This window comes from Brachyspira hampsonii 30446 (assembly GCF_000316195.1).
Taxonomy (GTDB): domain Bacteria; phylum Spirochaetota; class Brachyspiria; order Brachyspirales; family Brachyspiraceae; genus Brachyspira; species Brachyspira hampsonii_C.
In genome coordinates this window covers 698,537-813,879 of sequence record NZ_JH994110.1, presented here as the reverse complement: position 1 = coordinate 813,879, position 115,343 = coordinate 698,537, and the positions used below count along the sequence as shown (strand labels likewise).

Genomic DNA, 115,343 nt, shown 5'->3' with positions numbered 1-115,343 from the left:
ATAGAAAAAGTAGTTTTCCCAACACCATAATGACCGCAAACTATTGTAACTCTATTGTATTTATTCATAATTAATTTCCCGATTAATTTCCTAAAAACCATTTTATAAATAATAATATAATATATTTCATAATTTTTTCAAATTTTTTTAATTAAATTAATAAGCCTTAATTGCATAATTTTAAAGAATAATAGACTTGTTTCAAAACTAAATTTATTAATATTTATTTAATATTTTTAAATTATAGTTGGGGCTTTGCTGCGAAGCACACAGTCGTGCCAAACCCCAGTTCTTTTATTGGTATAAAATAACCAAAAGAACTGCATTTTCTAGCTTAAACATACAATTTATACAACATATAAAATATTTAATTAAATTGTTATTAATATTATTTAATTTAGCATAAAATAATAAACTCATAAAATTGTTTGTCAAGTAGTTTTGAAACAGGTCTAATATAAAAAAACAGCAAAATAAATTTACTATTTTGAAATAAAATATAACCGATACTATATAACAACATTGTATTTATAAGGTTTTATTAAAAGAATAAAATAAAAAATTTGGGATAAAAAATGAAAAAATATATATTTATTTTGATATTTGTATTTGGATACAGTTTATTTTCTCAATATGCAACAAATGATGCTTATATTCCGCCTCAAAATAACACACAAAATAATACACAAACAACAGAAGAAAATAATCAGAATAATGATGAATATATAACTAATGATGCTATAATGGGCAGAAAACCTGCTGTAATAGATACTCCTATAACAGGATTTAAAAACATTACTTTAGGAGCAACAAGACAAGACACAATAAATGCTATATTAAGCGATAATACTATGACTTTACCTAAACAATATATGACAGGTACTGTAGATTTGAATTCTGAAGAAAGTGCTACATTCCTTGCTTTAGAAGAAAATAAATTTTATAAAAGCGGATATTTTATATTTAAAAATGATGCTTTATATTCTATAACCATAAATTTTCAGCCTAATCAGGTTGATTTTCTTGAATTATTATCTGCTTTAAATGCCAAATACTCTAAAGGAGCTTTCCTAAATGCCAATACAGTAGCTTGGCAGAATGGAGATATAAGAATAATATTAGAAAGACCAAGTGTTGTAAAATATATAGATATGAATAATGTTACAACAACATCAGATACAAGAATAAAAGAAAAAGAAGCTATGCCGCCTCAAAATACAAGAAAATCTATATTGGAAGGACTTTAATAAATGTTTAAATATATATTATTAATATCATTTGCTATATTATCCTCAATATCATGCAGCAGCAGTAATAATAAAGAAAATATTAAAAGAGTTGAAATAATTCTAAAAGATGAAGATTTTAAAGAAAATGTAGAAGTAAAAAAATATGATGAAGATAAATTAAAAAATCTAGCTTTATCATCTTTGAAAGAGTTTTACTCATTGCCTTATAATCAAGATAGCGTGAGGATAGCTTATGAAAAATTCTATTCTACAAATTACAAAGAAGTATTAAGAAAAAGCAGAAATATAAAAAATGCTGATGAGTATGTACAAAGCGATCCTTCATTAGATTTTGAATTTGAAACTAAAATAGAAAAAGTTTATGATATAAAATTAGAAGGAAAAAAGGCTTATATAGATGCCGATTCATCTGTTTATGACAGAGTAGAAGATACTACTTCAAAAGCAAGACAAACATTCGTAATGTCTTATGAAAACAATAAATGGGTTATTTTATAATTTAATAAGTTATATATTAATTTAATTAAACCATAATAAAATCATAAAAAATAATCATTAATCATACTTTTATTTTTACCGAGAATATTAACATAATATTATTATTTAGGAGTTTAAACTTGAAAGAGCCAATCTTAGCAGGATTAGATGCAGGAAGTGCATCAATAAAAACTGTCATTGCCCGTGTTAATAATGATAAATTAGATGTTATAGGTATAGGCGAAAGCGAAAGCGAAGGCATCAAAAAAGGAGTTATTATCAATATAGATGCAGCTGCCAATGCTATAGAAAAATCTATAAATGAAGCTGAACATATGGCCGGATTACAAGCTCCTGATATAATTGCCGCAATAGGCGGAGATCATATAAAAGGATTAAACAGTAAAGGTGTAATAGGTGTTAATACTAAAGACAAAGAAGTTACCCCTGCCGAAATAGAAAGAGTTTTAGAAAGTGCCAAAAATATACTAATACCTGCTGACAGAGAAATAATAGAAGCTATAGAACAGGAATATTCCTTGGACGGACAAGATGAAATAAAAAATCCTGTAGGTATGTCCGGAACAAGACTTGAAACTAAAGTGCATATCATAACAGGGCTTAAACATGTAAGCGAACATTTAAGAAAAACTTTAAATAAAATGCGTTTTTCAGGAAAGGACTTTATAGTTAATATAAGAGGAAGTTCTGAAGCATGTCTTACTGAAGATGAAAAAGAGCTTGGCGTAGTGGTATTTGATATAGGACATTCTACTACTTCTATTATGGTATATTTGGAAGGTTCTGTTTGGCATACTGCTGTTATACCTGTAGGAAGTCAGCATATAACTAATGATATAGCCGAAGGTCTAAGAATCACAATACCTTCTGCTGAAAGATTAAAAAGAGATCATGGTTTTGCATTTATAGATATGGTTGGAGAAAAGGAAATTATTGAAGTGCCTACTGCAAGCGGACAAATGCGTACTATACCTAAAAGAGTTTTAACTGAAATTATACAGCCTAGAGTAGAAGAAATTTTCAGTTTATGCGGAAAAGAATTAAATAAAATGAAGTATATTGATTCTCTTTCTGCAGGAATGGTATTTACAGGAGGAGGGGCATTGCTTCCGGGATTGGTAGAACTTGCTAAGGCCTATCAAACTGCCGTTAAAGGTGCTGCCCCTATTAGTGCCAGAATAGGTGTGCCTGATAAAATTGAAGGAATAAGAGATATAGCAAATAACCCTGCATATTCAGCTGTTATTGGAATACTTATGATGAGTTTAGATGAGGCTACTCAGGTAAATATACCTCATAAAAAAACTTCTGAAAAAGGTAAATTTAAATTCAACTTTAAAAATCCTTTTTCTGAATTTTTTAAATAAAATATTCATTATAGCAGGCAGTAAAGTATGAATAATCAAGAACCGGATAATGATGATATACTTGCTATAACAATTCAGCTTATATTGGTAAGAATAATTATGATTAGCAATCTTGTAGCTTCTATAAGTTTAATAATAGTAAATGAAGGTATTAAAAGATATTATTTTATTGCTGCATTAATTTTTGCTTTATTTTTAGTTATATATTTTCTTAAATCTATCAAAATAAAAATGTCTTTAATATACAGTATTATTCTGGCTTTAATAATATTTGCAGCTAATTATTTTTTATAAAAATTTCATACTTAATAACTATAACTGTAAATTTTGACAAATACATTCTTTATTAGTATAATATGTATATGATTAAAAAATTAAATACCACAAAAATAAAATATTTCAATCCTTTGAATGATTATTTTATAAGATATCTCTTTACTGATAAAGGCAGCAGCGAATCTATACTTTTGGACTTTATCAATTCTATAATGCTTAATGCTAATATGAAAACATTTCGTTCTGTGGAAATATTAACTCCTTTTAATTTAAAAAAGAATAAGAATTTAAAATAGACTATAGCACCGAAGGTGGGCAGACGCCTTGATGTCAAGTGTATTACCCAAAATGGTTCTGTTGTTATAATAGAGATACAATTACAAGGTAATTCAAGATTTCCAGAACGCATACTTTATTATTGGGCTGCTAATTATAGTAAATTATTAAAACATGGTGAAAGATATGATGAGCTTACCCCTGTAATAAGTATAAATCTATTAAATTTTAATTTAGATAAAACTAAAAATATACATTCATGCTATATGCTTTATGAGATGAATAATAAAAAACTTCTCACTGATCATTTGCAAATACATATAATAGAATTAAAAAAATTTAAGAAAAATGTATTATCTAAAGATTTAAATTATTGGATCAAAATATTTACAAGTAAAAATTTGGAGGCGTCTATGTCTGAAATAGTAAAAGAAAAACCTATAATGGAAGAAGTACAGAAAAAATATAATAATTTTGTAAAAAGCAGATTAATGATGATGAAATACGAAAAAAAGAGGCTTATTTATACGGCAATCAAATAATGCTTGATGAGGAAAGAAGACTAGGTAAAGAAGAAGGAATAAGAGAAGGAATTAAAGAAGGAATAGAGCAAGGAGAAATAAATAAAGCAAAAGACATAGCATTAAATTTAAAAAAAAATGAATATGAGTAATGAAGATATAAGCAGAATTACAGGTTTAAGTATAAAAGAAATAAAAAACTTGTGAGTGCCTGCTATTCGTAAGAATGGCAGGGATATTTATGAACAAGTTTTTTTATAGATAATAAAAATAAAAAACTTGTGGGTGTCCGCTATTAATAAGAATTGTATGAATTATTAATTAAAAAGTTTTTATATTAAATAAAAACCCTTTAGTTTTACAAAATCATTATTGAAAAGTTTTTAATAAAAAATTAATAATTACTACGGAGTTATAATTATGGGCTGTTTGGGAGTATTATTTGCTTTAAGCGATAAGGATTTAAATAAATTATTAAAAACTTCAAGACTTGAAAGACCTGATTTTGTTTCTGAATATTTAGAAGAAATATACTTTGAAAAACATAAAAAATATATTTATGAGCTTGATAAATCTTGGGACGCTATGCATAGATGCCTTTCTAATGATAGGCTTTTAGTATTCGGTGATGATAATTATCCTTTAGGCTCTGTTATAATGGGAGGAGATGTTTTATACGGAAACGGAGATGATGAAGAAGATTATATTATCACATTAAAAAAAGCAAACATTGTTAAAGACATTGCCTCAAAAATAGAAACTATCACAAAAGAAAATCTCAAAGAAAAATATCTAAAAATAGATGAAAAAGATTATGAGTATACTTTAAGCGATGAAGACTTTGAATATACTTGGGATTATTTTTACAGAAGCATAGAGTTTTGGAAAAATGCTTCAGAAGCTAATAGGGCTGTAATATTTACGACTGACCAGTAATTTTATATGATAAAGTTTCTTTTTTTATTTTTTACTATTTATATAAATGTTTTTTCAGTTATGGCTGATGATATTTACAAATTAAGCGATTTAAAATATAAAGGCTATGATATACAAAGAGAAAAATCTGATATAATAGGATTTCATAAAGATGAATATAATTATAATTTATTTTTAGAAGATGATAATTTCGACACTAATAATTTATATATTCAAACATTCGACAAAGATGCAGATATCAAGTTAAATATAACTGCAAATCAAAATATAAAATACAATATAAAAATTTTAGAAATAAATATAATGAAATTAGGACGTGTACTAAATACATATAAAATTAATGTATACCCTGCCCTATTTAATATAGAAATCACAGATGGATACAATAATTATAAATCTGTAAAAGAAAATAAATTGTTCATAATACAAATACCAAAAAATATTTATGACAGTATTAATGAAAGAAATATAAACTCATTTCTGCAAATTGATTTCTTTTTAAATGGCAGTAAAGAAATAAAAAATTTTAAAGAAACAAATAATTATAAAACTTTTAATATAGAGCTTTTCAGCAGATATCCGTATTATTTTAATATTTATAATATAAAGATAATATACAACTAATATTGTAAAATATTATCTATTATCAGGATCGAATCTCTGCAAAAGTCTTATGAGAAAATACGCTGCTAAAAACACTATAGGACATAAAGCCCATTCAATGCCTTTTGGAAGTCCGGGAAAAACCTGTATAATAGAACCTAATACAAAACCAGATATTATCAAATAAGAAGACTTTACATAATGCTCCATCCAATATTCTAAAATTTTAGTAGTGAGAACAACTCCTAAAATTGCCCCTATAGCCAAAGGTGCTAAATATGGAATATACAAATCATGAACAGCATCAATAGTTTCCTGATAAATACCTAAAAGCAAAAACATATATGACACACTTATACCCGGAAGTATCATAGCAATAGCAACTATTAAACCAGCTACTATAAGTATAAAGTACATAAACATCTCACTTCTATCTCCGGAACTGCTGAAAAATCCTTCTGGTATTATAGATATTAAATATACTATTGCTGCTCCTAAAAGAATATATATAATGCTCAAAAAATCAAATTTATAGGATTTAGTTTTATTATATACAGTATTGAATCCGCCAAGTGCAGATCCCATAAAAAAGAAAGAAGAAACTGTATAATATTTCTCTATTAAATTTGATAATGGCTTTGAAATTATAACCATACCTAAAAGAGAGCCCGCAGAGAAAAATATTAAAAACAAAAAGTTAAGTTTGTTTTTAAGAAAGTAGTTTTCATTTTTTGAGAAAGTTAAAATACCGCTTAAAGAAGCAATTAATTTATCATATATTCCAAGTATCATAGCCATAGTGCCGCCGCTGAAACCTGGTACAAGCATTGAAGCTCCTATTATAAAACCTTTTATTATAGTATAAATATAATTACCTAAAATTTTCATATATTTCAATTAACCTCTTAAATAAGAAACTCAAAAAATCATCAATTATTTGAAAAATGATAATATATTATATAAGTATTTTAAGCAAGTATTTTTTACAATAATTTTACTATTTTTTTACAAAAATAATTTATAAAAAACGATTATACTTAGAAACATTTTTTCATCTGTATATTTTTATATACATTATATTTCAATATACCTTCATCTTGAGTCAATAAAATTAAATTATTTATTTTTGCAGCAGCCAATATAATTTCATCTGGAAGTTTTATAGAAATTTCTCTTTTTATTAAAATAGTTTCATTTTTAATATAACTATCTAAATTTATAATATTAATACTATTAATAAAATCTTTTATTATATTTTATTCTTCCAATGTTATTTTTGGATAGCATAGTAATTCTATTTCCGATATTATTGATGTAAATATATTATATTCACTATCGAATAAAAACTTACCGCTTAGAAAATATATAATTGCATTTGTATCAAGTAATATATTATTCCCATTCATTTCTTATTTTTTTGGAATTCTAGCGGATATTTTTCTAATATTTTTAAACTTCCGCTAAATTTATTCAAATCATTTTTAGCATACTTTTTTGTTTATTGAGCAATAAATAATAAAAATCTATTATCTGTTTTTTGATTCATTATCAAATACAGATAAATCCAAAATTTCAATAATAATTTCCTATTAAAATGAATTACTCCTCACCTATACTCATAGGCATTATAATATAATAATAATCCTCTCTTTCTATTTCTTTTACCATAGTAGGACTAGAATCTTTATTAACCATAAAAGTAACAATTTCAGAATCAATTTGTTTTATAACATCTTGTATATAAGTGTAATTATAAGCCACAGAATGCTCTTCTCCTGAATATTTTATATCAATTTCCTCTAAAGATTCTCCCATCTCTTGGTTAATACCTTTTACTTTAAGAGATTCCTCAGAAACAGTTAATATCATTCTCTTTGAACGAACATCATTAATCATAGGTACAATTCTTCTTATAGCATCTAATAAATCATTTTTATTAACCCTAAAACTATAAGCAAACTCTTTTGGTATAACCTGTCTGAAATTAGGATATTTTCCTTCTATAAGGCTAGATACAAAGTCATATTTGCCTACTTGGAAATAAACCTGCTGTCCGTCTACTCCCATTTTTACTTGTTCTACATCATCATAATTTGCAGTAACAAGTATTTCATTTAATACTTTAGGCTCTATAATTATTGAAAAAGAGCCGTTTTCTACACCTTCAAACTCTCTCTCTATAACAGCCATTCTTCTGCCGTCAGTAGCAACAGCAAGAAATTTAGAATCGGTTTTCTCAAAGCATATACCCCTTAAAGCAGGCTTAAATGGTTCTTTAGCTATTGATGATATTGTCTTATTAATCATAGTAACTAGTTCTTTAGTAGGAAGCATTATATAACTAATATCACCATTGCTTTCAGGATAAGCAGGGAAATCATCTGTTTTCATTCCGATGATTAAGTGCTTAGTTTTTCCGTTTTCAGATTCTATATTGATTTTTTCATTTTCTTCTACATTAATAGTAATAAGTCCGTCAGGCATCTCTTTTAATATTGAACTTATTTTTTTAGCATATACAGCAACTGCACCTTCACCCTCACAGTCATCAAGTATGATTCTGCTTCTAGCCCAAACAGAGCCGTCAGTAGCAGTCAATGTAAGCATATTTCCTGAAAGATGAAAAAGTACATTGCTTTCTATATTATAAATTACTTTGCCCTCAACAACATTTTCAGTAACTCCAATAGATTTTACTATATCTTTTTTTAAACATCTAAATCTCATTGCTTCCTCTTTTTTTATTATTTATTTATATTCTATTAATTTCTAAAAACTATAATATTGATTACTAATTCTAACATTAAAAAATATTTTTTACAATATATTTTAATTATTATAAATTTGATAAATATTTATATATATCCTCATACCCCTCATACTGTGCTATATCTATAGGAGTAAGAGAATAATTGTCCTTTATGAAATCTTTAGCACCAAGTTCTATTAAAGCAACAACAGCATCATATTTATTATAATAAACCGCCCAATGCAATGCAGTTCTTCCATTATTGTCTATTTCATTTAATTGATTGCCGTATTCAGCTATATCCTTTATTATTTCAGTATCTCCATTATATACTGCATACATTAATAAAGTCTTACTTTCGCTATCTCTGATTTTATAATCTATATTTTTTCTATTATCTCTTATAAGTTTTTTTATATCGTTGATGCTTAATTGATTATTTTCATTAAGTAATGCCTTCATAACTATTGTAAGTCCTGATGAATCTACTTCATTTATATTTGAAATGGAATTAATTTTTTTATTATAAAAATTGTATATAAATACAGTAAGTAAGATAAATATAATAAAAAAAATAATAAATATATTATTTTTATTGTTTTCTTTGGTAGAAATCTTTTTCGTATTTTTATTAGCTTTTTTCATAAATTTGCCTTGATTATTATTAATAAACAGTAATTTATATATACTTGTAACATTATTATATATAATAATAAGAAATTTGCTTGAAAAAATTAATATTTATTCTATACTTAATATAGTAGTATTATTAATAGTAATGAATTTAAGGAGATATAAAATGGAACTTTTAGCACATATTCTAGCAACTGAAAATAATGAAGAATTTATTAAGAAACTTCTAACAGAACTCTTCACAAAAGATGAACAAGATATGATACAGCAAAGACTGAGGATAGTAACATTATTAAGAAAGAAAATGCCGCAATATGAAATTGCCAAACATCTGAATGCAAGTCTTTGTTCGATAACAAGAGGTGCAAAGGAATTAAAAAAAGATGACAGTGCTTTAGCAATAATAGTAGATAAATATCTTATAAACGACAAAAACTTTCAAGAATCATTAAACAAATCAAAGTAACAATATACTAATCTCATCAACATAATCAAAATAGTGCTTCTTTATAGATAAATAATTTTTATATACATTAAAATATTGAGTATTATTATTTATAATGTTGTAATACTTATCATAAAATTTTTCATTAAAGTAATTATTATACTTATCAATATTTATTCCTTTTACTGTCCTTAGTGAAAGGAATATAAACTCTTTTTTTCTAGTATCTATATCTAAGTATTCATTTTCTTTTATAGGGAGATTACTATTGTCAATGAAATTAAAATAATCTCTAAGCATTTTTACATTGCAGTATCTATTATTATTATAACATCCTGCAGCAGATACTCCTATACCTATATAATCTTTTAAAAGCCAATAATTACTATTATGAATAGAATTATAATCAGGAAGCGAATAATTTGAAACCTCATACCTTTTAAATCCAAGTCCTTCCAAAGTATCAGATGCTTTTTTATAATAAATGACAGATTCTTCATCATTAGGAAGTAAATCTTTCCATTTTTTATGCAATGACTCTGTAAGCTCTAAATAGTAAAGTGAAAAATGCTTGACTTTAGGAAGCAAATCATAAGAAAATAATATATCATCTTTTATTTGCATTTCTGAGTTTAAAGGGAGACCGCATATAAAATCAAGAGATATATTTTCTAAAGAAGATTTATTTATTAATTTAAGTACATTTATAATATCATTTTTATCTGTATGCCTATTTATAACAGCTAAACTTTTTTCATTAAATGTTTGAATACCAAGAGAAAGCCTTATATTTTGTATTTTCTCTAAAAATTTTATATATTCTAAGTTTATATCATTTATATTTGATTCAATAGTTATTTCTTTGATTAAATCTGTATTTTTTGAACCTATATAATCTCTATTATGATTATATACAATATCTAATATATTATCTAACAAATATTTTAATAAATCAGAACCAAATACAGAAGGAGTGCCTCCTCCGAAATATATTGTTTCTATATATGATTTATAATTTTGTATTCTTAATTTTAGTTCTGATATTAATGCTTCTGAGTATCTTCTGTATATTTCTCTGTCATTCATATTAACAATAGAATAAAAATTGCAGTAGCTGCATTTATATGTACAAAAAGGGATATGTATATAAAGCCCTGACATTTTATTATTTTAAGAAATCTTTTAATGAACTGTATTTTTGAGAATGCATTTTTATCAATGCTTTTTTTTCTATTTGTCTTATACGCTCTTTAGTAAAGGAAAACATCTCCCCAACCTCTTTAAGAGTTTTTCTCTCCTGATCTATTCCATATCTGGCATTAATAATCTGTTTTTCTATATCTGATAAACTTTCAATAGCAACTTTTAATTCCTCCATAAGCTCTTTGTTTATAGCAGTTTCTTCAACATTTGTAGAAGTTTTATCCTCTATAGTATCAATAAGCCTATCTTTCATACCATCATAATTATATTCGCCCTCAAGTGAAATATGTTCTGTACTCATAGACATAATATGAAGTATATCATTAGGATCTTTATTTAATATGGCAGCAAGCTCATTAACATCAGGAGCATATCCGCTTTTATAATAGTATTGATGCACAGTGCGTTCCAAATCCACTAAATCCATAGCTTTGTTTAAAGGAAGCCTTATGAGTCTTGATTTCTCATTAATAGCCCTTAAAATACTTTGCCTTATCCAATAAACTGCATAAGATATAAAATGATATCCTTTATCCGGATCAAATCTGTCAGCTGCTATTATAAGCCCCATATTTCCTTCGCTTATCAAATCTTCAAGCAGAAGTCCGCTGTTTTTATACTGTTTTGCAATAGTAATAACAAACCTTAAATTACTTCTAATAAGTTTAGACCTTGCCTCTGCATCGCCTTCTTTGAGTCTTTTCGTAAGTTCTATTTCTTCTTCTCTAGTTAAAAGTTTTTCTTTTTTAGCATCTGCAAAATATAATGATATATTATTCTGTTCTTCCGTATTAGTTCTTAACCTGCTTTCTGACATATTTTTATACTCTTAAATTAGTTATTAATTATATCATTTTTAACCATTAAATCAAATTCATAAATATCTATTTGCAAGATCATGTACAACGGAATGATTGAAAGAATGAGATGACTTATTAGCAACAACTTTGCCCCTTATAGGTCTGCCTAAAATATATAAATCTCCAATTATATCCAAAATTTTATGTCTTACAAACTCATTATCGAAATGAAGTTTGGTATTAATTACTTTTCCATCGCAAAGAATTATATGACTTCCTATCATACCGCTTCCAGCCATTCCCATTTTTTGTGCATAATCAATATTGTCTATTGTATTAAATGATCTTGCTCTTCCAATCTCATCGGTAAACTGATCGAAATTTTCAAATTTATATGTATATTCCTGTACTCCTATAGAACCAGCAAAATCTATACGAAGACTTACTTCAAGCCCATCATAAGGCGAAAGTATTATATAAGTTTCATTATCATTAACATTACCATAAGTTAAAGTAGTATCTATCACTATAGGCTCTATATAACCGTCCTGCTCTACAAAACCAGCCTCTTTTAAAGCATTGCAAAATACTAAAGCAGAACCATCAACATTTGGTACTTCTCCATCACATTTTACTATTAAATTAGTAATACCCATCATATGAAGTGCCGCCAAGAAATGCTCTGTAGTCTTTATATATCTATTTCCGCATACCAAAGCAGTAGAATTAACCGCTCCGGATTTATCTTTAGAAAGTATATTATTATGTGATAATTTTATATGAGTATTTGTATTAATATCAATAAAAACTATACCTGTATTAACATCAGCAGGAACTAATGTTAATGCAGTTTTTCTTCCCTCCATTAAGGCAAAACCGCTTACAACAATGCTTTTAGCTATAGTTCTCTGTTTAATCTTATATCCTACATTACCGCAATGTTTATTGGAGCAATTTTCCTCATTTACTGATACTTCCGCTTTATCTATACTCTCTTTGAATACATCTTCACAGCTTGAAAGAAGCTTGGATATGCTAATAGGTTTTTCTAAAAAGTCATAAGCCCCCATTTTAGTAGCTCTTACAGCGGTTTCAACACCAGCATGTCCGCTCATCATTATTACAGTAGTATTAGGATATTTTTCCTTTATGTTAGAAAGTATGTCTAGCCCATCTACATCGGGAAGCCATACATCTAAAAATACTAAATTTATCTTCTTACTATTAAATATGTACTCTGCTTCTTTATAATTTTTGGCTATATCTACTCCATAGCCTTCATCTTCTAAAATATTCTGACAAGTAGTCAGTATATCCTCTTCATCATCTATTATTAATATATTTTGTTTAGTTGTTACTGTCTGCATATTCAAATCTTCCAATTTATAAATATAGTATATTAATGATATAAAATCAATATCTTATTATATATTATCGTAAAATAATAATTATTTTCTTTAAATATTCTTATTCTTTATTAATATAACCTTACAAATAAACAAATAGTTAACAAAATTGCAAATTAACATTCAAAAAATATTGTTTTTTTTATACTATAAATATACAATATAGGACATTAATAATTATTATTTTAAGGAAAATTAAAGTGAAAGATTTACTCATTGAAATATTGGTTGAAGAGATACCGGCAGATTTTGCATATCCTGCAAGTATGAGTTTTAAAAAAATAATAGAAAATACATTAAAAAATAATGGTATTAATTTCAGTTCTGTTAGCTCATACACTACCCCAAGAAGATTAGCAATTTTAGCAGAAAACATAGAAGAAAAATCAAAAGATGAAGTAATAGAATTTAGAGGACCTTTATTTGAAAGTGCTTTTAAAGATGGTAATCCTACAAAAGCAGGAGAAGGTTTTTTGAAATCTCATAATATCAATGCTAATTCAGTAAAAAATATTGATGAAAATGAATCATTTGATAAACCATATATAAAAGAAGTAAATGGAAAAAAATATATATTTGTAAAAAAAGAAAAAAAGGTATAGAAACTAAAAAACTATTTGAAGAAAAACTAGAAAGTATTGTTTCAAGTATAGATTTTAAAAAGAAAATGAGATGGGGAAATAAAGATTTTGCTTTTGTCCGCCCAATAAGAAATGTAATAGCATTATTCGGAAATGAAATTATTAAAACTTCAGTTGCTGGAATAGAAACTAATAACAAAGTAACAGGACATAGACTTCTTTCTCCTGAATTTAAAGAAATTAATAATCCTAAAGACTATGAAAAAATATTATTAGAAAAGCATGTTATAGTATCAAGAGAAAAAAGGTTAGAAAATATTATAAATCAATTAGAAAATATAGAAAAAGAATTAGGTTTTGAAGCTGTTTCTAAGAAAAAAGTATCTGAAATAGTTGTAGATTTGACAGAGGAGCCTTACTTACTAACTGCAGAATTTGACTCTAAATTTTTGGAAGTGCCTAAAGAAGTATTGACAAGCGAAATGATAGAACATCAGAAATACTTCCCATTATGTAAAAAAGACGGTTCTTTAACTAATGTATTTGTAATAACAGCTAATCAGCCCAAAACTCCTCAGATAATAGCTGGAAATATAAGGGTTTTAACAGCAAGACTTTCAGACGGAAGATTCCTATACCAAGAAGATATAAGAAAAGGTATGGACGAGATGAATGAAAGACTTGAAATGCTTATGTTTAGAAAAGAGCTTGGAAGTGTTGCTGATAAAGTAAAAAGACTTGAGAAAAACTCTGAGCTTTTAATAACACTTTTAGGATATGAAAAAGATAAAGAAAATATACTTAAAGCTATTAAATATATGAAATCAGATTTAGTAAGCAATATGGTTTATAATTTCCCAGAGCTTCAGGGTATAATGGGAGGATATTTTGCAAAAGCTATGAACCTTAATGATGATATTGCTTTAGCTATCAATGAACAGTACAGACCTTTATTTGCTTCCGATGAAATACCTTCTAATGATACAGGTAAGGCTATAGCTATACTTGATAAAATGGATAATATAGCAGCTGGATTCTATGTAGGAGATATACCAACAGGTTCTCAAGATCCTAATGCTTTAAGAAGACAGGCTTTAGGTATCATTAATATACTTATAAAATCTAAAAAGCATGTTAATCTTAAAAAATTAATAGAACAGTCAATTAATTCTATGCCTAAAGATGCAAGAAATAATAAAAGCGAAGATTTAATAAAAGATATATTCGAGTTCTTTAAATCCCGTTTTGAAAATGACATTGATTTTTCTAAAGATTCAGTTGCAGGCGTTCTTTCTACAGGAATAGACGATATGTATGACGCTTACTTAAAAATAGAAGCCATTGATGAGTTTAGAAAGAAAAATGAGGCTTTATTCTCTAATCTTTTAATAGTATTTAAAAGAATTAAAAATATGATTAAATCTGCTAAAGATACTAACTTAGATGAATCATTATTAAAAGAAGAAGCAGAAAAATCATTATATAATACATATAAAGAAAAATTAAATGAAGTAAACAAACTTATGGAAAATAGAGAATATGAAAAAACATTTGCTTTATTAGCAAGTCTTTATGAACCATTAGACAAATTTTTCAAAGATATTATGGTAAATGTAGACGATGAAAAAATAAAAAATAATCGTATAGCTTTGCTTTCTTCAGTAGATAAAATTTTTAAAAATATGCTTGATTTCTCTAGTTTGGTAAAATAAAAAATAATTAAATAAATCATTATAAAAGGCACTTTCATTTATTATAAAATGGAGGTGCTTTTTTTATTAACTATATAATTTATCAAATATAAAAAAAATTTACATTTTCTTATTGTAATATTTTCTATATATTTTATTATATAATCAATACAAAAAAAGGAGCGAAAATGAAAAAAATTATATTAATTATGCTTATTATATCTGTTTTTGTATTTTCATGTTCTAAAACAGATACAACATCAAATCAGCAAGGAACATCTGAAGCAGGAACTATGGATATAGACTTTCAGGCTGTATTTGGCGAAAAAGCTAATGATGATAATAATTTAATGCAAAACTCATATTTAAAAGTTTCAGGAACTTATGGTACTATAGACGCTAAAGTTGATGCTGAAACAGGAGCTTCAACCCCAAAAGGAGCTACTAAATCTTGGGACTCATACAGATACGAAAATAAACAATATGCAAATAATAAAATAGAAAGAGGATTTGGATTCTTTGTACTTTACGGAGTGTCACCTGCTAAAACCTATAATTTTGACGGTATGACAGGAACAGGAATATCACAAAAAACTTTAGACGGAACTAATGGTCCTATGATTACAGGAACAGGAGTTACAAAAGATGAAACAGGAGTAATTACTATAAGATACGCTCATGCTGGAGGTCCTACAGTTTATCCTTGGGTATATGAATTAAAGTCTGATACTAACGGAATATTCAAAATAGGATATGGTTTAGATAATAATAAAATCAGCACTTCTCAAATTTCTAATGATATGAATTTTACTGATATTCAGATGGTTACTGATAAAGCTAAAGACGGCATACCTTATTGGCAGGGTGATTTGAAGGGTACTTTTGAAAATGACACTTTAACTTTGAAAGGTACATTAAAAGAAGTTAAATAAAAAATTATCAAACAAAAAAGGGCTTTATAGAAATATAAAGTCCTTTTTTTATTTAATTAAAAAATATTAAAAATTATTTTATTTATCAAATAAATTTTATTAGCTTATAATATATCAAAATAAAATTAACAGATGCTAACAATTTTTATAAAAAATGCATTCCTATATATAAATACTAAAAATAAATTATATACTTAAATGCGTCCAAGCCTCATAAAAATGATGAACAGGGCCATGCCCTTTTCCTACACTGTCAGTTTTGCCAGCCTTTAATGCATTGAATAAATACTCTTTTCCTAATTTTGAAGCCTCAAGAGGAGTTTTTCCATGAGCCATATAACTGCATATTGCTGCAGAAAGAGTGCATCCTGTACCATGAGTATTTTTTGTATCTATTCTTAAAGCATCTAAAAACTCTTTGCTTTCTTTACTCATAAATAAATCTCTTGAAAGCTCCCCTTCCAAATGTCCGCCTTTAAGCATAACATTTTTTGCCCCCATATTAAGTATATCATTAGCAGCTTCTATCATATCATCATCTGTTTTTATTTTTTTTGAAGTTAAATCTTCAGCCTCTGGTATATTAGGTGTTACAATAGTAGAAATAGGAAGTATATATTTTTTCAAACTATCCACTGCCTCCTCTAAAAGAAGTCTGTCCCCGCTTTTAGCAACCATTACAGGATCAACTACTATAGGTATATTCTTAGCATTATTTTTTAAAAAATCAGCAACCAGCTTTATTATATCACTATTAAAAAGCATTCCTATCTTTATGGCATCAGGTATAATATCATCAAATATGCATTCTAATTGTTCTTTTATAGCCTTTAATTCTATTTCATAGCAGTTTCTCACACCCTGCGTATTTTGAACAGGTAATGCAGTAAGTACGCACATTCCATAACAGCCCAAAGCAGAAAAAGTTTTCAAATCTGCCTGTATGCCTGCACCTCCGGAACCGTCAAATCCTGCTATTGTTAAAGCCTTTAACATTGTAAAACTCCTGTAATAATGAATAATATCATTTTAATTTTTCTATATATTTATCATATATAAATTTACATATCAATTTAGCATTAAATGCTGATAAATCACTAAACTCGCCTATATATTCATTGCCTATTTTTTCTAGTATATTAATAGAAAAACTTATTTTATAAGAACTAATAGACATAGAAGCATTCTTTATAATATGCCCCACCTCTATACTAGCTTCTTCAGGCGGCATAATAAATTTTAATCCTACCGGAGACATTTCTATTATCATACCATGAAGAATCTGTCTTACCCCGTCATGTCTAAATACCAATTTAAAATTATCTAAATTGTTTATTACTATATGTTTTAGTTTTTTAGGCTTAACTCCAGCTTTTTCTATCAAAACATTAAATCTATTTAAAAAATCTTTTTCATTAAAAGGCTTTAATAAAAAACCTGAAACACCTATTCTCATCATCTTAGTAAAAAATTCTCTGCTGGGATCTGCAACATGAACTATAACATGCACTCCATGATATCTGTCGTCTAAATATATTTTTTCAAGTATACTCTCCATTTCAGTATCATTTTCCCCAATTTCTATAATAGCAATAGAAAAAGGAAGTTTACCAAACATACTCAAAATATTATTTTTATCCTTAACAGCAACAACTTCATATCCTGCTGTAATAAGAATACTGATAAGACTATCTCTTATCTGTAAAGATGAATCATAAATTAATACTCTCATAATTTTATACCTGAAAAATTAATTATATTGTTATTACATTATATAATAGAAAAAATTAAAATCAATAATATATATAAACTTCATCACAAATGATAAAGCAAATAATTTCTATAATCTATATAATTTCTATAATCTATATAATTTCTATAATCTATATAATTTCTATAATCTATATAATTTCTATAATCTATATAATTTCTATAATCTATATAATTTCTATAATAACTTATTAACATATAATGCGGTATATTATACATTTAATAAAAAACTACTATAAAGTTTTTTATTAACAAAAATATATAAAAAGTTGTTTTTTTTCTTTAATTATATATAATAAAGACATGAAAACATCTGGATATAATTTATTTCCGCCTCTTTTAGGGCATATAAAAAATTGGTACAGCCATATTGATAGGATTAAGAATATGGGATTTGAATGGGTATACATTAATCCTATAACATATCCCGGATTTAGCGGAAGTTTATACGCTACAAAATATTATTATAAATATAACCCTGCTTTTTTCACTAGTTCTGAACAAGAAATAGCAGAAAAAGAGTTAAAAGATTTCATTGCATATTGTAATAATCAAAAAATAAAAGTAATGATAGATTTGGTTATTAATCATTCATCAAAAGATTGCAATCTTGTTAATGAACATTTTGAATGGTATAAAACCAAAGACGGAGTTCTGCAGTCTCCAGGAGCTTGGGATAATGGAAAATGGATTGAATGGGGCGATTTAGCTATGTTCAATAACAAAATAGATCCAAATGAAAAAGACGAAGGAGAAAATACTGATAACAATGATAATAAAGATAATCAAAACGGCAATGAAGAAAAAAATAATCAGAATATTAATGAAATATTAAATCCTATATGGTTTTATTGGAATGATTTAATAAAACATAATCTCAATTTAGGATTCAGCGGATTCAGATGTGATGCGGCATATAAAGTCCCTAAAAAATTATGGAAATATTTAATATATAATGCTAAACAAATTAATAATGAATCTGTATTCTTTGCTGAAAGTTTAGGCTGCTCTATGGAGGATACTGAGAACTTAATTGATGCCGGTTTTGATTATGTGGCAAGCAGTGCTAAATGGTGGGATTATGAAGGCGAATGGTTTATAGAACAGTATGACATGGCAAGAGAAAAATGCATGCAAGTAGCATTTCCTAGCAATCATGATACAAAAAGGCTTATTTCAGAATATGACGGAAATATATGGAGAGTAAAACAGACTTTCTTATTTACAGCAATAGTATGCGATATGTGGATGATAACCTTGGGTGATGAATACGGATTCTTAAAAAGATGCAATGTTGTAGGCGGTAATGAAAAAGATTATGAAAATATAAGCTATGATTTAAGCGAATATATAAAAGATATTACTAATTATATAAAAAATAACACTATACTTGCAGACTGCGGTAAAATAGTTTCCATTGACATAGAAGAAAAAAAGAAACTAGACAAATTGAAAAAAGAAACCGATACTCATTATGGATATTATGAACAAGAAAAAAATTATAAAGAAAAAAAAGAAAAAGATCCTTTTAGAAAGTTTTATAAATTTAATTTAGATGAAAGCGATAAACTCTTAATTATAGTTAATATAACTTCTAAAACTAGAAAATTAGATACGAAAGAATACGGCATAAAAGAAGATATATCATTTGAAAACAAAATAGAAAACATTACAGAAACTATAGATATATTGCCGTATGAATTAAAAATATTTACTTTATAGGTAAAAGTATTTGATAAAAAATAGGAAGTTGATTTTATGGAAGAGAGAAAATCTATAGACACTTTTTTTTCTGATTTATCTATGGGACTGCTTTTTGCTGAGAATACTAATGAAATAGACAGAGTTGTTGATTTATTCTTAGAAAAAACTTGCCAGTACTATAATTTTGATTGCGGAGAAGTGTATTTTCCTAAAGGCGATTATCTTATACTTAGAGGCGTATATGGAATAGACAGATACTATGTCTGTAAAGTTGATTTTCCAATATCGGACAATCATTGTAAAGATGTATTATATGATCAGAAAGTTTTTATAGGAGAAAATATTAATCATACAAATATGGAAGTATTTTCAAATTATTCATCTATGTTTGTACTTCCTATATTTTTCTATGCACATCCTATAGGAGTTGTAGTTTTTAGAAATAAAGAAAAAAAAATAGAATTCTATAACTCTATAGTTAACGAAATAAAAAATGTTATAGGACACTTTGCTGTATATGCTAATAATGTACTTCAAAGCGTAACATATAAAGAAAGAGATAAGCAATTAAAACTGCTTAGAGAATTATATTTGAAATTAAGCGAAGTTGATGATTTTGAAAATAATTTAAATCAATTAGCAAATGATATTGCAAATATTTTTACGGCTAATAGAGCATTTATAAGACTTAGAAATGAAAATGATGAATTATACACAAGATCTAGTTATGGCTTTCCTGATAATTTTGATTATTCAATGTTTGATGACAATGTTTATGTAGTAGAATTTTGGGATAAAGGGATATTCTATATAAATAATGCTGCAAACAATAAATATTATGAAAAGTTTAGAGGACTCATAAATAGATCCGTACTATTCAATAGAATATCTGTAAAAAATAACTGCATAGGTTATGTAGTTGTTATAGATAAAATACCGGATGCAGTTAATCCGCTTGGAGATTTTGATATAAATGATCTTAATTTATTTAATCCGCTTTTAGCCAATATAGCAAGCAGAATTTCTGAACATTATAACATTGTAGAATTAAGCAAAGCAAATGAAAAAAACATGAAACACATGTCTCGTTTGAATACATTATATGATATAAGCAATATTCTCTTAGAGCGTTCAAAAACAGAAGATATATTATTTTTACTTCTGACAATAGCAACAATAGGAGATGTATTTGCTTTTAACAGAGCATTTGCTTTTCTTTATGATAAAGAATTTAATGTATTTAGAGGAAGAATGTGTGTTGCTCCTACAAATGCTCAAGAAGCCGGTATGATATGGAGTAATATGCAAAAGCTGGATAAATATGCCCTTAGAGAAAAATTAATGCTTTCTTTTGATAGAAGAAGCATGGAAGATTCTTGGGATTTAAATCAGAAATTCTTAAATACTGTTATACCAAATAATGAAAACTGCAAATTATTCTTTGATGTATTCAACAATAAAAACAGCATCAATATAACAAATACAGATAATCAGGAAGTAGAACAAATAAAAAAATACACAGATATATTCGGATACTGTCCTTTCGCCATAATACCTATAATGAATGCCACAAACTGTATAGGTATGGTAGTAGTTGATAATTCTTATAATGGAAAGCCGATACCGGAAGATGATTTAGATTATTTAAAAATGTTTGGAAGGCAGGCAGCGGTAGCTTTAGAGTATTCATATCTTTATAATGAAATAGAAAAAAATAACAATGCTTTAAAAGCTGCTGAAAAAACATTATTAGATTTAAAGAGTTTGGCTATAATAGGAGAGATGAGTTCTTCTATGGCTCATAATCTTAGGAATTTCATAGTACCTATTGCTGGATTTGCTAATAGGCTTGTGAAGGTTAGTAAAGAAGAAAATATTAAAAACTATGCTCAGATAATAGCTAATGAGGTAGAAAATTTAGAAAATTATTTGAGAAGGAATTTATCATTTGCTAAAAGTATTAATCTGGAAGTTGAGAATATAAAAATAGAAGATATGATTAAGTACCTTACTATTTTAGCAAAAGAATATATTAAAAAAAGCGGAAAAAATATTAAATTCTATGCTGTCAAAATCACAAAAGAAGATGTTGTAAAATGGGATTATGACAGAATGAATGAAGTTATATCTAACCTGATAATTAATGCTATAGATGCCATAAATAACGGCGATGAAGATTCGATTATCAGTGTAATATTTGATGATAATGCTTACAGAGAATCTATGATAGATATAATAGTTGAAAATACTAATTCATATATAGAACCGGAATTAGCTGAAAAAGTATTTACTCCATTCTTTACAACAAAAAGTCATGGAGTCGGTATAGGACTTGCCATTTCCAAAAGAATAGTAGAAGCTCATGGCGGAAGTATGGTGATAAAAAGTGTTAATGAAAAATTTAAAATAACAACTTTTTTTGTTTCTATACCTGTTAGTTTAAATAATTAATAATCATTTTCCGATAATAATTGTGGGGGATAAAATATGGCTAAAATAAGCGAAGCTGCAAAAGCTGATTGTTCCAGAATGCAAAATAAATATAAAAATTTGCTTGCAGGAATAGAAGCAAAATTAACAAAAGCAGAAAAAGATTTACTTACTATAGAAGATAATTTTGAAATAGCTTCTAAAAAAATAGAGGCGGCCGTATTATATATTCAGGCATCTTCCTATATTGCAACTATTTGCTACATAGCTATAGAATTTATAGATGTTCGTTCTGATAATCAGCTCAATGATGGAAGAAGATATATAAACAAAGCTATTATGCTTTTAGAAGAAGTATTCGGAAATCATACTGATGATTCTCTTTCTTTAAACGAAGAAATACATGAATATTTTAAAGATAAATTATCTGATGAATGGAGATACAAATTTGTCTGCTCATTCGGATATATTATAGACTATTTCAAATACTGCTATGGAGAAAACTCTAAATGGCTTCAGAATTTTATAGAAATTGAAGCTAGATTTGCTACTATATGCAAAAATATGATAGATTTTAAAAACTATATTAAAGAGTTAAGTCCTGAATTGGAAGGATATAAATTCAGAGTAAAAATGATGGAGCTAGTAAAAAAATTATTGGCTTCCGCAGCTGAACAATACAGAACTAAATATGAACTTCAGGATAAAAGATTAGATGATATGAAAATGGCTTTAAATATCATAGCCTCCCTAAGAAGAATACATGTATATTTAAATGAAAATGAAGAATCCGAAGAGAAAAAGAAAATGTATGATCTTTGGAAAAAGAAAATGGATGCTGATATTAAAAAAATGAAATAATATACATATCTTTACAATTTTTTGCTTTTTAGTATAATAATAATACCTATGAAAATAAAAATTACTTTGATACTATCACTTATATTTATTGTTATTATATTAAAAATAGTAACATTTTCTAAGAACTTTGTAGAAAATTATTATTCAAGATTAATATACAAAAAAATAGCCGGAACTTTAAATCGTATATCTTCAAATTTTACTTTTTCATTAGGAGAGCTTCTGCTTTTTTTAATTATAATAGCAGTTATTATTTTTATTATAATAGCTTTCAAAAAATCATTTTTCAATGGGAATATCAAATCATTAGCAGATAAATCAAAAACGGTATTAAATTATTTATATATACTAGCCTGTTTTATGATTGTTATATATATAGTATTTCTTTTAGTATGGGGCTTAAATTATCACAGAGTTCCTTTAATAGATAATTATCCGCCGAAAGAAATCAATAATGATGATATATATTTACTAGCTGATACACTTGTAAGAAATATAAATGAGCTTAAAAATGAAATGAAATATAAAGAAATTAATACTAATTATCAGGCTTTAAATAGAATGATAGAATCAGAATATAATAAAGTTTTTGAAGAATTTGAGTTTTTAAATATGCATTATTCAAAAACAAAGCCTATAATGATATCAAAGTTATTTTTGCATCTTCAAATAACAGGAATATATTCTCCTTTTACATCTGAAGCAAATGTAAATATACTCATTCCAAGCATATCAATACCTTTTACAATAGCACATGAGATGGCCCATCAAATAGGTATAGCTTATGAGGATGAGGCTAATTTTATATCATATATAGCCTGTTCAAAACATACAGATCCTTTTGTCAGGTATTCTGCTAATTTTGAGGCACTTCTTTATGTACTTGGAGAATTAAAAAGAGATGAAAACTATGCACATTTGATGTCAAATTTAAATAGCGGCACTAAAGAAGAAATAAAAAAATATTATGAGTTTTGGCAGCAGTATATGGGAAATCTTTCTAAAGTAAGCCAAAAGGTAAATGATACATATCTTAAAGCAAACAGCCAAGATGACGGAATAAAAAGTTATTCAAGAGTTGTTAAACTTTTAGTGTTATATCATAATATTAACCCTTAATAAAATTTAAAGTTTTACGATAATAAAATTAAATACAATATAACGATAATAGGATATATTTACATGCGTTTAGATGAACCGCCTTATTTTTATCAATGCAAAAAATGTAAGAGAAGATTTACTGTAAGAAGAAAAAAATATACAATAAATTTATTGATAATAAAACTTAATCCTCAGAAATGTCCGTACTGCAAAAGTTCAAGAACTAGAAATATTGATGAGCTTGTAAAATAAAATTAAAACTTCCCAAACAAAAAATCAATTATTACTCTATTGAATTATTTTTTTATTTAATATATAAAATTAGTATTGAGATATAAATTCGGAGCTATAATTTTTATGTATGAAGAATTATTATTAGATAATGATTTACCCAAAATTGAAATATATAACAGCAAAAGAAAATTAGTTTTATTATTATTATTTTCTTCTGTTTTTATTGTAATTTCAATATTATCTTTTATGCATTCAAATTCTTATAAAAAAATATTATTTGTTATTAGTTTGTCATTTTTTTTAATACACTTTTTGATTTTGATAGTTAAGTTACTAAAATTAGGAAAGCCTATAATTGTTTTAGATGAAAATGGTATAATGTATAATATGCTATTAAAAAATAAAAATATATTTGTAAAATGGACTGATATTAGAGAAATATCTTTTTCAAAAACATTTATATATTTATACTTAAAAGAAGAAATCAGTTTATCTATAAATAGAAAAAATCCTAATGAACCTATTGTTTTTTATATGTTGGGATTAAAAGATCCTGTTACTATTCTAGCTATGATAACATATTATTTTGAAAAAAGCACTGGGGTTGTTTGATTATGAAAGATATTAATAAATTATTTTCAAACAGTAAATTTTCTGTTAAGGTTTATATTAATAATATAAGATTCTTTGCTGTAATGATGATAGGATTGATTATTGCTGTAATTTTAATAGATGTACTATTTACGAAAAATCCTGATGATGATATGAAAGCTGCCATTATATTTGTAGTATCTTTCTTTATGTTTGGAGTTATTATACTATCTATAATATTGATAAGAAGCGTTATTTTTAAAAAGGCTAGTTTCATATTAGATGATAAAGGAATATATTATAATAACTTACTAGTAAAAAGTTATATTTATGTTCTTTGGAAGGAAATAAAGGATTTGGATATTATAGGAAGCTATCTTTTTATTTACTTGAAAGATCCCCAAAGCTATTATTTTAGAAAGTTTAAAGGCAGGGTAATATCAGAAAATCCTCTGTATATACATCTAGGCGACTTAGATATAAGCAATAAATTTATTAATAGTATGTTTGACTTCTTCTATGATAATTATGATAATTACGATGACTTTGATGACAATAAAAATACCAGCAAAGAAGAAGATTATAAAAAATACTACAGAGATTACTATTAATAAATTTATTCTTTAGTAAATTGATTTTATTTAAAATGCCTGTTTATATCAAGTTCTCTCAAAGTTCTAATCATCTGCATTTCCATTTCTATTCTAAAATTATCATTTACAGCACTATTTACAACATTATTATTAGGGTTTCTCTGATGTATTTGAGATTTGATGGTAGAATTATTTATTCTCATCTGATTTTCAAGCATTCTGTATCTAGGAGAATATCTGCCGTCTATATCTCTTAATTTCTGTCTATCCCAATAACTCATATAGCCGCTTCCAAAGTAATGAAATCTTCCGTTTCTGTAATAGCTTTTAGTGTATCCGGGATTTGCAAATCTTGGTTTAGAAAGATCATTCTTATATGGATATAGAGGTATAGCATTTTTTGCTGTAGATGGTACAAAAGGTCTGACATTCCCTACTCTATTAGCCGGAGAATAATGATATTGAGAAAAGGCTAAACTTGCAATAGTCAAAAATATTAAAAATATTTTCATATATACCCTCCTAATTGTTTTATATTACTATTATATAACCATTCTGCAATAAAGCAATATAAAAAAAATAGTCCCCGCATAACAATATATTACACGGGGTATAAAGTTGAGCGATTAAAAAAATTATTTATTTTGGTATACTTTGTCTATTTCTAAAAAGCACTGAGTTCTTAATTTTTGTAAGTCTGCTGAAGCTTTACTTCTTGCATCTATTGCTGCATTGATAGCATTTTGATCTGGAGTTTCTTTTCTCATTTCAGCATTTATATTTTGAGTCTGAGTATATATTTCCACTCTTAAACTGTCCATTTGAGGAAAATATTTATCCTGTATGCTTCTTACTTGATCAATTTGCTCTTGAGTAAGTGCAGCACCATAATATCCGTAACCTCTGCCGTATCCTCTTCCGTAACCTGCACCATAACCGCATCCGCCTCTTCCATAACCTCCTTGACCATATACGCATCCTCTTCCATAGCCTGCACCATAACCTCTGCCATATCCTCTTCCATCACCTCTTCCATATCCTCTGCCGTATTGAGCGAATAATGACATTGAACCTAAAACCATAATTGCGATTGAGATTAATATTACTGCTTTTTTACTTATTTTGTTTTTCATAATTGTTTTCTCCTTTTAATTTATATATTTTCTTAAATTATTTTTTATTGATTATCATAAGCTATGTAATAATAATATTCATTGTAACTGCCGCTGTACCTTAATAGTCTTATCTATTTTCATAAACCTCCTTTCTCTTATTATTGACCAAATAAAGATACCGAAGCAAAATCATTATTAATGCTTAAATAAAATGATAATACCTTTTCTCCTGTTTTTTATTTTTTATTGTTTTGTTTTCTTATGCTTTATTAGACGATGACAAAATTAAAAAGTTCCCAAAAAAATATAAATTTACTAAAAAAAACAATTTTTTTATATACCAATAGCATGTATATATAATTTATTTGATTTTATTATATAATTTCTTTATTAATCCTATTTTTCCAAAACATATATAGTAGAATAATGCTAATATTAACACTATAGGAATAGCAGCAGCTGTAAAACCTATCAAAAAGAATAATATACCTGAGAAAAATGCTTTCAAAAATGATATTAAATTCAAATATTTATTATATATATTTGTGCTGCTTTTTATTGCTTCAGGATTTGATATATTTAAAGTTACTCTTGAATAATCAATAGATGACTGCAGATTCTTTAAATTTCCTTTCATAGTTTCTATTTCATAAGTTAAAGTATTGATTCTATCTTCTACTTTTAGTATTTCATCAATGTTTTTAGCTTCTCTTAAATAGTTTCTCAATTTTTCTAAAAGCACTTCCCTATTTTTTATCCTATTTTCTGTATCATAATAAGTTTCTGTAACATCTTGAGTATTTATATTTTTATTTTCAACTTTTTCATTTTTTTCTATAAAATCTATAAAAGCATAAAGATTTTCTTTAGGTATTCTTATAGTAAGATAATATCTATTTTTAGAAGATTCAACATTATCAAAATATCCATTATATTCTTTTAATTTTTCTTCTATGGCTTTATAGCTTTTTTCTACATCTTTTGAATTTACTCTTATATCAACTGAAACTATTAATTTTCTTTCTGCAATTTTCTCAGAAGAATCTGATGTATAATCCGATACCGTACTTTTTTCCATTCTAGCCTGAGGTACTGATATTGATGATGTTGCTGATAAAAAATTAACATTTTGTTCAGAACCGCCTTTGCTGCTGCATGAAAATAGTGATAATAATATAATGACTGCAAATATAAATTTTTTCATATAAGTACCCCAAAATAATTAATATAATGATGATATTATAACGAATTATTTTTTCAAGCTGTATTTTATATAAAAAATATTCTATTTATCATCACTGTTTATATATATTATAAATTATCTTTATGCATATACTCTATTAAAATTCAATCTAAATAAACTTGATTATAATATATTAAAAAAATTTTCGAATAATATAATTTATATAATTATTTAATCTTTAGAATGATATTTATAATAATCTTTTATTAAGTTTTTTAATTTAATTTCTAACTAAAAATATATTATTAATAATAAGAATTTCCAAAACTATTAAGAAAATTATTTATTATATCTGCCGAATATTAAAAAAAAATAATTTTTTATATAAAATATAAGTCATTATGAAATACGAAAGAATTTTATGCTTTCTTCTAAAAACTTAGCTTTATCAAATAGTTTCTTAGATAATTCGCTTGATTCCTCAGCTAAAGCAGCATTCTGAGTAGTAGAACTCTCTATACTATTTATGGCAATACTTATCTGTGAAACACCTGTCTCTTGTTCTAATGCTGTTGAACTTATATTCTGCATTAAATCAGAAGTGCCTGATACCTTCTCCTGCAATTGAACAAATATTTCCTGAGATTCTCTCGCTGTATTTGTGGCAGTATCTATTTTTTCAGCAGTATTGTCCACAAGAGAAGTAATATCTTTAACAGATGACTGAGTAGTTTGTGCTAAATTCCTAACCTCGCTTGCTACAACCGCAAAACCTTTTCCCTGAGTTCCCGCACGTGCCGCCTCTACAGAAGCATTAAGGGCTAGTATATTAGTTTGGAATGCTATATCTTCAATGATTTTAGTAATATCTTTGATTTTATCGCTTGCCTGATGTACTTCTTCTATATTAGAAACTGTTTGTGCTATTATACTTGCAGCTCCTTCAATATGCTCCATAGATTCAGACATCATATTTTTACCTGATACAGAATTATCAGCTGATGCTTTTATCGTAGAAACTATTTCTTCCAAACTTGAAGCAGTTTCCTCCAAACTAGATGCCTGAGAATCAGTTCTGCTTGAAAGTTCAACACTGCTTTCCATCATTCTCTTAGAAGCTAATACTATTTCATTTGACGCCTCATTAACATTGCTTACAACCTCTGCCAATTTCTCGCTCATAATATTAAATGCTTTCTCTAATTCGCCAAATTCATCTTTTCTATACTGAGAAACAGATTTAATCTCTATATCGCCTTCAGATATTTTGTTTGCCTTTTTCATCAAAACACTTAAAGGGCTCATAGTTTTTGTAATATATGAAACAGAAAATAAATTTACAAATATTATAGATAATATACAAACTATAATAGCTATCCTAATCATACTTATATTTTCAGCATATATAATCCTATCATCAGCAGCCATAGATAATATCCAAGGCATAGTATTCATTTTTACATAAACAGCTGTTCTTTTTTCTCCATTTGTATCAGATATATAATGTAATATACCATCAGCTTTATTCTCTCTTATTACCTCATTATAGCTTTCATTTGCTAAAGTATTTATTTGATTTCTAGTATCAAGTGCAATATTTCTTTCATAATCAATAGCAAATAATCTTCCTGTTTCCGGAAGCTGCAACTCTCCTAATTTTGATACCAAAACATCCCAATTAAGAATCATATACACAGTACCAATTAATACATTATTGGTTTTAACTCCTGCGATAATTGCTAAAGTCATATTATCACTTAGAGTAGACTTTAACACCTTTGTATCATAAGCAACATCATAATTGTTTTTTACAAAATTATCCCAAATACCTGGTCTTAAATCCTTTAAATTAATTCCTAAATTTACATTTTTGGTATTTTGCAAAGTTACGCCATTTTCATCAGTTACTCCAATATCCAAAGAATATTTATTAATACCTTCAAACTGCTTCAATGCATCTATCAAAACAGCAGCAGCTTCAGGAGTATTATTACCGGATAAATAATTGATGATAGAAGGCGTAATAGAATATGTTTTTATCAAAGTATTATTTTCTTCAAACCATGTATCCAACATAGATTTATAGCCCTCTATAGTGTTATTATATCCGCTGTATGTAGATTTTGTTATACCTGAATGAGATTTATATGATAATATTATTATTGTTATTAATAAAAGTATTGTTGTTATAATACTTATAGTTAATGGCATCTTAAATCTTATAGAACTAGTCTTTTTCATAACTTCAGATCCTCTGAAATTTAATATTTATAAAAAATTTAATACTTAATTAAATTCACTAATTACATTTATCGTTTTTTTATACAAAAAATTCAATTAATATAACAATTTATTTTTTTTTATTAAGATTTATGTTTTTTATTTTTATGATTATTAAATAAATCATTTGCAATTAATAAATAGTATATTATTATATTGCTATGGAAAAAAAATTAAAAAAATTACTAAGTTTTATTCCTATATTTCTAATCATAATTATTATATTGTGGTATAAATCTCCTATTGACGGAATAAAATGCTATCCTGAAAGCGTATCAAAAATAGATATAAACTATAATGGAAAAACTATGATTATAACAAATACCAATGATATAAATTTTATTATAAAAAGTTTAAATAGTATATCTTTAAACAAATCAATATTAAAAATAAATAAATCAAAAATAGGGTATATGGTAAATATATATTCAACTAATAAAAACATAATTAATAATCTGATTATATATTCATCTGAAACTGCTTCTATAGGAAATTTTTATTATACCGATAAAAATATAATGTTGCCTTATGAATATATAAAAAATTTATACTCTAATGTAAATTAGATTGAAAATATATGTAAAAAAAATATAACACTTTTTTCTAAAATTAGGTATAATTATATGTATAGTTAAAAATATTTTAAATCTGGAGAATATAAGTTATGAAAAAACTTCAAAGCTTAAGAGTGAAAATGCCGCTTATTATCATATCGATGGTAATTATATTTATAATTGCTTTAATTACGATAATAGAAATAAAAGTATCTAACAGTATAAAAAATGCCACATACCAAGGATATAACAATACAGTTATGGGGTATGCTTCCCTAATTGATACTTGGTTTGATGATCAATTAGCAATAGCAAGTATATATGGTACTTCTGAAGAGTTAATAAGATATTTAGAATTGAGAACTGAAGATCTTAGAAATACAGCATTAAATAATCTTAAAAAATTTAAATCATTAAATGAATATGCAATTAACATAGGATTATCTGATCTAAATGGTAATATTCTAATAGATTCTGATAATACTGATCTGATAGGTCAAAATATGTTTACCATACATCCAGACTTAAAAACAAAAATAAATGGAAGTTCAAAAGGAATATTTGGAGAAAACATTACACATTCGCTAACAACAGGCGGCTGGTCTTTAATTTTATTAGAAAAAGTTGCAAATGCCAGCAATCAAAATATAGGTTATCTTTATGTAATTCTTGATTGGTCTACTCTCAATAAAAATCATATAGAACCTCTTGTTATAGGCAAAACCGTAAATATGTATGCTGTTGATAAAAATTTAATAATAAAAATACATAGTAAAACTGAAAATATTAATCAAACAGCTCCTGAACAATTTAAGGGCGCTTTTAATTTAGGAAAAGGTGTATTAAGTTATGTATTTAACAATGAGAAAAGAGTATCTTCTGTAATAACATTAAAATCTCAGCCTTGGGTATTGGGAGTATCTGTAACAGAAGCAGAAATATATCAAGCTAATAGAGAACTAATGCTTACTATGATAATTATATCTGTGATTGCTATAGTTATTATATCTGTATTTATATCAATGTTCATAATGTCTATAACCAAACCTCTTCACTTATTAGTAGGTGTTGCTAAAGAAATAGCAGAAGGAGATTTAAGAACTACAAAACAAAAAATTAAAAGAAAAGATGAGCTTGGAGAATTATCGGATGCATTTGTAGCTATGAGAAAAAAACTTGTAGATGCTTTAAGAGTTGTGGAAGATTCAGCAAACAATATCACTATGGCTGCCAAAGAATTATCCGAACAAAATACTGATTTGGCACATAGAACAGAAAGTCAGGCTGCAAGCATAGAAGAAACTTCAGCTTCTATGACAGAAATATCTTCTACTATAAGAGACTCAGCAGATCATTCTGTCAGCGGAAGTAAAATGATACTAGATTCCAAAACTTCTGTTGAAAATGCAGGAAATATCATAGCTGAAACTACTTCAAACATAGAAGAAGTACATGATGCAAGCAGTAAAATTAAAGATATTACTAAAATCATTGAAGATATAGCATTCCAAACTAATATATTAGCACTTAATGCTTCCGTAGAGGCAGCAAGAGCAGGAGAACAAGGAAAAGGATTTGCTGTTGTTGCTTCTGAGGTAAGAAACTTGGCTCAGACTACACAAACTTCTGTAAAAAGCATTACAGATTTAATAGAAAATGTATATGAAAAAATAGATAAAGCTACAGGAACAGCCCGTGAATCTCAAGAGATATTTATAGAGATACAAAATAAAATAGATGAAGCTTCAAAAATTATGGAAGGCATAAGCAATAGTGCTATGGAACAGCAAAATGGTATAGATCAAGTAAAAATAGCTATAGCAGATATGGATCAAACAACACAGAAAAATGCTGCTTTAGTAGAAGAAGCTACAGCATCTGCTGAATTGTTATTCGCTCAGTCTAAAGAATTAATGGATGCTATACATTTATTTAAACTCCCTGATGGAACTAGATAAATAAAATCATAATATAAAATTATCCTATGCTGCTTATTTTTATGGCATAGGATAATTTTATATATTTCAGCAAAATATTATAAAAATAAAATTAATACATCAGAAAAATTTGGAAAAAATCTGCTATATATTTATATGATTTTATATATTATTTTTGCATATAGCATTTGATATTTATTTATTTTCGTATAAAATAGCATTAAATATTTTAATATAAGGAATAATATGTCATTTACATTCAATGTATTAAAAAACAGCAGTCAAACATCGGCAAGGCTTGGAAAAATAAATATTAATGGAATAGAAATAGATACACCTGTGTTTATGCCTGTAGGTACAAAAGCAACTGTGAAAGCATTGACTCCTCTTATGATAGAAGAAACTGAAAGTAAAATAATATTATCCAATACTTATCATTTAGTATTAAAACCGGGACTTGAAGTATTAAAAAAATTCGGCGGAGTCAAAAAGTTTATGGGCTGGAAAGGAGCTATGCTTACAGATTCAGGCGGATTTCAGGTATTCTCTTTGGCAAAATTAAGAAAAATAAATGATAATGGAGTGGAATTTAGCTCTCATATAGATGGCTCTAAATACCTATTTACGCCTAGAAGTGTAATGGAGGCAGAACATATCATAGGAGCCGACTTTATAATGTGCCTTGATGAATGTTCTAGAGCAGATGCAGATTATAATTATGCAAAAGAGGCTATGCTTAGAACTCATAAATGGGCTAAAGAATGCAAAGAATATCATGACAGCACTCCAAATAGTGAATATCAGTATTTAGGCGGCATCATACAGGGCGGAATGTTTGATGATTTGAGAAAAGAAAGTGCTGAAACTTTAGTAAATATGGATTTTCCTTTCTATTCCATAGGAGGACTTTCTGTAGGAGAAACTCCTGAAAAAATGCATGATGTACTTTCCAAAGTAATGCTTTATACAGATAAAAGCAAGCCTCGTTATTTGATGGGGGTAAGCGAGCCTAGAGATATACTTAATGCTGTTATGGAAGGTATTGATATGTTTGACTGTGTTATGCCTACTAGAAATGCTAGAAATGGGGAGGCATTTACTATGAATGGTATTGTTAGAATAAGAAACTCTAAATACAGAATGGACGATACTGTGCTTGAAGAAGAATGCGATTGTTATACTTGTAAGAATTTCTCTAAGGCATATCTTAATCATTTGGATAAAACACATGAAATACTGTTTTCTATACTTATGACTATACATAATGTAAGATTTATGCAAAGATTTATGAAAGATTTAAGAAATTCTATTGAAAATGATGTATTTTCCGATTATAGAAAAGATATGATGAAAAAATTTTATTAGTTTACATATTTTTTAAAAAGTTGTATTATATACAAACAAATAATTAAGTGAGTTTATTTATGGCAGGTAAATATGACAAGCAATTAGATAAATATAATAACATTTTATCAAAAAAACCAAATGATCCTTATGCTATGGCTATGTTGGCTAGAATAGCTTTTAAAGAAAATAGAATAGATGATGCTGAAAACTATTACAGCACCATTCTGCTTAAAACACCTAAATATCCAGAAGCACTATATATGATGGGATTCATCAATATGAAAAAAAATAAATATAATACTTCTGTAAATTATTTTAATCAGCTATTGAAAACAGGTAAAAAAAATGCTTTTATATATGAATACTTATCTATAATGGATAAAAAAAATAGAAAGGAATATTTAGAAAAAGCATTGGAATTATCAAAAAATATTAAAATAAAATCTAAAGACTATAAAAGATGCTCATATATTGCTTTTCAGTCTTATGCTTGGAAAGAATATGATATATCTTTAGAATATGCCTCTTTAGCTTATGATGCCAAGCCTACAAATGATATAATCAATCTATTAGGCTGTATTTATCATCATAATGGAGATTATGATAAAGCTCTTTCTCTTTTTCATGAAGTTAATGCGAATTATGAGAGTAAGAATCCTTATGTATTATGTAATATATCTTCATGCTATAATAAAAAAAATAGTAATAAAATGGCTATAAGATATTTAGAAAAAGCATTGGAAGTAAATAATAATGATAAAGTAATATACTATACTATAGGCTCTATATATGCTTCAACAGGAAATAAAAAATTAGCTATTCAAAATTTTGAACAGGCTTTAAAAATTAATGAAAATTATGAAGAAGCAAAAAAGGCTTTGGAGGCTATTAAAGAGTAATATTTTATAGTAAAAATAAATAAAAAAAACTTTTAATATTAGTCAATTTAGTATATTATAAATAACTAAAATATAGTAAATTAATGGGGTATTGCAACTGTGAATTTTTTTGATTATATAAGATACAATTTATTCAATATAAGAACTCCTGAATTAGTAGAAAAAATGCGTATGGAGGAGTATTCTGACAGAATATCAAAACAAAAATATAATTTTGTGGATTTAAAAACTAAATCATTAACTGTTACTTGTGCTAAATTTATGTTCGAAATGTATAAAGTAATAGGTCCTTTACTTAATCCTTTAAAAGAGGAATTTATAGTAAAAGATGGTAAACAATTTTCATATTATTTAATAGAAGTATCTTTTAGTGATGAGATGAAAGAATTATATTCCACATTAAATAGAGATTATATGATGTCCAAGATAGGAGAAGGTAAAAATCCTAATAATGTATTTAGTGAAGTAAAAAACAATTTTGTAAAATTCAAAAAATTTATAAGCGGAGAAAGCGGAAAGGAAATGAATTTAACTTTCAACTTGCTTAAAGATTTTGCTCAATTATCAAATTTTGATTTCTTTCTCTTTTTGAGAGCTTTTTGTCCGTCTTTTGTAGATGGTGCCTACAATTCTAATCCTCAATTCAAGCCTAGTTCAAATATGCAGGTAGTTGATGATTTAGTAAAATTGGATTATGCTGTAAACTCAATAGTAATAAGAAAAGAATTATTATCTGCTTTAAATATTTTTCAGCAATATTTAGGAATGCCTGCTATACCTGAAAAAAATATTAAATCATTTTTAGCGAGAGTTAAATATCTTCAAACTCCTGACATAATGCATGATATTATAGTTTATTTGCTTAAAGATTTTACTTATAAATGCAGTATTAATCCTTCTAATGTTAATATATTTGTAAATTATATAACAGATTTGACAAATAACTTAAAGAAAGATATGGATAGTATAGTTGCTGAAATTAAGAGCAGTAAAATTGCCGGAATGCGTAATAAGCTATTTAATGGTATAGAAATATTAAAAATGTCTAATGTCAATGAAGAAAAAAATGAACAGCTTGAAAAATTTGACTGCCCTATATTTACATGTGTAGAGCCGCTTCAGTATATAAAGACATTTATTATAGAAATATTTGATATCAATTATAAAGATCCGCTTAATGATATGTTTTTAGGGGCTGAATTTGTAAGCAAAGATAGGAACTCTCAGGGACTTGATGCTTTCTATATATTAAATGATGTTAGAGAAGCTATACAAAAGTTTGATACTATGCTTAGTCCTGAATCTGAAAACTTCAAGCGTTTAAAAACTTGGATAATATCAAAAAATAAGGCAAATGCTAATAAAGATTTAATAGAAACTATGGTAAATAAAATTGATACTGAAGGAAATAAAATAATTTTAAGCGTTTATAACTCTGTAATAGATTTAACTACTATAGTAAAAAATATCTATGATGACTGTAAAAATAATACTAAGCAGGAAATTAGTAATGCAAATAAGGTTCAGTACTTACCTAAATTTAATCTTGATATAGCTCAAAACATGCTTGATGATTTTGACAATTTTATAACACTTATGAAAAACTTTATAAGATAATATACAAAATGGAAAATTGCTGATGAATAAAAAACATAAAACTATTATACAGGTAGTTATAGGAATTGCTATAAGCATAATATGTTTATATTTTGCTTTTAGAGGCATTAATATAAAAGAATCTATAGAAATAGTAAAAAACATTAATGTAGTATATTTTATTATTTCATTAATATTAAGTATAGTTATTATAGTATTAAGAGGCTTAAGATGGGAATGTTTTATTCCTTTAAAAAAGCCTATTAAAAAAAGAACTGTAGTTATGGCAACTTATATTGGTTATATGGGAAACAACATACTTCCTGCTAAACTTGGCGAGGTGGCACGTGCTTATATTTTGGGTATTAAAGAAAATGTAAGCAAATCGGCATTAATTGCTTCTGTAGTTACTGAAAGACTTTTTGATGTTATAACAGGCGGTATTATATTAACTGTATCTGTAATATTTATTCCTAACTTGCCTCAGACAGTTACTTATGCTGCAATAGCTTTATTTGTTTTATCAATAATTGGCTTTTTGGTATTAATGTTTCTAGTATGGCAGAGAGAATTTGCCCATAAAGTTTTTCATAAAATTTTTGGCATACTTCCTAAAAATATCGGAGATAAATTAATTGAGTTTTCATGCAATTTTATAGACGGAATAGGATTTAAAAATGATGCCAAACATATATTTTTAATATTTTTCTATACTTTTCTCTATCTTATAGGTCAAATGCTTACTATAGGATTTCTGATGATGGCTTTTAATATAAAAACTAGTCCGATAATAGCATTATTTACTTTTGCTATAGGAGGATTCGGTTTTGCCGTACCTTCTGCCCCTTCAGGAATAGGACCTTTTGAATGGGCTATAATATTCGGACTTTCTCTTATAGGTGTAGAAAAAAATATAGCAGCTCCTTATGCTCTTGTATATCATATAATGGGAATTGTGCCTATAGTGATAATAGGATTTATATTCTTATTTATTATGGGAGTAGATTTAAAAACTGCTACTAAAGCTGATAATGAAGAAGAAAACAAAGATAATAAGGCATAATATTATATATTAGATATTATAACTATATGCCTCTCTTTATCTTTATTTTCTAGCTTTTTTATTTCTACAGTATATTTACTTTTTGAAATATTTGCTTTTTTTAATTCTTCTTCTATTTTTTCTATTTTGCCTTTATATAAAATTAATTTTGAATTTTTTGTTTTTAATTTATTAAATATTTTTAAAAGTGTCTCTATATCAGAAAAAGCTCTTGATGTGATAGTATCATATTTTTCTTTTATCTCATAAGCATTTATACATTTCACTTCTATATTATTTAATTTTAATTTATCTTTGGCTAATCTTAAAAACTCAGCCTTTTTATTTTTAGATTCGCATAATGTAATTTTTTTATCATCAAATACAATAGCAAGCGGTATAGACGGAAGTCCAGCCCCTGAGCCTATATCTATTATATTATTGTAATGAGAAAATATATCTAAAGCAAGAAGACAATCAGCAATATGATCATTAAAAAAATCTTCTTCAGTTTTTGCCCCTGTGATATTGACATTTCTATTATAATCTATAACTAAAGAAGCATACTCTATAAGTTTTTCTTTTTTATTTTCATCAATTTTTATATTATTGCTGATATTGTCTAATACAAAATCATAATGCATAAATTATTACCAGCCCAATTTTTTGGCATCTTGTTTTGCCTTATCGCCTGCAGATACATTTGTAACATTATAGCGGAGTTCTCTTTTATCAACTTTGCTTTTCATTATAAACTCTTTAGGATAAGGTATATTATTAACAGTTGTATAAGAACCCAACTCTACGCTGACAACATTATCCATAAAAGCAGTAGAAAAACTTCTCACCCTATAAGTAGAAGCAGAGAACACTATAGTATCTACCCTATCATTATAGCCTATTTGCAATGTATGCCAATTCTTTCCCAAAGTTATATTACTGCTTATTATTTTTTTAGACATATCTATAAATTTATAATCAAGTATGTCAGCATAAACTTTAGGAAAACGCATAATAGGTGCTTCCAATGCAAACTCATCAAAATTTCTCTTTAAAGGAGCCTCTGCTTCAGCTAAATCTAAAGTAAGACTATTATTATTAACTTTAGCATCAAATATAAGACTGCCTAAAAGTCCGTCAACAACATTCATATATTTATTATTGCTGCTCTTATAATAATTAACAAGCATAGGCATTTGATCTAAGTCATCTCCGCTGTAAAAAGCCCCGCCTGATAAATATATGCTTATAAAAGGAGATTTTGAAAACCTATTAAAAGCCTCTTTCATAACCTCATTCTCATTTTGGCTGTATGCCAAACTAGAAATTAATAAAAATATAATAAATATTATAGTATTATTCTTTATCATTATTTATAAACCTCTTAAAAATCAATATAGAATATAAAACCTATTTATTGTTTCTCTGTTAAACTTTCGATCCTATCTTTTATTCTGTTTTCATCATAATCGAATTCTTTTTTATAGGAAGATATTGATTTTCTATAATATTTAAGTGCATTTTTATAATCATTTTTGGCATAGTAAGCATCAGCAATATGGGCATATATTTCAGATTTGGAATCATCATCTGCATATAAAGCAGCTTTTAATAATGTTTTTAAAGCATTATCATAATCACCTTTTTTATAATATGCAAAACCTAAAGTATCTATATAGTGAGGAGAATCAGGCTCTAATTTAACAGCATCTTTAGAAAGAAGTATAGCTTTATCCAAATCACTGCCCAATGAAACCAATGCCCAAGATAAACTGTTCATATTTTCTGCTGAATTTGTATCCTGAGAGTATTTATAATTGGCATATAGTAATGCTGAATTCGTATTATCTAATGCCAATGATGTTACATAAGGAATATTTATTCTATAATCATTAGTATTTGATTTATTATTACTGAAATATTCAAAATCTTCATTTAAATATTTATTAGCATTAACTTCATCATTATTTATCAATGAAGCATAAGCCTTCAAATAGCTGTAAGAATATTTTTCTTTTTCATACTTTTCAACTGCACTTATAGCAAGTCCGCTTTCTCCTATATCGCTTGCTGTCAATACCAATGATACTAATTCATTTTCTTTTATATTATTATTATTCAACGATAAATATTTATTTAGCATCTCTTTTGATGAATTGAAATCATTTTGATTTTTAAACTCTAAAGCCGCCTGTAAATATAAGTTATTAAACTTTCCACTATTATCATAGCTTATTAAATTATCTATATGTTTAGGCAAGGCATCTATATTTTTAATCATCAAATAAAATGATATTATATCCATCTCAGAATTCATTTTATTTTCTTTGCTTCCTATTTCATAAATCATTTTATAATATGCTTGTATAATGTCTAAATCAATTTCTCTTCTATCTAAATCAGCTTCTATTATATTAAGAGCATTACTGTATCCATAAGTCTTAGCTTCAGCAATGATAGACAATATTTTAGGAGTATTATGGCTTGAAATATCTATTTCATTAAATAATTTTTCATCATATTTGTCAGACATAAAACTTAAATATGCACTCAAAAATAAACCATCTTCTATACTAATACTATTAGAATAAGCCTCATCGTATTTTTCTAAAGCCTGATAACTTTTCACTATACCATAAGAAGCAGTGTATTTATCTGCCGGAGCTAATTGAACATTTTCTAATTTTTTGAATCTATTTATAGCACTAGAAAATCTGCTTAAATAAAACTCACTCATACCATAATAAAAATTATAATAGTTTAAATAATTGTTAATATTGCCTGATTTTTTAGTTTCATCTACTTTTGAAAAATAATATACTGCTTTATCTAGCTCTCTTTTTTGATAGCAAGTATATCCTAATAATATTAAAACATCATTATTCGTATTATCTATCTCATAAGCTGTTTCCAAATAATATCTTGCCTTATCAATATTATTCATAATAAATATATTTCTTTCTGCCGCTTTAAACAATATATCAATATCCTCAGGAGAATCAAAAACTAATCCGTCATAAATTTTTGAACTCTCATAATATTCCCCCAAAGCCTCATGGGTTTCAGCCAATGTTATATATATCTCTTTATTTTGTACATATTTAACAACTTCCTGAAGTATTACTTTAGCACTTTCCAAATCCTTTATAGTTTGCTCATCTGCCGTTTTTCTAGCTAATGCACGCTCTTTATAATACAAAGCTAAAGTATATGCCGCTTTCGCTTCCTCTTCACTTTTTATATATTTAGAATCTTTAAAAACATTTCCATCTTCTTTATTTGACTGAGAAAATAAATGAAATGCACTAAATATAAAAATAGATAATATAATACAGAATTTTCTAATAAACATAATAATTACAACTCCGTGAATAATTTTAATATATATCAATACAAAAAACAAGATTTAAATTTGAAATATAATACTTTATTTATTCATTATTATTTGCTGTACTTTCAGATTCGCTTTGTACTAATTCTTTTGTGAATGCTTTTTCTAATAAATCTTCCAATCTCTTATTGGTATAAAAATCAGCCTTAACTTTTGCAACTATTTCCAATGCATTTTTTCTAGGTATCTTTACAGTTTCACCCATAAATATATTATAATTGCTTTTCATAAGTTTTATAGTTTCATATCCCATAAGAACTGCAACCAAACAAAAATGCCTGTAGCCTAATGCTTTTTTATCTATTGTCATAATATATTCTATAGAATTTCGAAACTCATTCATAGCAGATTCTATCATTTTTACTAAAATTTCCATAGATTTATCCATATAAGCCCCATCTTCAAAATAAGGAGCCGGATTCTCATTTTCAAATAAACTTAAAGGCCAAAAAACTCTTTTCTCTCCATAATCTAATTTGGCATCTTTAATAATATTAACTTTCTGTAAAAATCTTCCCAAGCTCTTAGCCTTCTCTCTGTCCAATTCTAAATTATCCAATATCTTTGTAAGCTCAGTAAGATAAAGTCCTACAGTACCAGCAACATAATAACAATAATCATCTAAATCTTCAAATGTTGATATAGTATGATCCTGATAATAAATCATACCATATCCCATTTCTCTTAAGTATGAAATAGAGATATTTTTTATTTCCTGCTTAAAAGCAAAAAATGACTTAAGAACTACATCTATATTTTCTATTAAAACTTTATCATTTTCATTGATAGTTTGTTCTATTACTACATTTTTTAAATTTTCTAAATTATCAGTATTTTCTGATTTTAATATATTTATAAATCCTGTTATTAATGTTTCTTTATCCTGTATTGTATGGCTTGAATCCTCTATAGTATCTATTATTCTAGCAAGTAAATATTGAACTTCAACCTTATTTTTTTTATTCTTATCCAATAGCGGTATAGTTAAAGCAAAACTTCTTGAAACTAAATCTAGTAAATATTTCGTGTTAATTTTTGTTGCCATATAGATTTCCTAAATTTTTATTTTGTTTTTTTAAGTAAAGATACACAATGAACTGCTATGCCTTCTCCTCTGCCTATAGAATCCATTTTTTCATTAGTTTTAGCTTTTATTGAAATATTTTCTATATCAGTTTTAAGAATTTTGGATAGATTTTCTCTCATAGTGTCTATATATTTTCTTAATTTTGGTTTTTCTAATATAATCGTGATATCAGTATTTGATATTTCATAGTTTTTTTCCTGCATGATTAAAACTGTTTTTTCTAATAGAACTATAGAAGAAATATCTTTATATTGTTCATCATTATCAGGAAAATGACTTCCTATATCCCCCAACGCCAAAGCCCCTAATATGGAGTCTATTAAAGCATGAATAACCGCATCAGCATCTGAATGACCTTTTAATCCTAACTCATAGGGAATCTCTATTCCAGATAATATCAATTTACGATTATCAGCAAATACATGTGAATCGTATCCATAGCCTATTCTCATTTACTAATATCCTTGATTATAAGTGCTTAAATTATACTAAAATAGATTAATTTGTCAAATTATTTTATATTCTAAAATAAATAACAAAGTATTATTTGTATAATAAAATAGATACTAACTTTATACTAAAAATAAAAAAAACTAAAATTTACATATACTAGTTGAATGCATAAAAAAAATTTATATAATACTATATATAATAATAAAAATTATATAAAACAAAATGGAGAAAAAAATGAAAAAAATAGGTCTATTACCTAGAATTATAATAGGTATAATTTTAGGTATATTAGTAGGTATGTTTCTTCCGGCACCTATAGTTAGAATATTTGTAACTATAAGTGCAATATTCAGTTTATTTTTAAATTTTATTATACCTTTGATGGTAGTAACATTTATAGGCTATGGTATTGCTAATTTAACAGAAGGAGCACCTAAATTAATAGGCATTACAGTTATTATATCTTATGCTTCTACATTGGTGGCAGGAAGTATAGCATTCTTTGTAGCTTCTAATCTTTTCCCTACACTTTTAGGCTCAGCCACTTTAAGCAATATAAAGTTAGAATCTGGTTTGGAAAGCTATTTTACAATACCTTTGAAGCCTCTATTTGATGTTACATCAGCTGTAATATTTGCTTTTATATTAGGTATAGGAATTACTTTATTAAGACCTAAAGGACAGGGAGCAGAATTATTTTCTATAGTAAAAGATTCTGAAGAGGTTATACAAACTATATTAAAAAATATCATTATTCCTATACTTCCTCTTCATATTTTGGGTACATTTGCTAATTTGGCTTATGCAGGAAGCATACAGCATATTATAGTAATATTTGCTAAAGTATTTGTTGTTGTTATTATTCTTCATATACTTTATATAACAGCTTTGTTTATAATTTCTGGTGCTATAGGAAAGAAATCACCTATAATGCTTATTAAAAATCAAATACCTCCTTACTTTACAGCTATAGGTACTCAAAGCAGTGCAGCAACTATACCTGTAAGCTTAATAGCCGCAGAGAGAAACGGAGTATCCGAACAAATAAGAAAATTTGTAATACCTCTTTGTGCTACTATACACTTGGCAGGTTCTATGATTACATTAACTTGCTGTTCTACTGCTGTTATATTAATTTTAGGACAAAATCCTACTTATGGTTCAATACTTCCTTTTATACTTATGTTAGGTATAGCTATGGTTGCTGCCCCTGGTGCTCCTGGAGGTGCTGTTATGAGTGCTTTGCCTTTCTTCTATATGATTGGAATAACAGGAGAAGAATTACAGGGTTTAATGATAGCATTATATTTAACTCAAGACTCATTCGGTACTGCTGCTAATGTATCTGGTGATAATGCTATAGCAGTATTTGTTGATTGGTTCTATCAAACTAGAATAAAAAAAGATGCAGCTTGATTTTATTTAATTATTTATTAAATTAGAATGAGATAATATAAAAAAGACGGTTTCTTAAAGTTTTAAGAAGCTGTCTTTTTTATTATAGGTTTTAATAACATATTCCCAAATTTTTACTTATAGATTAAATATGAATTTTGATTTTTGTTAATATAAAACTAGAAATTGTACCACCATTTAAATGGCTTGTATGTAATAAAGATTTTAAAATTCAATTACATTTTCCCACCCTTTATATTTTTTATCTTATATATCATTTTTGTATTGCTTTTATTTTTAAGCTTAAACTGTTGTTACAGCTCCCACCCTAGATTTTTTTAATTTATTATACATATTACCGCACGCAGAATAAAATTAATAATATAAACTAATTTTCAATAATAATTTTAATCATTTATAAGATTTAATTAACCGTGCGTTATATATAATAGACTTGTTTCAAAACTAATTTTTTATAATTTTGTGGGGACTAGCCCCCACACCCCCACTTCTTTTGGTGACCCAAAGAAGCAAAAGGACTGCATATTTATATACTAAAATAACAATTTATAAAATATGTGAAACATTATTTTGTAAATTATAAAATGATGAAATTTTCATATACGATCTTGTCAAGTAGTTTTGAAACAAGTCTAATAAAATATTTATATACTCCCAAATCTTTTTGAATCTTTAAGTAAACTCACAAAAAACAGATAAATAAAAACTGATAAAATATTCATTAAAAAAAGTTCATTAGCTAGATTTATAACTTCAATATTATTTAATATTCATCTCTACAATAACAATGATTTAAAGCGTTTTGAAAATCAATCTCTAAAACTAAAATGAATAAGTTAAAGATAATGCCGCATAAAACAATTATTTGTTTATTTATAATAAGATTAAACTTTAATATAAAAATAGTGCGTGCTTTTGCAACTTTTGCCATGGGAAAAGTTGATAAAATATTCATTAAATAAAAAACTTTGCCAAGCATTTATACATTTATTTTTATTAATATTTTTTATAAAAAATAAGCAATTAAAATTTTTGAATATTAGTGTCGTTTCATACTATTTTAGGAAAAATATCCATTCCAATAACAAGTCTTTGAAGCGTTTGAAAAAATTATAACCTAATAAAAAATTATTTTATTATATACACATTTAAAATATATAAAAAATATAATTCATAAATTAAAACTCTAATGCAAATAAAAATGCATGCATAAATTAATATGCATGCTCTTTAATTCAAATTATATAATCTTTAATCTCTGCTTCTAGTTTTAGCTAAAAGTTTTAATATCTCTAAATAAAGCCACACCAAAGTAACAAGAAGTCCGAAAGCAGCATACCATTCAAAATATTTAGGCATATTATACTGCTCTCCTTTCTCCATAAAATCAAAATCCAAAAGAAGATTGAAAGAAGCAATAAGAACTATTACAATACTTATTCCAATACTTAAAGGACTTGAACCATATAAGAAAGGTATTCTAGCACCAAAAAATGACATTATAAAATTAGCTAAATATACAATACCTATACACAAAGTAGATACCATAATTACGCTTCTCAATTTTTCTGTTACTCTTATTATTCTAAATCTGTATAAAACTAACATTATAAATAAATCTAAGAATGTAAGAAATACTGCCTGAACAACTATACCATCATAAGCAGCATTAAATACATAAGAAACAGCCCCGATAGCAACACCTTCAAGTATAGCATAAAGTATAGAAAAAACTTTAGATAATTCTTTTTTGAAAGTCATTATCAAAGCTAGAACAAAAGCAGCTATAGAAGAACCCAAAGCAGCAGGATAAATCATATCTGGTCTGCTTGCCAAAACAAAGAATACACTTACCATAGCTGAAAGCATTAATATCAATGTAAGTATTATTGATTTGTTAATTGCCCCATTAAGTGTCATTGTATTTTCATTTTCATAACTTGATGCATAATTAAATGCCTTATCTGATAATACTGGATTTGCCATAATTAAAAACCTCCAAAATTCTTTTCATTTAGTAATTTATTATACAATAAGTTTAATAAAATACTAGTGTAAAGTATAACTGATTAATTTAAATAAAGTAATATTTTTTAATATTTATGATAAAAATATAATATATAAATAATTCTTATAAGAAAAATTAAATTTATTCATCTTCCTCATATTTTATTATTTTCTTTATAAGAATTGCAGCAATTAAAGTTAAAACAAGTAATATAATCTTATTAAAAATTACTGATATTAGGTGAATGATTATAAACGCTATTAAAAAAGATACAGCATATTTTGAAAAAGTATTTGGAAGATAAGAAGCATTTTCTAATTTAAGATTATAAATAGCTAAAGTAAGCGGTATAACAATTATAATACTAAATATAGAACCAGAAATAAGCATAATCTTTTTCTTTTTATTTTCTTTCTCCATTATTCACAAATCTCCAAAATTATTTTTATTTAGTAATTTATTATATCATATAATACTAATCTTTCATTCCCTTTTTAATTATTCTAATTATAATAATACATACCAATATAGCAGCAATGAAAGGAATAGCAAAAATAAAAGAAACATTAGGAGGAGCAGAAGCCCCATCAAATTTAACAGCATAATACATATAACCATAATTAAAAGCAACTACAGTAACCATCATATAAGAAAATAAATAAGCTACAATTTTAATAGTTTTTATAATTCTTTGTTTATTATTCATAATTTACTCATTATTTATTAATAAATTAAATAAAAAAATCCCAACAGAAAAAATCTATTGGGATAAAATATATAATATATACCCGGCAACGTTCTACTCTCCCGTAAAGCTACCCTTACAGTACCATTGACGATGAAAGGCTTAACTGCCGTGTTCGGAATGGGAACGGGTGTATCACTTTCTCTATGGTCACCGAAATAATATTAGCAAATTAAAAGAACAAAGTTTTAAGTATCTTTGTCAGATATATAAGAGCGTAGATGTCTCATTCTACTCTTTTATTATGATTTCCCTAGTTATAAGAAGAAAACGATAATATGGTCAAGTCATTGGTCTGATTAGTGCTGCTCAGCTGAACAGGTATTTCTTCCCTGCTTACACTTGCAGTCTATCAACGTCGTAGTCTCCAACGAAACTCATAGGGAAAGTTAATCTTGAAGGAGGCTTCCCACTTAGATGCTTTCAGCGGTTATCCCGTCCGCACATAGCTACTCTGCGATGCTCTTGGCAGAACAACAGATACACCAGCGGTGCGTTCATTCCGGTCCTCTCGTACTAAGAATGACTCTTCTCAACTTTCCAACGCCCACAACGGATAGGGACCAAACTGTCTCACGACGTTCTGAACCCAGCTCGCGTACCGCTTTAATTGGCGAACAGCCAAACCCTTGGGACCTGCTCCAGCCCCAGGATGCGATGAGCCGACATCGAGGTGCCAAACCTCCCCGTCGATATGAACTCTTGGGGGAGATAAGCCTGTTATCCCCGGAGTACCTTTTGTCCGTTTAGCGATGGCCCTTCCACTCGGGACCACCGGATCACTAAGACCTACTTTCGTACCTGCTCGAGATGTCTCTCTCGCAGTCAAGCCACCTTATGCCTTTATACTCTACTACCGATTTCTATTCGGTTTGAGGTGACCTTTGCACGCCTCCGTTACTCTTTAGGAGGCGACCGCCCCAGTCAAACTACCCGCCTGACAATGTCCGACTGCCGGATAACGGCTAATCGTTAGAATCCCATTTTGCGAAGGATGGTATTTCAACGATGGCTCCATGAAAGCTGGCGCTCCCACTTCAAAGCCTCCCATCTATCCTACACATCACAAAACAAAACTCAATGTCAAGTTATAGTAAAGGTTCACGGGGTCTTACCGTCCTGTTGCGGGTAATCAGCATCTTCACTGATAATTCAATTTCACCGAGTTCTTCCCCGAGACAGTGCCCGGATCGTTACACCATTCGTGCAGGTCGGAACTTACCCGACAAGGAATTTCGCTACCTTAGGACCGTCATAGTTACGGCCGCCGTTTACTGGGGCTTCAATTCGAAGCTTCGCTTACGCTAACCTCTCCTTTTAACCTTCCAGCACTGGGCAGGTGTCAATCCCTATACATCCATTTACATGTTTGCAGAGATCTGTGTTTTTGTTAAACAGTCGGCCAGGCCTTTTCACTGCGACTCTCCTCTCAATATTGCTACCAAGATTCAAGCGTCTCTTTTTCCGAAGTTACAAGACTAATTTGCAGAGTTCCTTAGGGAAGATTATCTCGAGCGCCTTAGAATACTCATCTCACCCACCTGTGTCGGTTTGCGGTACGATTATGACATGCCTAACCTTAGAAATTATTTCTCGACAGCCTAGCTCATGCAACTTCCTGAACCCGAAAGCCCAGTCACTATCCAGCCTCAACCTTAAAGCAGCAAGCATTTGACTCACCACAAGTCTAAACTGTTTGACGTTATCTACCAATCTAACGCGTACATAAACAATCTGTGTCATTCCATCGAAACATATCATAGTACAGGAATATTTACCTGTTTCCCATCGACTACGCTTTTCAGCCTCATCTTAGGGGTCGACTAACCCTAGGCAGATTAGCTTTACCTAGGAAACCTTGGGTTTGCGGCGAACGGGTTTCTCACCCGTTTTCTCGTTACTCATGCCTGCATCCTCACTTCTTATACCTCCAGCCCACCTCACGGTAAACCTTCGACGGCTTAAAGAACGCTCTCCTACCAATTATAGATTAACTCTATAATTCCCTAGCTTCGGTACTATGTTTGAGCCCCGTTACATTTTCGGCGCAAGAACACTCGACCAGTGAGCTGTTACGCACTCTTTAAAGGAATGGCTGCTTCTAAGCCAACCTCCTGGCTGTTTAAGTATTCTCACATCCTTTCCCACTTAACATAGATTTTGGGACCTTAGCTGAGGATCTGGGCTGTTTCCCTTTTGACAATGACGCTTATCCGCCGCTGTCTAACTGCCATGTTCTTAACTTACGGTATTCGGAGTTTAGTTGGGTTTGGTACTCGGTTAGGAGCCCTAGTCCATTTAGTGCTCTACCCCCGCAAGTAAACACATAACGCTGCCCCTAAAGACATTTCGGAGAGAACCAGCTATCTCCAAGTTTGATTAGCCTTTCACTCCTACCCACAAGTCATCCAAAGCCTTTTCACGGCCACTGGTTCGCACCTCCATTCGATGTTACTCGAGTTTCGCGCTGCTCATAGGTAGATCACTTGGCTTCGGGTCGTATAGCATGCAACTAATTTCGCCCTATTAAGGCTCGCTTTCACTACGACTACAAGGCTATTACCTCTTAATCTTGCTACATACTATAAGTCGCAGGCTCATTCTACAAAAGGCACGCCATCAGGCCTTCTACTATTGCTAGCAGGGTACCCTCTGACTACTTGTAAGCTTAAGGTTTCAGGTTCTATTTAATAACCCTCAACGGGAGACTTTTCACCTTTCCCTCACGGTACTCTACACTATTGGTCACTGGTTAGTATTTTGCCTTGGATAGTGGTCTACCCAGATTCAAACAGGGTTTCACGTGCCCCGCCCTACTCAGGAACGATAAAACCTTCTTTATATGATTTCATATACGGGACTATCACCCACTATGGTCTGCTTTTCCAAAACAGTTCTATTATCATATAAAGCAAAGTCGATGCATGTAAGTACATCACTTACCGCCCTACAACACCATAATAACAACATCTTACAACTTGACATTATTAAGGTTTAGGCTCTTCCCCTTTCGCTCGCCACTACTTAGGGAATCTCAATTTTGATTACTTTTCCTCCAGGTACTTAGATGTTTCAGTTCCCTGGGTGTCGCTTCATAAACCTATGGATTCAGTTTATGATATAGAAGGTTTACTTCTATAGGTTTTCCCATTCGGTGATCTACGGATCATAGAATATTTGCTTCTCCCCGTAGCTTATCGCAGCTTGTCACGACCTTCATCGCCTTCCAGTGCCTAGGCATCCACCTTAAGCCCTTACTTACTTGACCATATTACCCTTTTCTTCTCTATTATTTCTAATATAAAAGTAAAGCTAATATATCAAATTGAATGAGACTTTTAGCTAATTAAAGCTGTTTCTTATCTAATTCTTTAGTAACGCTCCGCTTAATTGTTTCTACTCTAAGACACACAATCTAATTGTGTTTTCTTTATCTAGTGAAGATTTTTATAATAGCTGATTTTCCGTTTATGTTGGAAAAAACTTTCTAAAAATCTACGCTCTCATATATCTGTCAAAGAACTTTAAGTTTTTCATTTTTCAGTTGATGTTTCGTTTCTTTCGTTTTGTTTTTTGTTTCTCATCAACTGTTTTATTATTATAGCATACGATTAAAAAAACGCAATAGCCTGAAAAGCCTGTTTTGACCTAAAATCGATATATAAACTAAAATAAATATTAAATATAATACATTTTATACAAAAATTAAGAATGTGGAAAATTAAAACTTAGAAAAACGATTTTTGATACCCTAATTTTTAGCTAAATTCATAAATTTCTTTGAATTTTTCAATGAAATTTGGAATTTTAATATTAAAAATATAAAAAACTAGCATATTTTAAAAAAATAATATATAATTTTTCGAATAAGTATAATAAACATTTGAAAAGAGAGTTATTATTATGAGTGTAAACATTGAAGAAAATGGAAATTTAAAATTAAGCCCTGGAAGTATTGTTTTTTATGAAGGAGAAAATGTAAAAAACATATCAATAGTAACAAAAGGAGAAATAGATGTTTATATTTCTTCAAAAGAGATTCTAGGTATAGAAGATGAAAATGAAGTTATGAGATACAGCTGCAAATTATTTTCTATACCCAAAAATATTATGCTTGGTATAGGAAGCTACAAATCAAATTCTAAATATATGTTTTCTTTTAAAGCAAAAAATGATACGGAAATATATGCTGTAAAAACTCCAAATCAAGAATATGTTAAAAGTTTTTTTAAAGTTAATAAAGCATATCTTACAAGTATGTATCATTCTATAGCATATCTGATATTAAAATCCTATGAAGAATATGTTAAAATGAAAAAAATAAATTCTGATATAAAAATGATATCATCAAATCTTGCTGTTATATATTTTAATTTGCAGCAAAATAAATCAAAAAACATTAAATCAGAAATTTTTAAAAGTTATAAAGAAATTTATGATGATTCTATAAACTCTGGTTTTAATTTTCCTGTTTCTTTTGATATAGATTTCATAAGAGCAGATCATTCTGAAATATATATGCATAATAAAAATCAATTAATAGAAAATACGGAAAAATTAGAATTTGAAATTGATTATGCAAGAAGATTTTTAACTATGCCTAAAGAAATTAAAAATCAGTTTTTTTCTTATGATGAAAATATGAGTTTAGATGCTTCTCATATGCTATATGAAAATTTAAAAAGAATATCATCTCTGCTAAAAACAGAAATAGTTGAAGCTATAGAGAACATACTTTTTTTATCTTCTAATGAAGAAGAGTCTTTATTTGGAGAGTATACTAAAACTGCTCTTGATTTAGACAAACAAGGAAAAGATAATGAAGTATGGGTTAAATATATAATATTTATGTCTAATATTATAAAAGACATTTATAATAAAATTAAAACTGAATATGATTATGATCTTAATATAGATATTGATGAGATAGATTCGATAATAAGAAGAATATCAGCAAATTCTATAATGCAGCCTGGTGAAAATGCATCTATGGGTAATGAAATTGACAGTATTAAAGTTACTGTTGGTTTTGAAGAATTACCGGCTGAAGTAAAAAATCCTACTAAGAAATTAATAGAAATGTCTGGAATTGATGAAACTAAAGCTAAAAACTTCATGAAATCTTTGCAGGCATTTAGAAAATTAAGAGATAAATTCAGTACAGATGATGATGTAAGAAAAATAAGAAGAGGGGTTTCAAGTGTATTCTTTGAAATATATAAAGAAATTTCTAAAAGAGCAATAATAAACGGAGAAAACAGCAAACTTGTAAAAATGTTTTTAAACTTCGGATACATGGATGATCAGCTGCTTACTCCTAATCAAATAATGGATCTTTATGAAATAAAAGATAAAAGTAAAACTAAAAGAATAAATGTATTTTATATAGACGAATGGCTTCAAAAAATTTATGATAAAGAAGAGCCGCCTTCTGTTAATGGATTCGGTCAGGATTATAGAGAGGCTTTAAGAGAATTAAAAAAACGAGGTACTATAAATGATAAAGAATTAGAAGATCATTGGGAAAGTTCTTCTAAAAGACTTGAATATGAAGTTGATAATATGATCGAAACTACTCATAGATTATGTTACGGACAAGTAAGCGTGTACTTCCCTATACTGCATAAAGATATGATAACAAAAGATTTCGAAAGAGCATTAATCAGAAGAGATGTTATGGAAAAGTCTATAAAAGATATAACTGATGTAGATTTTTCAGCATTCTATAGGGAGGTATTGTATAAGAATAAAGAACTAAATATAGAAAAAGAATTAGTTATGCAGGAAGTTTTGCCTAATATAATACTTATGCCTACATTTGGTTCTAGGGCTATAATGTGGGAAGAACTTTCAAGCAGACAAAAAAATAGTACAGGAAGATTTTTATTTCCAATATTCACTTCTGAAGATATAGATTCTTTATTAATACCTACTATCGGAGCTTTCAGATGGGAATTATGTAAAACTATGCTTGGACCTGCTTGGAATGATATTACTCAAATGTCTATTACTTCTGAGTACAGTGATTATGTTCAGTTCTACAAGAAAAACAGAGGTCTTTCAGATGAAGCTAAAGAAAAATTAAAAGTACAAATTAAAAAATGCAGAAACAATCTTAGAGAAGTATTCGTAACCGATTATAATTTGTGGATAAAATATGAGAGTAAAGGTATTATGAGACTTAACAGGGTTGCAAGAGGAATATTATACAGACAAGTACCTTTTGCTAAAAGCATAAGAACAGAACTTGAAAAACAGCCTATGTACACAGAAATAGCAAATAGATTTAAAAACATAAGAAATAAAAAAGCCACTGAATTAGAAAACAGATACTTCAAATTCACAAAATCAGGAAATCCTCTTCCAGATGAATTGCAGCATAACATAGATTTCTACAAAATTATGTAAAAGTCATACTATAAAGAAAAGGGCTTTGAATATATGATTTTCAAAGCCCTTTTTATTTTTTTAATATCTTAATATATTTTTTATTTTTTTTAATACCCCTTCAGCAGCTATTAAATATAAACTATATAAATCTTCATCAATATTAGACTTGTTTCAAAACTACTTGACAAATAATTTTATAAGTTTATTGTTTTATGCTTAATTAAATAATATTAATTATAATTTAATAAAATGTTTTACATGTTGTATAAATTGTATGTTTAAGCTAGAAAATGCAGTCCTTTTGCTTCTTTGGGGCACCAAAAGAAGTGGGGGTGTGGGGGCTAGTCCCCACAAATTATAAATAAAATTACTTTTGAAACAAGTCTATTATCTGTTGTATAAGCTTCGCCGTAATCTCTAAAGCATAAACTATCCATGATTCCATCATCTAATATTCTAAACTGTATAGAAGCCTTATCTCCTTCTAAAGTTCCATAGACTTTAGACTTGTTTCAAAACTCAAATTTTTAATATTTATAGTTTTTTTAATTTAATATTTTTTTGATTATAGTTTGGGATTCACATTCGTGCACCGCTCTGCGTGCTTCGCAAAACTCCGCTTCTTTTGTAACGCTGCGTAACTTTGGCAGATGTCAGCAGGCGAAGGTCTACATATTTGCACACTAAAACAGCAATCCATACAACATATAATACATTATATGTATAATTTTAAATTAAATAATTTTTATAATTAATCTTGTCAAGTAGTTTTGAAATAAGTCTAATACTAGCTATCAAATACACGATCATTACTAGTGTAGAACAAAAAAAGAAGATGATTTTTTATTGGTTAGGTGAGAAGCAACCAGCGGATAAGAAACTAAATATATATAAAATCACAATCTATATAGCATATAAAATATAATATCGTTATTCTAAGGTTAAATAATTTTATGCTTAATATTTTAAATCAATTTTAAAACAAATCAAACATATAATAAGACTTATATATAAAAACTAAGCAATTCATATAAAAAATGTTTTTATATTTTAAAATATTTTCAAACAAATTATTTTTTTTTCGATATTTATAAAAGCATAATACTATATTTTGCAACTATACTTGCAATAAAATTCATATATTGTTAAAATACTTTCAATCAATTAGTATTGAAAGAGTATTATTATATGAGACTTGACTATATAAGACCATTTACCGATGCGTCAAATGAAATATTGCAAAATTATATTAAAGACGGAATAAAAATCGGAGATATAACTTTAAAAGGTGATTTTGTAAATGCTTCAGGTATTATAGCTATAGTAGCATTATCAAAAGATATAGTAGGTCATTTTATAATAGATATGGAAATAGAAACGGCCAAAAAAATAGTTGCTATAATGAATGACAGAGAAATAAAAGATATTGATAAGCTATCATTATCTACTATACAGGAACTTGTCAATTTAATAGCTGGGCTTTCTGTAACCAAATTAGAAACAGACGGATATGATGTAGATATATCTCCGCCTGTAATTATGAAAAGCAAAAATTTAGAAGTTTCGATAAGCGATTCGGAATTTCTGCATATAAAATTAGATACCTCTATTGGCGATTTTAATATATTAGTTGCCGTAGAATCAGAAAAGGAGTAAAGAAATATGTCTGACATTAATACAAAAGAAGCTGATGGTATAAATGAATTTGGTAAGCCATTTAAAGTTTTAATCGTAGATGACTCTGCATTTGTCGTTAAACAATTACAGCAAATCTTTGTATCTGAACAATATAATGTAGTGGGTACCGCAGAAAATGGAGAAGAAGGCGTACTTATGTATAAAGAATACAAGCCAGACTTAGTAACTATGGATATTACAATGCCTAAAATGGACGGTATTACTGCATTAACTAAAATAATAGAATACGATAAAAATGCTAAAGTTGTTATGGTTAGTGCTTTAGGTAAAGAAGATATGGTAAAAAAAGCACTTTTAGCCGGTGCTAAAAACTATATAACTAAACCTTTGGACAGAAAAAAAGTTCTTGAGCGTATAAAAATGGTTCTTGCAAAAAAACAATAATAATTTATTACCTATTTACTTGGAATAACTTGTTTTGAATGAGATAAAATTAACCGAAACACAATTCGATCTGTTTAAAGATTTTGTATATAGAGAAAGCGGTATATGTTTTAATGTTATTAATAAAATTATTTTAGAATCAAGAATAGCTTCTTCTATGAAAGAAAAAAAATTGGAAGTAGTAGAAGACTATTATAAACTTATTTCCTCTGATAAAGAAGAGTTAAAAAAATTTTTAGATAACATTACTACAAATCTTACTAAATTTTTTAGGAATGAGCCGAATTTTAAACTGCTTAAAAATTATGTTCTGCCCAAAATAATGAAATATAAAAAAGCAGGCGAACAAATAAGAATTTGGAGTGCAGGCTGCTCTACAGGAGAAGAACCCTACTCCATAGCGATAACTTGTTTGGAAACTCCGGGTATAAGAGCAGAGGATATAAAAATATTTGCAAGCGATCTTTCTCTTAATTCTTTGGTAGCGGCTAAAGAAGGAAGATATGATGAACATAAGGTTGAAAATGTTCCAAAAGAGTATTTAAATAAATATTTTGATAAACTATCCTCAGGAGAATACTCCATCAAAAATGATATAAAAAAATTAATAACTTTTGATTATCATAATTTGAGGCATAGAGGAAGCCAAGCAAATATGGATGTTATTTTTTGCAGGAATGTTCTTATATATTTTGATAATGAATCTGTTAAACTTACTGTTAATAGATTTTATGACATACTAAATGAACATGGTTTTTTATTTATAGGACATAGTGAATCATTATTTGGGTTAGATACAAAATTTAAATTTAACAATATAGATAATTCCATAGTATATACTAAAAATTAGGAGTTTTATTGATGTTTTCAAGAAGAAATGATAATACAGAATCTAATTCTATTATAGGCGAAGGTTCATACTTCAAAGGAGAATTTACATTAAACGGAACTTTGAGAGTTGACGGATGCTATGAAGGCGAAAAATTAGAAGTTGATAATGTTTTTGTAGGAGCTACAGGAAAAGTAAAGTCAAATATAAAAACTGTTTCAGCTGTTATAGAAGGAATAATTATTGGAAATATAGAGGCAAAAAACAGAGTAATGCTTATGCCTACAAGCAGAGTGCTTGGTGAAATAAGAACTCCTGAACTTATAATACAAAACGGAGTTATATTAGAAGGATTATGTATAGTATCTCAGGATCCGCTTACTAATCCTAAAGAAACCATTTTAGAATTATATAATAATGGTAACACAGCAGATAATCAAAATTAATTTATGGATTACATTAAATAATAATGCCTTACCTATATAATGTTGAAAAAAAGATTAGCATACATATTGTGGCAGCAACCTTAATTACTGCTGCAGCTGTAATATCAGCTGCTTATTTATTTACTTCAAACTATATAGAAAAAAAAAGATTGAAATCTATATATGACTATATGGAATCAGAAGATTATAATAATGCTTCATTTTTGTTTAATGATCTCTACAGTAAAAAACCTTTAAATAAAAATATACTTATAACAGGAATAGATTTATATTATGATATTCTTATAAGATCTGATAAAAAAGAAATTATTGTAAATGCAAGTGAAAATATCATACGATATGCTAATCAATTATTATTATCTTTCAAATTCATAAAAAACAAGAATATCATACATCAAAGATTAGCATACAGTTATCAAAGATTAGGGCATGCTTATTATATTGATTCATACAATTCATATATAGAAGCAATAAATGAGGGCGATAATAGAGTATCAACAGCTATAGAATTATCCAAAATTTGTTATGAGATAGGTTTATTTAAAGATGCTGTAAAATATTTAGAAGATGCTATTGACAGAGAGCTAGAAGAAAATAGTGATAAATTTATAAATATGGAATTATATTATGAACTTGCCAATGCTTATGAGGGTGATAAAGATTATACAAAAGCTATACAAATATTATCGTCTATGGATGGTAAATTTAATAATAATACTATGCTTGAATCCAGAACCTATTTTAAATTAGGTAATTTATATTACAGACAAGGATTATATAAAGAAAGCGAATTTTTTTATAAAAAGGCATTAGAGATAGATGAAAAAAATCCTGATTTATATTATAGTATAGGAACATTATATTTAGAAACTAAAAGAAGAAACGAAGCTGTAAAAATGTTTAGGGAAGCTCTAAAAATAGATAATTCGTATAAGCCCGCTAGGGATACTTTAAGGAGATTATAATAAATGTTTAACTGGTTATATAATATGTTCTCAAGTGATATGGGAATAGATTTAGGTACTGCTAACACTTTAGTATATGTAAAGGGTGAAGGTATTGTTTTGGCTGAGCCTTCAGTTGTAGCTATAGAAAAAAGTACAGGAAATGTTATTGCTGTAGGAAATGAAGCTAAGCAAATGTTAGGAAAAGTACCTAATTCAATAGCGGCAATAAGACCTATGAGAGACGGAGTTATTGCTGACTTTGAAACTGTTGAAAAGATGATAAGATACTTTATTAATAAAGTACATAATAAAAGGACTTTGGTAAAACCTAGAATAGCTATAGGTATACCTACAGGAATTACTGAAGTAGAAAGAAGAGCTGTTAGAGAAAGCTGCGAACAGGCTGGAGCTAGAACAATATTTTTGATAGAACAGGCAAGAGCTGCTGCTATAGGTGCAGATATGCCTATAAATGAGCCTCATGGAAATATGATTATAGAGATAGGAGGAGGTACTACTGAAGTTGCTGTACTTTCACTTGGAAGTATGGTAAGAAGTGCTTCTATAAGAGTTGGAGGCGATGAACTTGATGATGCTATTATCAAATACATGCAAAGAACTCATAACCTCTATATAGGTGAAAAAACTGCTGAAGAGATAAAAATCAATATAGGTCATGCTTATAAAGGAGACATATCAAAAACTATGGATATAAGAGGAAGAGATTCTGTATCAGGACTTCCTAAAACTCTTACTATAAACAGTGCAGAAATTAAAGATGCTATAGCTGATATACTAGTAGAAATTTTAGAGGCTGTGAAATCTGTACTTAATCAGACACCGCCTGAGATTTCTGCTGATATCGTAGAGAGAGGCATTGTTATGAGCGGAGGTACTTCCCTACTTCCGGGATTCACAGATCTAATTTCTATGGAAACAGGTGTGCCTGTAATTCTTGCTGAAAGTCCTCTTACATGCGTTGCTATAGGATGCGGAAAGTTTATAGAAGAAACTAAAAATTTAAAGAATTATAGACGATACTCTTAATCGGAAAAATTATAAAACTTTAATTAATATAGCCGATATTCATATACGTGAAACTTTTTATAAAACATAAACTACTTACACTTTATATTCTGCTTAATCTTGTGGCAGGAATGTTTATGGTCTTAAATAGAAGCAATTTTGTATTTAATCTGCAGTCTATTTATGCACTTGGAGTATACCCTATTCAAAGTGCTACCAAAAGCGTATCAAGAGCTTTTGTATATCTTTATACCAGCATAACAGATATATTCACTCTTCAAAGTCAAGTGCAGATATTAAGGGATAGAATAGCTGAATTAAGCGGAGCTGCTTTGGAGTATGAACAGTTAAGTGCTGAAAATGACAGACTTAGAGCATTATTAAATGAAGCTCCTACTGATGAATATCCTTTAGAATATGCTGAAATAGTTTCTAAAGACCCTCAGAATTTCTACACTACTATTGTTATAAATAAAGGCAGTGCACATGGAATAGTTGTAGGAATGCCTGTTATATCATATCAAAACGGATATAAAGGATTGGTTGGAAAGGTAGTTGAAGTAAGAAGATACAACAGTAGAATATTATCTCTAGTTGATCAAAGATCCCAAATATCTGTAATGCTTGAAAGCTCAAGAACTACAGGAATAATGGTGGGACAAAGCCCTAAATCTACTCAGACACATTTGCAGTATATAGATTTGCAAATGGATGTTGAAGAAGGCGAAAGAGTTGTTACAAGCGGTATGGGAGGAGTATTTCCTAAAGGTATATTAGTAGGCACTATATTCAAAGTTGAAAAGAAAAATTACGGACTTTTCCATGATCTCTATGTTGAACCTACTGTTAATTTCTCTACTTTAGAAAATGTTTATGTTATAAAAAAAGTTCCAGACCAAGAAATAATTATGCTTGCTAATGAAGAAGATAATGCAGAAAACGGAGATGCTAAATGAAAAGAATAGTAACAGTAATCATTACAACTCTGATTTTGCTTCTTATACAGTCATCTCCAGCTTATGATTTAATAAGAGTGGCATTAGGTGCCAAACCTGATTTACTTTTAATTTTTTTAGTATTCATAGCATTTAGATATGGTTCATTTGACGGTATAATATATGGTTTCATCATAGGGCTTTTGCAGGATATTGTTTCAAGCGGTACTTTCGGTTCTTATGCCATAATATTTTTAAACATAGGCTTCTTTGTTGGTTTCTTCAATACTAGAATATTCATAAAACAAATTGCTGCTGGAATATTTGTAACTTTAATTGGATATTTAATAAAAATTATAGCATTATTTTTGGTAACTTCTATATATTCAGATCTTTCAAATGTTGCCGTATTAATAAGATCTGAATTACTTGTTGGACTTCCTCTTACAGTAATATTATCTTCACCTGCATTTATCTTATTTGAAAAACTAGCTCCTTTAATTTATGATAAGCAAAAAATACATGTAGATGACAGCACTTCGAAAGAATATAGTGAGTAAATAAATAATGAAAGCAAACTCTGAAATTGAAATAAAAGCATATATAAAAGATTTTGACTCTGTTTTAAATTTTTTGAGAAATAATGCTAAATTCAAAAAAAAGTATTTTAAAAAAGATATTTACTATGCAAAAGAAAATGATATAAAAGAAAAAAATATAAAAACTAGCGACTGTATAAGACTTAGAATAGAACATGGAAGATATACTTTCTGTACAAAAGAAAGAAACTTAATTGAAGGTGTAGAAGTTAATGAAGAAATAGAAATTAAAGTCAGCAAGAAAAAAGCAAGATTTATTATTAACTTTTTATCAAAACTGCAGAAATATAAAGAGTATGTAAAAAAAGAAAAAAAAGGTTATGCCTTTATATATAAAAATGCTTTAGTAGAAATTTCAAAAATAAAAAATTTAGACAACTTTATAGAAATAGAGTTTTTAAACTCAAATGAAACTATAGAAAATCAAATAATTCAATTAAAATCCATATTAAATGAAATAGGTATAGATAAAAACTGTATAGAAACAGAACCATATATAAATCTGCTTGCTAAAAAAATAACTTTATAATTTGTAATTTATTGAAAAAATGAATTTTTCATATATAATGTTTGATTATTTATAAAAAATTGGAAATCATTATGAAAAAACTATTATATATTATAATATTCATTTTATTTACTTTGCCTATTTATTCTCAAAATGCAGAAAATTCTTTAGAAAACAAAATGAATGAATACAGAGAAAATACAAAAATAAAATGGAGATATAATCCATTTAGAAACTTTGAAACAGACAGATATTTATATGGCTGGCTTGACCCTAATGTTTATAATAGTAAATTTTGGTTCGGTGATATTTTAAATATAAAAGAGATGTATAATAAAGGTAATTATGATTTTGATTCTGTATTGATATTTCATCAGCCTACATTAGCAACCGAAGCATCTCCAATAGCATTTGAATATAATAATGATCATAGATTCAGAATAGGCGTAGGTTATTTGACTCAATTTTTCTTATCAGCCTACCCTAAAGGATATGACAGATATTATGGAATAAGTTTGATGTATGGTACTCATATGCAAGTTGAAGCGTATTTTGATTATATTTATAAAAATAAATTAAGATTCAGATTCACTCCTCTAAGACATACCTGTTCTCATATAAGCGGAGATATATTAGGAGACAGCGAATTATACAATAAAGATGAAGAAGAATTTAGAGATGTTGGTTTTGAACAGATGCATTTTTCTTTGCACTATAATTGGGGTTGGTTTACTTTTTACGGCGGAACTGCATTCGCTATAACAGGATTCAAAAAATCAAACTTTGTAAATTTATTTAATATGTATTTCGGAACAGATTTTAGATTTCCTATATGGGGAGAAATAAGTTTAATAACAGGGATATATTTAGCTGGAAATTATGATGAGATTAATACGATAGATAGAAAAAAGAGAGGAGAAGGATATCCTGTTATTGACAGCTATCAGAAACTATATCCTCATATAGCTGTGGGAGTTGGTTTTGAAATTTATAGAATAGTTTTTGCATTTAAATATGAATATCTGAGATCAAGACAATTATATGCTTACAAAAAAATGGAAAATAAAATCGGAATAGAAGTAAGTATATTTTTATAATAATTAATTATTAGTTGGATTTTTTATATTGTAATATTTTACAAAAAAAGTAAAATAATATTTATGAAAAGAATTTTTATACTATTATTATTTTTTATAATTATTTCAAAAATATCATACTCTTATGAATTAAGATTATATTTTTCAAGAAGCTATATATATGATGATATGCTTTATGTTGATGTAAGAACTCATTATGAAAATGAAATATATCAGAATATCAAAAAATATATAGATAATGGAATAATATTGTTTATCAACTATAGGGTTGATTTGATAAAAAAGAATTTGATTATCAATGATAATGTAAGAGAAATATATATATACAAAAAATTATATTATGACTTTTTCACTAAAGAATATGTAGTTTTAAACTCCGAAACTATGAGGGAAACTAGAAATTCTGATTTAGAAATATTAATTAAAAATATTTATCAGATAAACAGAATAGAAGTAATTAATGTAAATAAACTAAATAAAAATAATAAATACATATTCAAAACTAGGTTATCCATGCAGTTTCAAAATGCATATCCTTATTTATCAGCATTTTTTAATATAATAACGCCTATACAATATAGAATAAAATGGTTAAAATCTGATGAATTCAGTATTAAAGAATTATATTATAATAACATGTAACTATTATTTATAATTAAAAATCCGATTTATAATTAATGAAAATTATTATAAAAAAATAATAAAAAAATTAAATATTACAGGTGATTATATGCGTTTTTATATTAGTATTTTAATTATCTCATTACTATTTAATGTACCTGCTTTCAATCAGGAAAATATCAGACTTGAAATAATAAAATGGGCTAATTTTTATATGAATAAAAAATATAAATACAATCAAAGCGACACTATTACTAATCCTTTTACAAAGGAAAAGAAAAAAGTTAATTTTGACTGTTCCGGATTTGTAGCAGCTGTATATTGGACAGCCATTGAAAATCCAGAAATAACACTTAAAGGTTCAACTGCAAATATATTTTATATACTGTCAAAAGAAAATAAAACTTATAAAAACTCACTTCCAAATATAGGAGATATAATATTTTTTGACGGAACTACAGATCCGAATAAGAAGCTGACACATTCAGGAATTATTATAAATATAGATGAAGATGAAACTATAACATATATTCATTCATCTACGAGTAAAGGTCCTATTTTAGGATATATGAATTTACAATATCCTGATTTAGCAAGAAAAGACGGAAAACAAATAAATAGCTACCTTAGAAGAGGAGATGCTCCTTATTCACTAGCTTCTCATTGTTTTAACAGTTATGGCACTGTATTAGAAAAACCAAATTAATATAAATAATAATATTGTAAATTGCCTTGACTTTTTACTAATATTTTATAAAATAACTTACTATATATAAGAGTGTATTATGCGTTTTTATATTATTATACTATCATTATTTATGATGTTGTTTAATTCAGTATCATTTACTCAAACTTACGGATATGATAAAGAATATCAAAAACAGCTGGAAGAGAAAGGCGTTGAAATAAATGATACTCAAAAGCAAAAAGTTAGAAATGATATAAATAAATGGGCTAACTTTTATTTGAATAAACATTACAAATATAATGAAGAAGCTACATTAACACACCCTACTTCCAAAGAGAAAAAAACATTTCGCTTTGACTGTTCGGGATATGTAGCAGCAGTTTATTGGACTTCTAACATAGCGGTATTTGAAAAACAGGCAATTTTAGATTCCGGCGGAGTAAAAACTATATATACTACTTTGTCAAAATACAAAAAAATTTATAAAGATGTTTTGCCGAATGTAGGAGATATAATAATGTTTGACAAAACTACATCCGATGATAAAAAACTTACGCATGCAGGTATAGTAATAGGAGTTGATAAAGAAGATGAAACTGTAACATATATTCATGCTTCTACTAGTAAAGGACTTATAGTTGGATATATGAACTTAAAATACCCTGATTTGGCTAAAAAAGATGGGAAAACAATAAACAGCTATCTTAAGAGAGGCGGAGGAGTTTCTTCTTTAGCATCTCATTGCTTTAATAGCTATGGTACTATCTTGGATATACCTAAATAATAAATTTGTAAATATTTGATATTTTATTAATATTTATTTATATATAAAAAAGTTAAAATAAGTTTGGAGAATACATGAGTAGTAAAAGAAATAATAGAAGACAATCTATGCCTCAATCTGGCGGAGGCGGAAATCAAATTATAATCATACTTCTTCTTACAATGGTAGTTGTAATGGCTATAATGTACTTTCAAAAAACACCGCAGGTAAAAGCTCAGGAATGGGATTATTCTACAGTTGTACAAAAAGTTAAAGAAGGTGTCGTTAAAGAAGTTACTATAGTTGATCAAAACATAAGAAATGGTAAAGCTATAGAAACTGTTAATGGTAAAATTACAGAGATAAACTTTTATTCATTTATACCATTTACAGCAAGCGGTTTTGTTAATTTGCTTATAGATAATAATGTAAAAGTAAGAGGAGAGGCAGAAAAGCCCAGCTATTTAAGTCTCATACTTGTAAACTTACTGCCTATACTTTTAATAGGATTTTTACTTTGGTTTTTTATGTTCAGACAGGTTCAGGGTTCTAATAACAGGGCTATGAGCTTTGGTAAAAGCAGAGCGAGACTTCTAACTAAAGAGGATGTAAAAGTTACTTTCAAAGATGTAGAAGGCTGTAAAGAAGCTAAAGAAGAATTGCAGGAAGTTGTGCAGTTTTTAAAAGATGCAAGCAAATTCACAAAATTAGGTGCTAAAATACCTAAGGGTGTGCTTTTAGTAGGCCCTCCGGGTACAGGTAAAACTTTACTTGCTAAAGCTGTTGCTGGTGAGGCTAATGTTCCATTTTTTAGTATGTCTGGTTCTGAGTTTGTTGAGATGTTTGTAGGTGTCGGAGCTTCAAGAGTAAGAGATTTATTTGAACAGGGAAAAAGATCTGCTCCTTGTATTATATTTATAGATGAGCTTGATGCTGTTGGAAGAACTAGAGGAGCTGGATACGGTGGCGGTCATGATGAAAGAGAGCAGACTTTAAACCAAATGCTTGTTGAAATGGACGGTTTTAATACTGATACTAGAATCATAATATTTGCTGCTACTAACAGACCTGATGTACTTGACCCTGCTTTGCTTCGTCCTGGAAGATTTGACAGACAGGTTGTTGTTGATTTGCCTGATGTAAAAGGAAGAGAAGGGATATTCAAAGTACATGTTGCTAAAATACAGCATGATCCTTCTATAGATTTGTATCATTTAGCTAGAGCTACTCCAGGTTTTTCTGGAGCTGATATTGCTAATATGGTTAATGAGGCTGCTTTAATAGCTGCTAGAAATGATAAATCAAGAGTAGAGCTTTCTGATTTTGAAGAGGCTAGAGATAAAGTTATGATGGGGCCTGAAAGAAGAAGTATTTTGATAAGCGAAAAAGAAAAGTTAAATACTGCTTATCATGAAGCAGGACATACTTTAATGGCAGTTCTTCTTCAAAATACTGATGCTTTGCATAAAGTTACTATAGTTCCTAGAGGAAGAAGTTTAGGTGCTACTTGGACTTTACCTTCAGACGGAAGATATACTCTTCAAAGAAAAAAAGCCATTGATGAAATGTCTTTGCTTCTTGGAGGACGCGTTGCTGAAGAGTTCAAATTCGGAGAAGATTCTGTTACTACAGGTGCTTCTAATGATATAGAAAGAGTTACTGAACTTGCTAGAAGAATGGTATGCGAATGGGGTATGAGCAGATTAGGACCTATATCATTCGGACAAAAAGAACAGCCTATATTTTTAGGTAAAGAAATAGCAAGACATAAAGACTACAGTGAAGAGACTGCTCAGAAAATAGATGAAGAAGTACATAAGTTTGTAATGAAAGCTTATGAAAGAACTAAAAAATTAATAGCTGAGAATGCTGATAAGTTTGAGGGTTTATCAAGAGAATTATTTGAAAAAGAATCTCTCGACATAGAAGATATAGAGAGAATATGCGAAGTCAAATTGGATAAAGTTAAAGACAAATTAGTTTATGCTGGTAAGGACCCTAAAAGGGGAACTGATGAACTTGAAGATCCTTCTGCTTATCAAGATGGAGAAGTAAAAAGCGTTAAAGAAGAAGTATTTAATTCTCCTCTTAAAGTGAAAGAAGAAAAAAAAGAAGAAGTAAAATCAATAAAAAAATCTAGTGTAAAAAAAGTACCTTCTTCTAAAAAGAAAAAAACAGAAGAATAAAAACAAATATTTTTCAATATAAAAGCCATAGTATTTATTTATACTATGGCTTTTTTAATTGCTTAAAAAATATTAATAATTACAAAATAAAAGAATTTAATTTTTTTATTAATCTATCCTGCCCGCCCGCCCACCCCAAAATCTATTTTTTTATTAGACAAAATTAAAAAACTAGAAGCACTAATTTAATAAGCACTTCTAGTTTACTTTTATAAAAATAATATTCTAATTTTAATAAGAATTAATTTTTCATTATATCACTATAAGATTTAAAACCATAAGAAGCCTCAGCACTTTTTACAGCATTATTAATAGCCCTACCCATAACTATTGCAGCAATAGTTCCAACTGAATCTAAACTAGCATTAATATCCCCAACACTCATAGCATAAATACTGTCGCCATCTACTGTAGTATGCACTGGTTTTATAGCCCTAGCAAAGCCGTTATGTGCCATAGAAGCTATTTTTCCCATTTGTGACTTTGTAAACTTGGCATTTGTAATTACAGCTCCTATTGTAGTATTTGTAACTATATTATTATTAGAAGTAAAAGACAAATTATTATTCTGCGTTATTTTTATAAGCTCCTCTTCAGAACTTCTAAACCCATCTTTATTTTCATTAAGAAGACCAGCAATCATTTTTCCATTATCATAATCATAAATATCGCCGAAAGCATTAAGAGCAACTATAGCACCAACCTTAACATCATCAATTTGAACAGCATAAAAACCAAGCCCAGACTTCATAGTATAATCAGCACCAAGTATTTTTCCAACACTAGCACCTGTACCAGCTCCATAATTTCCCATTTTTGGATTATTATTTTGAGCATTGATACAAGCCTCATAAGCCATATTAATATCCGGACGAACTTTATAATCCCCAACACGCAAATCAAATATACAAGACTGACAAACCAAAGGAACCTTTGTAACTCCAACATCAAAACCTATATTTCTCTCTTCTAAATATTTCATAACGCCTCCGGAAGCATCAAGACCAAAAGCACTTCCTCCGCTTAAAAGCACAGCATGTATAACTTCTGCCGAAGCAAATGGTTTTGTAAGTTCGCTTTCTCTTGAAGCAGGTCCTCCTCCCCTAACATCGAGTCCAGTAACCGCCCCTCTTTCGCATATTATAACAGTACAGCCTGTTGCTGCATCTTTATTTTGAGCATTGCCTATTTTAATATTTTCTATATCTGTTATTTTTATCTCTTTCATAATTTTATCCTATTTTTATTTGATATTATATTTATAAAACAAAATAAAAAGAAATGCAAATTTAAAATAAAATAATTTGTATAATTAGGTATTACACATTAGACTTTTTTCAAAACTAATTTTTTATAATTTTGTGTGGACTAACACTACGAGGTACACTCCGTGAAGTGTGGTATACAAAATCCTCAGTCGCGAAAGACTGCATATCTATATACTAAAATAATAAATTATAAAACATCATGTTTATAATTTTATACTTAATCTTATAAAGTACTTTTAAAACAAGTCTATTATAATAACTGCATTTTATCAATTATGAGAAATTTTGAAAAACTCAATACTGTTTTCTAAAAATCTGGCTTTTTCAACCAAACTTTTTGATATCTCATTTGAGTTTTCAGCTAAGGTAGCATTCTGAGTAGTTACCGTTTCCATATTATTAATTTCAGTGCTTATCTGATTAGTTCCAGACTGCTGTTGTAATGCATTTGAAGTGATATCTTCCATCAGCTTTGAAGTTTCTAATACCTTGTTTTGAAGTTTGGCAAATATATCCTGCGATTGTTTAGCAGTATTAGTTGCTATATCTATTTTACTTGAGGTGCTATCAACTAATGCTGTAATATCCTTTACAGAAGCCTGAGTGGTTTGAGCTAGATTTCTTACTTCAGAAGCAACAACAGCAAATCCCTTACCATGATCTCCAGCACGTGCTGCCTCTACGGAAGCATTAAGAGCAAGTATATTCGTTTGAAATGCAATATCTTCGATAATCTTTGTAATATCTTTTATTTTCTCGCTAGACTGATAAACATCCTCTATATTTGAAGCGGTTTGTGATATAATGTTTGCAGCATCTTCAATGAATGTAATAGACTCAGACATCATATCCTTACCATGAATAGAGTTCTCAGCTGAAATCTTTATATTAGAAACCATTTCTTCGATGCTGGCTGCTGTTTCTTCCAAACTAGATGACTGAGTGTCTGTTCTTGCCGATAATTCGCTGCTGCTTTCCATCATATTTTCTGCTGCGGTCATTATCTCTTTAGAGGCATTATTAACATTATAAACTACTTCTGCTAATCTGCTGCTCATAATATCAAAAACCATTTCTAATTCTCCAAACTCATCTTTTCCATAATTATTTTTAGTCCTAACAGTAATATTACCTTCAGATATACTAGTTGCATGATCCATTAAATTTTTAAGCGGATGAGTAACTTTTTTAATATAAATAAAAGCGAATATATTTATAAAAATGATAGATAAAATACATATAATGATAGATATTATTATAGAATCATTATTAGCCTTGTAAATAATTTTATCATCCATAGCCATAATTAAATACCAAGATAAATTTTGAAGTTTGCTGTAAACTGCTGTTCTAGGATCATCACTTACAGAAGATATGTAATTCATAACACCAGATGATAAACCGCTATTTATAATTTCTCCATAAGCCTCATTCGCTTTGGTATTGATTTCATTTTTTGTGTCAAGTACAACTGTCTCTTCATCATCAATAGCAAATATCCTAGTTCTTTCAGGCAATTTCAAATCCTGAAGCTTTACAGCAAGCTCCTCCCAATCCAAAATCATATATATATTTCCTATGTATTCACCATTATAATTAACACCGCAAATAGCAGCTAATGACCATTTATTATCAGCACTTGATCTTTGTATGCCGTCATCGAAAGAGGCTTTATTATTATTATTTTTTAATATATTTAAAATATTAGGTCTTACTGTGGTTATATTTTCACCTATCTTTACATTATTAACATTATCTAAAACTATTCCATTAGTATCTGTAATACCTATATCAAGTACATATTCATTAATGCCTTCAAACTCTGTAAGTGTAGTTCTAATATCTACATTTCTATTTAGAAGATAATTTCTTACTATAGGAGATACAGAATAGGTTTCTATCAAATTCCTACTATCATCAAGCCAAACATCAAGCATGTCTTTATAACCATTTACTGTATTATTAAAACCATTCAATGTGGCATCTTTAATTGTAATATGGGATCTGTATGATAATATAGCAACTATTAAAACTAAAAATATAGTGCTTAAAATACTTATTGCTATAGGCATTTTTACTCTAATGGAATGAATTTTTTTCATAATATTTTCCTTATACGATATTTTATCTTTATAAAAAACAATAATAGAATTTTTACAAAAAAACAGTAAAAACAATATTCTAATAGAAGTAAATATTTTTGATTATTTTAGAAAATTATTATAAATTATAATCATATAAAGTCAAACAAAAATATATCTTTTTTACTTTTATAGTGCATAAAGTAAATTTTTTTAATAATTTCATATAAAAACTAAAATAAAACTATATCAATTACATCTGCCAAAAGATATACCTAAAACTAATCCAATAGAAAGAGTCGAAAAATTATATTTATTATATATATTATTACCTAAATTATTATTCACAGCATCAGTTTTGTACTGCATACCAAAATTATACATCATATATCCTCCAAGAGTAACAGCAAAATTAGGAACTAAATATATAAATCCTTCAACAGTGAGTTTTATATAAGGCATTATTGGAGCTTTAAATAGATTTCTCATATCAGAAACATTCCAATTATCTAAATCATCAGGTGCCGATATAACCCCGCCATATTTACTTGAAGAAACAACAGCATATAAAGGAGCTATTATTCCTGTACCAAATCCTATAGATATTTTACTGAAATTTAACTTTACAGTAGCTCCAACCAGCATAGAATAAAATCCAAGTATCTCTGTATATTTTATATTATTTTCTTTATAATCAGACATCAAAGCATTAATACTAAAACCAATATCTCCAAATAAACTCACACCTTTAATAATGCTTGTATAATCATCTTCAAATAATTTAAAATAATTTCCAATTTGAAAAAATATAGCTCCTTCAAAACCTAAAGTACCTTTAACGCTATCATAAATAGTATTTTTATAATTATCATTTACTTTTATAGAATTAAACGGAAAAGCAATTCCATAATGTCCTTGAAAATTTATCTCCAAACTAGCAAATGCAGTATATGTAATAGTGATAATTAAAATATTTACAAATAAAAAATATTTAATTATTTTCATAAGTATCACTCCAATTATTAATATATTAAACTATAATTATTTTATTTCAATACATAAATTATCAGTATAATATCCATTAACTATAGAATATTTTGGAAATTCAAAACATATAATTATAGATTCTCCGTCCGGCAAATTTTGTATTTTTTCATTTTTTATATAAAATGTAGCCTCTGACATTCCTCCTGAAACTAAAAGATTAACTATCAAACCATCTGGTTTAATTGATATAGGATTATTATTATAATTTTTAAACAAAAAATATTGACCAATTTGTGCATAACTCATACTATCAGGCTTGTGTTTTATATACCATCTTATAGGTGCTAAATCAGATTTTATGGGGATCACCAAATTAAGAACATTATTAACAATAAATGAATCACCATCAAATACAATATCCTGATTATCTTTCAATATTACAGCAGAACTATTTCTATAATTTATAACAAATTGTTCATCAACTTTTTTTGATTCTAAAGCTTTTTTAGCAGAATCCGTAATTAAACTAATTAATGGAACAACAATAATTGCAGTTACTATACTTAATCCAACCAGAATTCCAACAGCAGCCATTATCCCTTCTGCTATACCTGTTACTATTGTACCTAATGCTTGAAATATGGGACCAAATCCAGCTCTTGCTTGAAATTGTCCATTATTAGTAATATGATTATTAATTGAATTTAATATGAATAAACTATTCATCATTATATTAAGATTATAATTTTCATCTTTATCTAAATTAAAATTTTCTTTATAATTTTTTATATCATTTTTTAGTTCTATACCGGATATTAACTCCATTGTATCATTCATATAAAATGTAACATCAATATTATTATATTTAACTAAATCCATTTTTACCAATCCTTTTATTATGGTACTATTTTTATAAAAACTAATTGTTTCAGGAAATATTTTTTTATTTTTATATCTCATTAAAACAGAAGTATTATTTTTTAATATTACAGAAACTAAATACTCATTATCATTTTCTTTTTCTGAAAAAATTACCATATCTTCAATATCTTTAAAAAATATACACATAATATCTGTTTTATTTTCTACAGAGGTATAATTACTATCTAAATACATAAAATTAATATCTTCATAAATAGAAGGAGTTTCTGGAGTGCTTGGAGTTTCTGGAGTGCTTGGATAATATACCGAGTATTCATGTTTTGTACATGCTGATAAATTGAATAATGTTAAAATAATCATAAAAATACATATTAACTTCATAAATTACCTCAAAATTAATAATATTAAGTACGATTAGTATTATAAATAAATAAATAAACAAATATGAAATTACCATTATTTAATAATTATTGTATAATAAAAAGAATTATAGTTCATATTTAAATAAAAAAAGCTGCCCAACTAATTAAAGTCAGACAGCTTATATATTTAATATTAAATAAAGTTATTACTTAATAATTTGATCAGCTATACCTAATAGAGCCTGAATTTTTGGTGAGAAAGCTACTATTGCACCAGCAAATACAACACTTATCAAGCTCATTAATTTGATAAGAATGTTGATTGAAGGCCCTGAAGTATCTTTGAATGGGTCACCAACTGTATCACCTATAACAGCAGCAGCATGATTAGGGTTAGTAATTTTTTCACCTGTTTTTTCATCTATGATTTTTTTACCGCCCAAATTACCAGCTTCAATGTATTTTTTAGCATTATCCCAAGCACCGCCAGCATTAGACATCATAACAGCCATAGCAAAACCTGCAGTTAAACCGCCTACCAACATACCTATAACAGCAGGTACTCCGAATAAGAAACCAACTACAACAGGTACTATTATAGCAAGTACAGAAGGAACAATCATCTCTTTTTGAGCTGATTTAGTACAAATTTGAACAGCTTTTTCATAATCAGCTTTTACGCCTTTTTCACCAGCAAGCAAGCCTTTAATTTCTCTAAACTGTCTTCTAACTTCTTCTACAACACCTGCAGCAGCACGACCAACAGCTTTCATAGTTAAAGCACAGAAGAAGAATACTAACATAGCACCGATAAATATACCTATTAATACTTTAGGGTTCATCAAGTGAATATTGAAAGCATTCATAAACTCATTCATACCTAAACTATAAACAACTTTGTCGTATAATTCTTTAGCACTGTTAGCAGTATATTGAACAGTACCTATATCTATAGAAGTAAGGTTACCAGAATTAATCATTCTTCCCAAGGAAGTTTTAATTTCCTCAATATAAGCAGCAATCAAAGCCATGGCAGTTAAAGCAGCAGAACATATAGCAAAACCTTTACCAGTAGCAGCAGTAGTATTACCCAAAGAGTCTAAAGCGTCTGTTCTTTCTCTAACACTCTCTGGAAGACCAGACATTTCAGCATTACCGCCTGCATTGTCAGCTATAGGACCATAAGCGTCAGTAGCTAATGTGATACCTAAAGTAGATAACATACCAACAGAAGCTAAAGCAATACCGTATAAACCTTGAGAGAAAGAAGAAGCTTCAGAACCGAAACCGCCTGCAAAACCAAATGCCAACATTATAGAAATAACTACTGTAACAACAGGTATTAAAGTAGACTGCATACCTACAGCAAGACCGCCTATAATAACAGTAGCAGGACCAGTTTTAGATTGTTCAGCTACCCATTGAGTAGGTCTGTATTCAGCTGCAGTATAGTATTCTGTGAAGAAACCAACAACATTACCAGCTATAAGTCCTACGATTATAGAAACGAATAATCCTAAATTGTTTGGAAGAAGTGCTTTTACAAGTAAGAAAGATACTACTATAATAATAGCACTGCTCACATAAACACCAACTCTTAAAGATTTTAATAATTCTCCCATAGTAGCACCTTCTTTAGTTTTAACGAAGAATACACCTATTATAGAAGAAAGAGTACCAATAGCAGCAAGTATCATAGGAAGAGATACAGCATATATTGGGCTTACATTAGGGTTAATATATCCAAAAGCAGCAGAACCTAAACTCATAGCAGCAAGTATAGAACCTGCATAAGATTCATAAAGATCCGCTCCCATACCAGCAACATCACCTACATTGTCGCCTACATTATCGGCTATAACTGCAGGGTTTCTAGGGTCATCTTCAGGTATTCCAGCTTCAACTTTACCAACCAAGTCAGCACCAACATCGGCAGCTTTAGTAAATATACCGCCTCCAACACGGGCAAATAATGCTTGGAAAGAAGCACCTACACCAAAGCTAAGCATTGTAGTAGTTACAAAGTGCATTTTAGCTGCAGTATATTCAGCAGTACCTTTAGCTATTCCTGTAGCAGCTAAATTTAAAAAGTCTGTACCGAATAAACTATTATCAAGCCATACATTTAATACTATAAACCATAATGATATGTCAAACAAAGCAAGACCTACTACAGTAAGTCCCATAACTGCCCCAGAACGGAAAGCTATTGTTAAACCTTCATTTAAAGATTTACTAGCAGCATTAGCAGTTCTAGCAGATGCATAAGTAGCAGTTTTCATACCCAAGAAACCAGAAAGAGTTGAGAAGAAACCGCCTGTTAAAAAACCTATAGGAATGAAAGGGTTTTGCACTTTTAATGCATAAGAAAGAATAGCAAAAATAATGAAAGCTCCAGCAAAGAAGAAAGCTATAACTTTATACTGCTGTTTAAGATAAGCTATAGCACCGGAACGAACATGTGAAGCTATTTCTTTCATAGTTTCATTACCTTCGTCCTGCTTACGCATCCATTTATAAAAATAGAATGCGAAAGCTAATGTGAGTATTGCCGCTGATATTGTAAAAAAGCGGGCATTTTCAGCTAATATTTCATAATTCATACACATACCCTATTTTTTAAATTTTGTTAGTTTTTGTACAGTTATTGATTATAACGCAAATTCGATAAATTGTCAATTATTTTTTATAGTATTTTTTATACATACCAGACCTATATAAAATTTTATTTAGCTATATGTAGTTTATTATTATTTGTTAATAAAATGTAAACGCACTATTAAAAAATTAATATATAGTATAAAAATAAAAAAGGCTTAATTATATTACTATTATAATCAAGCCTTAATTTAATTTATCAAATTATAATCAATTAGGATTTTTCAAGTTACAGTCCTCTGAATAAACTCTTCCTTCATCATAATATAAAGGCATTTTATCTGCTCTATAACTCATAAATGGTAAATCTAATCTGAATAAAACATTCTTTGTATTTTTTTCTACTTCTAAAATTCTAGCTTTTGGATCTGCATATGCTAATAATAAATTCTGATAATTATCTCCTGTAAAATCTACATCAGACATACTGTGAGAATATAATGAAGTATCTCTATACTCATAAACTTTTTGAGCCATGTAATTACCATGTGTACCCGTTATTTGGTATTCTACATATCTCGAACCATTAGGATTATTTTCTTCATCTCCTTGATTATCAAACATACCTAAATTACCATTAGCAAGTAAAAATAAAGCATGCTGATTCTTAGGTCCGTCATTCATTCCATCACCTTTTACTCTATAAGCATCTAATGATTTTAAATCTTTAAAATGTACATCGTATGGTATAGCACCTGGAACTTCTGTAGCTAATGTTTCATCAGCCATCCACCATATCAATTTCCACTCTGAATAATCTATAGCAACTACTGCTCTCTGTCTTATAGAGACATATAAAATATCAGTTGAAGAATCATAAACTAAAGAATTACCATGAAACCAATCTATAGATTTTTGCTGTCCGCTTACAGTATATATATTATTTACATCCTCTCCAAAAACTATCTGTTTAAATACAGCCTCATCTTCAGGATATTTTTCTAAATCTAAAGAATTTTGTATCAATTTTCCAAAACTTAATTCTCTTACTTTGGAACCTGCACTATTTATTTCTACCAATCTATCCTCTGATCCCCAAGTTGAAAAGGATAAATAAATATAATTACCATTAACTTTTATAGTATCATGATGAGAAATTGTTGGATACTTTATTAATTCTTTTCCTAATAAATCAGTAATTTTTCCACTAATCTCTGGATATAATAACATCCTTTTATTTTCAATTACTAGTTTTGTACCACCATAACCAGTTTGTATATATCTTACATAACCATTTTCTGATATTCCTATGGAATATAAATAAGTAATAGCCATAATAAAATACAATTCAGGATTATTTTTGTATTTTTCTTCTGGTAAATTATTGATTGACACATCATATTTTTTTTGTATCCCATTTTGTAAAGATGCTACATAAACATTTTTAGTTATAATTCTTCCGCCATCATTAACTTCAATAGTGTTCTGAGATTCTGCAAACATACCATGTATTTCAAACTCTCTGCCATAACCTGCAGGGTAAGTATGTATTATATCAGGCTCTCCATATAAACCTTTAACTGTTACTGTTATTGGAGCAGTATTTACTGTTTCTCTTGTATAAACTGCTGACAATGGTGTTGTTCCATTAGGATTAACAGTTATTCCAATTGGATTATTAAGAGGACTTGTTACTTTATCTTTACAAGATAAAGTAAATAAACCTGTAATGAGTAAAATAGTAAATAATAGTTTTTTCATAATCATTCCCCTAAGATATTTATATTAATTATTTTTTACATGAGATATTAATAAATAGTGTTTTTTTGTATTGATAAAGATAATATTATGGGAATATGTTTTTATAGCTAAAAAATAAAGATTGATTTTATTAAAAAATAGAAATGTTAGATTAGTGTTGTGTTGTGTTGTCATAAATTAAGCCAAAATTAGGTATTTTACCTATTCTATAATCTATTGCTTTATTTCTAAATAATGTTTATATAATTACATAATATTTTTACATAAATTTACTATTACAAAAATAATATTATTGAAAAAAAATAAACTATCATTATAATGTCAATATTAATGTTAAAAATTTATGGAAAATTATTTTAAAGCTAGGAGTTATCATTATGAAAATACTATTTATACGACATGGGCAAACTCAATTAAATGCTGAAGGAAGATGGCTGGGATCTACAGATGCTCCATTATGCGAAGATGGAAAAAAAGCTTTAAATGATAGAAAAAAAATAATAGATAATTATAAACCTGTAGAGAAATTGTATTGCAGTCCATTAAAAAGATGCTTAGAAACCGCTGATATATACTTTAATGATATGCAAAAAGAAGTTTTGAATGATTTAAGAGAAAGAAGTTTCGGAGATTTTGAAGGAAAAAATCATGATGAATTAAAAAATAATCCTTACTATAAAGAATTTTTCAGAACTAATTGGAAAAGCAATGTACCTAATGGAGAAACTTCCGAAAATTTCTTTAGCAGAACAGAAAAAGCATACCTATATATTATAGAAGATATGAAGAAAAATAATTTGGATTATACTGCTGTAGTCAGTCATGGAGGAGTTATTATGTCTATATTCAGCAGATTTGATAAGCAGAAATTGGGATTTTATGATTATCTTTTACAAAATGGATGCGGATATTATACAGAAATAGATGAGAAAAATAATATAAATATTATAGAAAAGTTATAATTTTACGATGATTATTAGTAATAACTTTTATTGGAATAAGCAACATGAGAATATTATTAATACTGCCTATATCTTTTCTTTTAAATATATTTATTAAAAATGTAAAATTTGATCCTTTTGTTTTTATATCAAGACTTCATTTTATATCAGAAGATTTATTTAGAAAAAAAGGAAATCCTGAAAATAAAATATTGACATATACGGTAGGAATACTATCTTCTTTAATACTCATAGCTGTATCTTTTTTAATTCCTTTCTTTCTTTTAATGCTTTTGTATAAAGTGCATTTCATACTAGGATTAATAATAGAGCTTGCTCTATGTTATATGACATTAGGAATTAGAAAACCTTTAGAAATAAGCTCATATATATATCATAGCTTGACTACAAATGATTTAAAAAAGGCAAAATCACTTTTAAAAGAAAATGCTGAAATTGATACTGAAGATATAGAAGAAGAACAAATTATTAAAAATACTATAGAATATACTATAATAAGTATTTCAGAAGATTATATATATCCGGCTATATTTTTGTTATTGGGAGGTGCCCCTCTTTGTATAGCCTATAAAGTTATATATGTACTTTCTGAAAGTTCTTCTGATACTATATACATAGATGAAAATAAAAGTAATGATATATTCGGAATATTTAATATCAAATTATGCTATATATTAAATATAATACCTTCATTCTTTACATCTTTAGTTTGCATTGTTGCATCTATATTCTTCAGATATGAATATAAAAATGCATTTACGGCATTAAAAAGAGACGGCAAAAATAATAAAGCAAGATTGGAAGCAAGTGTTGCTGGTGCTTTAGATATAGAGCTTGGGGGAGAATATATTAAAGACGGGGAAATATATGACAGACCTTTAGTAGGTGAATACTTAGAAGATTTAAATTCTGAACATATAGAAAAAGCCAATAAACTAATGCTAACTTCTGCAATATTTTCTTTGGCTATTTTGATAATAATTAAACTTATTTCTATGTTAATATCTTCAATAATTTTCTAAACAAGATAATAAATAAGAATATGATTATAGGCTTTAAATAATATAAATATTGATTATTATTTAAAGCCTATATTTATTAATTATTCATTTTGATAAACTGCTTTACTTATTAAATTATCATTCTTTAAATTTGTATTATAAAATATCAATAAAAATATAATAGCTAATATTAATTGTGATACAGGCACAGCAAACCATACACCATTAAGTTTTAAAAATAAAGGAAGTATCAATATACATAAAGGACTTACAAATAAAGGGTCTATATATGTTAAAAGTGTAGAATATCTGCTTTCTCCTGATGAATAAAAATATGCAGTTCCAAGCCTTACTATGGGCTGAAGTATAAATGCAGCTGATATTATAGGAAGACCTAAACTTATTATAGAATTAGTCTCTATAGAAGCACCGAATAATATTCCAAGTTTATTTCTAAAAATCAATACTATTATAATAAGAAAAGCACCAAGTATAATATCAAATAATATGCCTTTTTTTAATACTTTTTTCATAAGGTCATTTCTGCATGCTCCTTTAAAATAACTTATCATAGGCTGACAGCCCTCTGCCACTCCCTCAAATAAATGCAAAATAGAACCGTAAATATAATTCATTACAGAGTATGCAGTAGTTCCTAAATATCCGCCGTATTTGATGCATTGAAGATTATTAAATATCACTATAAGAGAAGGAGCCATAACTAAACCAAATGGAGATAATCCTATTTGCAAAGCTCTTTTTGGCATAGATAAATCAAAATCTGATAATTTTATTTTTGTTCTGTTTTTCTTTCTTATAAATAGATAATAAACAGCTATCAAAGCTACAATACCTTGAGCTATTATGGTAGCTAAAGCAGCACCGAACATTTCTAATCTAAAAACCATCAAAAATAAATAATCAAGAATAATATTTGTTATAAGTCCAACTCCCATAAAACTCATAGCATGTATAGTTTTTCCTGAATTTCTTATTATAGGCATAGATCCAAATGATATTATTTGAAAACCTCCTCCTAAAATTATAGTAGTGATATATGAATCAGCCTGTTTAAATACCTCATCTCTTGCCCCAAGCAAATATATGAGACTGTTTTTTAATAAAAGCAAAACAACTGTTAATATTATACTAGCTAATATTAAAGAAATAAAAGTATTTACTTTAGCCCTATTAAATCCTTCTATATTACCCTCTCCAAGATATGTAGACATTATAACAGAGCCTCCCATACCAAGCATAATAGCTGCTGCCATAAGCAAAGTGCCTATAGGATAAACTAAATTAATTGCAGTAAGACCAATATCTCCCATAGAATTACCAATGAAAAAACCATCTACAACTATATAAAGTCCTCCAAGCATAGTAGATACTATAGCAGGTAAAACATACTTAAAAAAAGATTTTTCCATGTTTTTAGTATTTTGTTCAATATTAATCATGATAAACTCCTTTATAAAGAATAGTCTTATTTCGTACTATATACAAGATGTGTATTATATGCATGTTTATTATTTTGTCAATAGATAAAGTACGAAATTTTACTTTTTTTATTCACTATTGCAATATTTGTTTTTTAGAGTATTATTTAAAATATAGTCAGCAATCATTTAAGGATATATTCTTATGCTTAAAAATAAAAATATATTTTATATTGTGATAATTTTTATATATTTGACATCTTCTTCATTTTTATTTTTTGACAATGATAGAAATATTAATTTTATTCCCTACACATCTTTACCTTTAAATATTCAAGAGTTTGTAAATACATATTTTAAAGATTATGAAGTGCATAGTGCTGCTGTTTCCACTCATTATATCGTAATTTTTAAAGGAGGTTCATCAATAAATTTCAATAGAAAAGGGCAATGGACTTCTATAATAGGAAATAGAAAAACAATAGCTATTAGCACAGCTGAAAAGTTTATTGACGCTAAAATCATAAATATAATTAAATCAAAATATAAAACCATTAATAATATATACAAAAAAAGCAAAGGAATAGAATTCAAGGCTGATGACAAAGAATATATTTATATAGACTATGAAGGCAATATAATAAAAATAAAAAAAGCCTAAAATAATAAATTAATATATTTTCATTTAAATTTTAAAATTTTTATTACATACCCCGCCCTTTATATTTTTTAATTATTTTAGAAAATTATATTTAATTTTTCTTAATGCTTAATTAGAATTTCAAGACACCCGCCCAAGTGTTTTTTTAATTTGCTGCTGTATCAGCACGCGGTAAAAGGAATTTCAAATTATGCTAGAAACTGCAATAAAAAATAACCTTGTTTTTTAAGCAAGTTTAACGCGTGGTGTAAAATACACTTAAAAAAATAAAATTAGCTTTTTAATCACAGTATAAATAAAACTAAATAACTTATGTTAAAATATGATTTTATAATTGCTTTTATAATTATTTTTGTACAATTCAGGCTTTCAATATACAAACAGTTTAATAAACAAATATACAATTTATCTATTGACATACTAAAAATAATATTATAAGGTTTAAAACTACTATAATTTGAAAATTAAAATACATAAACTATTTATAAGGATATTAATGTGAAAACAAAAGAAGAATTAGTTGAATTTCTAAATAGAAAAATTGAAAATAATCAAAACCTAGATGATGCTCATAATTATATTTTCTTAAAAGCATATTTAGAAGATATGATAGAAAAAGAAAAAAATGAAAATCAATAAGCAAGGTATTTGAGAGTTATATAAAATTGAAAATTATTTAGATTACAATTATGGATATTATACCTTATCAAAAACTTCCAGAAAAAGCAAAAAACTTTATAGAAACATATTTTAATGATTATTATGTTTTTAAAACTACATTTACTTCATCATACAGTGTTGTATTTAAAGGCGGAAGCTCTGTAAACTTTACTTCAAGGGGTGAATGGACTTCTATTATAGGAAACGGTAATGAGATAGCATTTCCTATAATAGAAAAATTTGCTGAAGATAATATCATAGAGAAAGAAGTCATAAATACTATAAAAAATAAATATGCAGATTTTAATATATACAGAATAATAAAAAGAAAAAATAAATATGAAATAGAAATCAGCAATAATATTATTATAATAGATAATAGAGGCAATATTTTAAAGACTAGAAATGTATAAAAATATTATTAATTTGTATTGAAATTTGTATTTTTAAGGTTTATTATATTGATATGAAAAACATATTAATAATAATTTTTATATTAAATTCATTTTTATTTGCACAGTATTACTCTTATACTAATATACCTTCCTTTCAGAAACAGGAATACTTTGTACATAAAGGAATATCCAGCAAAAAGAGTAATGCCATGATAGTATATACAGAAACTTCTGTTGACAGTAAAGGCTATTGGAACATTAAAGAAACTTATATCAAAGGCTTTGTTACAAACAAATTAAAAGACCCTTTTCTACTAGAAGAAAACATGATGACTAATGTAAGAAAGTCTGAAATGTATTCCATTATAGATTTGGCAAATATGAGAACTGTTTATAATAAAACAATAGATTATTATGATTTCGGAAATATGGAGCATACATTTGATATAAGAGACAAGGTGAACTATACAAATTCAAACGGAGATTTGGCTATATTCTCTATGTATGGAGTATATCAAATATCGAGAACTTTTCCTATAGACTCTACAAATCAAATGAATATTATTATGCCTATGGCTTCTAAAGATAGTAAATTAAAAGTATCAATACTGAACAATGGCATAAAAAAAATCAAAATAAATAATGAAGAAAAAGAATGCTATGAAATGGAAATAAAATTAGAAGGAATACCTTTTTCAATATTTTTCCCAAAAATAGCAGCTTATATTGAAAAAGATGATAAAACAAGAAAAATAATAAAATACAATACTATGACAGGAATGCTTGATACTATGGATATTTATCTTGTGGAAACAGAAAAAAAATAAAATAGGAGAGATAATAATGAGTGAATTAAAAATTGATTGTGTATGTGAAAACATGTATGGAATGAATTCTTATGTGGTATCTTATGATGATGAGGCTATAATAATAGATGCGGCAAAACTAAATAACTATGACATTTATAAAAAATTATTAGAAGGGAAAAAACTAGTTAGAGTAATATATACACATGGGCATTTTGATCATATATCAGGAGCAGATGATATAAGAAGAGAGTTTCCAGATGCCCCTCATTGCGTGCATAGCCTTGATTATGATTTCTTTCAGGACGGAAGTTTAAATGTAAGCTCATATTTAGGAAGTGTAATTAAATGCCAAAGCCCAGAAATACAATTTAATGAAGGCGATACTTTCAAATTAAAAGATATAGAGTTTAAAGTTATACATACCCCAGGTCATACGAGAGGAGGAGTATGCTATTATACTAAAGGGCACTTATTCTGCGGAGATACCATATTTGCTTACGGAATAGGAAGAACAGATTTTCCTACAGGCGATTTTCCTACATTAGAAGAAAGCATATCTCAAAAAGTATTTGCTTTAGATGATGACACTTTATTATATCCAGGTCATGATGCTTATGGTGTAAAATTATCCCAAAGAAAAAAAATGGGTGTATTTTAATATCAATACAAAATGATAATAAGTGCAAGCAGAAGAACTGATATACCATCACTGCATACTAAATGGTTTATAAATAGATTAAAAGAAGGGTATATAATTACTCAAAACCCTATAAACAAAAATAACTTTTATAAAATAACATTAAATAAAAATATAGTTGATATAATAGTATTTTGGTCAAAAAATCCTGATATAGAGTTTTTGAATGAAGTAAAAGATTTAGGTTATGAGTTTTATCTGCATTTTACTATTACAGCTTATGATGAAAATATAGAAAAAAATATTCCTGATAAATATAGCTTAATAAAAAAATTTCAATCTATAAGTAAGTTATTCGCAAAAGAAAAAATAGTTTGGAGATATGATCCTATTATTTTAAATGATGATTTTGATATTAATTATCATATAAATCATTTCAAAAACTTTGCTTATAGTTTAAATGGTTATACAGATGAATGCATATTCAGCTTTGTTGAAATATATTCAAAAATAAAAAATAGTATTAAAAATATAAACAATGATGATAAAGTTTTATTAATAGAAAATATGAAATATATATCTGAAAAAAATAATATAAAATTAAAATCCTGCTCTCAAGATTTTGATAATTCCAATATAAAAATAGAAAAATCTGCATGCATAGATAAAGAAAGAATACAAAAAATATTGGGTTATTCTATAAAAGAAAAAAAAGATAAATCTCAAAGAAAATTATGTGCTTGTATAGAAAGTATTGATATAGGAATGTATAATACATGTACTAACGGCTGTATATACTGTTATGCCAATTCAAAAAATATATTAAAAGATTATGATGCAAATAGCAAAATATTATCTGATAAATATTTAAATGATAATATAAATATAAAAGAAAGAAAAATAATTGTTAATGAAAAGAGTAAAGTATTTAAATTATAAATTACGGATAACATAATGAATATAATGATGGAAGAAACTTCACAATTTTTACTTTCAAATATAGATGACATAAAAAATAAAACATTAGCTGCAGCATATTCAGGAGGTATTGATTCTCAGGTTATGCTCAATATCGCATACAGATTAAAAGAAAAGTTATCATTTAATTTAATAATAATACATGTTAATTATAATCTTAGAGGCGAAGATTCTACTAATGATGAATTATTTGCCCGCGAAATGGCTAAAAAATATAATATAGATATATATGTTAAAGAAATACCTCCTAACAGCTATAATGGAAAAAATATTCAGCTTGAAGCTAGAAATGACAGATATGCTTTTTTTGAAGAGCTTCATAATAAAAAAATATATGATTATCTTTTAATAGCTCATAATAAAGATGATTTAGCTGAAACTATAATTTACAGAATGATTAAAGGGGCTGGAACTAATGTTTATAAAAGCCTTAGAGAAAAAAAAGGATATATTTTAAGACCTATTTTGAACTTTTATAGAAAAGATATTGAAGAGTATGCAGTAAATAATAATCTTGAACATAGAGAAGATGTTTCAAATAAAAAAAATTATTATGCTAGAAATAAAATAAGAAATTTAATCATACCAATGCTTGAAGAAATAAATACAAATGCTAAAAACAATATAATAAGATTTGCAAAAAAAAGCTATGAAGAAACTTATATACTAAGAAAAAAAATTAATAAATTATACAAAAAAAATATATACGAAAAAAATAAAAAACTTAATATAGAAAAAATAAAAAATATAAAAAGTCTTTTTATAAAAAAAATCATAATAAAACTTTTAGCAAAAAATAATATAGAAATAACAGAAAAAAGAATTATAGAAATACTAAATATAATAAAATCTGATAAGCCTAATATTAAATTAAGACTTGATAATTTTTATATTATAAAAGAATACGACTTCATTAATATAAAAGCTATAGAAAAAAAACTTGATGATATCAAAACAAATAATTTTATAAAAATAGAAAAAGACGGCTTATATATTTTCTGCAATAAAACAATAAAAACAGAAACAGTTTTAAATAAAGATATTAATTATAAAGAAGCTCTGTATATAAAAGCTAAGTACCCAATTATAATAAGAAGCAGAAAAGATGGGGATTTTATATATGCATATCCTAATAATCAAAAAAAATATTTAAGAAAGATTTTTATAGACTTAAAAATATCTTCATATAAAAGAGATAGAATACCCGTAATAACTTCAGAAGATGATAACAATATTCTGGCTTTATATTTAGAGCCTTACGGATTAAATAGAATATCAAATGAAACAGCTATAAATAAAGAAGATGAATACATATTAAAAATCATCTTTAATAATGATTGCGATATTAAAAAATAAGAAAATTAAAAGGGATAATTAGAAATGGCATTTTCAGATAATGAAAGAATGATATTTGGAAAAGGTGTAGGCTGTGTTGTAATAAAAGAAGGTAAAGTTCTTTTAGGAAGGCATAATTACGGCAGAGGAAATGGTCTTCTTATAATACCGGGAGGATTTATTAATGAGGGAGAACTGCCTGCAGAAGCAGCTCAAAGAGAAGTATTGGAAGAAACTAATGTAAAAGTAATTGCAAAAGAAATAGTATCTATGCGTTTTACTGCTAATGATTGGTATTTGATATTCATGGCAGAATATATTTCAGGAGAAGCGAAAGTTAATGATTCTGAAAACAGCGAAGTTATTTGGCTTGATATAGAAGAGGCTCTTAATAGAAATGATGTGCCTCCTCTTACAAAAGAAGCAATAAAATCATGTTTAAAATTTATTAACTCAGAAAATAAATATGCAATGAGTATTAAAGAAGATTATGATGCTTCAAGGGAAATTGACAGCTATGCTTATTATGATTAAATTATATAATTTTTTATATTTTTAATCTATACTGCATCCCCGCCCTATTAGTTTTATAACTAAATATAAATTATTAGATTATTATTTCTTTATTGCTTAAAAAGAAAAAGCATGCCCGCCCAAAATTTATTTAGATTACAGAACTTTGTAAAACGCACGTTTAATTTATAAATGAATAAAAAATATGTACTGCAAAAATAATTTTTATACTTATATAAGTAAACTTACCGTGCGTAAAAAATAATTATTTGTTTATATGAATATTAATCCACTCTGTTATTTCTTTGGCCACATCGTCTCTTTGAATATCATTAAGTATTTCATGTCTTCCGTCTTTATACAAACTCATATTAACATCATTAAAGCCTAATGATTTGTACATGTCATAAACCCATTTTACACCTTTTCCCATATCACCTACTGGATCTTTCTCTCCGGATATTAAAAGTATAGGAAAATTTTTATCCATAGAAGAATAATTATCCTTATTTGAAATTTTATCAATAAGCTCAAACATCTGTATATATGTTTCTATACTTGCAGGCTTATTAGCAAAATATTCATCTTCAAGAGTTTTTTTTATCTCTTCTTTATCGGAAGTAAGCCATGCTAAAGGCGATTTATCTTTAGGAAAGAATTTTTTACCATATCCTCCTACTGATAATTTATCAAGTAAGTTGGCTCTTTTTCTTCCGCCAAATATTGATTTCTGAATATTCGCTATAACCTTTCCTAAATTTTCTATTCCTTTAGGTTTTCCCTTAGTACCCATTACAACAGCACCATTTAATTCTTTATAATACTTAATTATAAAATATCTAGTGAGAAAAGATCCCATACTATGTCCTATCATAAAATAAGGAATATTAGAATAATCTGCTTTAGTATTAACCATCAAATGTCTCATATCTTCTATTATAAGTTCATGTCCATTCTTATCCGATATATGCCCTATTTGATCCTTACTTACAGTGCTTCTTCCAAAACCTCTATGATCATCGGCACAAACTAAAAATCCAGCCTTATTTAATTTCTCAGCAAAATCTTTATATCTTCCTGCATGCTCGCCTAGTCCATGAACAAGCTGAACTATAGCTTTAGGTTTGCAATCTGGTATAAATATATAAGTATACATTCTGTGTCCGTCATCTGATATTAATACCCTATTTAGCATTTCCATAAAAAGACTCCGATAATAAAATTGCTGTTGTTAGAAAGTTATTTAACTTAACATAATTAATACGGCTATTGTTATAAATAATAGGGCAAATTATATAGCATTTTTTTTCTTAATGCAATTAATTTTTACATATTTTAATATGATGAATAATAGACTTGTTTCAAAACTAAATTTATAAATTTTTAATTTAATATTTTTTAAATTATAGTTGGGGCTTTGCCCCAAACCCCACTTCTTTTGTTGGCACAAAGAAGCAAAAAGACTGCATATTTATATACTAAAATACTAAATTATGCAACATGGAAAACATCATGTTTATAATTTTAAAATTAAATAATTTTTATAATTAATCTTGTCAAGTAGTTTTGAAACAAGTCTAATACCCAAATAGTACATGCTTGCAAAAAATTTATTTATATTTTAATATAATTTTAAATTATTTTTAAGGAGAGGTTTATGAGAATAATTAATGTATATGCAAATAAATTGCATTCTATGCTTTTTATATTGATTCCTATTGTACTTGTAGTAGGATTTTTACTATTTTCAAGCGTTACTATAGTTTCTACAGGTGAAGTAGGAATAAGAAGCAGACTTGGTAAAGCTATATCACAAGAAGAGCCAGGTCTTCATTTTAGAATACCTTTCATAGATACAATAAAAACTATGGAAGTGAGAGAACAAACTGTAGAAAAAACATATTCTGTATCATCAAAAGATATGCAGACTATATCTATGACTTTAAATGTTCAGTATTCTATAGGAGGAGATGCTTTGGATTTATTTAGAAAATTTGGAGTAGATTATAAAAATAAATTAATTAATCCTAGAATATCTGAAAGCCTTAATGCAGTTTCTGCTAGATATACCATAGAAGAGTTTATCACAAAAAGAAATGAAATGGCAGGAGAACTCTTAAAAGAAGTTACAGCCGATTTTGATGATTATGGAATAACAGTTGCAGCCTGCTCCATTATAGAGCATGATTTCTCTGATGAATTTGACCAAGCAATAGAGAGAAAATTAATAGCATCTCAGGACGCCCTAACAGCACAAAATGCTTTAGAAAAAGTTCGATACGAAGCAGAGGCTGAAATCACAAAAGCTAAAGGTGTTTCCGAAGCTAATAGAATAATGCAGGAATCTTTAACTCCTCTATTAATACAAAGAATGTATATAGAAAAATGGGACGGTAAAATGCCTCAGGTATCAGGCTCTGGTGTTACGCCTATGATACAGATAAAATAATTAAATAATAAATGAAACTTTACAAGCATATTATAAATAATATATTTTCTTTAATATTTCCTAATCACTGCATAATATGTGGAGAGTTAATTCAAAGCAATAATATGAATTATATTTGTATTAATTGCATAAATAAAAAATTGGATTATATACATAAAGATGAATATATACGATGCAATAGATGCGGTAAAGTTTTAGAGAATATAAATTCTATATGTATATGCAAAGATGAAGAACTTTATTTTGATGAATGTAAATCTATGCTTTATTATAATAATTATACTGTAGATTTGATTCATAAAATGAAGTTCTCTCATAGGTATTTAATATGCAGAGATTTTGCTGCTATGCTTAGCTACTATTATAAAGATTATATCAAAAACTATGATGCTGTTACTTTTGTTCCTCTTGGCAGAAATAGATTATTGGATAGAGGATACAATCAAAGCGAACTCATAGCAGAAACTATATCTAAAATTTTAAATATAAGTTTGATAAATAATATTATAATACGAAAAAAAGAAACTAAAGCATTGAGTTCTTTAAATAGCAAAACAGAAAGAATAAACATGATACAAAATGCTTTTGAAGTAAACAGTAATTACAATTTAAAAGATAAAATAAACATACTTATAATAGATGATGTAATTACCACGGGAAGCACTTTAAATGAAATTTCTAAAGAGATTAAGAAACTTGAATGCATTAATAAAATAGGAGTACTTACAGTAGCCCGTGCTTAATTTTTAATCTCTTTTAAAACTTTCTCTTTCAATTCTAAGTCATTCATTTTATCGCATGCTTTAAAGAAAGAATCATACAAACTTTTCGAATATGTATCATGCTCATTGATAAATGCTGTCTTTACAAAATCCCATAATAAGTTTAACTGCTCATTATTTTCTATATTAACTAAAACTTTTAAAGCACTATCTACTATTGATATTCCAGCATGAACCTTATAAAAAGCATTATTATTAATGTTTTCTATATTATCAATGTTTAATAAAATAATATTCAAAGCCTCATCATAATGTGAAAGCCTTATTAAATTTTCTGCATAAGTACTTAAATATGAAACTAAATAAAATAAATACTTTTTTGATAATGCCTGATTATCTTTGTTTTTATCATAATCATTTTTTACAATCTCATAAAGATTTTTATTAGCTTCTAATTCACCTTCTCTATTGCCTATTTCAATTTCAAAATCTCTGAGTCTTTCTAAATTAATTCTGTCCCATTTTTTTATTCCCGATTTCCATATATCTATAAGTTCATAATATAAATCTTTAAAACCTAACTCCAAAGCATAATGCATACAATACTGAATATTTAATTTTTCTATGTCAGTTTCAAATCTTACATTACTGTCATATCCAATAGCACAATCATTATTTATCTTTTTTGCCTTTTCAAATAAATCTTTATTATCTTTATTGTATTTACTTAGAAGAAATGTTAAAGACTCTAATGCTATTCCTATTCCTTTATACTTTGAAGTTTCTCGGTCTTTTAATTCTTCATTAAATAAATGAATAATTATATTTTTAAGAGCTTCTTTATTTAAAGCCTGCACATTTTTATAATATATAATTGAAAATGAAAGTCTTGCCCTTAATAAATAATTCTTATCAACATTATCTTCCATTTCCCATGAATATTTGCTTATTAAATTATTATATTTTTCTTTATCTTCAAAAAAACTGCTGACAATATTATCAAAATCATTTTGATACATTTCTAAAGCTTTTAATAATTTTTCTTGAAATATCTGCATAATCATACTCCTAATTAACTCAAGAAACTATATCAATAAAAAGCAAATTTGTCAAAGAAGTTTTTATTATTGAATAATGAAAATTATATATTTAAATTAAGCATTTTATTAATGAATATACCTACCCCATTTTCTTCATTACTTTTAGTAATATATAAAGCCTTTGATTTTACTATATCTTCAGCATTTTCAACAGCAACAGAAATACCAGCAAATTCAAGCATCTCTAAATCATTATTATTATCTCCGAAAGCCATCACATTATCAGGTTTTATATTATATTTATTAAGAAGATAAGATAATGATTTAGCTTTTGTAGCATTAGGATTATGTACTTCCAAATATACAGGTCTTGAAAAAGTAAAATAAATACTATCACCAAAAGTTTTATCTAGTTCTTCTGCTATTATTTTTAATATGCTGTTTTCTCCTATAAACATAAATTTACTGAAAGAGAAATCAGTAATATTATCAAATCCTATAGTATAATTATTTATTTTAGCTATTGATATATAAAAATCTATCCATTTCTTATCAAAAAAACCTATGTTCCATCTATCAGCTAAAAAACTTTGATGATAAATATTAGACCTGTTTCAAAACTACTTGACAAACAATTTTATGAGTTTATTATTTTATGCTAAATTAAATAATATTAATAACAATTTAATTAAATATTTTATATGTTGTATAAATTGTATGTTTAAGCTAGAAAATGCAGTTCTTTTGGTTCTTTTATACCAATAAAAGAACTGGGGTTTGGGGCAAAGCCCCAACTATAATTTAAAAATATTAAATAAACATTTATAAATATTAATAAATTTAGTTTTGAAACAAGTCTATTATATTTTCTAGCAATATTTATAAGTTCTTTTCCTATTTCAGCATCAAGGTTTTGCTGATATACAATATTACAATATTTATCAGTAATCATAGCACCATTAAATGATATAAGTTCCGTATCAATATGAAGTTCTGCTAAAAAATTATGGGCAGCAGAGGTAGGTCTTCCGGTTGATAATATTGTTTTTATTCCTATTTTGGAGGCTTCTTTTATAACATTTTTATTATATTCACTTATTTGATGATTATTATTTAATAAAGTGCCGTCTAAATCGGTTGCTATAATCTGAATATTTTCCAAAGATTATCTCCGGTATTATATGTTTTAGAAAATTTTGTTTTATATTAATAAAAATAATTTTATAAAAAAGATAAAATCTCATCTTCTGTAAAGTCTTCTTTTATCATTTTTTCTAATTTTTCATTATTGCTCAGAAATTCAGCAAGTTCAGATATTGCCTCCTGATGCCCATCTGCATTTTCTGCAGCTAATGTAAAAAATAAATATACTTTTTCATCTGTTTTATAAAAATCTACACCATTTTTTACTTTTAAAAAACTCATCCCTTTTTTTAAAACACCATTTTCAGGTCTTGAGTGCGGCATTGCAGCCCCCTCTGTAAGAACTATATAAGGTCCGTATTTATATACATCATCTATTATTGCTTGAATATATTTTTCTTCTATATTACCATTATCAACTAAAGATCTTGCTCCTATTTTTAAGGCCTCTTCCCAATTTGAAACACTTTCTACTATTTTAATATTGCCTTTTAAAAACTCTTTTAACATAAAAACTCAATCCTTTATTTATTTTATTAAGTATAATTATTTTTAGGATTTTATAACATATATAAATAATTTCTTATAAGTGCTATATAGTTTAACATTATATCAGATAATCAAAAAAACAATATATTACTGTATGATAATATCGTATATTTCTAAATCAGTTAATTCATCATACATTATTCTTTTAATTTTTTCACTTTCATTTAATAAATCAGCAATTTCTTCCATTAATCCCTGATGATTATCATTATTTTCTGCCGCCAATGTAAACAATAAAAACACTTTATTTTTTTCATCAAAGTCAACACCATTTTTAATTTTTAAAAGAGTAATTCCATTTTTTAGAACCCCGTCCTCTGGTCTGGCATGAGACATAGCCATTCCATCTCCAAGCACAATATATGGACCGGTTTCTTTTATATTGTTTATAATGCAGTCAACATATCTTGGTTCTATACATTTATTTTCCAAAAGCAGCTCAGCTCCCTTTTTTATAGCATCTTCCCAATTATCAATACTATCAACTATATCTATTTTGTTTTTTATAAGTTCTTTTAACATATAAACTCTCCATATAATAAACTTTTATATATTATAAAATTATACTTTTATTTTATTATTTGTCAATTATTATTTTTTATGTACATAAAAGTTTCAAAATAATAAAGTTATGCTCTATTTTAATATATAAAAATATAAATTACGATAATGAACTATTAAAATATAACAATTTCTGTATAAATAGGTTATAGTATATAACGAAAACTACATTTACAAATTGGATTTTAATTGAGACAAAAAAATAGGTACTCTAGGTTTAGAATGTATGTAGCTACAACTTTGTTAGCTTTTATGATACCAGCTTTATTTAGCGTATCTATAGTAATATCTAATAAACAAAAATATTTAGATAATGTTATAGAGTATATAAATAAAGTAAGTCCAATAAATATATATATATCAGATATAAGCATATCCTATAAATTAGAATTAGTATTAGATAATGTTAAATTATATTCTAAAAATAATACTAAAGCATTTTTTGAAATGGATAAAGCCTCATTAAGATTCAATATTTTTAGAATATTTATAAAAAGAGATCCATTATATATTTTAAGTGATGTAGATATTAATGATGCTGTCTTTTATCCTGTATTAATGGACATGTCTATATTTCAAAATAATAATAATACTAATAAAACATCTTTAGAGGATATAAGGAAAATAGTTGATAGTATAAGTCCTATATTTATGGATAAAAATATTAGCATTAATAACTTTTCAACTAAAATAGAAGATAATGGTAATATAACAGAAGTATCGCTTAATTCTTTAAATGGTAATTTCAGAAATTACGGTTATTTTCTTTCATACGATATAGATTTACCTGACAGAACATTAGTACATTTTTCATTGGAAAGCAAAACTAATTTATCAGAAATTAATTCAAAAATATACGCAGAAGATGAACATGGAGATTTATTTGATTATACATTATTTTTAACTAATGAATATAATATATTAGGAGCTAATTTACAAAATGAAAATAAAAATAATTTGTTAAACTTCAAATATGATTTTGATAACAAAGATATAGATTTCTCCATTACAAATGTAAAAGTAAAAAAAGATACAATATACAAAATTATGAATATAGTTTTGGACACTCCAATAATTTATAAATTTGTAAAATTAGATAATAAAACTATAAGCACTATAAGTAATTCTATAAATACATTTAGAGATGCTGAAATAGAAGCGGACGGATACTATTCTATTGAAGAAAAAGAAAAATCTCATATTAATTTTGATTTAAATGTTAGAGATAAATTATTCAATGTAATGGTAAATGCTGAGTTAACCAACAATAATATAATACTATCAAATGCTTATATTAATATATTAGAAGGTGATATTATAGCAAGCGGCATAGTGCCTTTAAATGACCCTATATCAAGCATACTTTCATTAGATGTAAACAATATAAAAGCAGGGGCAAACTATCTATCAACGAAAGTACATTTAAAACCTGTAAATGTAAATGATGATGAAATAATATCGAGATTTACAATATCATCTCTTAGTTATGCTAATACTATGCAAAATCCTATGACATTTGAATTTTTATATAAAAGACCTGAAAAGGAAATATCTCTTAATTTAATAGAAAATATATATGGTCAGCCTTTTTACGCCAGCTATTCATTAGATAATAGCAGTCCTGTACTAGCTTCTGCCAGAGGGGTAATACCGCAGGATATATTTGTAGTATTCTTGGGACAAAATATAATAGATAATTTATCATCTTTAAATATAGAATATACTATGAGTAATGCAATGTATACGGGCGGTAAGGGAAATGTACATGTATTGAATGCATCATCTAAAAAAATATATACAGAGGAATATTTAATAAGAATAGGAGCATCTGCCTATAAAAACATAATAGATATTAATGACATTTATTACAGACTTTCTGAAGACAGCGGAATAAATGCCAATGCCAAAATAGAATATGACAAAAATTTTAATGTTAAAATAGATGGAAATGTTAATACTCCTGCCGGCAATTACGGACTAAACGGATTCAGTACAACATCTACAAATGGAAGCAAAATAATATACGCTTCTACAGATAATTCAGAAATAATCGCAAACGGAGTAATAGCTACAAATGGTATATTAGATTTAAATATTAAAACTCCTAAAACTTTAAGTATAAAAGATATAGATATAAATGTGGATGTAAATATCAATAATTATATGCGTCAGCCTTTATATTTATATGGTAATGTTAAGGCTAATAAAAATCTTGCTCCAATATTTGCTTTAAATACACAATTTGAATTATCAAATGAAAGTATAATGTTTACAAATATTATTTTAAATTATGGAGAAAATAGGATAACAGGAGACGGAATATTAAACTCTACAGACGGCATAACAAAATTTGCTGCCTTATTAAAAGATTTAGAAAATAACGGGATATTTGCAATAGACACATCTATAAATAAGAACAATATATATGGTACAATAGCTGTTAATCAGCTGCCTTTCGATATAAGCGGTCAGGCCTACGGAGTGTTAACTGCTAATGCTACTGTAATAGGCTTAATGAATAATCCTGTTGTTTATCTTGAAAAATTTGATATAAAAGATTTTCAAATACCGGGAATGCAGTTTGATGTTTCTTTAAATGGATATTATAGGGCAAATGAACTTGAGATAAAAGATGTATTAATAACTAAGACAGGGGATTTCGGAACTCTTACAGCAAAACCTTTTGCAAAAAAACAGCAGATAAAAATTCCTTATGCTTATTTTTCAAAAGAACTTCAGAATATGACAGTTGAAGTTGATAATATGAGCTTTATGAGTTCATTCTCTGGAACGATAAATTATAATATGAGAAAATTGCCTGACGGCAAGGAAGAATACAGATTACAAACAGGTCCTATTACTATAAACAAAAGAAAACTGCCTGAATTTGGAACTACAGTTATTAAATATGAAAATGATATACTACTTACAAATACTAAAGATCATGGTATAAAAGGTTCTATAATATCAGAAGATGGAAATAAAAGAACTGATTTAATTTATATATACGATAATGATGATATGCTTAATATAGACGGTGTCATAAAAAATACAAAAAGAGATCAGGTAGACTTATTAGTTACATCCGATATAATAAATGTAGAAATTTTTGAAATATTCAATGTATTATTCACAGAGATAGTTTCATCTCCTACCAATTTCACAGTAGATGGTAAACCCTATACATTGTATGCCCGTATACATGGTGATGCCGATAATGTAGCAATAGACGGAAGATTTTTAGGACATGGAAAAAGAGTAAAAATATCATATTTCAATGATATTTTTGATGATACAATAGTAGACTTTAGTTTTAATGGAAATATGTTCAATGTTAATAATTTAACATTTACATCTAAAAATAAGAAAAATTTAACAGTAACAGGCGAGGCAGAAATTTTTAAAAACAATATAAATTATATGGCATTTGATTTGCTGTCATCAGATGAACAGCTAGGACTTTTAGACGGCAATTTAAATTTGGGTATTGCTAAAGTAAAAGGTCCGGTACATGTTGATCTTACAGTAGGCGGAAATATTGCAGCACCTAGAATAGGCGGAATACTTACCCTTATGAAAAGCGATGTTCAGCTTTCTACTATATCTTCAGTAAGTACATATAGAGAAAGAGTTTATGGTATATTAAGTAAGATATATTGGGATTTCACTATAGAGGCTTGGCGTCAGGTTAGAGTAGCTCATAACTTGGTTGGAGATGTATATTTAGAAGAAGGTTCTAAAATGAGAGTTTACAATACTCTTATTGACGGAATAGAACTTGCAGGCACTATAAATGTAGAAAGAGGAAGTATATACTATTTACAGAATGTATATCAGTTGGAAAGAGGTTCTGTAACTTTTCCAAGTGTTAACAGCTTGGATCCTATAATAGAAGCTACTGCCTATACATATAAAAAATATTACCCTTCAACAGTAAATACCTCTTCTCAGTCATTTGAAAATGAATTGGCAGGAGAAAGTGTAACTTTATATGTAGAAATGAATGCCAGACTTTCTCAGCTAATATCTTCTCAAAATGGAGCATTAAGACCTGTAAGATTCTATACTATACCTGCTTTAGGTCAATATCAGGTTAATCAGCTTGCCGGAATACCTCAAGGAACTTTTGGAAGCCGAGAAGATCAGATGTTTGCAGACAGTACAGCAAATAGAAGCAGTATAAATAGCGATCAATTGCAGCAGCTTACTATGAATTACAGCGATTTACTATTGAGAAGCACTGTATTAAGACCTGTAGAAAGATGGTTCAGACAGTTTTTAGGTATTGATTATATAAACTTAAGTCCTACAGTAGTAAATAATTTATTATTTGTTACAAACACCAGCAGTATAAATCCTACATCAGTATGGGATAATACTAGTGTTGGTATTGGTAAATATGTTTCTAAATATTTATATTTAAAATACGATGTTACATATAGAGTTAATGATACAACAAGACCAAGTATAAACGGAAGAAATATAGACCCTTACTATTTTGACCATCAATTTGGTTTTGAGGTTTCTCTATTAAAAAATTATAAACTTGCAAATTTTGTGTTTGAGTATAAAATAAATCCTTTCGATATAAGAGGAAAAGGACAAGATTTTAATATTGTTACTCGGTGGAGATTTTAGTGAATTTTATTAAGAAAAATTATATTATTCTATTTTCATTTCTTTTACTTACTGTATCATTATTGATATCTGCAGAAAGTGACTTTGAAAACTTACAAACAGCTAGAAACATAGCTGTATATGAAGGTCTTACAATAAATCGTATAGATGTTACAGGTGAAGTAAGAATTACAAAAGAACAAATAATAAATAATTTTCCTGTAAAAGCCGGAAGTAAATTCCAAAGAACACAAATAAATGAAGCGATTAAAAAATTATTTGACAGCCAACTATTTGACAGAGTGGCAATAGATGCTAATAGAGAAGGTGAAGGAGTAGTTTTAAATATCATAGTAGCAGAAAGATTTATAATAAAAGATATAGAATATATAGGAAATAAAAGATTAAGCAGAACGGCACTTAATGATGCGGTAAAACCTATAATGAAGGCAGGGGATCCTTATATACCTCAGAAATTAAATGATGCTGTTAATGCTATTATTACTAATTATCAGGATAAAGGATATTTAAAAGCGTATGTTGAGCCTAAAGTAATAGAAAACAAAGATAATTCTGATGTTCTAATACAAATGAATATAGTAGAAGGTAATGAAGTTAAAGTTGCTCATATACGATTCCATGGAAATACTCACTTTACAGACAATGAATTAAAAAGACAAATGTCAACTAAAGAAAACGGATTTATGGCACTTGGAAAATTTAACGAGTTTACATTTGATGGGGATAAAGATAAAATTGTTAAATATTATGCTGACAGGGGTTATTACAGAGCTAAGGTTGATAATGTCAAGTTTACATATCAATGGAGAAATCCCGAGATAAAAAATGAGCAGGATTTAATAATAGATATATATCTTACTGAAGGAGATAAATATTATTTTGGAGATATAGGATTTAAAGGAAACTTTATTATACCTTCTGATAATATAGAAAAAGATATAAAATCAAAAAAAGGGGCATTATATAATTACTCATATCATATGGCAGATTATCAGGGTATACAAAATAAATATTCTGAAAGAGGATATATATTCAGACAAGTTATACCTGTAATTACTGTTAATGAAGAAAACAAAATAGTAAATATAATGTATGATATAGTAGAAAATGATAAAGTACATATAGAAAATATTACTATATCCGGAAATACCAAAACTAAAGATTTCGTTATAGAAAGATATGTAGATATAAAACCTGGAGAAGTATTTAACACTACAAAGATACAAAGAGTACAGGAAAGATTATATAATACTCAATTCTTTGATAATATTAACTTAGGAGTAAAACCTGGTTCTGCTGAAGGACTTATGGAATTAAGTTTGAATGTAACTGAAGGAAGAACTGCTATGGTATCAGGAGGAGGCGGTTTCTCTACAGGTTCAGGATTTAAAGTATTCGCTTCTATTAGAGAAAACAATTTCTTAGGAAGAGGTTTGCAGTTAGGATTAAGCGGAGAATTAGGACAGCAGCAAAAGCGTATAGCGGTTAATTTTGCTGAACCTTATTTGCTTAATTTGCCTATATATTTCGGTATTGATTTATCTTATTTTAATGAAGGAGTAAACACCGGATATGAAATAGGTACCGATCAATTCGGTATACCTAAATATTCATATTATACCAAACATGGTTTTGAAGGTATAGTAAGGCTTGGTTATTATTTTGCTGACTATTATTCTACATTCATAACATTTGATACTATAGTGCAGCAGTATCAGCAATGGTATGATCAGGGAGCCAGCGATGCAGGTCCTAACTATGTTCTTAGCGATGTAAAAAAATACTTAACTCATAGAGTTAATAAAAAAGACGGTTCATTTGAAAGATGGGAAAGTGATTGGTTTACAACATTTATTCTTTCATATTCTTTAATTAGAGACAGCAGAAATGATTATTTGAACCCTACTAGAGGAAGTTTCTTAAGAGGTATGGTGGATTTTTATTTTGGGCATACACAGCTTATGAGATTAAGTGCTACAGGATTTTTGGCGGTTCCTGCTACAGAGTGGCTGTCATTTGCATTCTATGGGGAATTAGGACAGATAATTGCAACTCCCGGACTTGCTATGCAAAATGATGCCGATGTACTTTACTATCTTAACCCATTTGAAGATGTACGCGGCTGGGATACTTCTAAATATACTATATTTAAGAAAAACAGAGGTCTTTCTACTTACGATATGAAAGGTGAAAATAATTCTACCGATTCTTGGAGTTATGGAAGAGCTAAAGTGAGATTCTTTGCTGAACTTCGTATACCTATTGTACCTAAAACTTTAGGATTTGTTACTTTCTTTGATGCAGGACAATTATGGATGCCTGGAAGTACAGGCTGGAATCAGGACGGAGATGCTCATACATATCCTTCTCAATTTATGAAAATTGAAGATATATTTGACCCTTCCCAATACATATATTCTGTAGGATTTGGATTCAGACTTACAATACCGATATTCAATATAAGGTTCTATGTTGCTAAGAGATTCGTTTATAACAAGAATGATGTTGGTTTTGGTAAAGGTCTTCAGGACTTTGAAGGAGATACTTTCACACCTCTTGGTGCTTGGCTTGGAAGAGGATGGGGAATTGCATTTACTATGAATCACCCATTCTATTAAAAATATATAAAAATAATTTTTATTAATTTCTAAGGAGATAAAAAATGAAAAAGTATTATATTATGAGTTTATTATTTATAGCAGTGCTTACAGTATCTATTATTAGTCCTAGAGTTTTTACTCAATCTTACAGACTTACAAAAGTTGGATATATTGATCTTGAAAGAGTAATCAAAGAACTAACTAGTGATGATGAATTTGTTGAAAAATTAAAAATGAAATTAGAGGAATATAAAACTCAAGATGCTATGCAAACTAATATGTCGGATACTTCTATAGCCCAGAACAGAGATTATTCTTTGAGAGGAGAGGTAAAAAGACAAGTTGCTAGTTCTCTTATGTCTATAGTAAAAAAAGAAGGATATACTTTAATCTTAGAAAGAACAGAGCATGCTATTCTTTATGCGGATAGAAATTTTGATATAACAGAAGCCGTTATAGCTAATGTTAAAGCTTCATTACAAAAATAATCATTAAAAAACAATTTTGATAATAACTAAAATGCATTAATAGTTTTTAATGCATTTTAGTTTTTTATATATAAACAAACGAATAAATTTATAAAGGGAAATTTACTATGAAAGTCAAAGATATATCTAATTTTATACAAGCAAAAAAAATAATAGGAGATGAAAATAAAGAAATTAGCACACTCTCCCCTATTAATGAAATTATAGAAAATTCAATAGTATGTATAGATAATAATAAATATCTTGAAGCTGCATTAAACAGTAATGCAAATGCCTTAATATTAAGAGAAGGCACAGCTGATGAAATAAAAGATTTAAAAAATAAGACTTTATTAATACATAATAATCCTAAAGAAGCATTTATAAAATTACTTTACTTTTTATTTGAAGATAAAAAATACCCTCTAGGAACCATTGAAAAAACTGCAGTTATAAAAGAAAATACTAATATATCTGATAATACCTACATTGGAGATAATGTACATATAGGGAAAAATACGATTGTTGGAAAAGGAACTGTTATAGAAGCTAATGTATTTTTGGGTGATGATGTAGTCATAGGAGAGAACTGCACCATATATGCCAATGTATCTATTCATGACAGATGCGTAATAAAAGACAGAGTTGTAATTGGTTCTTCTACTGTTATAGGAAATGACGGATTTGGATTCTTTGAAGTTAACGGAAAACAGATGAAAATACCTCAGAGAGGAAATGTTGTTATAGAAAATGATGTTGAACTTGGTGCTAATGTATGTATTGACAGAGCTACATTGGGTTCTACAATAATAAGAGAGGGCGTAAAAATAGATAATTTAGTTCAAATAGCACATAACTGCGATATAGGAGAGCATTCTATAATAGTTTCTCAGGTTGGAATTGCTGGAAGTTCAAAAATAGGTCATCATTGTATATTAGGAGGGCAGGCTGCTTTGGCTGATCATGTTACTCTTGGAGACAGAGTAATATTCGGAGGAAGAACTGCTGTAATGTCTAATGTTAAAATTCCTTCTAATTCTATTATGCTTGGAGCTCCTGCACAAAATATAGAAAGAGAAAAATTAAGAATGATTGCTGAACAAAAATTACCTGAATTAATTAATTTAGTTGAAGAGCGTTTTGAAGTTAAAATAAAAAGAGTGAAATAATTTTTAATCACAATTAAAAATATGCCTATATCTATAATATATAACAGAAATAATATATTTTTAAAAAATTTTATTGTTGTTTTTTTTAATTAAGTATATTATTATACTAAATAAAATAAAATTATTTAGGGTATATTATAAAAATGGAAAATAAAAAATCATTAGGGCTTCAATTTAAAATATTTGTAATATTGAGTATATCAATACTAATAATGTTTATAACCATTATATCATATATGGTAAGTCATAATATATCTACTTCAAAAGAAAAAGGATTTGCTTCAACTGAGTATATGGTTAGTACTTATGCTAAAGATATAGAAAAAGAAATGATGTCATATATATCCATGCTAAAAACTATATCGCTTTCTCTAAAGAATGATATATTAAATGGTTCAGTTACAAGACAATCGCATGCGGAAGTTTTGGGAGAAGTTCTTAAAAACAATAAAAACTTATTTGCTATATATGAGATGTGGGAAAAAAATGCCTTTGACGGAAGAGATAATGATTTTATAGATACTGATTACGGTTCTGAAAATGACGGAAGATATGGACCTGCATTTTTTTATGATGATAATACTGTTACTTATGATAAAGTTTATCAAGAAGAGTTTGATGCAAACCCAGACTACTATACTATACCAAGAGATACAAAACAGCTTTATATAAGCGATGTGGAAAAAGACGATACTTATACAGGAGCTGATACTGTACTTACTGTAAGTGTTGTTGAGCCTATACTAGATAATACCGGCAAGTTTTTAGGTATGGTAGGAGTGGATTTTTCTGCTGAAAATTTGGTAGAAATAGTTTCTGCCATATCTACTAATGAAGGTATGCAAGGTTATTTGATTAATCAGTCTGGTATCATTCTTGCCTCTACAAATACGATGAATATAGGAAGAGAAATTTCAAGCATATATACTGATAATGCTAATCAAATAATGAATGCTGTAGAAAACAGTATTAAATATTCTTTTATAAATAAAATAGACAGACATAAAATGTTTAATATTATAGTGCCTTTAACTTCATTAAAAGATGATTATAATTCAATAGCACTTCTTGTAAGTATTCCGGAAATGGTTATAGTAAAAGAAAATATAAAAAATGCCGTTATAACATCTATACTTGCAATTGCAATACTTATAATATTTTTAATTATAATAAATATTTTAATAAAGAAAAGTTTGATAGACCCTATATTAAAAATATTACATGTGTCAGAAAAATTAAGCAGCGGAGATTTAACTTCATATAAAAACGAAGCATTAGGCAAAAGAAAAGATGAAATAGGAATGATATTTAACTCTATTCAAAATACACAGAACATATTATCAAATATAATAAAACAAATATTAGATTCTACTAATGCTATGGAAAATGCAAGCAAAAATGTTAGTGCTGGAAGTGTAGATCTTTCAAATAGAACTGAAAAACAAAGAGATGATCTTAAACTTATAAATGAAACTATGACAAATACATTAAAAGTAATAGATAAAACAACTAATGATATAGCAGTAACTAATGATAAAATACAAATTCTCACAAATTCAAGCGAGCATTGCTATAATTTATCAAAGGAATCTATGATTCTTATGGAAGATATTACAAAAGCAACTTCTGAAATATCAAACATAACAAAAATAATAGATGATATAGCTATGCAGACAAATATACTTGCTCTTAATGCTTCTGTAGAGGCGGCAAGAGCAGGAGAGCAGGGAAAAGGGTTTGCTGTTGTAGCAGCTGAAGTTAGAAACCTAGCTCAGACATCTCAAGAATCTGTAAAAAATATTACTAATATAGTTAATAACAGTATAGAAAAAATCAATGAAGGAAATAGTAAAATAAAAGAAACTATGGACGCTTTGGAAGATATAACAAATAAAGCTAAAGAAAGCAGCGATATAGTAAGCCAGATGGTTGAATCTTCCACTCAGCAAGATGCTTCTGCAAGAGAGGTTCAAAGTGCTGTTAATAGTGTTGATATTAGTGCTGAACAAAATACTAATTTGGTGAGAACAAATGCTGATATAGTTATTGACATGGAAAAAGAAACTGAAAAACTTGCTGATTTAATGAAATTTTTCAGTTTAAAATAGTGTTATTTATATAGGATTACACCAATTTCTATATTAGACTTGATTAAAACTATTTTTATTTATAATTGTGTTGACTAACCCTACAAAGTTACAGCCGTACCGCCGCATACTTCTTTGTAAGCCTAGCTGTGAATGAATAATAAGGCAGGAAGACTATACGAAGTCATATCGTGAAGCATGCCTTTTGTTAGTAGAAAGCAGCTATAGTACGCAGTCGTGAAAGATTACATATATACTAAAATAACAATTTATAAGACATGTAAAACTTTTTTATAATTGATAAATTATGAAAATTTTATACAAAATCTTATCAAATAGTTTTGAAATAAGTATATTAAAAATATTTTATAGTTGAATTATATCAATAATTTTTATCAAAATTAAATTTTCTGCTATTTAATAAATAACATTCTATCCTTTTTATAAATTTATTCTGCCCACCCACCCGCCCCCTATTTATATTTTCTGCGATTATATTATAATAAAGTGAATATTTTTTTAGGAGTTTAAAATGAAATTCGCTTACTTAATAATGGGTACAATTTTTGACAGCAAAAAAGATAAAGCATCTATACATAATGGAGTTTCACAAATTATAGGAGTGTCTAATATAGAAGAAGCATGCAAAATTGCAAAAGAACTTCAAAATGAAGGTATTGACTGTATAGAACTATGCGGAGGCTTTGGAGAAGAAGGAGCAAGAAAGATAATAGAGGCTACAGAAAATAAAACTGCAGTTGGATTTGCAGTGCATTTAGAAGAGCAAAATGATATTTATAAAAAACTTTTTGGTAAATGAGAAATTATTATGAATTAGATTTATACAAGAAACCTGTAACTATAACTATAATACCCACAAGCATAGTAAAAGGAGCTAGAAACCCCATAAAACCTTCAGGGTGCTGCCCTACCATTGCTATAAATAAAAAACTTACGGCAAATATTATAAGCCCTATGATTAGGATAATTAGATTTTGTTTAGAAAGTTTATCGTGATTATTTACCATATTTAATATATAAAAAAAGTTCATAGCCTAAAATATTGCTATAAACCTTGTTTTATCTGCTCCATTATTTAGTTTTTATTTGCTCGGGGCCGGAATCGAACCGGCACGGTCGCAAGGACCAGCAGATTTTAAATCTGCTATGTCTACCAATTCCATCACCCGAGCTGGTAGTTGCTTTATATATTATCATATTAGCAAAAAAAAATCAAGTTTTATTTTATAAAAAATTATTTGTATTTATATAATCAAATAAAATTACTGCCAATCTTTAGGACAAATTATTGTATGCCCTGTTTCTAATTTAATAGAATTGGGGAGTAAAAAAGAAGATATATCAATTTTTAATAATTTTATATCAAAATCAGAAATATTTTTTAAACTGCTTGCCTGAACATTAGGCGGAACAACAACTCCTACTTTTAAGTCGGCATTCTCTTCTTTTGCCATTTTTATAGCAGGTACTAAATCACTATCTCCAGATAACAATATAGCTTTATCACAATTTCTATTACATGCATCCCTTACTAAATATATAGCTATATTTACATCACTTTCTTTTTCTTCATGATATTCATAATTATATTTTATTATATTACCATTATTATCTTTTATAATTAAATTTTTACTTTTCTTTTTAAAATTACCTAGAACTACTTCTACATTAAAATATTTAAGTGCTTGTATAAATATATAATGCTTATTTTGACTATATGGTTTCCAAAAAGCATATGCTGAAAAGTAATATACTTTATTTATTATCTCATTATCTTTTAATAAACTTTTACATAAATCATAATAGTTTATCCATTTTAACTTATTATTATTTAATCTATCAATGGCATGATATATATTAAATCCGTCTATGTAGAAATTAACTTTATCCATAAAAAATAAAAAACCCCATCCTATGATGGGGAGTAAGGCTCCAGAGGAACCACTACGCTTATTTGGATTATTATATATTTTATATTATAAAAAATCAAGTTTTATTTTATAAAAAAACATGATGTATTGACAAATTATTCATATATGTTAGCCTCTTATAACATATATAATTTACAAATTGATAATAGTGTGAAGATTATAAAACAAAACATCATATTGGTATTAATTTTAATACTTTGGTTTATAGCAAGTGAAAGCCATATATGGAGTGCCTATGTTCTGCCTTCGCCTCAGCGTGTAATTAGAGCTTTTTATATGGAAATAATGAATGGTAATCTAATAAAAAATACATATGTAAGCCTTTTGAGAGTAATAATCGGTTTTTCTATAGCTTTTGTTTTTGCTTTTATATTTGGAATGATTCTTGGTATAAAGCCTGAGAGATTTGAATATTTTAGAAATATAATAGAGTTTATGAGAAATGTACCTCCTATAAGTTTGATAGCAATATTGATATTATGGTTTGGAATAGGCGAAAAATCTAAAATAATCATTATAATACTAGCCTCTTTTTTTCCTATATTTATAAATATAAGACAGGCTATAGGTTCTGTTGATAAAAAACTCATAGAAGTGGGATACTCTCTAGGATTTACAAAGTCAAAAATATTTTTTAAAATAATGCTTCCAAGTGCATTGCCAAGCATACTCGCTGGAATGAAAATAGGACTTGGCTATAGTTTTAGGGCTATAATAGGAGCTGAAATGATAGCAGCGTCAAGCGGATTGGGTTATATGATACTTGATGCCCAACAGCTTTCTAGATCTGATAAGGTTATAGCTGGAATTATTACTATAGGTATTTTGGGATATATGTTTGATATTTTATTTTCTTATCTTATCAAAAAACTTCCTTATTCTAAAGGAGTATACATTGAAAGTTAAAACTGAAAATATTTCAAAATCATTTATAGTTGATAATAGAAAAATTGATGTTATAAAAAATGTTAATTTTGAATCTTTAGATAAAGGCATTACAATAATATTAGGCAAAAGCGGATGCGGTAAAACTACTTTTTTAAGATTATTATTAGGATTAGAAAAAGCAGACAGCGGAAGTGTGATTGTAGAAAACAATGCTAAAATATCAATAGTTTTTCAGGAATCAAGACTTATGCCTTGGCTTAATGTATTTGATAATATTGCTTTTTATATGAACAAAAAAGAAAAAAATATATACAAAGATAAAATATATAGCCTTATCAATATGATGGGATTAAACGGTTTTGATAAGGCTTATCCTTCTGAACTATCTTTAGGTATGATGCAAAGAGTATCTATTGCAAGAGCTTTAGCATACGATGGAGATATTATACTAATGGACGAGCCTTTTGCTTCTTTGGATTATTTTACTAGAGAAACTCTGCAGAATGAAACTATTAATATTTACAAAGAAAATAAAAAGTCTATTATATTTGTAACGCATAGTATTGATGAGGCACTTATTTTAGGAAGTAAGATTATAATATTTGAAAATGGAAGTATAAAAAAAGAATATAATTTAATTGATGAGCCTTATAAAAGAAATATACTTTCAAATGAGTTTATAGATATAAAAAAAGATATTTTAGATTCTATAAGAAATGAAAAATATAAATAATAAAAAATAATAGATAATATTAAAATAATTTTTAAGGAGCTATAAAATGAAAAAACAAATTTTTTTTAAAACTATTATAACAGTATTTATATTATTATTTGCTGTATCCTGCAATAATAATAAATCTTCAAACAATTCTAATTCTTCATCAACTAATTTTACAGCTAAAAAAATAGCTATTACATATGTAAAATCACCATTGAATGTTCCATCAATAGTTGAAAAAGAAAAAGCAATATTCAGCAATACTTTCAGCAAATATAATATACCCGTAACATATTCTGAACTTACAACAGGTCCGGAACAAACTCAGGCATTAGCATCAGGAGATATTCAATTCTTATATGCAGTAGGTGCTACTTCTGTAATATTAGCTAAAGCAAATGGTGCTGATATAAAAATTATTAATATGTACAGCAGATCTCCAAAGGCTTTTACATTATTTTCTCAAAAAGGAACATCTTTTACAACAGCAGATGAAGTTAGAGGAAAAAAAATAGCAGGACCAAAAGGAACTATACTTCATGAACTTTTAACAGCATATTTAAATACATTAGGACTAAAAGAAAGCGATGTAGAGTTTATATCAATGGGCATACCAGAATCTCAGGCTGCTTTAGTGGGAGGCTCTGTTGATATGGCTTTGCTTGCTGGTCCTTCTGCCTATAATATGATAAAAGATGGTTATAATGTTGTAACTACGGGGGAAGGTTTAGTTGATGCCACTATAGCAGTTGCTACTAGTGAAAGTTTTTATAACAGCAATAAAGTATTGGTAGATGATTTTATTAATGCACAAAGAGAGGTTTTAAGCTATATAGAAAATAATTATGATGAGGCTATGGCAATTTCTGCAAAAGAAACAGGACTTAGCGATGAGGCTGTAAAAGAGATGTATACTATGTACGACTTTAGTATAGATATTACTGATAATGATATAAACTCTATGAAAAAAACTGAAGAGTTTATGAGAAATAATAACATGATAGAAACTGAAGTTAATATAGATGATTTGATAATAAAATAATCTTTTTGATATTGTTTTAATAAAAATTGCTAGTTACTTACATTTATTAGACTTATGAATGTATTGACTAGCAATTACTATATTTGCCGCAAACACTTAAATAATTCAATAGATAATTAGAAAAACTATATACCTTTAATATATACTTAATTTCAGTATAGAAACTTTCAAAGTTTTTTATAATGATGTATATTGTTATTCGTTAAGCATGTAATAAATAATTATATATAGAAGAAACCTTTTATTCTTTTTTAAAAAACTAAATTATAATAAAAGTACTAATAAGTTTTAATAAAATTAGTTTTAATACAAATCTATTGACATAACTATAAAATATTGTTAATATGTTAAAATCAAAAAAATTTAAAAAAATCAAGAGGTAATTAAAGAATGTTCACAGCCACATTATACGCACAAACTGCCCAAGGAGCACAGGCAGGCGGAAGCCCATTAGTATCTATAGGTATGATGGTAGTAATATTTGCTATTTTCTACTTTCTACTAATAAGACCGCAGAAACAGCAGCAGAAAAAATTAGCTCAAAGTATAGCTGAATTAAAAAAAGGAGATAAAGTAATAATAGCAGGCGGCATAATCGCTGAATATGTTTCTGATAAAGAAGGCGGAAGAGTTGCAATAGTTAAAGTAGGCGAAAATACTAAAATGGAAATTGTTAAATCTTCTATATCAGCAGTTGTTACAGAAGAAATGTTAAACCCTCCTAAAAAAGAAGAAAAGAAAAAAGAAGATAAAAAGGCTATAGAAGATAAGAATCAAATAAAAGAAGATTTGGAAAAAGCTCAGGCAGAAGATAAAAAAGAATAATAAAATAAAAAATATAATATAATAGGATAGTATATATGAGTCATAATTTAAGACTAGCATTTATCATTATAGGACTTGGTGTAATGGCTTGGTTTATTACTCCTACAGTAAGATGGTATTTTTTCACATCTGATGACAAAAAAGAAGAAAGTAATATGTCTTTAGATGAAATGATAGCTAAAGGATACACTAAAGAACAAATTGATAATATTCAATCTCTTAAAAGATTAAGAAATGAATCTGTTAATATGGGTTTGGACTTACAAGGCGGTATAAGAATCGTTCTTCAGGCCGATTTTGAAGAGTATGCCAACAGAATTGACAGAACTGTATCATCTCTTACAGCTGAAGAGAAAAATGATGCTATGGAAAGACTTATATCAAGACTTAGAGGCAGAATAGATCAATTCGGAGTAAGTGAAGTAGGTATAAGAAAACAGGGTGAGGACAGAGTAGTTGTTGAGCTTCCGGGAGCAAGAGATCCGGACAGAATAAAAAGTGTGGTATTAAGTCAGGGAGCTTTAACTTTTAATTTGGTAGATGAAGCTGCTACTGCTACTTTAACTACAAATGATATGCTTATGGGTGTATTTACAAATACAGCTAAAGTTCCGGAATATGGAAAACAGCTTTATTTTTACAGTGAAAAAGATGATTTCGGAAGAAGAATAAGAGGTGCTCCTGTTATAGTTAATAAAGAACCTTCATTGGAAGGAAGTGCTTTAATAAATGCTCAGGTAGGCGGAGGACAATTCGGAGAAGTTACTGTTGAGTTTGAACTTAATAATGAAGGTTCAGAACAGTTTGCTTTAGTTACAGCTCAAAATAAAAATAGAATGCTTGCTATAGTATTAGATGATAAAGTGATAAGTGCACCTAATATCAATGATGAAATTAGAGGCGGAAGAGGTGTTATTACTGGAAGATTTACTTTAGAAGAAGCTCAGGATTTGGCTAGAATATTAAAAGAAGGTGCTTTGCCTCTTAATGTTAGTATAGTAGAAGAAGAGGTTGTAGGACAGTCCATAGGTGCTGACTCAGTTAAAGCCGGAGCTACTGCTTTGCTTATGGCTGCTATTTTAGTTGCCGTATTTATGATAGCGGTATACAGAGTATCAGGAGTTTTAGCAACTATTGCAATGATTGTGAATGTTGTACTCATTATAGCAGTATTATCTCCTCTAAGATTTACTTTGACATTGCCTGGTATAGCCGGACTTATTCTTACTATAGGTATGGCTGTTGATGCCAATGTTATTATATTCGAGCGTATAAAAGATGAGTTAAAAGTGAAATCTAGTGTTGCTGATGCTATTATATCAGGTTATGACAGGGCATTCGCTACTATATTTGACTCTAACATTACTACTATAATTGTAGCTTTAATACTTTGGATATTCGGAAGCGGTCCTGTACAAGGCTTTGCTATTACTTTGTTCTTCGGTATTTTGATAAACCTATTCACAGCTGTATTTATTACAAGATATATCTATGAAGAGATTATAAGAACTAAAATAGTAAAGAAAGCAGGATTCTTCTTTATTTAATTATATGACTTCTTAAAAATAAATAGGATTTTGTAAATGAGTGAAGATATAAAAAAAGAAAATAATGATTTAACAAAAAACAAGATACCATTTGTTAAAATTATGCCAATAGCTGCTGTGATATCATCTATATTATTCATAGCTTCTATTGCATTGTTTGTAAATAAACTTACCACAAACAGTTTTAATATGGGTATTGACTTTGCAGGCGGTGTTGAATTAAAAGTACAGATAAATAATCCTGAAGTAATTAATATTGCTGAAATAAGAGCTTTATACAATAATTTCGGAACGGAAACTGTTAATATTCAGGAACTTGAAGGGGCAGACAATGTAAATGCTTTCCTTTTAAGATTCAGAGGATCTAATGAAGAATCTGACAGAGCTATGCAGGTGCTTTATGACAAATACACTCAGGAAAAAGTTACACTTATAGGAAGCAATATCATAAGCGGTGTTGTATCTTCTGATAATTTGAAGCTGGCATTCATACTTATAATAGTTTCTTGGGTTATCATAATGATATACATTACTATAAGATTTAATTACAGATACGCTTTCCCTGCTATAATTACACTTATACATAATGTTGTCATAGTATTCGGCATACTTCTTTTTCTAAATAAAGAGTTTTCTGTCTTAGTTCTCTCATCAATGCTTACTTTAATAGGTTACACTATTAACGATATCATAGTAGTATTTGACAGAATAAGAGAGAATACTGACACTAAAAAACCATTTAAAGAGATTGTTAATATAAGTTTGAACAATGTTGTAGGAAGAACAGTAATAACTAGTATATCTACACTTCTTGCCGCATTAGCCATAATGATATGGGGAGGCTTCATACTTTATGATTTTGCTTTTACATTCTTCTGCGGTGTTGTTATAGGTACTTATGCTAGTAACTTTATAGCAAGCGGTCTTTTAATATTATTTATGAAAACTAAAAAAGATTAACAAATTACTAAATATAAAAATAAAAGAGTATGCATTTTTATGTATGCTCTTTTTTATTTGTATTATTTTTAATCTTTGACAAGATATTTATTTTAATATATTATTTTTATGCTATCAAATATAAATAAAAAACGGAATAAAAATTATGAGTGATATTCAAATACCAAATATTAGTATAAGTAATTTTAAATGCTTCAAAGAATTTTCTATTGACAGTTTTAAAAGGTTCAATTTAATATTCGGTAAAAACAGTGTTGGAAAAAGCAATCTTTTAGAGGCATTATATTTATACTCAAATATGTTTAGAAGCGATACAGTTATATCTTCTTCTTTTTTTCAAAGGAATATACCTATAAATAATAATTTGGAGTTAATTTTTTATAATTTTGATTATACTAATCCTATTAATATAAAAACTTATAAAAGAGAATTAAATATATACCCTATAAAATCATTAGAGCTTGCAACTTTAGATGGTATTTATTATCAAGTAAAAAATAATAATGGAGAAACTATAAAACTTCCAATGATTATAAATGATAACAGACAGATAGATAATAGTTTTATACCTATTAATAATAATTTTCCTATTAACAATATAAATATACGCTCAGCAATTTTAGCTCCTTCATTATTTAACTTTTATTTCTTTAATGATTACAGTACTTCAGAAACAAGAGTAAAAAATAATGTTGTTTCATCATTTGATAAACTTCAAAATTTAAAAATGGATAAAATAGTTGTAGAGACTTTAAAAGCTATAATACCAAATATAGAATCAATAAGAATATCATCTGAACAAATCTGTGAAGCTGATATTGGGCTTGACAGATATTTACCAATAAATGCATTGGGAAGCGGTATATTAAAAATATTCAATTACATAGTAAGTATACCATTTATTGCAAATGGAGTTATGCTTATTGATGAAATCGATAATGGGTTTCATCATAGTGCTTTAAGGAATTTATGGCTATCTCTATTTAAAGTATGCTATAAAAATAATGTTCAGCTTTTTGCAACTACTCACTCTTATGAATGTATAAAGGCTTTTAATGATGTTTATAATGAGGTAAAAAATGAATACAACTCAAATGATGATATTCAAGGCATAAGAATAGAAGCTGACAAAAAAGAAAAGTATAAATATCAAGCTATAATATATAACAATGAAGAATTAAATAATGCTATGGATAATTGGGAGGTAAGATAAAAAATAATGGAAAATAAAATGAATCCTATGGCTAAAAAAGTTCTTCTTGTTGAAGGAAATGATGAGAGAGATTTATGCTCTCTTTTAATTAATAAAAAATTAGGATTAAAATGCATAATAGGTAAATATGATAAAACTTTTATAGAAGATGATAACACTATTCAAATAATAACAATCAATGAAGCTGATAATAAAAATCATATTTCTTCATTTATAAAAACTTCCAACTACAGTAATATAGAAAAACTTGCAATTGTAGTTGATGCTGAAAGTAATGCTCAAAAAAGATTTAATATTTTTAATGATATTATAAAATGCGAATATAATCAAAACAACAATATTTATTATGATGATTATAAAGGCTTATTTATAACAGCCAAAACAGATGATAAAACTTCTGGATATTTAGAACATTTAGTAGAAAAAATAATTTTAGAAAATGATAAAGACTTATATAATGACTGCGTTAATAATTTTTTTAACTGTGCTGATAATTATATTAATCAAGGCAGTAATGAAGCCCATTTATTAAAAGCTAAAATACTTGCTTTTATATCGGTAAGATGCAAAAAGAGAAATACAGTAGGAGGGTTATTTCAGGAATGCTCTCATTATTTGGATTCAAATGTATTATATGATTTAATTGATTTTTTAAATAATATGTTCAAATAAAAATAGGTTTATAAAATGAATGAAAAAATTAACAATTTAAAACAATATGTAAATGAAAAATTTCTCCTTACTCTCACAAATAAAGGCATATATAACAGATCAGTAAAAGACATTGATAATATTATAAATAATAGCCCTGAAAAAATAAAGCTAGAAGAAGCCGATGATAAAATAAAAGTTACAATAGATACAGGTGATAAAATAGAAGTAATACTTAATGATGAGGATATAAAATCAAGCAAATGCACATGTCCTTCAAAAGATATTTGCAAACATATTATAATGTCGCTTTTATATATAGAACATTTAGATACAGAAAATAAAGAAAATGAAAACAATAAAGATACAGCAGATAATAATACAGAAGAAACAAAAGAGACAGAAAAAACAAATATTAATACAATAAATAATACATTTGATGAAGTCAAAAATATAAGTTTCGATGAAATTAGGAAATTAAGCACTAAAAGAAATTTTGAATATGCATTAGATAGGTTTTATGAAAATATTGAAGCAGAGATTAAAGAAGATGCTATGCTTGAAATTAATATTCCAGAAGAAAATACAATTATATATTTTCCTAAAAAAGACAGCATAAAAAAGGCAGTATGTTCATGCAAAGACTCTTCACTTTGTGCTCATAAGATAATAGCTATATTAAAATACAAAGAGATGTACGGAACTTTGGAGGATATAAAAGAAGAAGATAAAGTAATAGATGAAAATATTTTAAAATTTGCAAAAGATTATATTGAAAATATTTTTGAAAAAGGATTCTATTCATGCAGTGAAAAAGATTTTGATATTGCAGAACAAATAAGTATAAAACTTCAAGTAAAAAATATGCCGGAATTAGCAAAAATATTTAGAAGTATTGCTGAGAGTATTAACTCTATGATAAATAAACATGCTTCATTTAATAAATTATTTGCTTTTGCCTCACTTTCAAGACTTTATAATACAATAAAAAATATAGAAAAAGCAAAGCAAAATAATGATAATAAAACGGTAAAACTTCTTACAGGAGAAATAAGAAGCAAATATATAAATAGAAAAAGCGGAGAATTAGCGGGCTTAGGTGCTTATCCTTGGATTTCTTCTACAGGATATTTAGGAGCAAGTGCTTATCTATATAATTTAAATACTAAAAAATTATCATTCTTTTCTTATGTTATACCTACATTTTATGATAATGCTAAAATTTCTTATGATGATGTAAGAAGCAATTACAGAAAGAAAATTCATTTTGAAAATAATATCTCTATAGAAGAAATTTCAAAATATAAATTAAAATTCATAAATTATAAAGTTAACAATGAAGAGAGAATATCATCAAGTAAATTTACTTCAGTTATATTAAATGATAGAATTAATTATACATTATTAAAAGATATAAAAGAGTCAAAAAATAATGAAGAGCTATTTGCAGAAACCTATAATGATATAAAAAATATAGATTTTAGATATGATTATTTCAATAAGAATGATATGTCAAAAATAATAATAGCAGAATTTCAAATAATAGAAAATCAAGAGTTTGATAAAATAAAACAAATGCTTTATTTTGATATCATAAATAAATATAAAGAAGACGAAGAAGAAAGATTAACTTTAAATATAAAATACACATCAATTCACTCAAATGGAATCAAATATATCATGAATTATAAAAATTCAAATGTAGACAAAAACAGATTCATAGTATTAGAAAAAACTAAATATTATATAAGACCTATAAGTATAATAAATGCGAATGCTGTTATAAATATATTTTTTGATAATTAACCGTACATTAACAGCAAGAAGTTTTTAATTTCTTCCTGCCGTCAAATATAAATTTATGATCTATTTATGTACGAATTCTCTTATTTTTTTAGCAGCTTCTTTTAATATAGGTATATCCTGAGTTAAAGCTATTCTAAAATAATTCTCACTTCCGAAAGCAATTCCAGGCACTACAGCAACACCTGTTTCATCTAATAATCTTATAGCAAAATCAAAAGAAGGCTCTTTAGAAAATTTCTCATATCCTACAAACAAATAAAAAGCTCCCCTAGGTTCTATTACATCAAATCCCATATCAGTTAACTCTTTAGATAAAAAGAAAGCCCTCTCTTTATATATATCCCTAAACTCTTCTATCATAGGATATTTCTCTAAAGCAAACTCAGCAAGTGCACAAGAAACAGTAACCATACTTCCAACATTATTAAAGCTGGCATTAACTAAACATTTTCTCACATATTCAGGAGAAATACTGTAACCTATTCTCCATCCTGTCATAGAATGGGATTTTGAAAAACCATTAAGCACTATTACTTTATCTTTTATAGAAGGATAAGAAGCAAATGAAGTAAAAGGATAAAATGATATAGCAGAATATATCTCATCGGCTATTATAAATATATCTTTTTTCTCAAAATATTTAACAAGCTCATCCATCTCTTCTTTTTTAAGCATATATCCAGAAGGATTACCAGGATTACTGAAAAGTATAGCCTTAGTTTTATTTGTTATAACCTTGTCTATCGCTTCAGGCTTAATTACAAGATGATCTGCCCTAGTATCTAAAAATACACATTTACCATAAGAAAGTTTTACCGCCTGTTCATAAGGAGAGAAAAAAGGAGTAGGTATTATAACCTCATCATCAATATTAAGTATAGTTCTAAATACAGAAGAAATACCCTCCATAGAACCAATATGCATAGTAACATTATCAGCTTTAATATCTGAGCCATAGTATTTATTATAATGATTAGCAACTAATCCTCTTAAATGCTCGCTTCCTCCGGAATGAGTATAGCCCAATCTATGAGTTTTAGCGAACTCACAGGCATAATCAATAAACTCTTTAGGAGGCTGTAAATCCGGCTCCCCTATTGTAAGCATTATAGCATTTTCTTTACTTTGTGCTTTTTCTGTAAGCTCTCTTATGAGCGAATACGGCACTTGAAGTATATTTTTATTGAGTTCCATGATGATTCTCCATAGGTGTTTTTTTTTTATTAAAATATTAAGACATGATATTATATACAATAATATTATATATAATAATATTTTACCAAAAAATATTTAATTTGTCAATTTTTATTATAAAAAAATTTAAATAAGTAATTACAGTATCTTAATTTTTATTATTTTTTATAAT

102 protein-coding genes, 1 tRNA gene, 2 rRNA genes and 2 pseudogenes (1 of these 107 cut by a window edge) are annotated in these 115,343 nt (G+C 27.5%); 66 read left to right on the top strand and 41 right to left on the bottom strand.

Going from position 1 to position 115,343, the window contains the following annotated elements; translation table 11 throughout:
- On the bottom strand, window positions 1-68 hold the beginning of the coding sequence (locus tag A966_RS03640; RefSeq protein ID WP_008722642.1) for a hypothetical protein. It extends 616 nt beyond the left edge of the window; only the first 68 of its 684 coding nucleotides appear in the window; its start codon is at window positions 66-68; its stop codon lies beyond the left edge, outside the window.
- Between the two features lie 507 nt (window positions 69-575).
- Here A966_RS03640 and A966_RS03635 point away from each other — a divergent pair.
- From A966_RS03635 to A966_RS03605, 7 genes and pseudogenes are all read left to right on the top strand, one after another.
- Complete coding sequence (locus tag A966_RS03635) at window positions 576-1,247, top strand: hypothetical protein (protein ID WP_008722640.1); 672 nt, start codon at window positions 576-578, stop codon at window positions 1,245-1,247.
- A 3-nt stretch (window positions 1,248-1,250) separates the two neighbouring features.
- A complete protein-coding gene (locus A966_RS03630) occupies window positions 1,251-1,748 on the top strand; it encodes a hypothetical protein (RefSeq protein WP_008722638.1) in 498 nt (165 codons plus the stop codon).
- A gap of 119 nt (window positions 1,749-1,867) precedes the next feature.
- On the top strand, window positions 1,868-3,115 hold the full coding sequence (gene ftsA / locus A966_RS03625) for a cell division protein FtsA (RefSeq protein WP_008722636.1): 1,248 nt from the start codon (window positions 1,868-1,870) through the stop codon (window positions 3,113-3,115).
- Between the two features lie 27 nt (window positions 3,116-3,142).
- Window positions 3,143-3,409 (top strand): hypothetical protein, encoded by a 267-nt coding sequence (locus A966_RS03620; protein WP_008722635.1) that lies wholly within the window; start codon window positions 3,143-3,145, stop codon window positions 3,407-3,409.
- A 68-nt stretch (window positions 3,410-3,477) separates the two neighbouring features.
- Window positions 3,478-4,395 (top strand): annotated as a pseudogene (locus A966_RS14050) (Rpn family recombination-promoting nuclease/putative transposase).
- 213 nt (window positions 4,396-4,608) lie between these two features.
- Window positions 4,609-5,124, top strand: a complete 516-nt coding sequence (locus A966_RS03610; protein ID WP_008722633.1) for a YfbM family protein — start codon at window positions 4,609-4,611, stop codon at window positions 5,122-5,124.
- A 60-nt stretch (window positions 5,125-5,184) separates the two neighbouring features.
- A complete protein-coding gene (locus tag A966_RS03605; RefSeq protein ID WP_232817736.1) occupies window positions 5,185-5,748 on the top strand; it encodes a hypothetical protein in 564 nt (187 codons plus the stop codon).
- A gap of 12 nt (window positions 5,749-5,760) precedes the next feature.
- On the opposite strand, the gene A966_RS03600 is transcribed toward A966_RS03605, so the two are convergent.
- The 3 genes from A966_RS03600 to A966_RS03585 form a co-directional block, all read right to left on the bottom strand.
- The gene (locus A966_RS03600) at window positions 5,761-6,615 is read right to left on the bottom strand and encodes a DUF368 domain-containing protein (protein WP_008722627.1); all 855 of its coding nucleotides are present in this window, start codon (window positions 6,613-6,615) and stop codon (window positions 5,761-5,763) included.
- Between the two features lie 711 nt (window positions 6,616-7,326).
- A complete protein-coding gene (dnaN, locus tag A966_RS03590; protein WP_008722623.1) occupies window positions 7,327-8,454 on the bottom strand; it encodes a DNA polymerase III subunit beta in 1,128 nt (375 codons plus the stop codon).
- A 109-nt stretch (window positions 8,455-8,563) separates the two neighbouring features.
- Window positions 8,564-9,121 (bottom strand): ankyrin repeat domain-containing protein, encoded by a 558-nt coding sequence (locus tag A966_RS03585; protein ID WP_008722621.1) that lies wholly within the window; start codon window positions 9,119-9,121, stop codon window positions 8,564-8,566.
- A gap of 154 nt (window positions 9,122-9,275) precedes the next feature.
- On the opposite strand from A966_RS03585, the gene A966_RS03580 reads away from it, so the two are divergent.
- The gene (locus A966_RS03580) at window positions 9,276-9,575 is read left to right on the top strand and encodes a Trp family transcriptional regulator (protein ID WP_008722619.1); all 300 of its coding nucleotides are present in this window, start codon (window positions 9,276-9,278) and stop codon (window positions 9,573-9,575) included.
- Here A966_RS03580 and hemW read toward each other — a convergent pair.
- From hemW to lpxC, 3 genes are read right to left on the bottom strand one after another with little or no spacing between them, the layout of a single operon-like run.
- The gene (gene hemW, locus A966_RS03575; protein WP_008722617.1) at window positions 9,567-10,715 is read right to left on the bottom strand and encodes a radical SAM family heme chaperone HemW; all 1,149 of its coding nucleotides are present in this window, start codon (window positions 10,713-10,715) and stop codon (window positions 9,567-9,569) included. The two genes, A966_RS03580 and hemW, sit on opposite strands and share 9 nt — an antisense overlap.
- 4 nt (window positions 10,716-10,719) lie before the next feature.
- Window positions 10,720-11,574: a sigma-70 family RNA polymerase sigma factor gene (locus A966_RS03570; protein ID WP_008722614.1), complete on the bottom strand. Its 855-nt coding sequence runs from the start codon at window positions 11,572-11,574 to the stop codon at window positions 10,720-10,722.
- A gap of 57 nt (window positions 11,575-11,631) precedes the next feature.
- Window positions 11,632-12,924 carry a UDP-3-O-acyl-N-acetylglucosamine deacetylase gene (gene lpxC / locus A966_RS03565; RefSeq protein WP_008722611.1) on the bottom strand — a complete coding sequence of 431 codons (1,293 nt, stop codon included), beginning with the start codon at window positions 12,922-12,924 and terminating at the stop codon, window positions 11,632-11,634.
- A 305-nt stretch (window positions 12,925-13,229) separates the two neighbouring features.
- On the opposite strand from lpxC, the pseudogene glyS reads away from it, so the two are divergent.
- Together glyS and A966_RS03555 are read left to right on the top strand one after the other, a co-directional pair.
- Window positions 13,230-15,256, top strand: a pseudogene (glyS, locus tag A966_RS03560) (glycine--tRNA ligase subunit beta).
- A gap of 167 nt (window positions 15,257-15,423) precedes the next feature.
- Window positions 15,424-16,167 carry a hypothetical protein gene (locus tag A966_RS03555; protein ID WP_008722608.1) on the top strand — a complete coding sequence of 248 codons (744 nt, stop codon included), beginning with the start codon at window positions 15,424-15,426 and terminating at the stop codon, window positions 16,165-16,167.
- Between the two features lie 186 nt (window positions 16,168-16,353).
- Here A966_RS03555 and thiD read toward each other — a convergent pair whose 3' ends face one another.
- From thiD to A966_RS13395, 3 genes are all read right to left on the bottom strand, one after another.
- Window positions 16,354-17,163, bottom strand: coding sequence for a bifunctional hydroxymethylpyrimidine kinase/phosphomethylpyrimidine kinase (thiD, locus tag A966_RS03550; protein WP_008722606.1), 810 nt, complete (start codon window positions 17,161-17,163; stop codon window positions 16,354-16,356).
- A gap of 28 nt (window positions 17,164-17,191) precedes the next feature.
- Window positions 17,192-17,899: a PleD family two-component system response regulator gene (locus A966_RS03545; protein ID WP_008722605.1), complete on the bottom strand. Its 708-nt coding sequence runs from the start codon at window positions 17,897-17,899 to the stop codon at window positions 17,192-17,194.
- Between the two features lie 83 nt (window positions 17,900-17,982).
- A complete protein-coding gene (locus tag A966_RS13395) occupies window positions 17,983-18,156 on the bottom strand; it encodes a hypothetical protein (protein WP_176719997.1) in 174 nt (57 codons plus the stop codon).
- A gap of 84 nt (window positions 18,157-18,240) precedes the next feature.
- On the opposite strand from A966_RS13395, the gene A966_RS03540 reads away from it, so the two are divergent.
- The 7 genes from A966_RS03540 to A966_RS03515 all read left to right on the top strand — a co-directional run bounded on the left by A966_RS03540 (window position 18,241) and on the right by A966_RS03515 (window position 25,469).
- Window positions 18,241-19,659 (top strand): alpha-amylase family glycosyl hydrolase, encoded by a 1,419-nt coding sequence (locus A966_RS03540; RefSeq protein WP_039955449.1) that lies wholly within the window; start codon window positions 18,241-18,243, stop codon window positions 19,657-19,659.
- Between the two features lie 36 nt (window positions 19,660-19,695).
- Window positions 19,696-22,092 carry a sensor histidine kinase gene (locus tag A966_RS03535; RefSeq protein ID WP_008722601.1) on the top strand — a complete coding sequence of 799 codons (2,397 nt, stop codon included), beginning with the start codon at window positions 19,696-19,698 and terminating at the stop codon, window positions 22,090-22,092.
- Between the two features lie 36 nt (window positions 22,093-22,128).
- Window positions 22,129-22,932, top strand: coding sequence for a hypothetical protein (locus tag A966_RS03530; protein WP_008722599.1), 804 nt, complete (start codon window positions 22,129-22,131; stop codon window positions 22,930-22,932).
- Between the two features lie 48 nt (window positions 22,933-22,980).
- Window positions 22,981-24,051: a DUF3810 domain-containing protein gene (locus A966_RS03525; RefSeq protein ID WP_008722597.1), complete on the top strand. Its 1,071-nt coding sequence runs from the start codon at window positions 22,981-22,983 to the stop codon at window positions 24,049-24,051.
- A gap of 63 nt (window positions 24,052-24,114) precedes the next feature.
- A complete protein-coding gene (locus A966_RS13525) occupies window positions 24,115-24,285 on the top strand; it encodes an FmdB family zinc ribbon protein (RefSeq protein ID WP_008722595.1) in 171 nt (56 codons plus the stop codon).
- Window positions 24,286-24,390: 105 nt separating this feature from the next.
- Complete coding sequence (locus tag A966_RS03520) at window positions 24,391-24,879, top strand: STM3941 family protein (protein WP_008722593.1); 489 nt, start codon at window positions 24,391-24,393, stop codon at window positions 24,877-24,879.
- 2 nt (window positions 24,880-24,881) lie between these two features.
- Window positions 24,882-25,469 carry a hypothetical protein gene (locus A966_RS03515; RefSeq protein WP_008722590.1) on the top strand — a complete coding sequence of 196 codons (588 nt, stop codon included), beginning with the start codon at window positions 24,882-24,884 and terminating at the stop codon, window positions 25,467-25,469.
- Between the two features lie 26 nt (window positions 25,470-25,495).
- Here A966_RS03515 and A966_RS03510 read toward each other — a convergent pair whose 3' ends face one another.
- The 4 genes from A966_RS03510 to A966_RS03495 form a co-directional block, all read right to left on the bottom strand.
- Window positions 25,496-25,963, bottom strand: a complete 468-nt coding sequence (locus A966_RS03510; protein ID WP_008722588.1) for a hypothetical protein — start codon at window positions 25,961-25,963, stop codon at window positions 25,496-25,498.
- Between the two features lie 123 nt (window positions 25,964-26,086).
- The gene (locus tag A966_RS03505) at window positions 26,087-26,584 is read right to left on the bottom strand and encodes a Spy/CpxP family protein refolding chaperone (protein ID WP_008722586.1); all 498 of its coding nucleotides are present in this window, start codon (window positions 26,582-26,584) and stop codon (window positions 26,087-26,089) included.
- 343 nt (window positions 26,585-26,927) lie between these two features.
- Window positions 26,928-27,770 carry a DUF4349 domain-containing protein gene (locus A966_RS03500; protein WP_008722584.1) on the bottom strand — a complete coding sequence of 281 codons (843 nt, stop codon included), beginning with the start codon at window positions 27,768-27,770 and terminating at the stop codon, window positions 26,928-26,930.
- Window positions 27,771-28,148: 378 nt separating this feature from the next.
- Window positions 28,149-29,990: a methyl-accepting chemotaxis protein gene (locus A966_RS03495; protein ID WP_008722582.1), complete on the bottom strand. Its 1,842-nt coding sequence runs from the start codon at window positions 29,988-29,990 to the stop codon at window positions 28,149-28,151.
- A 200-nt stretch (window positions 29,991-30,190) separates the two neighbouring features.
- On the opposite strand from A966_RS03495, the gene A966_RS03490 reads away from it, so the two are divergent.
- The 6 genes from A966_RS03490 (at window position 30,191) to A966_RS03465 (ending at window position 37,425) form a co-directional block, all read left to right on the top strand.
- Window positions 30,191-30,595: a hypothetical protein gene (locus A966_RS03490; RefSeq protein ID WP_008722580.1), complete on the top strand. Its 405-nt coding sequence runs from the start codon at window positions 30,191-30,193 to the stop codon at window positions 30,593-30,595.
- Window positions 30,596-30,693: 98 nt separating this feature from the next.
- Window positions 30,694-32,541: a methyl-accepting chemotaxis protein gene (locus A966_RS03485; RefSeq protein WP_008722578.1), complete on the top strand. Its 1,848-nt coding sequence runs from the start codon at window positions 30,694-30,696 to the stop codon at window positions 32,539-32,541.
- A 225-nt stretch (window positions 32,542-32,766) separates the two neighbouring features.
- Entirely contained in the window at window positions 32,767-33,885 is a 1,119-nt protein-coding gene (gene tgt / locus A966_RS03480) for a tRNA guanosine(34) transglycosylase Tgt (RefSeq protein ID WP_008722575.1), read from the top strand.
- A gap of 59 nt (window positions 33,886-33,944) precedes the next feature.
- The gene (locus A966_RS03475) at window positions 33,945-34,766 is read left to right on the top strand and encodes a tetratricopeptide repeat protein (protein WP_008722573.1); all 822 of its coding nucleotides are present in this window, start codon (window positions 33,945-33,947) and stop codon (window positions 34,764-34,766) included.
- A gap of 99 nt (window positions 34,767-34,865) precedes the next feature.
- Window positions 34,866-36,383: a DUF5312 family protein gene (locus tag A966_RS03470; RefSeq protein ID WP_008722571.1), complete on the top strand. Its 1,518-nt coding sequence runs from the start codon at window positions 34,866-34,868 to the stop codon at window positions 36,381-36,383.
- 22 nt (window positions 36,384-36,405) lie between these two features.
- Window positions 36,406-37,425, top strand: a complete 1,020-nt coding sequence (locus A966_RS03465) for a lysylphosphatidylglycerol synthase transmembrane domain-containing protein (protein WP_008722570.1) — start codon at window positions 36,406-36,408, stop codon at window positions 37,423-37,425.
- Between the two features lie 2 nt (window positions 37,426-37,427).
- Here the strand turns inward: A966_RS03465 and rsmG are convergent, their stop codons facing one another.
- The 5 genes from rsmG to ispF all read right to left on the bottom strand — a co-directional run bounded on the left by rsmG (window position 37,428) and on the right by ispF (window position 42,334).
- Window positions 37,428-38,048 (bottom strand): 16S rRNA (guanine(527)-N(7))-methyltransferase RsmG, encoded by a 621-nt coding sequence (gene rsmG, locus A966_RS03460; RefSeq protein ID WP_008722568.1) that lies wholly within the window; start codon window positions 38,046-38,048, stop codon window positions 37,428-37,430.
- Between the two features lie 6 nt (window positions 38,049-38,054).
- The gene (locus A966_RS03455; protein ID WP_008722566.1) at window positions 38,055-38,774 is read right to left on the bottom strand and encodes a hypothetical protein; all 720 of its coding nucleotides are present in this window, start codon (window positions 38,772-38,774) and stop codon (window positions 38,055-38,057) included.
- A gap of 44 nt (window positions 38,775-38,818) precedes the next feature.
- Window positions 38,819-40,756 (bottom strand): tetratricopeptide repeat protein, encoded by a 1,938-nt coding sequence (locus A966_RS03450; protein WP_008722563.1) that lies wholly within the window; start codon window positions 40,754-40,756, stop codon window positions 38,819-38,821.
- 79 nt (window positions 40,757-40,835) lie between these two features.
- Window positions 40,836-41,840, bottom strand: a complete 1,005-nt coding sequence (locus A966_RS03445) for a squalene/phytoene synthase family protein (protein ID WP_008722561.1) — start codon at window positions 41,838-41,840, stop codon at window positions 40,836-40,838.
- A gap of 17 nt (window positions 41,841-41,857) precedes the next feature.
- Complete coding sequence (gene ispF, locus A966_RS03440; protein WP_008722558.1) at window positions 41,858-42,334, bottom strand: 2-C-methyl-D-erythritol 2,4-cyclodiphosphate synthase; 477 nt, start codon at window positions 42,332-42,334, stop codon at window positions 41,858-41,860.
- A gap of 235 nt (window positions 42,335-42,569) precedes the next feature.
- Here ispF and A966_RS03435 point away from each other — a divergent pair, with 235 nt between their 5' ends.
- A complete protein-coding gene (locus A966_RS03435) occupies window positions 42,570-43,751 on the top strand; it encodes a cation:dicarboxylate symporter family transporter (RefSeq protein ID WP_008722556.1) in 1,182 nt (393 codons plus the stop codon).
- Window positions 43,752-45,002: 1,251 nt separating this feature from the next.
- Here the strand turns inward: A966_RS03435 and A966_RS03430 are convergent.
- The 5 genes from A966_RS03430 to A966_RS03410 all read right to left on the bottom strand — a co-directional run bounded on the left by A966_RS03430 (window position 45,003) and on the right by A966_RS03410 (window position 49,772).
- On the bottom strand, window positions 45,003-45,737 hold the full coding sequence (locus A966_RS03430; protein WP_008722554.1) for a Bax inhibitor-1/YccA family protein: 735 nt from the start codon (window positions 45,735-45,737) through the stop codon (window positions 45,003-45,005).
- Between the two features lie 163 nt (window positions 45,738-45,900).
- Entirely contained in the window at window positions 45,901-46,179 is a 279-nt protein-coding gene (locus tag A966_RS03425; RefSeq protein WP_008722553.1) for a hypothetical protein, read from the bottom strand.
- A gap of 55 nt (window positions 46,180-46,234) precedes the next feature.
- Entirely contained in the window at window positions 46,235-46,465 is a 231-nt protein-coding gene (locus tag A966_RS03420; protein WP_008722551.1) for a hypothetical protein, read from the bottom strand.
- Window positions 46,466-46,545: 80 nt separating this feature from the next.
- Window positions 46,546-46,662, bottom strand: a 5S ribosomal RNA gene (gene rrf / locus A966_RS03415).
- 120 nt (window positions 46,663-46,782) lie between these two features.
- Window positions 46,783-49,772 (bottom strand): 23S ribosomal RNA (locus A966_RS03410).
- Between the two features lie 635 nt (window positions 49,773-50,407).
- On the opposite strand from A966_RS03410, the gene A966_RS03405 reads away from it, so the two are divergent.
- From A966_RS03405 to ftsH, 15 genes are all read left to right on the top strand, one after another.
- Complete coding sequence (locus tag A966_RS03405) at window positions 50,408-52,912, top strand: hypothetical protein (RefSeq protein WP_008722549.1); 2,505 nt, start codon at window positions 50,408-50,410, stop codon at window positions 52,910-52,912.
- A 1,170-nt stretch (window positions 52,913-54,082) separates the two neighbouring features.
- The gene (locus A966_RS03400) at window positions 54,083-54,550 is read left to right on the top strand and encodes a chemotaxis protein CheX (protein ID WP_008722548.1); all 468 of its coding nucleotides are present in this window, start codon (window positions 54,083-54,085) and stop codon (window positions 54,548-54,550) included.
- A 6-nt stretch (window positions 54,551-54,556) separates the two neighbouring features.
- Entirely contained in the window at window positions 54,557-54,976 is a 420-nt protein-coding gene (locus tag A966_RS03395; protein WP_008722546.1) for a response regulator, read from the top strand.
- Window positions 54,977-55,010: 34 nt separating this feature from the next.
- Window positions 55,011-55,826 carry a CheR family methyltransferase gene (locus A966_RS03390; protein ID WP_008722544.1) on the top strand — a complete coding sequence of 272 codons (816 nt, stop codon included), beginning with the start codon at window positions 55,011-55,013 and terminating at the stop codon, window positions 55,824-55,826.
- 11 nt (window positions 55,827-55,837) lie between these two features.
- Window positions 55,838-56,251, top strand: a complete 414-nt coding sequence (locus tag A966_RS03385) for a bactofilin family protein (RefSeq protein WP_008722542.1) — start codon at window positions 55,838-55,840, stop codon at window positions 56,249-56,251.
- Between the two features lie 23 nt (window positions 56,252-56,274).
- Window positions 56,275-57,216: a tetratricopeptide repeat protein gene (locus A966_RS03380; RefSeq protein WP_008722539.1), complete on the top strand. Its 942-nt coding sequence runs from the start codon at window positions 56,275-56,277 to the stop codon at window positions 57,214-57,216.
- Between the two features lie 3 nt (window positions 57,217-57,219).
- On the top strand, window positions 57,220-58,245 hold the full coding sequence (locus A966_RS03375; RefSeq protein ID WP_008722537.1) for a rod shape-determining protein: 1,026 nt from the start codon (window positions 57,220-57,222) through the stop codon (window positions 58,243-58,245).
- A 59-nt stretch (window positions 58,246-58,304) separates the two neighbouring features.
- Entirely contained in the window at window positions 58,305-59,180 is an 876-nt protein-coding gene (mreC, locus tag A966_RS03370) for a rod shape-determining protein MreC (RefSeq protein WP_081588930.1), read from the top strand.
- Window positions 59,177-59,719, top strand: a complete 543-nt coding sequence (gene mreD, locus A966_RS03365; RefSeq protein ID WP_008722532.1) for a rod shape-determining protein MreD — start codon at window positions 59,177-59,179, stop codon at window positions 59,717-59,719. The genes mreC and mreD overlap by 4 nt, the downstream gene beginning before the upstream one ends.
- A gap of 7 nt (window positions 59,720-59,726) precedes the next feature.
- Window positions 59,727-60,287 carry a class IV adenylate cyclase gene (gene cyaB / locus A966_RS03360; RefSeq protein WP_008722531.1) on the top strand — a complete coding sequence of 187 codons (561 nt, stop codon included), beginning with the start codon at window positions 59,727-59,729 and terminating at the stop codon, window positions 60,285-60,287.
- 71 nt (window positions 60,288-60,358) lie between these two features.
- Entirely contained in the window at window positions 60,359-61,363 is a 1,005-nt protein-coding gene (locus A966_RS03355) for a hypothetical protein (RefSeq protein ID WP_008722529.1), read from the top strand.
- 63 nt (window positions 61,364-61,426) lie between these two features.
- On the top strand, window positions 61,427-62,005 hold the full coding sequence (locus tag A966_RS03350) for a DUF4390 domain-containing protein (protein WP_008722527.1): 579 nt from the start codon (window positions 61,427-61,429) through the stop codon (window positions 62,003-62,005).
- A gap of 88 nt (window positions 62,006-62,093) precedes the next feature.
- Complete coding sequence (locus A966_RS03345) at window positions 62,094-62,690, top strand: NlpC/P60 family protein (protein WP_008722525.1); 597 nt, start codon at window positions 62,094-62,096, stop codon at window positions 62,688-62,690.
- A 79-nt stretch (window positions 62,691-62,769) separates the two neighbouring features.
- The gene (locus tag A966_RS03340; protein WP_008722522.1) at window positions 62,770-63,456 is read left to right on the top strand and encodes an NlpC/P60 family protein; all 687 of its coding nucleotides are present in this window, start codon (window positions 62,770-62,772) and stop codon (window positions 63,454-63,456) included.
- Window positions 63,457-63,530: 74 nt separating this feature from the next.
- Entirely contained in the window at window positions 63,531-65,621 is a 2,091-nt protein-coding gene (gene ftsH / locus A966_RS03335; RefSeq protein ID WP_008722520.1) for an ATP-dependent zinc metalloprotease FtsH, read from the top strand.
- A 241-nt stretch (window positions 65,622-65,862) separates the two neighbouring features.
- Here ftsH and A966_RS03330 read toward each other — a convergent pair whose 3' ends face one another.
- The 6 genes from A966_RS03330 to A966_RS03305 all read right to left on the bottom strand — a co-directional run bounded on the left by A966_RS03330 (window position 65,863) and on the right by A966_RS03305 (window position 75,560).
- Window positions 65,863-66,849: a P1 family peptidase gene (locus tag A966_RS03330; protein ID WP_008722518.1), complete on the bottom strand. Its 987-nt coding sequence runs from the start codon at window positions 66,847-66,849 to the stop codon at window positions 65,863-65,865.
- 309 nt (window positions 66,850-67,158) lie between these two features.
- On the bottom strand, window positions 67,159-68,991 hold the full coding sequence (locus A966_RS03325) for a methyl-accepting chemotaxis protein (protein WP_008722516.1): 1,833 nt from the start codon (window positions 68,989-68,991) through the stop codon (window positions 67,159-67,161).
- Between the two features lie 228 nt (window positions 68,992-69,219).
- A complete protein-coding gene (locus A966_RS03320; protein ID WP_008722514.1) occupies window positions 69,220-69,975 on the bottom strand; it encodes a hypothetical protein in 756 nt (251 codons plus the stop codon).
- Window positions 69,976-70,011: 36 nt separating this feature from the next.
- Entirely contained in the window at window positions 70,012-71,220 is a 1,209-nt protein-coding gene (locus A966_RS03315; RefSeq protein ID WP_008722513.1) for a hypothetical protein, read from the bottom strand.
- A 187-nt stretch (window positions 71,221-71,407) separates the two neighbouring features.
- Entirely contained in the window at window positions 71,408-73,804 is a 2,397-nt protein-coding gene (locus tag A966_RS03310; protein WP_008722511.1) for a sodium-translocating pyrophosphatase, read from the bottom strand.
- A 265-nt stretch (window positions 73,805-74,069) separates the two neighbouring features.
- Entirely contained in the window at window positions 74,070-75,560 is a 1,491-nt protein-coding gene (locus tag A966_RS03305) for an aryl-sulfate sulfotransferase (RefSeq protein ID WP_008722509.1), read from the bottom strand.
- Between the two features lie 377 nt (window positions 75,561-75,937).
- Between A966_RS03305 and A966_RS03300 the strand changes: the two genes are divergently transcribed.
- Both A966_RS03300 and A966_RS03295 read left to right on the top strand, forming a co-directional pair.
- Complete coding sequence (locus A966_RS03300; protein ID WP_008722507.1) at window positions 75,938-76,522, top strand: histidine phosphatase family protein; 585 nt, start codon at window positions 75,938-75,940, stop codon at window positions 76,520-76,522.
- A gap of 44 nt (window positions 76,523-76,566) precedes the next feature.
- The gene (locus A966_RS03295; RefSeq protein WP_008722504.1) at window positions 76,567-77,544 is read left to right on the top strand and encodes a cobalamin biosynthesis protein CobD/CbiB; all 978 of its coding nucleotides are present in this window, start codon (window positions 76,567-76,569) and stop codon (window positions 77,542-77,544) included.
- An 80-nt stretch (window positions 77,545-77,624) separates the two neighbouring features.
- Here A966_RS03295 and A966_RS03290 read toward each other — a convergent pair whose 3' ends face one another.
- A complete protein-coding gene (locus A966_RS03290; protein WP_008722502.1) occupies window positions 77,625-78,983 on the bottom strand; it encodes an MATE family efflux transporter in 1,359 nt (452 codons plus the stop codon).
- Window positions 78,984-79,167: 184 nt separating this feature from the next.
- On the opposite strand from A966_RS03290, the gene A966_RS03285 reads away from it, so the two are divergent.
- The 8 genes from A966_RS03285 to A966_RS03255 all read left to right on the top strand — a co-directional run bounded on the left by A966_RS03285 (window position 79,168) and on the right by A966_RS03255 (window position 84,971).
- Window positions 79,168-79,623 (top strand): PepSY-like domain-containing protein, encoded by a 456-nt coding sequence (locus A966_RS03285; RefSeq protein WP_008722500.1) that lies wholly within the window; start codon window positions 79,168-79,170, stop codon window positions 79,621-79,623.
- Window positions 79,624-80,121: 498 nt separating this feature from the next.
- On the top strand, window positions 80,122-80,262 hold the full coding sequence (locus tag A966_RS13520) for a hypothetical protein (RefSeq protein ID WP_008722499.1): 141 nt from the start codon (window positions 80,122-80,124) through the stop codon (window positions 80,260-80,262).
- Window positions 80,263-80,312: 50 nt separating this feature from the next.
- Window positions 80,313-80,696 (top strand): PepSY-like domain-containing protein, encoded by a 384-nt coding sequence (locus A966_RS03280; protein ID WP_008722497.1) that lies wholly within the window; start codon window positions 80,313-80,315, stop codon window positions 80,694-80,696.
- A gap of 53 nt (window positions 80,697-80,749) precedes the next feature.
- Window positions 80,750-81,505, top strand: a complete 756-nt coding sequence (locus A966_RS03275) for a hypothetical protein (protein WP_008722495.1) — start codon at window positions 80,750-80,752, stop codon at window positions 81,503-81,505.
- Between the two features lie 16 nt (window positions 81,506-81,521).
- Window positions 81,522-82,145 carry an MBL fold metallo-hydrolase gene (locus A966_RS03270; RefSeq protein ID WP_039955516.1) on the top strand — a complete coding sequence of 208 codons (624 nt, stop codon included), beginning with the start codon at window positions 81,522-81,524 and terminating at the stop codon, window positions 82,143-82,145.
- A gap of 12 nt (window positions 82,146-82,157) precedes the next feature.
- Entirely contained in the window at window positions 82,158-83,063 is a 906-nt protein-coding gene (locus tag A966_RS03265; RefSeq protein ID WP_008722491.1) for a DUF1848 domain-containing protein, read from the top strand.
- Between the two features lie 24 nt (window positions 83,064-83,087).
- Window positions 83,088-84,458: a tRNA lysidine(34) synthetase TilS gene (gene tilS, locus A966_RS03260; RefSeq protein WP_039955515.1), complete on the top strand. Its 1,371-nt coding sequence runs from the start codon at window positions 83,088-83,090 to the stop codon at window positions 84,456-84,458.
- 24 nt (window positions 84,459-84,482) lie between these two features.
- Window positions 84,483-84,971, top strand: a complete 489-nt coding sequence (locus A966_RS03255; protein ID WP_008722487.1) for an NUDIX domain-containing protein — start codon at window positions 84,483-84,485, stop codon at window positions 84,969-84,971.
- A 244-nt stretch (window positions 84,972-85,215) separates the two neighbouring features.
- Here the strand turns inward: A966_RS03255 and A966_RS03250 are convergent, their stop codons facing one another.
- A complete protein-coding gene (locus tag A966_RS03250; RefSeq protein WP_008722485.1) occupies window positions 85,216-86,151 on the bottom strand; it encodes an alpha/beta fold hydrolase in 936 nt (311 codons plus the stop codon).
- 456 nt (window positions 86,152-86,607) lie between these two features.
- On the opposite strand from A966_RS03250, the gene A966_RS03245 reads away from it, so the two are divergent.
- Both A966_RS03245 and A966_RS03240 read left to right on the top strand, forming a co-directional pair.
- Window positions 86,608-87,399, top strand: coding sequence for a prohibitin family protein (locus A966_RS03245; protein ID WP_008722483.1), 792 nt, complete (start codon window positions 86,608-86,610; stop codon window positions 87,397-87,399).
- A gap of 11 nt (window positions 87,400-87,410) precedes the next feature.
- A complete protein-coding gene (locus A966_RS03240) occupies window positions 87,411-88,142 on the top strand; it encodes a ComF family protein (protein WP_039955445.1) in 732 nt (243 codons plus the stop codon).
- On the opposite strand, the gene A966_RS03235 is transcribed toward A966_RS03240, so the two are convergent.
- The 5 genes from A966_RS03235 to A966_RS03215 form a co-directional block, all read right to left on the bottom strand.
- Complete coding sequence (locus A966_RS03235; RefSeq protein WP_008722479.1) at window positions 88,139-89,179, bottom strand: hypothetical protein; 1,041 nt, start codon at window positions 89,177-89,179, stop codon at window positions 88,139-88,141. The genes A966_RS03240 and A966_RS03235 overlap by 4 nt on opposite strands.
- Before the next feature lie 83 nt (window positions 89,180-89,262).
- A complete protein-coding gene (locus A966_RS03230) occupies window positions 89,263-89,676 on the bottom strand; it encodes an HAD-IIB family hydrolase (RefSeq protein WP_269798730.1) in 414 nt (137 codons plus the stop codon).
- 206 nt (window positions 89,677-89,882) lie between these two features.
- The gene (locus tag A966_RS03225; RefSeq protein ID WP_232817735.1) at window positions 89,883-90,323 is read right to left on the bottom strand and encodes an HAD family hydrolase; all 441 of its coding nucleotides are present in this window, start codon (window positions 90,321-90,323) and stop codon (window positions 89,883-89,885) included.
- Window positions 90,324-90,382: 59 nt separating this feature from the next.
- Complete coding sequence (locus A966_RS03220) at window positions 90,383-90,814, bottom strand: PTS sugar transporter subunit IIA (protein WP_008722477.1); 432 nt, start codon at window positions 90,812-90,814, stop codon at window positions 90,383-90,385.
- A gap of 126 nt (window positions 90,815-90,940) precedes the next feature.
- Window positions 90,941-91,375, bottom strand: coding sequence for a PTS sugar transporter subunit IIA (locus tag A966_RS03215; RefSeq protein ID WP_008722474.1), 435 nt, complete (start codon window positions 91,373-91,375; stop codon window positions 90,941-90,943).
- Between the two features lie 291 nt (window positions 91,376-91,666).
- Here A966_RS03215 and A966_RS03210 point away from each other — a divergent pair, with 291 nt between their 5' ends.
- The 6 genes from A966_RS03210 to A966_RS03185 all read left to right on the top strand — a co-directional run bounded on the left by A966_RS03210 (window position 91,667) and on the right by A966_RS03185 (window position 103,195).
- Window positions 91,667-96,052, top strand: a complete 4,386-nt coding sequence (locus A966_RS03210; RefSeq protein ID WP_039955512.1) for a translocation/assembly module TamB domain-containing protein — start codon at window positions 91,667-91,669, stop codon at window positions 96,050-96,052.
- On the top strand, window positions 96,052-98,670 hold the full coding sequence (bamA, locus tag A966_RS03205) for an outer membrane protein assembly factor BamA (RefSeq protein ID WP_008722469.1): 2,619 nt from the start codon (window positions 96,052-96,054) through the stop codon (window positions 98,668-98,670). Before A966_RS03210 ends, bamA begins: the two co-directional genes overlap by 1 nt.
- 44 nt (window positions 98,671-98,714) lie before the next feature.
- On the top strand, window positions 98,715-99,140 hold the full coding sequence (locus A966_RS03200; protein ID WP_008722468.1) for an OmpH family outer membrane protein: 426 nt from the start codon (window positions 98,715-98,717) through the stop codon (window positions 99,138-99,140).
- Window positions 99,141-99,247: 107 nt separating this feature from the next.
- Window positions 99,248-100,288 (top strand): UDP-3-O-(3-hydroxymyristoyl)glucosamine N-acyltransferase, encoded by a 1,041-nt coding sequence (gene lpxD / locus A966_RS03195; RefSeq protein ID WP_008722466.1) that lies wholly within the window; start codon window positions 99,248-99,250, stop codon window positions 100,286-100,288.
- A 143-nt stretch (window positions 100,289-100,431) separates the two neighbouring features.
- On the top strand, window positions 100,432-102,396 hold the full coding sequence (locus A966_RS03190) for a methyl-accepting chemotaxis protein (RefSeq protein WP_008722463.1): 1,965 nt from the start codon (window positions 100,432-100,434) through the stop codon (window positions 102,394-102,396).
- A 511-nt stretch (window positions 102,397-102,907) separates the two neighbouring features.
- The gene (locus tag A966_RS03185; protein ID WP_008722461.1) at window positions 102,908-103,195 is read left to right on the top strand and encodes a DUF6506 family protein; all 288 of its coding nucleotides are present in this window, start codon (window positions 102,908-102,910) and stop codon (window positions 103,193-103,195) included.
- A 7-nt stretch (window positions 103,196-103,202) separates the two neighbouring features.
- Here A966_RS03185 and A966_RS03180 read toward each other — a convergent pair whose 3' ends face one another.
- From A966_RS03180 to A966_RS03170, 3 genes are all read right to left on the bottom strand, one after another.
- Window positions 103,203-103,403: a hypothetical protein gene (locus tag A966_RS03180; RefSeq protein WP_198643173.1), complete on the bottom strand. Its 201-nt coding sequence runs from the start codon at window positions 103,401-103,403 to the stop codon at window positions 103,203-103,205.
- A gap of 80 nt (window positions 103,404-103,483) precedes the next feature.
- A tRNA-Leu gene (locus A966_RS03175) sits at window positions 103,484-103,568 on the bottom strand.
- A 90-nt stretch (window positions 103,569-103,658) separates the two neighbouring features.
- Window positions 103,659-104,288, bottom strand: coding sequence for an NYN domain-containing protein (locus A966_RS03170; RefSeq protein ID WP_008722457.1), 630 nt, complete (start codon window positions 104,286-104,288; stop codon window positions 103,659-103,661).
- Window positions 104,289-104,477: 189 nt separating this feature from the next.
- On the opposite strand from A966_RS03170, the gene A966_RS03165 reads away from it, so the two are divergent.
- The 9 genes from A966_RS03165 (at window position 104,478) to A966_RS03125 (ending at window position 113,977) form a co-directional block, all read left to right on the top strand.
- Complete coding sequence (locus tag A966_RS03165; RefSeq protein ID WP_039955443.1) at window positions 104,478-105,233, top strand: ABC transporter permease; 756 nt, start codon at window positions 104,478-104,480, stop codon at window positions 105,231-105,233.
- Window positions 105,223-105,948 carry an ABC transporter ATP-binding protein gene (locus A966_RS03160; protein WP_008722453.1) on the top strand — a complete coding sequence of 242 codons (726 nt, stop codon included), beginning with the start codon at window positions 105,223-105,225 and terminating at the stop codon, window positions 105,946-105,948. Before A966_RS03165 ends, A966_RS03160 begins: the two co-directional genes overlap by 11 nt.
- Window positions 105,949-105,994: 46 nt before the next feature.
- Window positions 105,995-106,975, top strand: a complete 981-nt coding sequence (locus tag A966_RS03155) for an ABC transporter substrate-binding protein (protein WP_008722451.1) — start codon at window positions 105,995-105,997, stop codon at window positions 106,973-106,975.
- A 390-nt stretch (window positions 106,976-107,365) separates the two neighbouring features.
- The gene (gene yajC, locus A966_RS03150) at window positions 107,366-107,800 is read left to right on the top strand and encodes a preprotein translocase subunit YajC (RefSeq protein ID WP_008722449.1); all 435 of its coding nucleotides are present in this window, start codon (window positions 107,366-107,368) and stop codon (window positions 107,798-107,800) included.
- A 35-nt stretch (window positions 107,801-107,835) separates the two neighbouring features.
- On the top strand, window positions 107,836-109,347 hold the full coding sequence (gene secD, locus A966_RS03145) for a protein translocase subunit SecD (RefSeq protein ID WP_008722447.1): 1,512 nt from the start codon (window positions 107,836-107,838) through the stop codon (window positions 109,345-109,347).
- A gap of 36 nt (window positions 109,348-109,383) precedes the next feature.
- Complete coding sequence (gene secF, locus A966_RS03140) at window positions 109,384-110,307, top strand: protein translocase subunit SecF (RefSeq protein ID WP_008722445.1); 924 nt, start codon at window positions 109,384-109,386, stop codon at window positions 110,305-110,307.
- A 145-nt stretch (window positions 110,308-110,452) separates the two neighbouring features.
- Complete coding sequence (locus A966_RS03135) at window positions 110,453-111,520, top strand: AAA family ATPase (protein WP_008722443.1); 1,068 nt, start codon at window positions 110,453-110,455, stop codon at window positions 111,518-111,520.
- A gap of 6 nt (window positions 111,521-111,526) precedes the next feature.
- Window positions 111,527-112,192: a DUF3226 domain-containing protein gene (locus A966_RS03130; protein ID WP_008722441.1), complete on the top strand. Its 666-nt coding sequence runs from the start codon at window positions 111,527-111,529 to the stop codon at window positions 112,190-112,192.
- A 15-nt stretch (window positions 112,193-112,207) separates the two neighbouring features.
- Window positions 112,208-113,977, top strand: coding sequence for an SWIM zinc finger family protein (locus A966_RS03125; protein WP_008722439.1), 1,770 nt, complete (start codon window positions 112,208-112,210; stop codon window positions 113,975-113,977).
- Between the two features lie 60 nt (window positions 113,978-114,037).
- Here A966_RS03125 and A966_RS03120 read toward each other — a convergent pair whose 3' ends face one another.
- A complete protein-coding gene (locus tag A966_RS03120) occupies window positions 114,038-115,171 on the bottom strand; it encodes a pyridoxal phosphate-dependent aminotransferase (RefSeq protein ID WP_008722437.1) in 1,134 nt (377 codons plus the stop codon).
- Window positions 115,172-115,343: the final 172 nt, after the last annotated feature.

Excerpts from the sequence above, each read along its gene's own strand:
- A966_RS03265 (WP_008722491.1), top strand. The coding sequence starts at position 82,158 with ATGATAATAAGTGCAAGCAGAAGAACTGATATACCATCACTGCATACT.
- A966_RS03385 (WP_008722542.1), top strand. The coding sequence starts at position 55,838 with ATGTTTTCAAGAAGAAATGATAATACAGAATCTAATTCTATTATAGGC.
- A966_RS03505 (WP_008722586.1), bottom strand. The coding sequence starts at position 26,584 with ATGAAAAACAAAATAAGTAAAAAAGCAGTAATATTAATCTCAATCGCA.
- A966_RS03495 (WP_008722582.1), bottom strand. The coding sequence starts at position 29,990 with ATGAAAAAGACTAGTTCTATAAGATTTAAGATGCCATTAACTATAAGT.
- A966_RS03235 (WP_008722479.1), bottom strand. The coding sequence starts at position 89,179 with ATGCAGATATTTCAAGAAAAATTATTAAAAGCTTTAGAAATGTATCAA.
- A966_RS03250 (WP_008722485.1), bottom strand. The coding sequence starts at position 86,151 with ATGGAAATGCTAAATAGGGTATTAATATCAGATGACGGACACAGAATG.
- A966_RS03580 (WP_008722619.1), top strand. The coding sequence starts at position 9,276 with ATGGAACTTTTAGCACATATTCTAGCAACTGAAAATAATGAAGAATTT.
- dnaN (WP_008722623.1), bottom strand. The coding sequence starts at position 8,454 with ATGAGATTTAGATGTTTAAAAAAAGATATAGTAAAATCTATTGGAGTT.
- A966_RS03330 (WP_008722518.1), bottom strand. The coding sequence starts at position 66,849 with ATGAAAGAGATAAAAATAACAGATATAGAAAATATTAAAATAGGCAAT.
- A966_RS03455 (WP_008722566.1), bottom strand. The coding sequence starts at position 38,774 with ATGATAAAGAATAATACTATAATATTTATTATATTTTTATTAATTTCT.
- A966_RS03350 (WP_008722527.1), top strand. The coding sequence starts at position 61,427 with ATGAAAAGAATTTTTATACTATTATTATTTTTTATAATTATTTCAAAA.
- A966_RS03380 (WP_008722539.1), top strand. The coding sequence starts at position 56,275 with ATGCCTTACCTATATAATGTTGAAAAAAAGATTAGCATACATATTGTG.
- A966_RS03630 (WP_008722638.1), top strand. The coding sequence starts at position 1,251 with ATGTTTAAATATATATTATTAATATCATTTGCTATATTATCCTCAATA.
- A966_RS03215 (WP_008722474.1), bottom strand. The coding sequence starts at position 91,375 with ATGTTAAAAGAACTTATAAAAAACAAAATAGATATAGTTGATAGTATT.
- A966_RS03120 (WP_008722437.1), bottom strand. The coding sequence starts at position 115,171 with ATGGAACTCAATAAAAATATACTTCAAGTGCCGTATTCGCTCATAAGA.
- A966_RS03545 (WP_008722605.1), bottom strand. The coding sequence starts at position 17,899 with ATGAGAGTATTAATTTATGATTCATCTTTACAGATAAGAGATAGTCTT.
- tilS (WP_039955515.1), top strand. The coding sequence starts at position 83,088 with ATGATGGAAGAAACTTCACAATTTTTACTTTCAAATATAGATGACATA.
- A966_RS03405 (WP_008722549.1), top strand. The coding sequence starts at position 50,408 with ATGAGTGTAAACATTGAAGAAAATGGAAATTTAAAATTAAGCCCTGGA.
- A966_RS03610 (WP_008722633.1), top strand. The coding sequence starts at position 4,609 with ATGGGCTGTTTGGGAGTATTATTTGCTTTAAGCGATAAGGATTTAAAT.
- A966_RS03125 (WP_008722439.1), top strand. The coding sequence starts at position 112,208 with ATGAATGAAAAAATTAACAATTTAAAACAATATGTAAATGAAAAATTT.
- A966_RS03510 (WP_008722588.1), bottom strand. The coding sequence starts at position 25,963 with ATGAAAATATTTTTAATATTTTTGACTATTGCAAGTTTAGCCTTTTCT.
- A966_RS03635 (WP_008722640.1), top strand. The coding sequence starts at position 576 with ATGAAAAAATATATATTTATTTTGATATTTGTATTTGGATACAGTTTA.
- A966_RS03210 (WP_039955512.1), top strand. The coding sequence starts at position 91,667 with ATGATACCAGCTTTATTTAGCGTATCTATAGTAATATCTAATAAACAA.
- ispF (WP_008722558.1), bottom strand. The coding sequence starts at position 42,334 with ATGAGAATAGGCTATGGATACGATTCACATGTATTTGCTGATAATCGT.
- A966_RS03375 (WP_008722537.1), top strand. The coding sequence starts at position 57,220 with ATGTTTAACTGGTTATATAATATGTTCTCAAGTGATATGGGAATAGAT.
- rsmG (WP_008722568.1), bottom strand. The coding sequence starts at position 38,048 with ATGCATTATGATTTTGTATTAGACAATATCAGCAATAATATAAAAATT.
- A966_RS03600 (WP_008722627.1), bottom strand. The coding sequence starts at position 6,615 with ATGAAAATTTTAGGTAATTATATTTATACTATAATAAAAGGTTTTATA.
- A966_RS03605 (WP_232817736.1), top strand. The coding sequence starts at position 5,185 with ATGGCTGATGATATTTACAAATTAAGCGATTTAAAATATAAAGGCTAT.
- yajC (WP_008722449.1), top strand. The coding sequence starts at position 107,366 with ATGTTCACAGCCACATTATACGCACAAACTGCCCAAGGAGCACAGGCA.
- A966_RS03465 (WP_008722570.1), top strand. The coding sequence starts at position 36,406 with ATGAATAAAAAACATAAAACTATTATACAGGTAGTTATAGGAATTGCT.
- A966_RS03620 (WP_008722635.1), top strand. The coding sequence starts at position 3,143 with ATGAATAATCAAGAACCGGATAATGATGATATACTTGCTATAACAATT.
- mreD (WP_008722532.1), top strand. The coding sequence starts at position 59,177 with ATGAAAAGAATAGTAACAGTAATCATTACAACTCTGATTTTGCTTCTT.
- A966_RS03295 (WP_008722504.1), top strand. The coding sequence starts at position 76,567 with ATGAGAATATTATTAATACTGCCTATATCTTTTCTTTTAAATATATTT.
- A966_RS03435 (WP_008722556.1), top strand. The coding sequence starts at position 42,570 with ATGAAAAAAATAGGTCTATTACCTAGAATTATAATAGGTATAATTTTA.
- A966_RS03445 (WP_008722561.1), bottom strand. The coding sequence starts at position 41,840 with ATGGCAACAAAAATTAACACGAAATATTTACTAGATTTAGTTTCAAGA.
- A966_RS03585 (WP_008722621.1), bottom strand. The coding sequence starts at position 9,121 with ATGAAAAAAGCTAATAAAAATACGAAAAAGATTTCTACCAAAGAAAAC.
- A966_RS03485 (WP_008722578.1), top strand. The coding sequence starts at position 30,694 with ATGAAAAAACTTCAAAGCTTAAGAGTGAAAATGCCGCTTATTATCATA.
- secD (WP_008722447.1), top strand. The coding sequence starts at position 107,836 with ATGAGTCATAATTTAAGACTAGCATTTATCATTATAGGACTTGGTGTA.
- tgt (WP_008722575.1), top strand. The coding sequence starts at position 32,767 with ATGTCATTTACATTCAATGTATTAAAAAACAGCAGTCAAACATCGGCA.
- hemW (WP_008722617.1), bottom strand. The coding sequence starts at position 10,715 with ATGTCAGGGCTTTATATACATATCCCTTTTTGTACATATAAATGCAGC.
- A966_RS03430 (WP_008722554.1), bottom strand. The coding sequence starts at position 45,737 with ATGGCAAATCCAGTATTATCAGATAAGGCATTTAATTATGCATCAAGT.
- A966_RS03525 (WP_008722597.1), top strand. The coding sequence starts at position 22,981 with ATGAAAATAAAAATTACTTTGATACTATCACTTATATTTATTGTTATT.
- A966_RS03130 (WP_008722441.1), top strand. The coding sequence starts at position 111,527 with ATGGAAAATAAAATGAATCCTATGGCTAAAAAAGTTCTTCTTGTTGAA.
- A966_RS03220 (WP_008722477.1), bottom strand. The coding sequence starts at position 90,814 with ATGTTAAAAGAGTTTTTAAAAGGCAATATTAAAATAGTAGAAAGTGTT.
- A966_RS03200 (WP_008722468.1), top strand. The coding sequence starts at position 98,715 with ATGAAAAAGTATTATATTATGAGTTTATTATTTATAGCAGTGCTTACA.
- lpxD (WP_008722466.1), top strand. The coding sequence starts at position 99,248 with ATGAAAGTCAAAGATATATCTAATTTTATACAAGCAAAAAAAATAATA.
- A966_RS03190 (WP_008722463.1), top strand. The coding sequence starts at position 100,432 with ATGGAAAATAAAAAATCATTAGGGCTTCAATTTAAAATATTTGTAATA.
- A966_RS03475 (WP_008722573.1), top strand. The coding sequence starts at position 33,945 with ATGGCAGGTAAATATGACAAGCAATTAGATAAATATAATAACATTTTA.
- A966_RS03280 (WP_008722497.1), top strand. The coding sequence starts at position 80,313 with ATGGATATTATACCTTATCAAAAACTTCCAGAAAAAGCAAAAAACTTT.
- A966_RS13525 (WP_008722595.1), top strand. The coding sequence starts at position 24,115 with ATGCGTTTAGATGAACCGCCTTATTTTTATCAATGCAAAAAATGTAAG.
- A966_RS03180 (WP_198643173.1), bottom strand. The coding sequence starts at position 103,403 with ATGGTAAATAATCACGATAAACTTTCTAAACAAAATCTAATTATCCTA.
- A966_RS03310 (WP_008722511.1), bottom strand. The coding sequence starts at position 73,804 with ATGAATTATGAAATATTAGCTGAAAATGCCCGCTTTTTTACAATATCA.
- A966_RS03450 (WP_008722563.1), bottom strand. The coding sequence starts at position 40,756 with ATGTTTATTAGAAAATTCTGTATTATATTATCTATTTTTATATTTAGT.
- A966_RS03275 (WP_008722495.1), top strand. The coding sequence starts at position 80,750 with ATGAAAAACATATTAATAATAATTTTTATATTAAATTCATTTTTATTT.
- A966_RS03420 (WP_008722551.1), bottom strand. The coding sequence starts at position 46,465 with ATGAATAATAAACAAAGAATTATAAAAACTATTAAAATTGTAGCTTAT.
- lpxC (WP_008722611.1), bottom strand. The coding sequence starts at position 12,924 with ATGCAGACAGTAACAACTAAACAAAATATATTAATAATAGATGATGAA.
- A966_RS03255 (WP_008722487.1), top strand. The coding sequence starts at position 84,483 with ATGGCATTTTCAGATAATGAAAGAATGATATTTGGAAAAGGTGTAGGC.
- A966_RS03345 (WP_008722525.1), top strand. The coding sequence starts at position 62,094 with ATGCGTTTTTATATTAGTATTTTAATTATCTCATTACTATTTAATGTA.
- thiD (WP_008722606.1), bottom strand. The coding sequence starts at position 17,163 with ATGTTAAAGGCTTTAACAATAGCAGGATTTGACGGTTCCGGAGGTGCA.
- A966_RS03185 (WP_008722461.1), top strand. The coding sequence starts at position 102,908 with ATGAAATTCGCTTACTTAATAATGGGTACAATTTTTGACAGCAAAAAA.
- A966_RS03290 (WP_008722502.1), bottom strand. The coding sequence starts at position 78,983 with ATGATTAATATTGAACAAAATACTAAAAACATGGAAAAATCTTTTTTT.
- cyaB (WP_008722531.1), top strand. The coding sequence starts at position 59,727 with ATGAAAGCAAACTCTGAAATTGAAATAAAAGCATATATAAAAGATTTT.
- A966_RS03240 (WP_039955445.1), top strand. The coding sequence starts at position 87,411 with ATGAAACTTTACAAGCATATTATAAATAATATATTTTCTTTAATATTT.
- A966_RS03300 (WP_008722507.1), top strand. The coding sequence starts at position 75,938 with ATGAAAATACTATTTATACGACATGGGCAAACTCAATTAAATGCTGAA.
- A966_RS03490 (WP_008722580.1), top strand. The coding sequence starts at position 30,191 with ATGGAAAAAAAATTAAAAAAATTACTAAGTTTTATTCCTATATTTCTA.
- A966_RS03515 (WP_008722590.1), top strand. The coding sequence starts at position 24,882 with ATGAAAGATATTAATAAATTATTTTCAAACAGTAAATTTTCTGTTAAG.
- A966_RS03340 (WP_008722522.1), top strand. The coding sequence starts at position 62,770 with ATGCGTTTTTATATTATTATACTATCATTATTTATGATGTTGTTTAAT.
- A966_RS03570 (WP_008722614.1), bottom strand. The coding sequence starts at position 11,574 with ATGTCAGAAAGCAGGTTAAGAACTAATACGGAAGAACAGAATAATATA.
- A966_RS03500 (WP_008722584.1), bottom strand. The coding sequence starts at position 27,770 with ATGAAAAAATTTATATTTGCAGTCATTATATTATTATCACTATTTTCA.
- A966_RS03155 (WP_008722451.1), top strand. The coding sequence starts at position 105,995 with ATGAAAAAACAAATTTTTTTTAAAACTATTATAACAGTATTTATATTA.
- A966_RS03555 (WP_008722608.1), top strand. The coding sequence starts at position 15,424 with ATGAAAAAAATTATATTAATTATGCTTATTATATCTGTTTTTGTATTT.
- ftsH (WP_008722520.1), top strand. The coding sequence starts at position 63,531 with ATGAGTAGTAAAAGAAATAATAGAAGACAATCTATGCCTCAATCTGGC.
- A966_RS03325 (WP_008722516.1), bottom strand. The coding sequence starts at position 68,991 with ATGAAAAAAATTCATTCCATTAGAGTAAAAATGCCTATAGCAATAAGT.
- A966_RS03245 (WP_008722483.1), top strand. The coding sequence starts at position 86,608 with ATGAGAATAATTAATGTATATGCAAATAAATTGCATTCTATGCTTTTT.
- A966_RS03320 (WP_008722514.1), bottom strand. The coding sequence starts at position 69,975 with ATGAAAATAATTAAATATTTTTTATTTGTAAATATTTTAATTATCACT.
- A966_RS03530 (WP_008722599.1), top strand. The coding sequence starts at position 22,129 with ATGGCTAAAATAAGCGAAGCTGCAAAAGCTGATTGTTCCAGAATGCAA.
- A966_RS03135 (WP_008722443.1), top strand. The coding sequence starts at position 110,453 with ATGAGTGATATTCAAATACCAAATATTAGTATAAGTAATTTTAAATGC.
- A966_RS03400 (WP_008722548.1), top strand. The coding sequence starts at position 54,083 with ATGAGACTTGACTATATAAGACCATTTACCGATGCGTCAAATGAAATA.
- A966_RS03285 (WP_008722500.1), top strand. The coding sequence starts at position 79,168 with ATGCTTAAAAATAAAAATATATTTTATATTGTGATAATTTTTATATAT.
- A966_RS03535 (WP_008722601.1), top strand. The coding sequence starts at position 19,696 with ATGGAAGAGAGAAAATCTATAGACACTTTTTTTTCTGATTTATCTATG.
- A966_RS03305 (WP_008722509.1), bottom strand. The coding sequence starts at position 75,560 with ATGAAAAAACTATTATTTACTATTTTACTCATTACAGGTTTATTTACT.
- A966_RS03395 (WP_008722546.1), top strand. The coding sequence starts at position 54,557 with ATGTCTGACATTAATACAAAAGAAGCTGATGGTATAAATGAATTTGGT.
- secF (WP_008722445.1), top strand. The coding sequence starts at position 109,384 with ATGAGTGAAGATATAAAAAAAGAAAATAATGATTTAACAAAAAACAAG.
- A966_RS03270 (WP_039955516.1), top strand. The coding sequence starts at position 81,522 with ATGAGTGAATTAAAAATTGATTGTGTATGTGAAAACATGTATGGAATG.
- A966_RS03355 (WP_008722529.1), top strand. The coding sequence starts at position 60,359 with ATGAAAAAACTATTATATATTATAATATTCATTTTATTTACTTTGCCT.
- A966_RS03540 (WP_039955449.1), top strand. The coding sequence starts at position 18,241 with ATGAAAACATCTGGATATAATTTATTTCCGCCTCTTTTAGGGCATATA.
- A966_RS13395 (WP_176719997.1), bottom strand. The coding sequence starts at position 18,156 with ATGTATAATATACCGCATTATATGTTAATAAGTTATTATAGAAATTAT.
- A966_RS03315 (WP_008722513.1), bottom strand. The coding sequence starts at position 71,220 with ATGAAGTTAATATGTATTTTTATGATTATTTTAACATTATTCAATTTA.
- A966_RS03425 (WP_008722553.1), bottom strand. The coding sequence starts at position 46,179 with ATGGAGAAAGAAAATAAAAAGAAAAAGATTATGCTTATTTCTGGTTCT.
- A966_RS03520 (WP_008722593.1), top strand. The coding sequence starts at position 24,391 with ATGTATGAAGAATTATTATTAGATAATGATTTACCCAAAATTGAAATA.
- A966_RS03170 (WP_008722457.1), bottom strand. The coding sequence starts at position 104,288 with ATGGATAAAGTTAATTTCTACATAGACGGATTTAATATATATCATGCC.